Source organism: Lacticaseibacillus sp. 30, assembly GCF_053819265.1.
In genome coordinates this window covers 1-115,343 of sequence record NZ_JBSOQX010000005.1, presented here as the reverse complement: position 1 = coordinate 115,343, position 115,343 = coordinate 1, and the positions used below count along the sequence as shown (strand labels likewise).

Annotated in this window: 116 protein-coding genes and 1 pseudogene (1 of these 117 running past the window's edge); 101 read left to right on the top strand and 16 right to left on the bottom strand. The window is 46.0% G+C overall.

From position 1 onward, the window contains the following. From ACWPAB_RS05150 to ACWPAB_RS05120, 7 genes are all read left to right on the top strand, one after another. Nucleotides 1-14: the 3' portion of a YycH family regulatory protein gene (locus ACWPAB_RS05150; RefSeq protein WP_003585982.1), read on the top strand. Its footprint begins 1,414 nt before the window's first position; 14 of the gene's 1,428 nt are visible here — the last part of the coding sequence; its start codon lies beyond the left edge, outside the window; the stop codon is at nt 12-14. A 54-nt stretch (nt 15-68) separates the two neighbouring features. Next, nucleotides 69-866 carry a two-component system regulatory protein YycI gene (locus ACWPAB_RS05145; RefSeq protein WP_003568189.1) on the top strand — a complete coding sequence of 266 codons (798 nt, stop codon included), beginning with the start codon at nt 69-71 and terminating at the stop codon, nt 864-866. Nucleotides 867-947: 81 nt separating this feature from the next. Beyond that, nucleotides 948-1,766: an MBL fold metallo-hydrolase gene (locus ACWPAB_RS05140; RefSeq protein WP_003568187.1), complete on the top strand. Its 819-nt coding sequence runs from the start codon at nt 948-950 to the stop codon at nt 1,764-1,766. 508 nt (nt 1,767-2,274) lie between these two features. Then, nucleotides 2,275-3,603, top strand: coding sequence for a S1C family serine protease (locus ACWPAB_RS05135; protein ID WP_003571864.1), 1,329 nt, complete (start codon nt 2,275-2,277; stop codon nt 3,601-3,603). 611 nt (nt 3,604-4,214) lie between these two features. After that, nucleotides 4,215-4,619, top strand: a complete 405-nt coding sequence (locus ACWPAB_RS05130; protein WP_003568183.1) for an iron-sulfur cluster biosynthesis family protein — start codon at nt 4,215-4,217, stop codon at nt 4,617-4,619. A gap of 159 nt (nt 4,620-4,778) precedes the next feature. Continuing rightward, complete coding sequence (locus tag ACWPAB_RS05125; RefSeq protein ID WP_003571862.1) at nt 4,779-5,216, top strand: Hsp20/alpha crystallin family protein; 438 nt, start codon at nt 4,779-4,781, stop codon at nt 5,214-5,216. Nucleotides 5,217-5,582: 366 nt separating this feature from the next. Then, on the top strand, nt 5,583-7,430 hold the full coding sequence (locus ACWPAB_RS05120; RefSeq protein WP_003577000.1) for a heavy metal translocating P-type ATPase: 1,848 nt from the start codon (nt 5,583-5,585) through the stop codon (nt 7,428-7,430). A 160-nt stretch (nt 7,431-7,590) separates the two neighbouring features. On the opposite strand, the gene ACWPAB_RS05115 is transcribed toward ACWPAB_RS05120, so the two are convergent. Continuing rightward, nucleotides 7,591-8,763 carry a hypothetical protein gene (locus ACWPAB_RS05115; protein WP_003606211.1) on the bottom strand — a complete coding sequence of 391 codons (1,173 nt, stop codon included), beginning with the start codon at nt 8,761-8,763 and terminating at the stop codon, nt 7,591-7,593. A gap of 788 nt (nt 8,764-9,551) precedes the next feature. Between ACWPAB_RS05115 and ACWPAB_RS05110 the strand changes: the two genes are divergently transcribed. Both ACWPAB_RS05110 and ACWPAB_RS05105 read left to right on the top strand, forming a co-directional pair. Next, a complete protein-coding gene (locus ACWPAB_RS05110) occupies nt 9,552-11,162 on the top strand; it encodes a peptide ABC transporter substrate-binding protein (protein ID WP_016381769.1) in 1,611 nt (536 codons plus the stop codon). Between the two features lie 24 nt (nt 11,163-11,186). After that, entirely contained in the window at nt 11,187-12,530 is a 1,344-nt protein-coding gene (locus tag ACWPAB_RS05105) for a M20 family metallopeptidase (protein WP_003585972.1), read from the top strand. Nucleotides 12,531-12,653: 123 nt separating this feature from the next. Here ACWPAB_RS05105 and ACWPAB_RS05100 read toward each other — a convergent pair whose 3' ends face one another. Together ACWPAB_RS05100 and ACWPAB_RS05095 are read right to left on the bottom strand one after the other, a co-directional pair. Next, nucleotides 12,654-13,484 (bottom strand): hypothetical protein, encoded by an 831-nt coding sequence (locus ACWPAB_RS05100; protein ID WP_003585970.1) that lies wholly within the window; start codon nt 13,482-13,484, stop codon nt 12,654-12,656. Nucleotides 13,485-13,859: 375 nt separating this feature from the next. Beyond that, nucleotides 13,860-14,960 carry an SLC13 family permease gene (locus tag ACWPAB_RS05095; protein WP_003571839.1) on the bottom strand — a complete coding sequence of 367 codons (1,101 nt, stop codon included), beginning with the start codon at nt 14,958-14,960 and terminating at the stop codon, nt 13,860-13,862. Between the two features lie 297 nt (nt 14,961-15,257). Here ACWPAB_RS05095 and rlmH point away from each other — a divergent pair, with 297 nt between their 5' ends. The 4 genes from rlmH to ACWPAB_RS05075 all read left to right on the top strand — a co-directional run bounded on the left by rlmH (nt 15,258) and on the right by ACWPAB_RS05075 (nt 17,558). Further along, nucleotides 15,258-15,737 (top strand): 23S rRNA (pseudouridine(1915)-N(3))-methyltransferase RlmH, encoded by a 480-nt coding sequence (rlmH, locus tag ACWPAB_RS05090; RefSeq protein WP_003568165.1) that lies wholly within the window; start codon nt 15,258-15,260, stop codon nt 15,735-15,737. A gap of 191 nt (nt 15,738-15,928) precedes the next feature. Then, nucleotides 15,929-16,390, top strand: coding sequence for a GNAT family N-acetyltransferase (locus ACWPAB_RS05085; RefSeq protein WP_016381768.1), 462 nt, complete (start codon nt 15,929-15,931; stop codon nt 16,388-16,390). Nucleotides 16,391-16,431: 41 nt separating this feature from the next. Continuing rightward, entirely contained in the window at nt 16,432-16,932 is a 501-nt protein-coding gene (locus ACWPAB_RS05080; RefSeq protein WP_016381767.1) for a GNAT family N-acetyltransferase, read from the top strand. 59 nt (nt 16,933-16,991) lie between these two features. Further along, nucleotides 16,992-17,558: a hypothetical protein gene (locus tag ACWPAB_RS05075; protein WP_016381766.1), complete on the top strand. Its 567-nt coding sequence runs from the start codon at nt 16,992-16,994 to the stop codon at nt 17,556-17,558. Between the two features lie 88 nt (nt 17,559-17,646). Here ACWPAB_RS05075 and ACWPAB_RS05070 read toward each other — a convergent pair whose 3' ends face one another. Continuing rightward, a complete protein-coding gene (locus ACWPAB_RS05070; RefSeq protein WP_003585959.1) occupies nt 17,647-18,684 on the bottom strand; it encodes an NAD-dependent epimerase/dehydratase family protein in 1,038 nt (345 codons plus the stop codon). A 95-nt stretch (nt 18,685-18,779) separates the two neighbouring features. On the opposite strand from ACWPAB_RS05070, the gene ACWPAB_RS05065 reads away from it, so the two are divergent. From ACWPAB_RS05065 to ACWPAB_RS05055, 3 genes are all read left to right on the top strand, one after another. Beyond that, on the top strand, nt 18,780-19,223 hold the full coding sequence (locus tag ACWPAB_RS05065; protein WP_003585957.1) for a MerR family transcriptional regulator: 444 nt from the start codon (nt 18,780-18,782) through the stop codon (nt 19,221-19,223). A gap of 112 nt (nt 19,224-19,335) precedes the next feature. Beyond that, nucleotides 19,336-19,857 carry a GNAT family N-acetyltransferase gene (locus tag ACWPAB_RS05060; protein WP_003585955.1) on the top strand — a complete coding sequence of 174 codons (522 nt, stop codon included), beginning with the start codon at nt 19,336-19,338 and terminating at the stop codon, nt 19,855-19,857. Then, on the top strand, nt 19,854-20,609 hold the full coding sequence (locus tag ACWPAB_RS05055; RefSeq protein ID WP_003585954.1) for a tyrosine-protein phosphatase: 756 nt from the start codon (nt 19,854-19,856) through the stop codon (nt 20,607-20,609). Before ACWPAB_RS05060 ends, ACWPAB_RS05055 begins: the two co-directional genes overlap by 4 nt. Here ACWPAB_RS05055 and ACWPAB_RS05050 read toward each other — a convergent pair. Beyond that, nucleotides 20,592-21,629 (bottom strand): NADP-dependent oxidoreductase, encoded by a 1,038-nt coding sequence (locus ACWPAB_RS05050; protein ID WP_003585952.1) that lies wholly within the window; start codon nt 21,627-21,629, stop codon nt 20,592-20,594. The two genes, ACWPAB_RS05055 and ACWPAB_RS05050, sit on opposite strands and share 18 nt — an antisense overlap. A gap of 231 nt (nt 21,630-21,860) precedes the next feature. Between ACWPAB_RS05050 and ACWPAB_RS05045 the strand changes: the two genes are divergently transcribed. The 6 genes from ACWPAB_RS05045 (at nt 21,861) to ACWPAB_RS05020 (ending at nt 25,336) form a co-directional block, all read left to right on the top strand. After that, entirely contained in the window at nt 21,861-22,382 is a 522-nt protein-coding gene (locus ACWPAB_RS05045; protein WP_003581493.1) for an HAD-IIIA family hydrolase, read from the top strand. Nucleotides 22,383-22,392: 10 nt separating this feature from the next. Then, the gene (locus tag ACWPAB_RS05040) at nt 22,393-22,893 is read left to right on the top strand and encodes a GNAT family N-acetyltransferase (protein ID WP_003585950.1); all 501 of its coding nucleotides are present in this window, start codon (nt 22,393-22,395) and stop codon (nt 22,891-22,893) included. A 36-nt stretch (nt 22,894-22,929) separates the two neighbouring features. Further along, nucleotides 22,930-23,661, top strand: a complete 732-nt coding sequence (locus ACWPAB_RS05035) for a GNAT family N-acetyltransferase (RefSeq protein WP_016381764.1) — start codon at nt 22,930-22,932, stop codon at nt 23,659-23,661. Between the two features lie 100 nt (nt 23,662-23,761). Beyond that, nucleotides 23,762-24,016: a hypothetical protein gene (locus ACWPAB_RS05030; protein ID WP_003568143.1), complete on the top strand. Its 255-nt coding sequence runs from the start codon at nt 23,762-23,764 to the stop codon at nt 24,014-24,016. Nucleotides 24,017-24,186: 170 nt separating this feature from the next. Continuing rightward, nucleotides 24,187-24,507, top strand: coding sequence for a DMT family transporter (locus tag ACWPAB_RS05025; RefSeq protein WP_003568140.1), 321 nt, complete (start codon nt 24,187-24,189; stop codon nt 24,505-24,507). A gap of 79 nt (nt 24,508-24,586) precedes the next feature. Then, nucleotides 24,587-25,336, top strand: a complete 750-nt coding sequence (locus ACWPAB_RS05020) for a methyltransferase domain-containing protein (RefSeq protein WP_003585946.1) — start codon at nt 24,587-24,589, stop codon at nt 25,334-25,336. A 578-nt stretch (nt 25,337-25,914) separates the two neighbouring features. Here the strand turns inward: ACWPAB_RS05020 and ACWPAB_RS05015 are convergent. Continuing rightward, on the bottom strand, nt 25,915-26,847 hold the full coding sequence (locus ACWPAB_RS05015) for a DHH family phosphoesterase (protein ID WP_003585944.1): 933 nt from the start codon (nt 26,845-26,847) through the stop codon (nt 25,915-25,917). Between the two features lie 102 nt (nt 26,848-26,949). On the opposite strand from ACWPAB_RS05015, the gene ACWPAB_RS05010 reads away from it, so the two are divergent. From ACWPAB_RS05010 to ACWPAB_RS04915, 20 genes are all read left to right on the top strand, one after another. Further along, on the top strand, nt 26,950-28,017 hold the full coding sequence (locus ACWPAB_RS05010; RefSeq protein WP_003585941.1) for an endonuclease/exonuclease/phosphatase family protein: 1,068 nt from the start codon (nt 26,950-26,952) through the stop codon (nt 28,015-28,017). 676 nt (nt 28,018-28,693) lie between these two features. Further along, a complete protein-coding gene (locus ACWPAB_RS05005) occupies nt 28,694-29,530 on the top strand; it encodes a PTS mannose/fructose/sorbose/N-acetylgalactosamine transporter subunit IIC (RefSeq protein WP_003585940.1) in 837 nt (278 codons plus the stop codon). Continuing rightward, the gene (locus ACWPAB_RS05000; protein WP_003568131.1) at nt 29,523-30,359 is read left to right on the top strand and encodes a PTS system mannose/fructose/sorbose family transporter subunit IID; all 837 of its coding nucleotides are present in this window, start codon (nt 29,523-29,525) and stop codon (nt 30,357-30,359) included. The genes ACWPAB_RS05005 and ACWPAB_RS05000 overlap by 8 nt, the downstream gene beginning before the upstream one ends. Before the next feature lie 66 nt (nt 30,360-30,425). Beyond that, on the top strand, nt 30,426-30,911 hold the full coding sequence (locus tag ACWPAB_RS04995; protein WP_003568129.1) for a PTS system mannose/fructose/N-acetylgalactosamine-transporter subunit IIB: 486 nt from the start codon (nt 30,426-30,428) through the stop codon (nt 30,909-30,911). Beyond that, the gene (locus ACWPAB_RS04990) at nt 30,908-31,840 is read left to right on the top strand and encodes a MurR/RpiR family transcriptional regulator (protein WP_003585938.1); all 933 of its coding nucleotides are present in this window, start codon (nt 30,908-30,910) and stop codon (nt 31,838-31,840) included. The genes ACWPAB_RS04995 and ACWPAB_RS04990 overlap by 4 nt, the downstream gene beginning before the upstream one ends. Further along, nucleotides 31,767-32,684 (top strand): N-acetylmuramic acid 6-phosphate etherase, encoded by a 918-nt coding sequence (gene murQ, locus ACWPAB_RS04985; RefSeq protein WP_003585935.1) that lies wholly within the window; start codon nt 31,767-31,769, stop codon nt 32,682-32,684. Before ACWPAB_RS04990 ends, murQ begins: the two co-directional genes overlap by 74 nt. Then, nucleotides 32,671-33,693: a serine hydrolase domain-containing protein gene (locus ACWPAB_RS04980; protein ID WP_016381797.1), complete on the top strand. Its 1,023-nt coding sequence runs from the start codon at nt 32,671-32,673 to the stop codon at nt 33,691-33,693. Before murQ ends, ACWPAB_RS04980 begins: the two co-directional genes overlap by 14 nt. Continuing rightward, complete coding sequence (locus tag ACWPAB_RS04975) at nt 33,681-34,748, top strand: dipeptide epimerase (RefSeq protein WP_003585932.1); 1,068 nt, start codon at nt 33,681-33,683, stop codon at nt 34,746-34,748. Before ACWPAB_RS04980 ends, ACWPAB_RS04975 begins: the two co-directional genes overlap by 13 nt. Next, the gene (locus ACWPAB_RS04970) at nt 34,738-35,523 is read left to right on the top strand and encodes a serine hydrolase (protein ID WP_003585930.1); all 786 of its coding nucleotides are present in this window, start codon (nt 34,738-34,740) and stop codon (nt 35,521-35,523) included. Before ACWPAB_RS04975 ends, ACWPAB_RS04970 begins: the two co-directional genes overlap by 11 nt. Before the next feature lie 152 nt (nt 35,524-35,675). Beyond that, nucleotides 35,676-36,407: an NrtR DNA-binding winged helix domain-containing protein gene (locus ACWPAB_RS04965; RefSeq protein WP_003585928.1), complete on the top strand. Its 732-nt coding sequence runs from the start codon at nt 35,676-35,678 to the stop codon at nt 36,405-36,407. 93 nt (nt 36,408-36,500) lie between these two features. Beyond that, entirely contained in the window at nt 36,501-37,061 is a 561-nt protein-coding gene (locus ACWPAB_RS04960) for a cysteine hydrolase family protein (RefSeq protein ID WP_003576835.1), read from the top strand. A gap of 33 nt (nt 37,062-37,094) precedes the next feature. Continuing rightward, on the top strand, nt 37,095-38,531 hold the full coding sequence (locus ACWPAB_RS04955) for a nicotinate phosphoribosyltransferase (RefSeq protein WP_003585925.1): 1,437 nt from the start codon (nt 37,095-37,097) through the stop codon (nt 38,529-38,531). Between the two features lie 255 nt (nt 38,532-38,786). Beyond that, a complete protein-coding gene (locus tag ACWPAB_RS04950) occupies nt 38,787-39,905 on the top strand; it encodes an ABC transporter ATP-binding protein (protein WP_003581443.1) in 1,119 nt (372 codons plus the stop codon). After that, a complete protein-coding gene (locus ACWPAB_RS04945; protein ID WP_003568108.1) occupies nt 39,895-40,827 on the top strand; it encodes a carbohydrate ABC transporter permease in 933 nt (310 codons plus the stop codon). The genes ACWPAB_RS04950 and ACWPAB_RS04945 overlap by 11 nt, the downstream gene beginning before the upstream one ends. Next, entirely contained in the window at nt 40,824-41,639 is an 816-nt protein-coding gene (locus ACWPAB_RS04940) for a carbohydrate ABC transporter permease (RefSeq protein WP_003568106.1), read from the top strand. The genes ACWPAB_RS04945 and ACWPAB_RS04940 overlap by 4 nt, the downstream gene beginning before the upstream one ends. Further along, a complete protein-coding gene (locus tag ACWPAB_RS04935) occupies nt 41,636-43,012 on the top strand; it encodes an ABC transporter substrate-binding protein (protein WP_003568103.1) in 1,377 nt (458 codons plus the stop codon). The genes ACWPAB_RS04940 and ACWPAB_RS04935 overlap by 4 nt, the downstream gene beginning before the upstream one ends. A gap of 166 nt (nt 43,013-43,178) precedes the next feature. Continuing rightward, entirely contained in the window at nt 43,179-43,601 is a 423-nt protein-coding gene (arsC, locus tag ACWPAB_RS04930; RefSeq protein ID WP_016381796.1) for an arsenate reductase (thioredoxin), read from the top strand. A 41-nt stretch (nt 43,602-43,642) separates the two neighbouring features. After that, nucleotides 43,643-44,341 (top strand): glycerophosphodiester phosphodiesterase family protein, encoded by a 699-nt coding sequence (locus ACWPAB_RS04925; protein WP_003576827.1) that lies wholly within the window; start codon nt 43,643-43,645, stop codon nt 44,339-44,341. A gap of 753 nt (nt 44,342-45,094) precedes the next feature. After that, nucleotides 45,095-45,652 (top strand): helix-turn-helix transcriptional regulator, encoded by a 558-nt coding sequence (locus tag ACWPAB_RS04920; RefSeq protein ID WP_003585919.1) that lies wholly within the window; start codon nt 45,095-45,097, stop codon nt 45,650-45,652. Between the two features lie 22 nt (nt 45,653-45,674). Continuing rightward, nucleotides 45,675-45,893: a DUF3923 family protein gene (locus tag ACWPAB_RS04915; RefSeq protein ID WP_003568094.1), complete on the top strand. Its 219-nt coding sequence runs from the start codon at nt 45,675-45,677 to the stop codon at nt 45,891-45,893. Nucleotides 45,894-46,111: 218 nt separating this feature from the next. On the opposite strand, the gene ACWPAB_RS04910 is transcribed toward ACWPAB_RS04915, so the two are convergent. From ACWPAB_RS04910 to ACWPAB_RS04900, 3 genes are all read right to left on the bottom strand, one after another. Beyond that, nucleotides 46,112-46,429, bottom strand: coding sequence for a hypothetical protein (locus ACWPAB_RS04910; protein WP_016384193.1), 318 nt, complete (start codon nt 46,427-46,429; stop codon nt 46,112-46,114). Between the two features lie 69 nt (nt 46,430-46,498). Then, complete coding sequence (locus ACWPAB_RS04905) at nt 46,499-46,816, bottom strand: hypothetical protein (protein ID WP_003581431.1); 318 nt, start codon at nt 46,814-46,816, stop codon at nt 46,499-46,501. A 213-nt stretch (nt 46,817-47,029) separates the two neighbouring features. Then, nucleotides 47,030-47,533 (bottom strand): isochorismatase family protein, encoded by a 504-nt coding sequence (locus ACWPAB_RS04900; RefSeq protein ID WP_003585912.1) that lies wholly within the window; start codon nt 47,531-47,533, stop codon nt 47,030-47,032. 113 nt (nt 47,534-47,646) lie between these two features. On the opposite strand from ACWPAB_RS04900, the gene ACWPAB_RS04895 reads away from it, so the two are divergent. Then, a complete protein-coding gene (locus tag ACWPAB_RS04895) occupies nt 47,647-48,150 on the top strand; it encodes a GNAT family N-acetyltransferase (protein WP_003585909.1) in 504 nt (167 codons plus the stop codon). A 239-nt stretch (nt 48,151-48,389) separates the two neighbouring features. Here ACWPAB_RS04895 and ACWPAB_RS04890 read toward each other — a convergent pair whose 3' ends face one another. Together ACWPAB_RS04890 and ACWPAB_RS04885 are read right to left on the bottom strand one after the other, a co-directional pair. After that, a complete protein-coding gene (locus ACWPAB_RS04890) occupies nt 48,390-49,964 on the bottom strand; it encodes an MFS transporter (protein WP_003585907.1) in 1,575 nt (524 codons plus the stop codon). Next, complete coding sequence (locus ACWPAB_RS04885; protein ID WP_003585905.1) at nt 49,957-50,529, bottom strand: PadR family transcriptional regulator; 573 nt, start codon at nt 50,527-50,529, stop codon at nt 49,957-49,959. The genes ACWPAB_RS04890 and ACWPAB_RS04885 overlap by 8 nt, the downstream gene beginning before the upstream one ends. A 362-nt stretch (nt 50,530-50,891) precedes the next feature. Between ACWPAB_RS04885 and ACWPAB_RS04880 the strand changes: the two genes are divergently transcribed. The 17 genes and pseudogenes from ACWPAB_RS04880 to ACWPAB_RS04800 all read left to right on the top strand — a co-directional run bounded on the left by ACWPAB_RS04880 (nt 50,892) and on the right by ACWPAB_RS04800 (nt 65,777). Beyond that, entirely contained in the window at nt 50,892-51,389 is a 498-nt protein-coding gene (locus ACWPAB_RS04880) for a GNAT family N-acetyltransferase (RefSeq protein WP_003585903.1), read from the top strand. Between the two features lie 296 nt (nt 51,390-51,685). Beyond that, nucleotides 51,686-52,426, top strand: coding sequence for a GntR family transcriptional regulator (locus ACWPAB_RS04875; protein ID WP_003576803.1), 741 nt, complete (start codon nt 51,686-51,688; stop codon nt 52,424-52,426). A gap of 14 nt (nt 52,427-52,440) precedes the next feature. Continuing rightward, nucleotides 52,441-53,295, top strand: coding sequence for a class II aldolase (locus ACWPAB_RS04870; RefSeq protein ID WP_003585900.1), 855 nt, complete (start codon nt 52,441-52,443; stop codon nt 53,293-53,295). Nucleotides 53,296-53,306: 11 nt separating this feature from the next. Then, nucleotides 53,307-53,792 carry a PTS sugar transporter subunit IIA gene (locus ACWPAB_RS04865; protein WP_016380901.1) on the top strand — a complete coding sequence of 162 codons (486 nt, stop codon included), beginning with the start codon at nt 53,307-53,309 and terminating at the stop codon, nt 53,790-53,792. Next, a complete protein-coding gene (locus ACWPAB_RS04860; protein ID WP_003576797.1) occupies nt 53,789-54,088 on the top strand; it encodes a PTS sugar transporter subunit IIB in 300 nt (99 codons plus the stop codon). The genes ACWPAB_RS04865 and ACWPAB_RS04860 overlap by 4 nt, the downstream gene beginning before the upstream one ends. Before the next feature lie 11 nt (nt 54,089-54,099). Next, entirely contained in the window at nt 54,100-55,479 is a 1,380-nt protein-coding gene (locus ACWPAB_RS04855) for a PTS galactitol transporter subunit IIC (RefSeq protein WP_003585894.1), read from the top strand. Then, on the top strand, nt 55,460-56,935 hold the full coding sequence (locus tag ACWPAB_RS04850; RefSeq protein WP_016381794.1) for an FGGY-family carbohydrate kinase: 1,476 nt from the start codon (nt 55,460-55,462) through the stop codon (nt 56,933-56,935). The genes ACWPAB_RS04855 and ACWPAB_RS04850 overlap by 20 nt, the downstream gene beginning before the upstream one ends. Before the next feature lie 375 nt (nt 56,936-57,310). Then, nucleotides 57,311-58,168: a class II aldolase gene (locus tag ACWPAB_RS04845; RefSeq protein ID WP_003585890.1), complete on the top strand. Its 858-nt coding sequence runs from the start codon at nt 57,311-57,313 to the stop codon at nt 58,166-58,168. Nucleotides 58,169-58,187: 19 nt separating this feature from the next. After that, a complete protein-coding gene (locus ACWPAB_RS04840; protein ID WP_016381793.1) occupies nt 58,188-60,071 on the top strand; it encodes a BglG family transcription antiterminator in 1,884 nt (627 codons plus the stop codon). A 21-nt stretch (nt 60,072-60,092) separates the two neighbouring features. After that, nucleotides 60,093-60,506: a PTS sugar transporter subunit IIA gene (locus tag ACWPAB_RS04835; RefSeq protein ID WP_003576787.1), complete on the top strand. Its 414-nt coding sequence runs from the start codon at nt 60,093-60,095 to the stop codon at nt 60,504-60,506. 59 nt (nt 60,507-60,565) lie between these two features. After that, complete coding sequence (locus ACWPAB_RS04830) at nt 60,566-61,042, top strand: PTS system mannose/fructose/N-acetylgalactosamine-transporter subunit IIB (RefSeq protein ID WP_016381792.1); 477 nt, start codon at nt 60,566-60,568, stop codon at nt 61,040-61,042. 12 nt (nt 61,043-61,054) lie between these two features. Next, the gene (locus ACWPAB_RS04825; RefSeq protein WP_003576783.1) at nt 61,055-61,822 is read left to right on the top strand and encodes a PTS mannose/fructose/sorbose/N-acetylgalactosamine transporter subunit IIC; all 768 of its coding nucleotides are present in this window, start codon (nt 61,055-61,057) and stop codon (nt 61,820-61,822) included. Then, nucleotides 61,815-62,669: a PTS system mannose/fructose/sorbose family transporter subunit IID gene (locus tag ACWPAB_RS04820; protein WP_016381791.1), complete on the top strand. Its 855-nt coding sequence runs from the start codon at nt 61,815-61,817 to the stop codon at nt 62,667-62,669. Before ACWPAB_RS04825 ends, ACWPAB_RS04820 begins: the two co-directional genes overlap by 8 nt. A gap of 16 nt (nt 62,670-62,685) precedes the next feature. After that, complete coding sequence (locus ACWPAB_RS04815; RefSeq protein WP_003576777.1) at nt 62,686-63,729, top strand: zinc-dependent alcohol dehydrogenase; 1,044 nt, start codon at nt 62,686-62,688, stop codon at nt 63,727-63,729. A 24-nt stretch (nt 63,730-63,753) separates the two neighbouring features. Next, complete coding sequence (locus tag ACWPAB_RS04810; RefSeq protein ID WP_003576775.1) at nt 63,754-65,232, top strand: xylulokinase; 1,479 nt, start codon at nt 63,754-63,756, stop codon at nt 65,230-65,232. Then, nucleotides 65,229-65,282, top strand: a pseudogene (locus ACWPAB_RS04805) (hypothetical protein); the annotation flags it as partial. The gene ACWPAB_RS04810 and the pseudogene ACWPAB_RS04805, both read left to right, overlap by 4 nt. Before the next feature lie 69 nt (nt 65,283-65,351). Further along, nucleotides 65,352-65,777, top strand: coding sequence for a hypothetical protein (locus ACWPAB_RS04800; protein ID WP_012492119.1), 426 nt, complete (start codon nt 65,352-65,354; stop codon nt 65,775-65,777). 271 nt (nt 65,778-66,048) lie between these two features. Here ACWPAB_RS04800 and ACWPAB_RS04795 read toward each other — a convergent pair whose 3' ends face one another. Continuing rightward, nucleotides 66,049-67,083 (bottom strand): alpha-L-fucosidase, encoded by a 1,035-nt coding sequence (locus ACWPAB_RS04795; protein ID WP_003585883.1) that lies wholly within the window; start codon nt 67,081-67,083, stop codon nt 66,049-66,051. A 190-nt stretch (nt 67,084-67,273) separates the two neighbouring features. Further along, on the bottom strand, nt 67,274-68,476 hold the full coding sequence (locus tag ACWPAB_RS04790; protein WP_003585882.1) for an MFS transporter: 1,203 nt from the start codon (nt 68,474-68,476) through the stop codon (nt 67,274-67,276). A gap of 353 nt (nt 68,477-68,829) precedes the next feature. Here ACWPAB_RS04790 and aspD point away from each other — a divergent pair, with 353 nt between their 5' ends. The 5 genes from aspD (at nt 68,830) to ACWPAB_RS04765 (ending at nt 74,604) form a co-directional block, all read left to right on the top strand. Continuing rightward, entirely contained in the window at nt 68,830-70,413 is a 1,584-nt protein-coding gene (gene aspD, locus ACWPAB_RS04785; protein ID WP_016381789.1) for an aspartate 4-decarboxylase, read from the top strand. Next, nucleotides 70,414-71,133, top strand: a complete 720-nt coding sequence (locus ACWPAB_RS04780; protein ID WP_003568056.1) for a GntR family transcriptional regulator, LSA1692 subfamily — start codon at nt 70,414-70,416, stop codon at nt 71,131-71,133. 113 nt (nt 71,134-71,246) lie between these two features. Beyond that, the gene (locus ACWPAB_RS04775) at nt 71,247-72,587 is read left to right on the top strand and encodes a M20 family metallopeptidase (protein WP_016381788.1); all 1,341 of its coding nucleotides are present in this window, start codon (nt 71,247-71,249) and stop codon (nt 72,585-72,587) included. 97 nt (nt 72,588-72,684) lie between these two features. After that, nucleotides 72,685-73,647, top strand: coding sequence for a N(4)-(beta-N-acetylglucosaminyl)-L-asparaginase (locus ACWPAB_RS04770; protein ID WP_003576761.1), 963 nt, complete (start codon nt 72,685-72,687; stop codon nt 73,645-73,647). A 57-nt stretch (nt 73,648-73,704) separates the two neighbouring features. Continuing rightward, nucleotides 73,705-74,604 (top strand): ROK family protein, encoded by a 900-nt coding sequence (locus ACWPAB_RS04765; protein WP_003585877.1) that lies wholly within the window; start codon nt 73,705-73,707, stop codon nt 74,602-74,604. 123 nt (nt 74,605-74,727) lie between these two features. Here the strand turns inward: ACWPAB_RS04765 and ACWPAB_RS04760 are convergent, their stop codons facing one another. After that, the gene (locus tag ACWPAB_RS04760; RefSeq protein WP_016381787.1) at nt 74,728-77,115 is read right to left on the bottom strand and encodes a phosphoketolase family protein; all 2,388 of its coding nucleotides are present in this window, start codon (nt 77,113-77,115) and stop codon (nt 74,728-74,730) included. 260 nt (nt 77,116-77,375) lie between these two features. Continuing rightward, nucleotides 77,376-78,137: a DeoR/GlpR family DNA-binding transcription regulator gene (locus ACWPAB_RS04755; protein WP_003576757.1), complete on the bottom strand. Its 762-nt coding sequence runs from the start codon at nt 78,135-78,137 to the stop codon at nt 77,376-77,378. 221 nt (nt 78,138-78,358) lie between these two features. On the opposite strand from ACWPAB_RS04755, the gene ACWPAB_RS04750 reads away from it, so the two are divergent. From ACWPAB_RS04750 to ACWPAB_RS04675, 16 genes are all read left to right on the top strand, one after another. Continuing rightward, nucleotides 78,359-79,450 carry a zinc-binding dehydrogenase gene (locus ACWPAB_RS04750; RefSeq protein WP_016381786.1) on the top strand — a complete coding sequence of 364 codons (1,092 nt, stop codon included), beginning with the start codon at nt 78,359-78,361 and terminating at the stop codon, nt 79,448-79,450. A gap of 56 nt (nt 79,451-79,506) precedes the next feature. Next, nucleotides 79,507-79,932: a PTS sugar transporter subunit IIA gene (locus tag ACWPAB_RS04745; RefSeq protein ID WP_003585869.1), complete on the top strand. Its 426-nt coding sequence runs from the start codon at nt 79,507-79,509 to the stop codon at nt 79,930-79,932. 19 nt (nt 79,933-79,951) lie between these two features. Continuing rightward, a complete protein-coding gene (locus tag ACWPAB_RS04740) occupies nt 79,952-80,428 on the top strand; it encodes a PTS sugar transporter subunit IIB (protein ID WP_003576751.1) in 477 nt (158 codons plus the stop codon). A gap of 18 nt (nt 80,429-80,446) precedes the next feature. Then, nucleotides 80,447-81,208, top strand: a complete 762-nt coding sequence (locus tag ACWPAB_RS04735) for a PTS sugar transporter subunit IIC (RefSeq protein ID WP_003576749.1) — start codon at nt 80,447-80,449, stop codon at nt 81,206-81,208. Beyond that, nucleotides 81,205-82,083: a PTS system mannose/fructose/sorbose family transporter subunit IID gene (locus ACWPAB_RS04730; protein WP_003576746.1), complete on the top strand. Its 879-nt coding sequence runs from the start codon at nt 81,205-81,207 to the stop codon at nt 82,081-82,083. Before ACWPAB_RS04735 ends, ACWPAB_RS04730 begins: the two co-directional genes overlap by 4 nt. Before the next feature lie 30 nt (nt 82,084-82,113). Continuing rightward, nucleotides 82,114-82,773 carry a ribulose-phosphate 3-epimerase gene (gene rpe / locus ACWPAB_RS04725; RefSeq protein ID WP_003576744.1) on the top strand — a complete coding sequence of 220 codons (660 nt, stop codon included), beginning with the start codon at nt 82,114-82,116 and terminating at the stop codon, nt 82,771-82,773. 132 nt (nt 82,774-82,905) lie between these two features. Then, a complete protein-coding gene (locus ACWPAB_RS04720; protein WP_003585865.1) occupies nt 82,906-83,766 on the top strand; it encodes a class I fructose-bisphosphate aldolase in 861 nt (286 codons plus the stop codon). A gap of 18 nt (nt 83,767-83,784) precedes the next feature. Next, the gene (locus tag ACWPAB_RS04715; RefSeq protein WP_003585864.1) at nt 83,785-84,837 is read left to right on the top strand and encodes a zinc-dependent alcohol dehydrogenase; all 1,053 of its coding nucleotides are present in this window, start codon (nt 83,785-83,787) and stop codon (nt 84,835-84,837) included. Between the two features lie 133 nt (nt 84,838-84,970). Next, a complete protein-coding gene (gene rpiA / locus ACWPAB_RS04710) occupies nt 84,971-85,660 on the top strand; it encodes a ribose-5-phosphate isomerase RpiA (RefSeq protein WP_003576738.1) in 690 nt (229 codons plus the stop codon). Between the two features lie 427 nt (nt 85,661-86,087). Beyond that, nucleotides 86,088-87,158 (top strand): L-ascorbate 6-phosphate lactonase, encoded by a 1,071-nt coding sequence (gene ulaG, locus ACWPAB_RS04705; RefSeq protein ID WP_003571790.1) that lies wholly within the window; start codon nt 86,088-86,090, stop codon nt 87,156-87,158. Nucleotides 87,159-87,295: 137 nt separating this feature from the next. Continuing rightward, on the top strand, nt 87,296-87,754 hold the full coding sequence (locus ACWPAB_RS04700; RefSeq protein ID WP_003568036.1) for a PTS sugar transporter subunit IIA: 459 nt from the start codon (nt 87,296-87,298) through the stop codon (nt 87,752-87,754). 19 nt (nt 87,755-87,773) lie between these two features. Then, a complete protein-coding gene (locus tag ACWPAB_RS04695; RefSeq protein ID WP_003568034.1) occupies nt 87,774-89,294 on the top strand; it encodes a PTS ascorbate transporter subunit IIC in 1,521 nt (506 codons plus the stop codon). 29 nt (nt 89,295-89,323) lie between these two features. After that, complete coding sequence (locus ACWPAB_RS04690; RefSeq protein ID WP_003568032.1) at nt 89,324-89,617, top strand: PTS sugar transporter subunit IIB; 294 nt, start codon at nt 89,324-89,326, stop codon at nt 89,615-89,617. Nucleotides 89,618-89,733: 116 nt separating this feature from the next. Further along, nucleotides 89,734-90,375: a 3-keto-L-gulonate-6-phosphate decarboxylase UlaD gene (locus tag ACWPAB_RS04685; RefSeq protein ID WP_003568031.1), complete on the top strand. Its 642-nt coding sequence runs from the start codon at nt 89,734-89,736 to the stop codon at nt 90,373-90,375. 29 nt (nt 90,376-90,404) lie between these two features. After that, a complete protein-coding gene (locus tag ACWPAB_RS04680) occupies nt 90,405-91,184 on the top strand; it encodes a DeoR/GlpR family DNA-binding transcription regulator (RefSeq protein ID WP_003568030.1) in 780 nt (259 codons plus the stop codon). Nucleotides 91,185-91,374: 190 nt separating this feature from the next. Further along, nucleotides 91,375-92,244 (top strand): L-ribulose-5-phosphate 3-epimerase, encoded by an 870-nt coding sequence (locus tag ACWPAB_RS04675; protein WP_016381785.1) that lies wholly within the window; start codon nt 91,375-91,377, stop codon nt 92,242-92,244. 100 nt (nt 92,245-92,344) lie between these two features. On the opposite strand, the gene ACWPAB_RS04670 is transcribed toward ACWPAB_RS04675, so the two are convergent. Further along, nucleotides 92,345-93,166: a Cof-type HAD-IIB family hydrolase gene (locus tag ACWPAB_RS04670; protein ID WP_003568028.1), complete on the bottom strand. Its 822-nt coding sequence runs from the start codon at nt 93,164-93,166 to the stop codon at nt 92,345-92,347. Between the two features lie 199 nt (nt 93,167-93,365). On the opposite strand from ACWPAB_RS04670, the gene ACWPAB_RS04665 reads away from it, so the two are divergent. The 20 genes from ACWPAB_RS04665 (at nt 93,366) to ACWPAB_RS04570 (ending at nt 115,246) form a co-directional block, all read left to right on the top strand. After that, nucleotides 93,366-94,094 (top strand): L-ribulose-5-phosphate 4-epimerase, encoded by a 729-nt coding sequence (locus tag ACWPAB_RS04665; protein WP_003585859.1) that lies wholly within the window; start codon nt 93,366-93,368, stop codon nt 94,092-94,094. 1,200 nt (nt 94,095-95,294) lie between these two features. Next, nucleotides 95,295-96,671, top strand: coding sequence for a PTS transporter subunit EIIC (locus ACWPAB_RS04660; protein ID WP_003585856.1), 1,377 nt, complete (start codon nt 95,295-95,297; stop codon nt 96,669-96,671). A 12-nt stretch (nt 96,672-96,683) separates the two neighbouring features. After that, nucleotides 96,684-97,718, top strand: a complete 1,035-nt coding sequence (locus ACWPAB_RS04655; protein WP_003585854.1) for a LacI family DNA-binding transcriptional regulator — start codon at nt 96,684-96,686, stop codon at nt 97,716-97,718. Continuing rightward, entirely contained in the window at nt 97,715-99,133 is a 1,419-nt protein-coding gene (locus ACWPAB_RS04650; protein ID WP_016381784.1) for a glycoside hydrolase family 1 protein, read from the top strand. The genes ACWPAB_RS04655 and ACWPAB_RS04650 overlap by 4 nt, the downstream gene beginning before the upstream one ends. 12 nt (nt 99,134-99,145) lie before the next feature. Beyond that, nucleotides 99,146-101,035, top strand: coding sequence for an oxidoreductase (locus ACWPAB_RS04645; RefSeq protein ID WP_016381783.1), 1,890 nt, complete (start codon nt 99,146-99,148; stop codon nt 101,033-101,035). Nucleotides 101,036-101,048: 13 nt separating this feature from the next. Beyond that, the gene (locus tag ACWPAB_RS04640; protein ID WP_003585850.1) at nt 101,049-101,522 is read left to right on the top strand and encodes a PTS sugar transporter subunit IIA; all 474 of its coding nucleotides are present in this window, start codon (nt 101,049-101,051) and stop codon (nt 101,520-101,522) included. An 899-nt stretch (nt 101,523-102,421) separates the two neighbouring features. Continuing rightward, nucleotides 102,422-103,222 (top strand): SDR family oxidoreductase, encoded by an 801-nt coding sequence (locus tag ACWPAB_RS04635; protein ID WP_003568026.1) that lies wholly within the window; start codon nt 102,422-102,424, stop codon nt 103,220-103,222. A gap of 26 nt (nt 103,223-103,248) precedes the next feature. Then, the gene (locus ACWPAB_RS04630; RefSeq protein ID WP_003568025.1) at nt 103,249-105,117 is read left to right on the top strand and encodes a BglG family transcription antiterminator; all 1,869 of its coding nucleotides are present in this window, start codon (nt 103,249-103,251) and stop codon (nt 105,115-105,117) included. Beyond that, the gene (locus ACWPAB_RS04625; RefSeq protein WP_003568024.1) at nt 105,118-105,627 is read left to right on the top strand and encodes a transcriptional regulator GutM; all 510 of its coding nucleotides are present in this window, start codon (nt 105,118-105,120) and stop codon (nt 105,625-105,627) included. 17 nt (nt 105,628-105,644) lie between these two features. After that, the gene (gene srlA / locus ACWPAB_RS04620) at nt 105,645-106,214 is read left to right on the top strand and encodes a PTS glucitol/sorbitol transporter subunit IIC (RefSeq protein ID WP_003568023.1); all 570 of its coding nucleotides are present in this window, start codon (nt 105,645-105,647) and stop codon (nt 106,212-106,214) included. Between the two features lie 29 nt (nt 106,215-106,243). Continuing rightward, the gene (gene srlE, locus ACWPAB_RS04615) at nt 106,244-107,362 is read left to right on the top strand and encodes a PTS glucitol/sorbitol transporter subunit IIB (protein WP_003585847.1); all 1,119 of its coding nucleotides are present in this window, start codon (nt 106,244-106,246) and stop codon (nt 107,360-107,362) included. Between the two features lie 26 nt (nt 107,363-107,388). Beyond that, nucleotides 107,389-107,769, top strand: coding sequence for a PTS glucitol/sorbitol transporter subunit IIA (locus tag ACWPAB_RS04610; RefSeq protein WP_003568021.1), 381 nt, complete (start codon nt 107,389-107,391; stop codon nt 107,767-107,769). A 128-nt stretch (nt 107,770-107,897) separates the two neighbouring features. After that, entirely contained in the window at nt 107,898-108,569 is a 672-nt protein-coding gene (locus ACWPAB_RS04605) for a transaldolase family protein (protein ID WP_003568020.1), read from the top strand. Nucleotides 108,570-109,091: 522 nt separating this feature from the next. Continuing rightward, on the top strand, nt 109,092-110,963 hold the full coding sequence (locus ACWPAB_RS04600; protein ID WP_003585844.1) for a BglG family transcription antiterminator: 1,872 nt from the start codon (nt 109,092-109,094) through the stop codon (nt 110,961-110,963). After that, entirely contained in the window at nt 110,938-111,294 is a 357-nt protein-coding gene (locus tag ACWPAB_RS04595; RefSeq protein WP_016381301.1) for a hypothetical protein, read from the top strand. Before ACWPAB_RS04600 ends, ACWPAB_RS04595 begins: the two co-directional genes overlap by 26 nt. A 179-nt stretch (nt 111,295-111,473) precedes the next feature. Continuing rightward, nucleotides 111,474-111,833, top strand: coding sequence for an SFCGS family glycine-rich protein (locus ACWPAB_RS04590; RefSeq protein WP_003576723.1), 360 nt, complete (start codon nt 111,474-111,476; stop codon nt 111,831-111,833). A gap of 12 nt (nt 111,834-111,845) precedes the next feature. Further along, nucleotides 111,846-112,214, top strand: a complete 369-nt coding sequence (locus ACWPAB_RS04585; RefSeq protein ID WP_003568016.1) for a DUF4312 family protein — start codon at nt 111,846-111,848, stop codon at nt 112,212-112,214. A gap of 1 nt (nt 112,215) precedes the next feature. Next, nucleotides 112,216-112,995, top strand: a complete 780-nt coding sequence (locus tag ACWPAB_RS04580; RefSeq protein WP_003585839.1) for a DUF4311 domain-containing protein — start codon at nt 112,216-112,218, stop codon at nt 112,993-112,995. 12 nt (nt 112,996-113,007) lie between these two features. After that, nucleotides 113,008-113,706: a DUF4310 family protein gene (locus tag ACWPAB_RS04575; protein WP_003568014.1), complete on the top strand. Its 699-nt coding sequence runs from the start codon at nt 113,008-113,010 to the stop codon at nt 113,704-113,706. Between the two features lie 418 nt (nt 113,707-114,124). Then, complete coding sequence (locus tag ACWPAB_RS04570) at nt 114,125-115,246, top strand: amidohydrolase/deacetylase family metallohydrolase (protein ID WP_003576719.1); 1,122 nt, start codon at nt 114,125-114,127, stop codon at nt 115,244-115,246. The last annotated feature ends 97 nt before the right edge of the window (nt 115,247-115,343 follow it).

Genomic DNA, 115,343 nt, shown 5'->3' with positions numbered 1-115,343 from the left:
GTCAGTCGCAATAAGTCATGTTAACAGCGTAACAACGCAGCTTCGGGCACGCTGAGGGAGGCGATCTTGTGGATTTTCGACGCATTGAATGGATTTTTCTAGTCGTGTTTGTCGGTCTGAATATTTTCTTAGGCATTAGCTTTTTTCAGGCGCAGCAGGTCGATTTGGCAACAACCAAAAGTGGAGATGCCGCCACGATCACCGACATTACGCGTGACCAGATTAAGCTGCCGCATTTGAGCAAGCAAACACCAGAAGGCGATTATCTTGCAAGTCAGGCGAACACAGCGTTAAGTGCTGCGCACAGCAAGTTGGTGAAGCAACAGGTCAGCATCAGTGAAGGTGATTACCAAGAGTTGCAGGCAAGCTTAGACACGCCGATCACTTTGAAAAAGAGTCAGCAAATACGCCAACTGACGACATTTGTGAAAGACAGTATTTACCATGGCAGCGAATACGAATATGCGCCGGCGCTTTCCAGTGATGAACGTGTTGTCTTTGCTCAGCACCCCAAGGCTGGCTTGATCTATGATCGGCGGGCTGCAGTGACCTTGCATGTAGTTGACGATCGGTTGGTTAGTTATAGCCAAACTTACCTTGCAAAGTTAAGTGTTTTGCGCGACCGCTTAAATTTAATGAGTGAACAGGATGCGGTGATTACGTTGTATCGAGATAACGATATTCCGAACAATTCCGCGATTGTATCTACTAAATTGGCCTATAGTTACTTGTTAGATGCAAAGGGGAGCACGGTTTACGTGCCAGCGTGGTATATCGGTGTTAAAAACCGTGCAACCGGCAATGTGACGGTTAAACGCGTGAATGCCATTACCCGAACCGTTATGAAGAATCGTAATGACAATTAGTGTTAAAATGTAATGAAATAACAACTGGATGATCAATTTGTTCATCAGTTAATTCATCAGTTAAATGGTAGAAGATGGGAGATGTTGATCGTGGGCGAAGATTTTGGGATGCGTGTCAGTGTCCTTGCTAGCAGCAGTTCAGGCAACGCAACCTATATTGAAACGCCGGGTCATAAGGTGCTGGTTGACGCCGGCTTGTCCGGCAAAAAGATCGAGACGCTGATGCAAAGCATCGGGCGCGACCTGACAGATGTCGATAGTGTCTTCATCACCCATGAACACAGTGATCATGTCCGTGGTGTCGGTGTTTTAGCACGACGTTATCCGAAACTGAGTGTGTATGCGAATGCAAAAACCTTTGCGGCACTGCCCAAAAGTGTTGGCAAAATTCCAGAAGACCAATTGCGGCTTTTTGACATGGGCGCAACGTTGACATTAGGTGATTTGGATGTTGAGAGTTTCGGCGTTTCACACGATGCTGCGGCGCCGCAGTTCTATCAGTTCCATCATGACGGGAAAACCTTCACGATTCTAACAGATACAGGGTATGTTTCTGACCGTGTTGCAGGTACCATTCGTGATGCAGATGCCTATGTCATGGAATGTAACCATGATCTTGAGATGTTACGAACGGGGCCTTATCCATGGCCACTAAAACAGCGTATTTTAGGCGACCAAGGCCATCTTTCCAATGAGGACGGCGCTGATGCCTTGATGGATGTTATCGGGCTGCGAACCAAGCGCATTTATTTAGGACACCTTTCTCCGCACAACAATAATAAACCACTCGCACACCTAACCGTCGCTTCACTATTAGCTCAACAAGGCCTAGCCGTCGATCACGACTTTCGTATCTACGACACCGATCCTGCAGTTGCAGATCCGCTGTTTGTGGTATAAAGCAAAGCGCGAGCAGGAGCGCTTAGAAACCGGAATGTAAGTGGCCTCAGGCGTGATGGCTGGGCTTTGGCCATTGCGCCTGAGGTCCTTACATTCCGGTTTCTACGACTGCGAGCGCGTTTCCGCAGCAGCAGCGGTGGCGTCTTAAGCATTTTCCGTCATCCAACGCTACCACACGCTACCCAAGGCAGTGAATATCCCGACCCAAAAATCCGGTCGCATATTCACTGCCTTTCATTTTTTATTGATGGTGCAAAAAATAAGCAACCCCACGAACTAATATCGCGATACCGCGGGTCTGAGACTGTATTAAAAAATCCCGAGGTTGTTCATAATTTCGTCAAAATCGCCCCTTACAATTATAAATGTAATCAGGGCGAGTTAGAACTGCCCATAGAGCGCGAACTAGTCCAGGTAAAAACCAATGTATCAGCGGCCTCAGCCAAACGGCTAGGTCTTATGAGTCAGTTTCTGGGCAAACGAGCGCGTTTAAAGGAGGAATTCCGTTATGGATAATGGAAGTCATAACTTTCAAGAGACACCACAAAACGAGCAACAGCCACAGCGGGCACCAAAAAAGCCTAAGAATAGCGGCTGGAAGCAGATTGCGATTGTTGCTGTTGTGGCAGCCTTGATAGGTGGCGGTGTTGGCGGCGGGACTGCCTATTTGGCAATCAACCACAGTCAAAGTCTCGGTGTAACCGATACGTCAGGGAAAGCCGGTACGACGAAGATTTCCAACGTTTCTGTTAATGAAAGCAGTGCATCGGAACAAGCCTTTGCGAAGGTTAAAGGCGCTGTCGTTTCCGTTGTGAATATGCAAAAAGCCGAGAGCAACAGTGACGGCCTAGACACATTTGGCGGTCTCGAAGGTATTTTTGGACAAGACAGTCAAAGCAGTAGTAGTTCGCAAAGCAGTTCGTCCAGTCTTCAAGAGGCCAGCGAAGGATCGGGTGTCATTTATCAGAAGAAAGATGGCAAGGCTTATATCGTGACGAATAACCATGTTGTTAGTGGTTCAGATAAGTTGGAAGTCATTTTGAGTGATGGCACGAAACTAACGGCCAGTCTTGTTGGCACGGACTCGACGTCTGACTTGGCAGTGCTGACCATCGATGGTAGCAAGGTCAATACAGTAGCCAGCTTCGGAGATTCTAGCAAGATTGCTACCGGTCAAACTGTCTTAGCGATTGGTTCTCCACTCGGTTCCCAGTACGCGACAAGTGTGACGCAAGGGATTGTCAGTGCGAAGAGTCGAACAGTGGATGTCACGGATGATAGTGGCAACACAACCGGACAGGCAACGGTTATTCAAACGGATGCAGCGATTAATTCTGGGAATTCCGGTGGTCCGCTGATTAATCTTTCAGGGCAAGTCGTCGGTATTAACTCTATGAAATTATCCGGCAACTCTGGCAGTAATGCCACCATTGAAGGCATGGGCTTCGCAATTCCAAGTGATGAAGTCGTTTCAATCATCAATCAACTCGTTGCTAACGGGAAAGTGGTTCGACCAGCGCTTGGCATCGAAGTTCGTGACTTATCCACTGTTTCTGCAACACAGCAGAAATCGGTTCTGAAGTTGCCTGCTAGTGTGACGGATGGTGTTGTGGTTGCTGGCTTTACCAGCGGCAGCAGTGCTAAATCTGCTGGTTTGAAGCAGTATGATGTGATCACGGCCCTTGATGGGGTAAGTACCTCAAACACAGCAGCCTTGCATACACAGCTATACAAACACAAGGTTGGCGACACGATTAAATTAACTTTGTATCGTGCCGGAGAACAGCAGACAGTCTCTGTGAAGCTGTCGCAAACGACAAGCGACCTTAAGAACTAAATCACACAAATCGATAATCCTCGAGTCAGAAAATGTTCGTTTCTGGATCGAGGATTTTTTGATGCACTTGCGAAGTTAGTGGCAAGCGGTTTCTCTGCAGTTTTGAGCTTTTATCCGAAAATTCAAGGGGCCAACCTGTGGAAAAGTTCAAGAAAAAGATTTGTCAAGAGTGGGTAACTTTTACCTAAAATTGATGCTTTACCTGTGGATAACTCTGTGGATACTGTTCATAACTAAGATTCTGGGGTGTGACTAAGTTATTCACTGACTTGGGGATAACCTGTGGATAAACTTTTTTAACTTGTGACAAAACGTTTGTTCCCAGCGGCTGGAACGGGATGCGTGAGCTGAAGTTTGTGAAATCGAACGATCAAAAACTGTGGATGACTTCTTTTTAAAAATTTTTTGCTTGAATTTTTTAAATCGCCTATTTGGTGTCAATTCGAATACTTAATACTATATTTGGCGTATGAAGTTATGAACATGTGGATAAGACGTGTGGATAACCTGTTGGTCGTTGCGAAAAACTCCGAATTTGACTTCATTTGGAAATGTGAGTACGATAAAGAAGGTAAAAGGTTGTGCACAACTCAATAGAGAGGATGGTTCGGATGCAAATCTCAATCAAACCAGCAGCAGTCACTTACTTGAAGGATCATGTCAATCAGGATCAACGGTTATTCTTGGCACTGGATGACGGCTCAAGCAAATATTCCAAACTTGGCGGTTCTTGTGCCATTGGAAATAAATATCAGTTAGTGGTTGCCGATGAGGATGATCAAGATTATGCGCTGCCACTGGACAACGAAGCTGGTTTCAAACTGACAACGGGTGACCCAGAAACGGATTATTTCGGCAGTGGTCTGACACTTGATTTCAAAAACGCATCGTTGGCTCTGCGTGATGACAGCGGCATTCTTGATGGGGCTGTGACCTTGAATAAGGACGCCGCCTTACCACAAAATGATGCACAACGTCGGGATGACATGACAAAACTGGGCGGCAAAATTTGCTAAGGTAGCTCTGGGCTATTAAGTCACTTTTTGCATCAACCAGTCATTGAATAGGACCACAAAGTTAGCACTCGACGTTTGCGAGTGCTAATTTTTGTGGTATACTAAAGGTGTTGTAGGGAAGACATGAAATGCCTTCGATATGAAAGGAAGTATTCGAATATGGCTAATGATTTGATGCGTCGTAATGATTGGCTGAGCGATCCTTTCTTTAACGATTTGGGTCGTCATCTTTTTGACAGCTTGACACCAGCAAATGTTGATCGCAGTCGGGTTCTAAAGACTGATATTCAGGAAAACGATCAGGCGTATGTTGTGAAAGTTGATGTGCCTGGCATTGAGAAGCAAAATATCAGTCTGAGTTACGATCGTGATGTGCTCAGCATTGCCGTTAAACATGAGGAGCAGGCTGATCATGCTGACAACGACGGTAACATGTTAATGTCAGAACGTAGCTATGGCCGCATGAGTCGTAGTTATCGGCTGCCAAATGTCAATGAAGGTCAGATCAGCGCCAAGGTCAATGATGGTGTCCTGACGATCGATCTGCCAAAAATGACAAGCGACCAAAAGGGCAATCATCAGATCAACATTGATTGATCTACGAATTATTTGCCTAGCTTCATTTATATACGAGAGACCGTACCGATTTTAATGGTGCGGTCTTTTATTTTGTTAAAAAAGCAAGTTATGTGAGCCTTATCATATGAGAAGCGTATAATATGAAGTGAATATTAGGGAAGCTATAAAATTAACGGGGTCAATCATTGCCGGTTTAAGCGTACTGGTTGGGGATGATGGACACTTGAGTTAATTTTCGGTAGAAGAGTTTAGCCATGGCTCAATTAATAGAAACCATGAATGTCGAGCATCTAAGTGGGACAGATTATATTCGTTCTAAAAAAGGTTGTGCTTTCAGATTGTAATGGTTATAATTGGGGTACTTAGAAAAAGGGAGTGGCAGTGATGAAAAAGAACTGGCAATTAATGATGGTGCTTGCTGTAAGTGCCATTGCGCTAGTCTTTGCTTTCGGTTTAAAGCAACCATTGATCGCGCAAGGGCTGATCACGGTGATGGGGTCAATCATTGCTTTAATTATGTTCTGGGGCATGGTGAAGACAATTCGTTCTGGTAACTTCGGCGTTGACTTGCTTGCCATTACGGCGGTTGTTGCCACCTTGGCGGTTGGCCAGTATTGGGCTGCGATGATCGTGTTATTGATGCTGACTGGTGGCGATGCGCTTGAAAGCTACGCAGCAACAAAAGCAAGCAGTGAATTAAAGCAATTACTCGAAAATGCACCGACAACCGCGCATCGTATGGTTGATGGACACGTTGAAGATGTTGAAGTTGAGGCCGTCCAAGTTGGCGAAACGATTTTGGTTAAGCCGCAGGAAGTCGTGCCAGTTGATGGTACGGTTTTGGCAGGTGAGAGTTTGGTGGATGAAGCCAGTTTGACGGGTGAATCAAAACCGGTTGCCAAAAACGCAGGTAGTGACATTATGTCTGGGACCGTCAATGGTGACGCTGCCCTAACTGTCAAGGTCACGCAACGGGCTGAAGATAGTCAGTATCAAGGGATTATTAAACTGGTTAAGGAATCCGAAGCGCGGCCAGCACATTTTGTTCGGATGGCTGATCGTTATGCGGTACCGTTTACGTTGATTGCTTATGTGATTGCGGGTCTTGGCTGGTTCTTCTCTGGCGACCCAGTTCGCTTTGCACAGGTATTGGTTGTGGCCTCGCCTTGTCCGCTGATTCTGGCCGCGCCAATTGCGATGGTCTCCGGCATGAGTCGTAATAGCCGCAACGGGATCATTGTCAAGTCAGGGACTACGCTAGAAAAGTTAAGTGATGCTAAAACCTTTGCCTTTGATAAAACCGGCACCGTGACACGCGGTATTTTAAAAGTTGCAACGATTTTGCCACAAGCCGGTTTCTCACAGGATCAGCTTTTGAAGCTAGCCGCAAGTGCGGAAGGTCAATCGACTCATATTTTGGCGCGTTCACTGACAGATGCTGTGCCGACAGCTGACCGACTGCCTGCGACAGATGTGTCGGAAACAACTAGCTTTGGCGTTAATGCCACGGTGGATGGCCGCAAAGTCAAGGTCGGTAAAGCCGAGTTTGCTGGGACGAAGGCTACGGTTGATACGACTGCCGTGTATGTGAATGTTGATGGCCAGTACGCAGGTGCGATCACATTTTCCGATCAGATTCGTCCAGAAGCAAAAGAAACGATGACGAAACTGCACGAATTAAATGATGCTAAGCTGATTATGATTTCTGGCGATCAGCAGTCAATCGCTGATAAAGTGGCGGCACAGGTCGGCATTGACCAAGTCTATGCGGAACAATTGCCACAACAGAAGATTGAAGTTTTGGATAACGTCCCTAAGGATGGCCGGCCAGTTGTGATGGTTGGTGATGGTGTCAATGATGCACCTTCATTGGCGATTGCTGATGTCGGCATTGCAATGGGTGCACATGGGGCAACCGCGGCAAGCGAATCGGCTGATGCCGTGGTTCTGCGCGACGATTTGGCGAAAGTTGCTGCGGCCACTTTAATTGCTAAGGAAACCATGGTCATTGCCAAGCAAGCAGTCCTCATCGGCATTGCGATTTGTACAGGTTTGATGTTAATCGCCAGCTTCGGTGTCATTCCAACAATTATTGGCGCAATGCTGCAAGAAGTTGTCGATACCGTGACGATTCTCTATGCTCTGCGAGCGCGCAATGGCTTGCATCGGCAGGCACTTGTGGATCCTGTCCGGGCAACTGCTGAACGTGAACAGATTCAGCAGATCAACTAGTAGAAAACCCAAAGACCCGCATCAATTCGACGTAGCTGTCGAACTGATGCGGGTCTTTTGTGAGACTTAAACGTTGTTTGAATCATATGATAACGTAGCGAAACGCCGATGATGGTGGGAGAAGAGGCCATTATCAGCGATTTTCGAAAGTAGCAAAGGTCTAATGCTGCGGTTGACTGTTTTTGTTTGCATCTTGCCCTGTGGGATTGGAAGAAGATGGCGCAGAGGAACTTGGTTTTGAACTACTGCTACCACTGTCGCCGTTTGGTCCCCAAGTCCACTGAAAGGAACCGTCGCTCATTGTGACAGACCTGATCGTCATGTCATCAACGGCTTTGCCTTGGATTTTGATGGATGCAACTGCATCGTCATAGGTTTTATACAAACCGCCGCTCAAAACGGCCGTCATGGGCTCTGCTTTGTTGGCCGAAGCTGATATTGACGAGGAAGCACTTGCACCAGCGTTATTGTCGGTGCTTGAACTTGTCCCACTCGGTGAAGTAGTCGGTTGACTCGGAGCTTTCTGGCTCGGTTGACTTGTTTGATCAGAAGCTTGACCTGCAGTTGTCGCGTGATTCCCAGACACGCCGCTAGCTGGTTCACCAGTGTCTTGCTGATTTTGCCGACCAGTAGTTGCGGTTTGCTTGGTTGAAGATGTGTCTGTCGATTCCATTGCCACGGTCGTATCATTGTTAGCTTGTGATTTCTTCGCTACTTGGACCAATGGCAACACGTTTTTGGCAAAGTCCTGATTTTCGACATTTTCAATGGCGTTGATGGCTAGGTCAATGTTACTGCTGCTCAGATCGGCCTTTGGGTGCTGTAAATTCTGGTCGTTATAAAGTTTTTTGATCTGCGCAATCGCTAAAGATTTCTTGTAAAGTTGTGTGACAGCTTGCTGATAGTCAGCTGCAAATGCCGGTTTGATTGCGACAATGGCCTTATAGGCTGCACTGGCTCGGGTACCTTCCGATTCGATCTGCGCCAGATTACTACTCTGGGCGTTAGTTGCCTCTTGAATCGTTAGCATGTTACTGGCAGCGTCAGCATCCCGTTTGTCCTTGGCGACAATTTTCTTTTGATCGCGATTTTCCACGTTATGAACTAATTGGTTGACCTTGGCCTGAGCTGCGGTCACCATGGATCGTGATAAGTGTTTCGCAGGGAAAGTTCGCTTGGATGACGAGTATAGTTGGCTGATTTGTTGCGTTGCCGCTTGGACGGCGTGTTGTTCAAATGAGGTATCGATCGTATTCCGCATCCCGTAAAAAACGGTTAAGTAACCTGCAAGCAGGGTTACGATCAAGATTTGGAAAATATGTTTTCGCTTCATTGATGGCACCTCCAATATCCTAATGGTACGGGCCGGACTTAACAAGACCATTGCAAACAGGTCACGAAACAACTTCTTTTTGTTACACATTAATGTATTTGTAATATAAGGGGTTTACTAAAAAGGTGCAAGTTCATTCAAAAATGAGAATGAACTTGCACCTTTTTTCATGCTGTTTAGTTTTTTTCCTGATAATCCGAACTGAATGCTCTTGATGCCAAAATTTGCTGGATCAGCATGACTACACTTTTTGAGGAAATGGAAAGCTGTTATTTTATAAGCCTCGCGAAGCATTTCCTGTTATTTAATCGTGGGATGCTTGACAACCATGCAGGTATTCGGTTAGTGTTTGAGTCAATCAAATAACCGTTCATGCAAACCTTTGAAGTGGAGATCAAGCTGATTGTGCACGCACAGAGAGCCGGCGATGCTGCGAGTCCGGCCGAACGCAGGTCAGTAAATGGACCACTGAGGGTTCCCCCGAAAGTTTTTCGAGTACGGGGAAACGTGTTGACATACGTCAGTTGTCGCCGGGGTGTTGGCCTCGGGCTAAGCGTGATCAAACACTGCCAGATGCTACCATCACACAGGCGCAGTCTCTTTGATCAAACTAAGGTGGCACCGCGGGAAACCGTCCTTAACAAGATGTTTGTTATGGACGGCTTTTTTTGTGAGCGCTCGCCAGCCCGGTTTCTGGGCTGGCGAGCGCGTTATGGAAGCTAGTCCATCAAGCAAAACATGCTTGATGGCAGCACGCGACACAAATCAACCAAACGAGGTGCACAAAAATGAAAAAGCATGTTTTCTTGGGTTTAGGCTTATTCGGGATCACCGCACTACTTGCTGCATGCGGACAGCAAACCAAGGCTGCAACGACCCAGCGTACGCTAAACGTTGCCGTCAGCACAGAGGCCAGTTCACTTGATCCGGCGCATGCCGTTGATGCAACCAGCGGCGGTATTTTGGAACAAATTATGACGCCGCTTTACGACCATGATAAGGACGGGAAGATCATTCCGGCGATGGCGACAAAGGTTGTCAAATCAACTGATGGCGGGAAAACATATACGTTGACGCTGCGCAAAGATGTGAAGTGGAGTGATGGTACCCCGGTAACAGCCAAAGATTTTGTTTACTCCTTGAAGCGCATCGTTGATCCTAAGACGAAAACCGAATTTGCATATCAATACGATGCGATTGCTAACTATCAGGACATTGTTGCTGGCAAGAAATCCCCTGATACATTAGGTGTTTCGGCACCAAGCAAATATGTACTCAAAATTCAGCTCAGCCAGCCAACCCCCTATTTTGCTAGTCAGATGACTGGCTATTATCCGACTAATGAAGCCGCTGTGAAACGGTATGGCAAGCAATTCGGAACGAGCGCGGATAAAATCGTGACCAATGGCGCATATAAAATTAAAAACTTCAATACCACGAGTGATAGCTGGGACTATGTGAAAGATCCCGAATATTTTGCCAAAAAGGCTGTCAAAATCGCTAAAGTTCATGTGACGGTTTTGAAGGATTCCAGCACGATCGATAACCTTTTTGCAACGGGCAAGCTCGATGATGCACCGTTGTCGGGCAACTTAATCCAAAAAGAAGCCAAAAATCCTGCGTTGACCAAAACAGTGGCGGCCAACATGAATTATCTGCAATTCAATACCAAGAACCCACAGCTCAACAATGTTAATTTGCGGCGAGCTGTCTCTGCGGCGTTAGATCGTCAAGCCATGACAACTAAAGTGTTGCAGGATGGCTCCAAACCTGCTAAGGCCTTTGTTCCGCAAGGCTTAGCCACGAATCCATCAACTGGCAAAGATTTCACCGCAGATGCTGACACACCACTGACTTATTCACCAACCAAAGCCAAGGCTTATCTCAAAGTAGCCTTGAAAGAATTGCATACCGACAGCATCAATTTTGCGATTCTGACCTCAGATATTGACACCGATAAACAAGTCGGCGAGTACATCCAAAGTCAGCTCACCAAGGTTCTACCGCAGTTAAAAGTTACCGTCAGCAGCTTGCCAAAAATGACCCGAATTCAACGCTCACTTGATGGTAAGTTTGATGCCGTACTGATGAGCTGGAACTCAACGATTCAAGACCCATCCGACTATCTCAATACCGCCACAGCCACTAACATTTCAAACTTTTCTAAGTTCAGTGATAGCCAGTTCACTGCCTTGATGGCTAAAGTAAATAACACCAATGGCCAAAGCGCGAAGGCACGTTATCAGGAAGAATTGGCCGCTAATGCGCGGGTTATTGATGTTGCGGGGTACATTCCCGTTTTCCAAAGTGCTAATAGTCGGCTGATCAATACTAAGGTTGGCGGGCTTCACTACAGCATGTTACAACCGGCGGAATACCGGCACGCTTACTTCAAATAGTGACAAAAGAAAGCAGGTCGAAAAATGACAATACCCATGCAGGATTTTCTAACGAAGTATTTACAGTTTCATTCCGTCTCTTTAGCAGAGGAAAATGAAATTCCAGAAACCGCCGAATTTCTACGAACCCAGTTTACCAAGCTGGGCGCAACAACAAGCCGCATCTTGCACACAGACCGCACCAACCCAGCTGTGTACGCGGTTTTTCCGGCGCAGACAGCAGATGCCCCCACAATCTTGTTCTACAATCATTACGATGTTCAACCAGCTGAACCGCTAGCCTTATGGCAAAGTGATCCCTTTCAGTTGAAAATGACCGACACCCATCTGTACGCTCGGGGGATAAATGACGATAAAGGTGAACTGGCGGCACGCTTGGCAGCACTTCAGCGCCTGCAAGCGCAAGGCAGTCTTCCTTGTACCATTAAGTTCTTGGTTGAAGGGGCAGAAGAACAAGGCAGTCCGAATCTAGACTACCTGTTAGCGCAATATGCTGATCTGTTAGCCGCTGACTTCTGCCTATGGGAATCTGGCGGTCGAAATGAGCAAGGCAAGTTTCAAATCTCGCTGGGTGTGAAAGGTGGCGTCGCGTTTCAGCTGAGCGTTAAAACGGCAGATTTTGATCTTCATTCCAGTTTAGGGGCGATCACAGAAAATCCGGCATGGCGGTTGGTTCAGGCTTTAGCAACATTGAAAAATGCAAAGGATGAGATTACGATTCCGCATTTTCTTGATGTCGTCAAGCCGCTGACAGCTACTCAAAAGCTGTTAATTCAAGACGCCGCCTTTGACTATGCAGCGTTTGCTAAGAACTACGGCATTACCCGCCCGGCAACGGTGCCAGCCGATGACATTAAGGCGGCCCTTTATAATCGGCCAAGTATGACCATCAACGGGTTATCCAGCGGCTATGAGGGTCCCGGCATTGGCAAGACCATTTTGCCGCACACCGCGCTGGCGAAGCTTGATCTGCGCTTGGTGCCAGATCAGACACCGGCAGAGACCGTCCGGCTAGTCAAAGAAGCGTTGACGGCTGGCGGTTATGACGATGTGATGGTGTCTGACTTCCTAGGCGAGCCGCCATTTAGAACCGATCCTGACGATCCACGTGTTCAGACGGCTTTGCAACTGGCGCGTACGACTTATGGGGATGATGATGTTCAAGTTGAGCTGAACTCTCCAGGCAGCGGACCGATGAAGTACTTTTATGATATCAATCACGCACCGATTATTTCATGCGGCATTGGCAATGCCCATTCTGCCGCCCATGGTCCCAACGAAAATGTGGTCATTGCTGATTACTTGAGCTTTATCGACTATTTGACCCAGTTAGTGCCGCAATTGGCCAAGACGAAAACAGCAAATTAATTGGCACTGACTTTTAGCGGTGGCCAATAAAAAATGACGATCCGCACAAATTTGCATGTGTGCGGTATCGTCATTTTTTTGACAGGCAACGCTTGCCTGATTATCGGTTAGTGATCCAAAAAATTACGGATTCTGGCTAGATGAAGAAGTTGCTGTCGAGGTTGAACTAGATGCCTGACTTTGCTCCGATTCACTGCTGCTAGCGGTAGATGAGCTAGCCTGACTACTGCTGTCTGCAACAGCTGGCTGACTACTATCGGCGGAGCTAGGCAGTACTGACGATGCTGACGGTTCGGTGTCACGACTGTCTTCTCCGGCAGTGGCATCTTGAGCGGTACTGATTAGCGGCATAACTTGGTCGGCGAATTGTTTATTGTCCAACTTTTCAACGGCAGCCAATGCAGCCTGTACTTGTGCCGAGCTCAGATTTGGCTTAGGAGTCTTGAAATCAGTGTCACTAAAAAGACTGGCAATTTTTGCCACAGCCGCTTCTTGATCAGACAACTGTGCCACACGTTTTTGATAGGTCTGGACGAAGGTTGGCTTCTGCTTGGCAAGCTCAGTTAATGCTTGCTGCGACTCATCTGACAACGTTTTTAGCTCATCCAGTTTTGTTGCATTTTGAGCGACAGCATCTTTAACAATCAGCATATGTTTAGCGGCATCAACATCGGCTTGTGCGCTGGCAAGTGCGGCAGCGTGGTCTGCATCATTGGCCTTCTGACGAGCCTGTTGTAATTTGGTCTCGGCAGCTGCTATAGCCTGCTTATTTAGCTGGTCTGAAGGTAATTGGTGCGATTGATCCTTGAACAAATCATTGACTTGGTCGGTAGCGGCTTGAACGGCCTGCGCTGACCGGGTATCTGTCCAAGTACTATGCATACCGTAAAATAAGGTAAAAAATCCTGCGGTCAGCGTGATGACGATGATCGAAAACAACGTCCTGCGCTTCATAAATACTTCCTCCTAAGAGCGAGCGTCAACCAATATCTTTAGCAGACAAGGTGCCAACACCTCCTGATGTGATGATTAAAATTTGATCATCACATCAGGAGGCAGATAGACAGCTTGCTTCATTGGTAGACGCATTATAGGACAGCTCAACTGATGTACAAACAAAGTGCGACAGGTCCATAAATAGCCTGTCGCGGTGGTTCGTTTCGAATGTCGCTGTTCCTTTTAGCAAATCCTAATTCTAGCACGTTGCCGGAGAAAAGCAATGAAAACGCATACATTACCGGTGTTATGTAATATTTGACTACTGTCATGACCTGATTTTTAACGAAGCATGTCGAATTGGCTGACTTTTTTGAGGTGGGTCATTGCTTCTTAACGAACCGTCAACCAGTAACCGGCACAACCCAACAAAATCAAACCAATTAAGTTAAAAATCGTAAAGCCGACAAAAAAACGAGTATGTGGCCGGTTACCATAAATCATGTATTGCTTGAAGACAAGTAAGTTAGCCATTGAACCAACGAGTGTCCCAACACCGCCGATGTTCGATCCATAAAATAAAGCCTCAACATAACCTGTAAAGCGTGCCAGCAGCACTGTAGACGGGACGTTGGAAATAACCTGACTGGTGAAAACACCACTAAGATAAACAGATTCCTCTGAATTTTCCAAACCAGCAAGGAAGTGTATTACCCATGGAATCTGGCCAACGACGCTGACAATAATGAAAAAGCCAGCAAACGTTAAGACCACCGCGTAATCAACGTCTCGCATATCTTTAGGGTCCAGTGCTAAGGATAAGGCAATCGCCAAAACAGCCCCTAACCAAGCAGGAACAAGACCAATGACCCCAGCGAAGACGACGCACGCAACGGCAATGGCAAACATGGTCGGCCGCATTTGAATATGGATGTGTTCAGCTGGGACATTCGGGACAGGCACATTACGCAAGAAAAGGCTTAGCAATACTAACACTAAAAAGCTAACGGCAAGTAACGGAATTGACCAGCCGAAGAACTGGCGCAAGTCGATTTGAAATTGGTGCATCAGAAAGATATTGTGGGTATTGCCAAACGGCGTGAAGGCGCTTCCAAAGTTGGCGGCCATGCCAATCAAGGTTACCGGGAGAATCTCGGGTAACTGATACTTCTTGGCAACCCGCAGATAGAGCGGCACCAAGGTCAAGACGGTCACGTCATTTGAAAGAAACATGCTGGCAAAAATCGCAAGAAAAAGAAACCACCACGTTAACTGTCGCGTGTTTTTCGCCCGGGAAGTCAGTCGATAGGCCCAGTAATCAAGAATATGTAGGTGTTCGAAGATTTGAATCACCGTCATCATGGCGAGAATTGACCATAATGTGGCAAAACTTATGTCGCTTGCTTTTGGCCGGCCAATGAACAGACTTATGACGACCAACAAGGCGGTGATCTGCAGGACCCGATCTTTGATCAGACGCTGAATAACAATCATCAATTTACCTCATTAAAAAAACCTCAACCAGACTATTTTGCGCCATAATCCGAACGTTGACAATAGGCAAACAGGCAGAGCGTGAACAGGCCCGGTTTCTGGGCCTGCGAACGCGTTTTGAAGCAACTATACGCGAGCGGCTTAGCCGTTTTATTTTTGTTGGGCGTCCCTACATCAGCTCTCAACGATCCCAACCAGTTTGTTGTTGGATGCATTGCTGGTCGACCCAGAACGTCTGGTATACTTGAAACAGAAAAAAATCGGTCAAACAACGAGACTATGGGAGATCATACCAACATGAACATTAAGATCATTGGCGTAGGTAAATTAAAGGAAAAGTATTTTCGCGACGGCATTGCTGAATACTTAAAGCGCATGGATAAGTTCGCTAAGGTTAAGATCGTTGAAGTTGCCGATGAAAAAGCCCCAGAGAATCTCTCCGAGGCTGAGATGGCTGATGTGAAAGCTAAAGAAGGCGACCGCATCTTAGGCAAAATTAAGGATAAGGAATGGGTTATTGCTTTGGCGATTGAAGGCAAGCAGCGGCCATCCGAAGTTTTCGCGAAAGAAATCGCCGATCTTGGAACCTATGGGCATTCCGACATTACTTTCGTGATCGGTGGGTCGCTGGGCTTGTCGCCTGCAGTCATGAAACGTGCCAATGATACTTTGAGTTTTGGCAAGTTGACCATGCCGCACCAATTGATGCGCTTAGTCTTGATGGAACAGATTTATCGAGCCTTTATGATTAATATTGGCAGTCCATACCATAAATAGGGACAACAATGAGGATCATTGACTGACTTTTAGTTGACAGCCGAGTAAGCCAATTAGCTGGATTTGATATTGACAAGAAGAAACGGGGTTTTGAGCATGACACCAGAAACATTTTTCGCCCAAGCTAAGCAGGCAATCGGCTTGCCAGCCGCCACACCGCTCCAAAGTGCCTATCAAAAAGGAGTCGTTTGTTGATAATCAGATCCTACCAGCCAAGTGACGCGGCACCTACCTTGGTGCTTTTTAGAGACACCGTTCAAAAAATCAACGCGAAAGACTATACCGCTGATCAGATTGCCGTTTGGGCTGGCCATGAGCGATCGCTTGCGGCGTGGCATGCCAGCTTCATGAAACACGTGGCGCTGGTAGCATTGGATGAAGCCGAGACAATCATTGGGTTTGCTGACATGGCGTCTGATGGCTACTTGGATCGGCTTTACGTCAGTGCGGCGCATCAGCGTGAAGGGGTCGGCAAACGACTAGTGGCGGCACTTGAGCAACGAGTCGTGTCATCGCAGTATACAGCTTATGTTTCGATCACCGCTCAGCCGTTTTTTAAGGCGATGGGCTACAGTACGATTCGAGAACACCGCGCCTTCATCGGTACGACATCTTTTCGCAACTGCTTAATGGGAAAAAAGGTGCGAATGTGACAGCAATTGGTTAAAAGCGGCACTGATGGCTTGAAGTTACGATGCAGCTAAAGTTTCACATGAAAACAGTGAATTCAGAGGTTAAGATGACAACTTATACGATTCAACTAGTAACCCAGCCAACACCCCCGCAACTTGATCGAATTATGGCGATCTGGCTACAAGGTAATTTGCAGGCCCATGATTTTATCCCAGCGGACTATTGGACTGGAAATGTGCCGCTGGTGCGTGATCAGATTAGCAAGGCAACACTTTGGCTTGTTCAGGATCAGCGTGATCATGACATCATTGCTTTTTGTGGCCTGCAAGATAACTACATTGCTGGTTTCTTTGTTGATGAGCAAGCCCGCGGAAGAGGCGTGGGGGCAGCGTTGATGGCCAAACTGCAACAGACCTATCCTAAGCTGACGTTAGCGGTTTATCAGAAGAACATAGGCGCAGCTCGTTTCTACCACCGAAAAGGGTTTACCATCGTGAACCAGGATCGGGATGAAGCAACTGGAGAATTAGAAGATAGCATGATTTGGCAACAGCAGCGTTGACTTAAGCAGTTGTTGCATAGGCCGGTTACAAAAATGCCCTTGTGAAGGGGATGATCGTTATGAGTGAACAACAAGAATTGCAGGCTAAGACAGCGATTGTCCACGCCATGAGGCCGCAAGAACGACTTGCCAGTTTTATCGCTCGCGCCTTTAGCGGTTTTTTAAGTGTTCCGACATTTGAACTGTTCCCCGCAACACGGTTAGAAACCGATATTCGCGCCTATTTAGCAACTGCCGACTGGATTCCGTTCACGTATCAAGACTTCTTCGTGTTGTCACTTGTTAAGTATGGTCATCATCGAGGATCCATGATTCAAATTGATGATAGTTATTTAACCTTTAGTGAAGAAACGCAAGCCATTGCCTTTTATCAAGTGGTTCGGAGTCATAAGCAGATCGTCATGAATGGTCTTTCTGTCAAGATGAATCAGGTGCTGGGTAAACTTTATGCAACCGACTTGATTGGCAGTTTTACGAAAGATGGTTTACTTTTGGTCTATCTCACAGAAGGTGGGTGTCGTTTGCTTGACTTATCTGCAAATAAATATATGGATCAATTTATTCAGGACTACGCAACGCTAAACTGGCGGGTGCTTGATGTGCCATCTAACACCTCTGAGGACTAAAACAATGCTGATATCAACTGAAAATTTTGTAGAAGATGTTCGTCATTGACCTTGCTCTTTGTTGCGGCAATTCGATAGCGTACAAGGATTATTGACCTTTGATTAAATCGTTTTTGACGAGCGTATCCGTTGCTGCCAACACGGCATCGACGGCCGAATATTGCGGTTGCCAATCCAGGACTTGTTTGGCTTGCTCATTGCTAACACGATGACTGATTGCTTGCATGAGATGACCTTCGCGTGCATTTTGGTTGAAGTGCGCGGCAAAACTTAGCAGCCAGTCAGGAATCTGCTTGGTTGGCAGGGTTGCCGCTAAATGTGGCCGATTTGTGCGAATCAGCTCAGCCATTTGAGGTAAAGAAATCTCTTTGTCAGCAACAGCGATAAAGCGCTGATCTGCGGCAGCAGGGGTTTGCATGGCCAGCAGGTGCATCGCGGCTACATCGCGAACATCAACCACTGCAACATCAATGTTCGGGACACGATTCATGTTACCGTTAAGCAAGTTTTTAACTAAGCCAAAGCTGCCCGAGACATGCGCATTCAGTGCTGGCCCAAGCATAGCACCGGCATTAATGCTGGTTAGCGTTAGTTGGTGACCATCGCTGTGGGCAAACTGCCATGCTTGTTTTTCGGCGACGAGTTTTGACCGCTCATACAGCGACAGACCCGGTTGATCTAGCTTAGTCCAATCTTGTTCAGTCGTTATCCGCTGCTGATCGAGATTGGAAAAACCGACTGCTCCGAAGTTAGCTGTCATGATCATCCGGTGAACACCGGCTGCTTCAGCGGCACGCATGATGCGCTGGGTGCCTTCAGTGGCGATATTGACTGTTTTCTCTGGTGATGTGCTGCCATTTACAAAGACAGGGGAAGCTACCGAGAATATGGTATCGATACCACGAAATGCATTTTCCCAGTTGTCGTCATGCGTTAGATCGGCTTGTACAAAAGATAGTTGGGAAAGATTTGACACGTGCTGTTGAGAAAGGGTTTCGAGCACCTCATGTTGTTTGTCGAGCCGTCGAACGCTGGTGACCACCTCGTAGTCTTGGGCGAGTAGCTGTTGAATGAGATGTAAGGCGAGAAAGCCGTTTCCGCCAGTAACAAAGACTTTTTTTGACATGATAAACTCCTTTGGTTGTGCTTAGTGAGGCGCTGGTATATGCTGTAGCATAAACCCTCGACATAACTCTAGGGCAAGCAAAAGGAGGTTATTTTTTGACCTATACAATCAAAGAAGCTGCCGAACAAAGTGGGCTGTCTGTCTATACACTACGGTTCTATGATAAGGCTGGCCTGTTGCCATTTGTTGCCCGCAATCCGGCTGGGTATCGTGTTTTTACCGATGGCGATCTGAACCTGCTACATACCATTCAATGTTTAAAGAATACCGGGATGAAAATCAATGACATCCGCACCTATATCACGCTTGTCATGCAAGGCGTGGGTTCGGTTGATTCACGCCGAGTGTTGTTGCAGGCACATCGACAAGCGGTGGTCGAGCAACAAGCCCGCATTGCTCAAAGTTTGCAGGAAGTTGATTACAAGTTGCAAATGTATGCCGCCCCTGATGCTGAGGCGCAGGTCCAAGCTGAACTGAACTTAGCGGAGGCCGAGAAGCGGGCGTTAGGGTTGCCCGATCCTTATCAGCAAGCTGAGTGAGTCGGATCGGTTATTGTGACAGCTTGATCAAATGTTGATCAAACAACCTGCGTAGTGTGATAAATTAGTCACAACATCATCAAGCCACAATTGTTTCGTGAGGTGATTCGTTATGATTCAAATTCGCCGATTTCGGGCAGCAGATGCAGCAGAAGTGGCGCAAATGGTCGCCACTACGTTAAATATCTCCAATAGTCGCGACTATTCTGCGGCTTATCTTGAGAAAACGGTTAAACGAATGAAGCCACAGTTTTTCTTAGATAAGGCCGAACAAACTCATTTCTACATTGTGCATGATGGCAATCGTATTATTGGTACCGGTGCGATTGGTTCATATTGGGGTAGTAAGACTGAATATAGTCTTTTTGATATTTTCGTGCTGCCGACCTATCAAGGACAGGGCATTGGCGAGCTGATTATTCGCACACTGGAGCAGGATACCTATTTTAAGCAAGCAGAACGGGTTGAGATTCCAGCATCGATTACTGCGGTGGATTTTTACCGGCACATGGGTTACGCCTTTAAGAAGGGGCACGAAACTGTGGACGATGAGCAGCTTTATCGTTTGGAAAAATTTCCCCAAAAGCAGCCGGCAAAGGTCGTTTCACCGCAGCAACAGGAAGGGGCATCGTGACGTTGAAAAAGATTACAAATTTCCGGTCACTAGGCGGGTACCAGAACGCCCACGGTCAAATGGTGAAGGATGGGTTGATTTTCCGTTCAGGACAACTTTTTGAATTAGAGGATGATCAAAGTCACTACCTTGGTCAGACGCTAGGAATTAAGCACATTGTGGATATGCGCAGTGACGACGAGCGGACGGAATTTCCGGACACAGTGTGGGAAGGGGCGGACTATGCCGTGTTGGACATTCTCAAGGATGCGACCGCCAATAATGCTAGCCTTGGGCGCATGATTACCGAGAAGGGCAATGTTCACGAAAATATGCTGGCGACTTATGAGCAGTTAGCGCTGAGTGATTCGGCCAAGACTGGGTATCGCCAGTTTATTCAAGGTTTGTTGCGCCCAAACGAACCCACCATTTTCCATTGTTTTGCAGGCAAAGACCGCACTGGCGTTGGCGCCGCATTGATTTTGAAAATACTGGACGTGAGCGAGCAAGACATCATGGCCGATTATCTTCAGACCAATGCTGAGCGCACAGTCGCCAATGAAGAGATTCTTGCTGGACTCAAAGAACGGGGTTTTACTGATCAACAGTTAAAATCAATCGGAGAAGCCCTGAAAGTTGATGCGGATTATCTGAGGCGTTATTTTCAAGTAATTGATCAGCAATTTGGGTCATTTCAGCAATACTTACGCGAAGGACTTAAGCTATCAGCAGGTGAGATTGCACAATTTCGCGATTTATACCTGCAAAAGTGAGTTAGGGTTATCGACCAGCTTTAAAATGATTTTTCCTTTGGCGTGACCAGCCTGTGAATAGGCAAATGCCTCAGGAAGCTGAGCAAATGGGAGAACGCGATCAACAATAGGGCGAAGTTTGTCATTTTCGACGAGTTCGCCTATTTTTTCCAGTTCTGATCCGCTGGGATGCATAAATAGAAAACGGTAGGAGACGCCGTTTTTCCGAGCGAGCTTGCTGATACGGTGATTTGCCAAGCGAAAAGCGACTTTTTTCCAAATAGGGACGTTATAAGCATCGCTAAACTTTTCATCAGGGATGCCGGAGACGCTGACAATCATGCCGCCGGGTTTGACGATTTGGAACGCATTCGCAAGACTGGTGCCGCCGAGTGTGTCAAAAACGCCGTCATAGTCCGACAGAACATCCTGAAATGGCACACGGTGATAATCAATGACGTGATCGGCGCCTAGTGATTTAACAAAAGCGATATTCTGACTACTCGTGGTGGTGGCGACCTCTGCACCAAGGGCTTTGGCAATTTGAATCGCGACGGTACCGACACCACCGGCTCCGGCTTGAATCAGAACTTTTTGATCAGGCGTTAAGTGCATCAAGTCGTGTAGCGCTTGATAACTGGTGAGACTGACAAGGGGTAAGGCGGCAGCTTCTTCAAATGTCAGCCGACTGGGTTTCAAAGCAATGTCGTGTTGATCAATCGCAAGAAAATCTGCAAATGTTCCGATCCGGTCTTTTTGTGGTCGGCCAAAAACGGCGTCGCCGACTTTAAAACGAGTCACGTTGGTTCCGACTTTTGTGACGATACCTGAAAAATCGCTGCCAAGAATCAATGGCATCTGGTATTTTAATAATAGTCGCAGCTTGCCGTCTTTCGTTTTTAGATCAATTGGATTAATGCTTGCTGCCACAATGCGCACCAAAACATCATTTGGTCGCACAGTGGGTAAAGGGACATTTTGAATTTCAGGCACAGCCTGTTTATAATGCGTGATAAGCGCGGCCTGCATGGTTTTGGTCATGACATATTCCTCGACTAATGGTTTATTTTTTTGAACCAATAACAAGGAATATAGAGCACTTGCATTTTAAAGTCAATTATCAAGGTGTCGCTTAAAAAAACACGCCATGAACCATGTGGGGATGATATTGATCTACGGAAATGTTCGGATGGTTGGAAACGCATCACTGACATATAATGAAAGCAATTCAATGGAATTAGTTGTTTGATACGACTGAAAGGAGCCTCACACTTGGTCATCAAGACAGTTTTCATTGATCGCGATGGCACTATAGGCGGGGACGGTCATTTTACGGCGATTCAGCAATTCGAACCTTATCCCGGCAGTGTGGCGGCCATCCGATCTTTGCGAATGGCTGGGTTGCAAGTTTTTGCGCTGACGAATCAGACAAAAATTGCTGCTGGTCAGTTGGACGAAGCCGCGCTGCGCATCTCGTTACTTGAAATGGGATGTTCTGATGCCTTTATTTGTCCACATGCTGAGAACGCTGGATGTCCATGTCGAAAACCTAAGACCGGTCTGATTGCACAAGCACATCTTCGCTATCGTTTTGCGAATCGTGATGCTGTGATCGTTGGTGATAGTTATCTGGCTGATATGCAATGTGCCATTAATGCTGGCATCTTGGGGATTCATGTCGCAACAGGGCGTGGAGATGCAGGTTATCAAGAGGTGGCGGGTTCGTTTGTTGAATGTGCCAGTTTGGCGGATGCTGCGACATGGATATTGGCTCAGCAAGGTAACGGTAAATGAGGCGAAGAGAATGACTGCTAAAGTGAAGGTTATTGAAGCCACAGCTAACTCTGATTTTGATGCTATTCGGCAGGTTTACTACGTGACGTGGCAGGACGCATACCACGGACTCATATCAGATGACTTTTTGGCGCACCTCTCACCGGCCAGTTGGCACCCGGAACGGCGCTGGCAAGACACGCTGTTAGCAGTTGATGACAAAGATAAAATTGTTGGTGTTTGCAGCTTTGGGCCAGCGCGGTTGCCGGATTTTAACGGCTGGGGTGAGCTTTATTCAATTTATGTGCTGCCGCAGTTTCAACATACAGGTGTCGGTGCTGTCATGATGACGCGGGCATTACAACGCCTGCATGAGAAATTTGACCAGTTTTATATTCGTGTTTTGGATAATAATGTATCTGCGCAGAAATTCTATCAGCATTTTGGCTTTAGCGTGACAGATCAGATTATGGAAGATACGACCAAGTTTGGGACGATTCGCGAACGTGTCATGGTTAAGCAAGACCCTTGAAAAGTAACGCCGAACATTTTAAATCTGGAGGATGAGATGTCACTTATCACGAAACAATTAGCACTGGATTTGCAAGTGCCAGCATCGCGACTGCAAAATACAGGGAATCTTTTCGTGACTAGACCGCCTGTGCCGACTGCCCGCAGTTGGGCGCGTGATGTTGGTGACATTGTCATTCGCAAAGGACGACTATGGGTGCGCACAACGAAGCCAGAGGTCACAGCTGCCTTAGCAGATGCTTTTGGACAGGCAGACGGGGCGTGGTTCCTTGAAATGAAAACCGTAGAGCAACTCACCGAATTGCTTCGGAATTTTGGGTTAAAAGTGACCAATATGGCACCTTTCTTCGTGCCGAGTAGCCAGCTAAGTCGCCAATTAACCGCGGGCATGCATTTGATTGAAGCGGATGCGATTCCGAAATACCAAGCCAATCATGCGATCAAAATGGCGTTTGGTTATGATCCGGCGGCACCGGATCGCCTTGGGATTGGCTACGAACTAGACGGAGACCTCGTGGCCGTAGCAGGCGCCAGTCAAAATGGCAGGTACTGTTGGGAGATCGGCGTTGAGCTGCTTGACCCTGCCTTCCGTCACCAAGGCATTGCTAGCCGGTTAGTACAGCAACTAACCGCTGAAATCCAGCATCAACACCAAGATGTCTTGCCACTTTATGGGACCCAATTCTCCCATGTGCAATCAATGAATGTTGCGATTAGAGCGGGTTTTGTGCTGGGATGGACAGAGCTGGTGATTGGCAAAGCTGTTTAAAATGGTGCCTTGGATCAAGTGAAGACATAATATGGTTAAGAAGTACGGATAGAATGTTTTGCAAAATAACTAAGGTATGCGCTCGAAATGGGGTAGCGTTATGGTACACATCATCGGGGTTCTTTTGGGTGTTTCAATCACATCAATGATTATTTTCTGGATCATGCGCACTTCAAAGGGACCAATCGACCATCGTACAAGAGCGTTGTTGTGGCTTGTAATGGCATTGGTGGTGATTGGCAATCTTGCCGGGCATCTCATGGTTGTTGAACATAGCAAATGGGCGCTGGCTTTTACGTGGTCGTTCGCATTTGCGCAACTCATCATTTTGTGGGTCATTGCGCGGAACTTTTAGCAATTTCCTTGACGCCGTTGTCAATATGTGAAAAAATAACATCAACATTTATTTAAATAGCAGTCACTACCGGGTGACAGTATCGCAACCGCATTAGGTCAATGCAGCGGTTGCGTATACTGTCGCCTTTTTGTTTTGAGGCTGCAAAATGATACGAGGAGGACACATTCATGCAGTGGTTCTATTTAGTTTTAGCAGGTGGATTTGAAGTCGTTTGGGCAACCTTTATGAAAATGTCGCACGGCTTTAGTCGTTTGGGATTTACGTTAGCGACTTTGGCTGGGATGGTTTTAAGCTTTTGGTTCTTGGCCCTTGCCGTTAAACATCTGCCATTAAGCTTGGCATACCCGGTTTGGACCGGGATCGGCGCTGTCGGATCGATTATTGTTGGTGTGGTCTTGTTTAAAGATCAACTGCAACCAGCGACTTGGTTCTTCATTGCACTGCTTGTGATTGGGATCATTGGGATTAAAGTGACGAGCGGCGATTAAGGCGAAGATGGTTGGGTATAGTGGTAAACTGACCTCATGAAAACGCTGGTGTAACGACGTGATGAAGAGGGATGACACAATGCAGACAATCGAATCAGAGTGGCTTGCTGAAAGTCAACAGGCCATGCGTGGCTGGGACTTTAGCCATTTAAAGGGACGTTGCCAAACCGAAGAACTGCCGTGGAATTATTCGGCCTGGGTTCGTCGACATTTGAAGCCAAGTGATGAGTGGCTCGATATGGACACAGGCGGTGGTGAATTAATGCAGACTTTTCAGCATCCTGTCGAAAAAACAACCGTCACAGAAGGTTGGCAACCTAATATTGATCTGTTAAAACGCACGTTGGTACCGCAAGGCGTTACGCTATATCCGGATCCAGAAGAACGATTGGCGCAGGTTCCTGATGAGCATTTTGACATTGTCACCAACAGTCACGGTGGTTTGCCGATACGCGACATTGCCCGTGTGTTGCGGCCGCACGGTCTCTTTGTCTCGCAACAAGTCGGCGCAACTAATAATTACAGTCTGTCACGGTTTTTGAATGCCAACTATGTACCAGCTTTTCCAGATAATAATTTACCGCAAGTTATGACCGAGTTGCGGGAAGCGGGCTTCGAGATTCTGAAATCAGACGCGGCCTTTGTGAAAATGAATTTCACTGATGTTGGCGCAATTGTTTATTATGCCACGGTTATTCCATGGGAGTTTCCGGATTTTGATGTAAAAAAAGTAATGCCGCAGTTGCATCAACTTCAGAAGATCATCGATAGCCAAGGTAGCGTGACAACGTTTGAAGACCGATTTATTGTTTTAGCAAAAAAGAATTAATGGGGATAAAATTAGATAGGAATAGGAACATATTAGCAACGCTTTAAACTAAATGGATAAAAAACGTTCGTTACAGTTTCTCTTTATCTATGTCTGCCCCACAACCTTTGCTATAATCAAACATGGCAACTGCCCTGGGAGGGGGGTGTGACCGTGATTGATTTTCTAAATCAGATTATCGCCCCGCTCATTGTGGGAGTGGTACTCCTGCTGCTCGAACATAGGTTGAATGATCGGCGATAGTCTTTGCAGTTGCCTTCAACCCACACGCCCGTCGTCCACGATTTATCGCAGCGGGTGAAAAAAATAGCCGTTTCCCGTACAGGGGAAACGGCTATTGTGATGTGACCGTAAAAGTTTTTCTAAACCAAAGTCATTATATCATGGATTTGTTGACTGACAAGGTAGAAAACACACTAGTACGTGTCAACTTTTCCTCGATTCTAATATTTTACCGTATTTTTTGAAAACCAAGTCTACCAGTCGTTATCACAACAGCTATTCATTAGAAATGAGGCATCGCTCTGGCTTTTGGGTTTAGACCATTCGTCTGGGCCATTACCATTCTTCATGACACCTTATAACGATGCAAGTTCCTCTTCAATAGCATGAAGTTCAGCAGCATTATCTGCCACGGCGCCGCTTGCCAGCGGATGGCCGCCACCACCATGTTGAACGGCCAGCGTATTGATTTCTTTGGTTTTGCCGCGGAGTTCAACCCGATAGCTGCCATCAGTTCGTTCGGTGAAGACCACCCAGCGATCAATGCTGGCTAGCTTGCCGATATTGCCGACTGCGCGCTGTTCTTCGCCATACGCAAGGCCAAATTGGGCGAGCAGGGCCTTTGTGATGAGGAGTGATCCGGCGCCAGTGTCAGTGATTTTGACATTTTCTAAGGCCCAACCAATCAAGCGGCCAACATTTTCCGGGAACTGGTCTTCTTGACGGCCAATTGCGGCGGCATCGATGCCGGTCGCAAGTAGGTCAGCAGCAGCTTGGTGGGTGCGGGCGGTTGTTAAATCATACAGAAAACGGCCAGTGTCACCAATAATGCCTGCGTAGAGTGCTGTGGCGGCTGCTTTGGTGAGTTGCAGCTGTGGGCTGTGACGTACTAAGTCCCACACCATCTCTGATGCACTGGAAGCATGGGTGTCAACCCAGTTGATGGTGCCAAGCTGATCTTCATCCAGATGATGGTCAATTTTGATCAGCATCGCTCCCTGATCAAAATGATCACCGGCAATGCGTTCGCGATTAGAAGTATCAATCACAACGACGAGCGCACCAGGGTAAGCATCAGCGGGCACTTGTTGTTGCGGTCCGATCCAAGCTAGATCGGGGGCGGCCGGTCCCGCTGTGTAGATGGTTTTGGCAGGATAAGCGGCACGCAGCAGCAAGGCCAATCCGGTTTGTGAGCCAATCGCATCAGGGTCAGGATTAATATGACGATGGATAATAATGGTGTTGAATTTTTCGAAAGCAGCTAAAATGCTGTCAGTTTCAGTCGACATGGCGATCCCCTTTTTATAAAAAAGTCTATCCTCATAGTACTGGTCTCAGAGGAAAAGACAACTGCTATAATAAGCAAAACAACTATTTTGGGAGGAACGACGGTGAAACGAATTTTGAAATGGGTTGGCGGCATTCTCGGTGTCTTGTTGTTGGCCGCTGGCGGATATTTGATTTATTTATTCACCACTTATTATCGCGTGCCTGATGATCAGGCGCTAAAAGTGAAGAACCAACAAAGTACGCAGTTTAAACCGGGCCAGACTTATACGGCGATGACTTACAATATCGGGTATGGTTCCTACCCGCCAAGTTATAGTTTTTTCATGGATGGCGGCAAATATTCGCGAGCCTACAGTAAAAAGTCCGTGCGTACCAGCATTAATGGTGTGATCAAAACCACGCAGGCGCAAAATCCTGATGTTGCTTTCTATCAGGAAATTGATCCGGATGGTGATCGATCACAACATGTGAATGAAGTGAAGATGGTCACTGGGGCGCAGCAACAATACGCCAATATATACGGTCAGAATTATGATTCGGCTTACTTGTTCTACCCGTTCACCCAACCGATCGGCAAAGCGAATTCCGGTATTCTAACGTTAAGTAAAGCCAAGGTCGATAGTTCCCGGCGCTACAGTTTGCCAGTGGACACTGATTTTAACAAAATCATTGATCTGGACCGAGCTTTTACCGCAACCAAAACCACGGTGGCGAATGGTAAACAATTCGTCATGGTCAACATTCATATGTCAGCATTCACACCGAACGTCAAGATTCAGCAGGCACAGTTCACCAAGTTGTTTAAATATATCGAACAAGCGTATCAGAAAGGTAACTATGTGATGGTTGCTGGCGACTACAATCATCGCTTGTTAAAAAATACCGCTGAAATCTTCCACACAAAAGATCTCGATGAAACGTGGACCCATCTTTTCCCAAAGTCCAAACTCCCTGCAGGTTTTCATATCCCGACCATGGGCTTGGCCAAGGCTGCCGTGCCGTCAGTTCGAGCCTTGGATCAACCGTATCAACCGGGTAAAAGTTTTGTGACGTTAATCGATGGCTATATTCTTTCGCCTAATATTAAGGCTGAAAGTGTGCATGTCGTTTCTACAGGTTTTCAATATTCCGATCATAATCCGGTAGTGTTAAAGTTCCAACTGCAATAACAGACTTCACTGAGGGTGAACCATAATTCTCACATCGGACTGGTGATTCACTAAATTCCGAATAATCGCAGGAAGATGCTAGGCTAAAACTTTCTTGCCGTGCCAAACTCCGCAATCTCCGGCCAGCTGGGGCTGGAACGCTGTGACGGCGCTTCGAGCCCGCAAAGCCCGCGGTCTCGAAGTCGCCTAACAACATCAGCGCCAAGCCCGGTCGCTGTGTTGTTTGCACGGCTGAGCCCCATCTGACCTACGATTGCTCCGCCTTGGCACTACGATCTTTAAAATCGCAATAAATAATCCATGAGCAGGCAAAAGCGAACAAATTTCCTTTAAGTGGAAAATTGTTCGCTTTTATTTTGCCGACTGAGAATTATGTCTCGGACTCTTGTCGCCAAACTGCGCAAAGTGGACTAATCGGCATCATTATAAGAATTAAATTCAAAAAATAATTTTGAAGGAACAAGCTTATTGAAGCGTCTGTTGTAGCACAGAGAATAACTGGTGTTTCTCATGTGACGCCAGCTTTTGCGTCAAAAATGGTACACCCGTATTGACGCTGTTTTTTAAGAAACTGAATTTCAATGTCAATTATTCTTACGCAAATACTTGAAATACAGTTTCATATGGCGGCATAATTGACTTGATTCATGACATCCTATTAGGGAGGGGAAAGATCATGTCAATATCTGCTTTTGCACTTATTTTCTTGACGATCTATGTGGGCATTGCACAACTTGATGCATTGTCTGTTAAGATCGGATTATTCTCGCCAGTGTTTGGCGGGGCGGTAACTGGTCTAGTTATGGGTGATCTCAAAACCGGCTTGATTGTCGGCGCAACGCTGCAATTAGCCACATTGGGGGTTGCAACGTATGGCGGTGCAACCGTTCCTGACTTTCTTTCTGGATCCATCATGGGCAGTGCCTTTGCGATCATGTCAGGTCGGGGCGCGGCTTATGGAATTGGCTTGGCGATTCCAATCGGCTTACTGCTGACACAAATGGATATTTTGGCGCGGATGACGAACACGATTTTCCAACATCACGCTGACCGCTTAGCTGAAAAAGGCGACTATAGAGGGGTTGAGCGCAATAACCTTTACGGGATTATTCCGTGGACAGTTTCACGAATGCTACCGGTTTTCGTTGGTTTGTTCTTTGGTTCCGCGGTTGTTAAAGCGATCAACGCTTGGATCCCAGCATGGTTGATGGTTGGTTTGAAAACAGCCGGGATTATCTTACCAGCGATGGGGATCGCGATCCTGATGCGGTATCTGCCACTCAAACGCTATTTTCCATATTTCATTCTCGGATTTGTTTTAATGGCTTATTTCACGAAAACATTCTCCTTGCTGGGCACAGCGCTGGTTGGCTTCGTCTTCGCGGCACTACATGTTTTAGATGCCAACGACCGCAAGCGCAACGAATCGAATAACCACGGCCCAAGCAACCATAACAATGGCGGCAGCAACGGCGGCGATGATTCCGATGAGGAGGTCGAGATCGATGTCTGAACTGAAATTAAATAAGATAACTAAAAAAGATCTCAAGCAGATTTTCATTCAAAACGTGTTGGGTCTGCAATTGGGATGGAACTACGAAAAAATGCAAGGTCTTGGCTATGCCTACTCTGTCATGCCAGCTTTGAAACGGTTGTATAAAGACGATCCTAAGAAAATGAAACAAGCCCTGAACATGGAAATGGGCTTCTTCAACACCACGCCGCAAATGGCACACTTAATTGTCGGCGCGGATGTTGCTTTGCAGGATCAGTTGGGAATGAACGATGAGAATGAAAAAGCGATCACTGGTCTGAAAACTGGCTTGATGGGTCCGTTCGCTGGCGTCGGTGATACGATTTTCGTGGCAATTTACAATGCGATTATCTATTCGATCACCGCATATCTGGCTTTGTCGAATCAACCAATCGGGTTACTCATTCCGGTCATTGGTTGCTTGGTCATTTTATGGGTTCGCTGGAAATTGTTCCAAGTTGGCTTGTCACAAGGGACCCGGCTGGCAACAACCTTTGCGGATAGCATGGCGACTTTCACGGAAGGTGCTTCTATCCTTGGGTTAACGGTTGTTGGCGCGATGATTCCGGCGGTTATCAACTACAAGCTTGACCTGACCTACAAAGTCGGCAAGGTCACGATGAATGTGCAAGACATGCTTGATAAAATCATGCCAGCACTGATTCCACTAGCAATTGCCTTGTTCTCATACTGGATTCTGGGTCGCAAGCATATGAACTCAACGCGACTAATTTTTGTCCTGATTCTGATCGGGATGGTGTTGGGCAATCTGGGCGCCATCTTCGGCTGGATCGGTAGTTTAGTTTAAAATCATGATAGGCGAAAAACACGGGCGCGATGATATCGGCCCGTGTTGTTTGAAAGGAAGATTCTAATGACAATTGTGGCAGCACGTGTTGACGAACGGATGATTCACGGCCAAGTAGCGATGGTCTGGACGAACACAGTCGGCGCTAACCGCTTAATGGTGGTTAACGATGAGGTGGTACGCGATGAGATGGCGATTCAAGGTTTGAAAATCGCCCGACCAGCAGGGAAAAAACTAGCAATTAGCTCCGTTGCCAAAGCCATCGAGAATTTGCAGAATGGCAAATTTGCAGATGATCAAGTCTTTGTCATTACTCGAAATATTCCCGATATGGCGAAGTTGATTGATGGCGGCGTACCAATCAAGGCCTTTAATGTTGGCAACTTGTCGGAAAAACCAGGCACTAAGAAAATCAAGCCTTCCGTTGCCGTATCACCAGACGATATTGCGATTATTCGGCGCTTATTGAAACAGGGAGTCACCATCACTGCGCAAATGGTTCCCAACGAAAGTGCAACGTCCATCGCAACTTTTATTGATAAGGCCGAATGAAGACAATCTTAGAGACGTTGCAGTCGCGTCTGTCGCAATTAAGTCCGGTGAATCAAGCTTTGGCTCGTCATGTTATAACCGATCCTGAGACTTTTATCGCACAGACAACAGCGCAGATTGCCCACGCAAGCGGGGTATCGGCCGCATCTGTCATTCGGTTTGTTCGTCAATTTGAGTTTGCCGACCTGCAGTCGTTTAAACTAGCTCTCGCACGGGAAAAGACGTTACCTGCAGAGGTGATGCCACTTGATCCGCTGGTTCAGGATGACGACGACTTGTCGACCATGATGCATAAATTAAGCCAGACTGCGATTGCCGCAGTGCGTGATTTGCCTGATGAGTTGGATCAATCTGCCGTGCAGTCAGCCATTACAACGCTGCGACAGGCACGTCATATTTATCTGGTGGGAGTCAGTGCTTCCGCCCTAGTTGCTCAGGATCTTTATTTGAAATTGATTCGCGCTGGTTACGTGGCCATTTTTGACCACGACACCCACACGGCGGTGGAGCGCGCTTATTATACGACACCGGCCGATGCCATGGTCGTTTTTTCATACAGCGGTTTGACTAAAGAGGTCGTATTGGCGGCTCAGCAAGCGCGGCGAAACCAAACGCCGGTAATTGCAGTGACACGACACGAGCCGAGTCCGTTGCGTGAAGCGGCAAGTTGCGTGATTGCCTTGCCGCCGACAGAACCGTTGTTGCGAATCGGTGCGGTGACCTCAATGTTCACGGAGACTTATGTCGCGAACATTCTTTTTCTTGGGGTCGTTCAAGGTGAGATCAAAAAAACTGAGCAGAATTATCGCGCAACGTCACAATTGACAAGTGAGTTAAAGATTCGAGGGGAAAAATATGTCAATCGCAGACTTAATGACCGAGCAAAGAAATCCGGCCAGCACACACATCGACACAATGACAACGCCTGATTTGGTGGCGTTGATTAATGCTGAAGATGCAAAAATTGCACCAGCAATCGCCAAAGAAAATAGCCACATTGCCGCGGCAATCGATGCTGCCGGGCAACGATATAATCGTGGCGGTCGGTTGATTTATGCCGGGGCGGGCACCTCTGGTCGTTTGGGAGTTTTGGATGCAGCTGAACTCGTACCAACTTATGGTATTCCGCCAGAGCGGGCAGTCGGGCTAATTGCTGGTGGCATGTCGGCCATGTTCAAGTCGGTTGAAGGCGCGGAAGATTCTGCGGAGCTAGCCGAGCATGATCTCAAAGGACTGAATTTGAACGCCAATGACACGGTTATCGGGATTGCCGCATCTGGCCGGACGCCGTATGCGATCGGAGCTTTAGCATTTGCGCAACAAACCAAAGCGCTTGCGATTTCGGTGGCCTGCGTCCCTGACAGTGTCTTGGCACAACATGCGGATATCGCCATTGCCCCAGTTGTTGGCCCGGAAGTGATTACCGGATCAACACGCATGAAAGCTGGGACTGCGCAAAAGATGGTTCTGAATATGTTGTCGACAGGGGTCATGATTCGCGCCGGGAAGGTTTTTGAAAACTTAATGGTCGATGTTTTGCCAACCAATGCCAAGTTGGTTGATCGCGCAGAGCGCATTATTGCGGCCACAACCGGCGTTGATCAAATCCAAGCTGCAACCTTGCTGAAAGCAGCGGGACATAAGGTCCCAGTCGCAATTGTGATGGCTAAAACCGAGCTGGATGCCGCCGATGCAACGCAGGTCTTGGCGGATCATGATGGTGTTATCAGTGCAGTTTTGGCGGCTTGGGAGGTCGAGCATGGGCACAAATAAGCAGACAGCTTTGCTGCCAACGGTTAACCAGGCGATAACTGATGGCGCGGTTTTCGGCGTGTCATATAGTCTGCTTGGCCCGCAAGAAAATGCCTTGCATGTGATCGGCTACCAAGGTGCCGGGGATGACCGGCTGCCGTTGTTGCCGCAAGCGCGGTATGATCTGGCGTCGTTGACGAAAGTTGTCGGCACGACCACCCGACTGCTGCAGTTGCTTATAGCTGGCAAGTTAGAATTAACCCAACCCATCGGCTCGTTGGTCAGCGGTTTGCGCTATCCACAACTGACGATTGAACAACTCATGCTGCATCGCAGTGGCTTGCCAGCAGATGTCCCTGATGCCCATGCGCTCGATCAAGCGGGGTTGATTCATGCCGTCAAAACAATGGCTGCTGTCGCTGCACCAGACACTGAGACGATTTATTCGGATTTGAACTACATCATACTCGGTTGGGCGATTGCTGCACTCGATGGTGATTTGGCAACAAGCCTGACGCAACATATTTTTGCACCACTGGGCATGCATGCGACCGGTTATCGACCGCAACACGTGGCTGCAGCCGATTTTGTGCCAACCGAAAACGTGCCTGCTCGCGGTGGCATCATTCGTGGGACAGTTCACGACCACAAAGCCTTTTTACTAGATGGGGTTAGTGGTCATGCAGGGTTGTTCGCCACGCTTGCGGATCTGACTATTTTCACACGGTTGTTGGCTGGTCTGCCCGTGACAAATGGCGATCAAGTTCTGCCACCAGCGGCGTTTGCGCTGCTTGACCGCTTTTGTAAAGGCGGTCGGACACTCGGCTGGCGCTGTTGGGCGCAAGGACGTCATCAATACTGGCACACTGGGTTTACAGGGACATCAATAGCATTTGATCGTGATACCCAGCGCGGATTTGTCTGTTTGACCAATCGAATCTATCCTAGCCGCGCCAATCGTGCATGGTTGGCGGTTAGGCGCCAGTTATTAACCCAATTTTTCGAGGTGGCGACTTCATGGCCGGATTAGAACCAATTATTCAAAAAATACAGTTACGGCCGATCAGTTTACCGCTGGTGCGGCCTTTCACAACAGCGATGCATACCGTGACGGCAGCGGATGCTGTTCAAGTTGACGTTTTGCTGACAAACGGCACAGTTGGTCATGGCGCCGGCACCCCCAACGCGGTGGTGACAGGTGATACGATGTCGACCTTGCAGGAAAACTTGCAGACACAGGTGATACCGGCACTCATTGGCCGTGACATTCGAGACTGGAATAGTTTGCTGACGCGGCTTCATGCCAGCACATCGGAGCAACCCGCCATTGCAGCGGTTGAATTGGCACTTTATGATTTGCGTGCAAAGCAGGTTAGCATCCCGCTGACAGCGTTGCTCGGTGGTCAACAGCGAACGGTCACGACTGACATGACGATTGGGATTCAAGCGCTGCCCGATATGGTAAGCGAAGCGAAGGCATTTGTTTCCCGAGGCTTTAAGGCTTTAAAAATCAAAGTCGGTGGTGGTCGATTGGCAGATGATTTGGAGCGCGTCAAAACGATTGCCAAAGCTGCAGGCCCTGATATTCGCCTGCGTCTCGATGCCAATCAAGCATGGACAACTGATCAAGCCAAGGTTGCGGTGACCGAACTGGCGGCTTTGCAGTTACCGATAGATTTTATTGAACAGCCAGTTGCTGCGCGCAATCACGAAGGCCTGGCAACGTTGACTGCTATGCGACAGTTACCAATCATGGCGGATGAGAGTGTCTTTGGGTTTCAAGATGCGCTGGCATTACTCAGTCGCCACGCAGTCAATCACATCAATATCAAACTAATGAAAACAGGCGGTTTGGCGGAGGCTGCGAAGATCGATGCAGCTTGCGCGTCTTTTGGCGTGACGACCATGGTTGGGTGTATGATCGAAAGTAACCTGAGTCTGGTGCCGGCGATCGCGTTTGCCGCGGTTCATGATAATGTTACGTTCACAGATTTGGACGCGGTCTACATGGTCAAAAAGCAGCAAGCAGGCATTCAAACGAACGGACCACAGCTTACAATTGGAGATCCTTTGCATGACGCCTGATAAACTCGTGACACGGCTTGATCAAGTGAATCAGAACTTTGACGAAAAACACGCCTTGTTGGTTGCTGATACCCGGCATGTGCTGTTTGGCGCGCAGGTTGGTCAACCATTTCCCGCTGCTAGTTTGATCAAACTGGGCATTGCCGCCTTTGTAAAGGAAAAAGCGGCAGATGATCCCAGCCAACTCGAGCGGCAAGTGACGCTTCCGGAATCGGTCGGCGGGGCAGGTATTTTACGTTTCATGTCACCACAAGCTTGGCGCGTGCGTGATTTGCTGACGTTGATGCTCACGGTATCGGATAATCTGGCTACCAATGCGCTATTAACCACGTATGGGCTGCCGACCATTGCAGCGTGGCTAACTCGGCATTATCCTGGCGTCCAACTACGGCGACCCTTGATGCAATCAACCTTTGATGGCGATAATATGATCACCGCAAGCGCTGCCTGGCAACTTTTGCGCGCTTTGTTAATGTCGGACGGCAACGAACCGGCAGCGGATATCTGTGCCCAAGCCCTGCGGCATCAGCAAAACCGCACCAAGCTGCTGTTAGCGCCGACCATGGAAAACTTCGTCGGTTGGCTAGCCGGCAAAACTGGCGAGTTACCTCATTGCGAACATGATGCGGCCTGTTTTGCCGCTGAAGGTGAGCGCTTGTATGCGGTGGTGCTGACACAATTTGATTATGATCGGCAGACGGCTATGCAATTTAGTCAACAGGTTGGGCACCTTATTGTGCAAGCTTTTCAGGAAAAACGGGATCGGTTTTTGTGAGTTTTGGCGATCTATAGAGTTGTTGGTTGTTTTATCAGAATAATATTTTTTGAGATAAAAACGCTTAAGGATTAGAATTTAACAATTCTATCGTTAGGCGCTTTTGCTATAATCACAACTGAACACAATTGTTATAAAGAAAGTATGATTTCATGGCTGACGAATTTCTTGCGCATCCTTTGATCACGATTACGAACGTTATTTGGAGTTTTTCGCGGACAACCCACCAGTTGCAGGTACTTTTGATTCATCGTGCCGGGGCACCGTTTGCCGGTTTCTGGGCATTGCCGGAAACCACTTTGCGTGAACGGGAAAGTGCAGATACAGCAGCGATTCGATTGATTCGCGATAAGATCGGAATTCACGTTAATCGTGGATCGACAGAGCAACTTGCGACATTTACCGATCCGACGCGGACCCCCGGGGAGCGCGCACTGGCGTTGACTTACATGACTTACTTGCCAACGATGCCGAAGTTGCAACCGGGTTACGGTGCTACCGATGCACGCTGGTTTGTTTTTAGTGCTGCTGATGAAGCAGGGTATCAACTGCAAAATGGGCGAACGATTTTTCCGCTAGGCACATCGACATCTGAGCTAGCGTTTGATCATGCCCGGATTTTGACGGTGGCCATTCGCCGTATTCGTAACCGACTAGACTATCAGCCTACGATTCTTCAAGTTTTGGGGACGACGTTTACGTTGAAAGAGGCGCGCGAAGTGTATGCACCATTTTTAATGACGACTGCAAATGCGATTGATAATTCTAATTTTAAGAAAACCCACCAACAGCTGTTTATCGAAGTCGGCACTGCTCATGATCGCACGCGTAGTGGCCGGCCACCGAAGCTTTTCAAACTGGCAGAGTTGAAAAATCCGATGTGACCGCGTATCGTAGAGAGCAAATAAAAGTCGGATCTACTTTTATAGAATGCAAGTTTAAGTAAAAAATACTTTTATTAAGAAAGGATACTAATTATGGCACACACAAATGAAGCGCTGCTGATCATTGATTACACCAATGATTTTGTGGCTGACGAAGGGGCCTTGACCTGTGGCAAGGCTGGTCAAGTGCTGGCACCACAAATTGTTGCTTTGGCTGATGAATTTCTACAGCAAGATGGCTGGGTGTATTTGCCAACGGATGTTCACACGCCGCATGATCCCTATCATCCAGAAAGCAAACTGTTTCCGCCGCATAATGTTCGCGGTACGTGGGGACGTGCTTTTTATGGTTCGCTGGCGCCTTGGTACGACGCGCATCAAGCCGAAGATCATGTCAATATGTTTGATAAGACCCGATATTCTGCTTTTGCCGGGACGCCCCTAGATTTGCGCCTGCGCGAACGGAAAATTGCGACTGTTCATTTAGTTGGCGTGTGCACGGATATTTGTGTGCTGCATACTGCAGTGGATGCCTACAACCTGAATTACCAGATAGTTGTTCATCAGAAGGCAGTCGCTGCATTGACACCAGCTGGGCAAGATTGGGCACTTGATCATTTTGCCCATGTGCTGGGAGCAACCGTTATCGATTAGTGTTGAGACGTCATAAAAGAAGGTTTTATTAAAATGAATATGAATCATGCCATGTTAACTGATTTATACGAGTTTTCAATGGCCAACGGTTATTGTGCGACCTTGCCGCATACAGATCAGGCTGTTTTTGATATTTTTTATCGCACGGTTCCGGATCACGGTAGTTTTGTCATCGCCGCTGGGTTGCAACAGGTAGTGGAAGCTTTGCAGGCGTTTCATTTTGACGATGCTGATATCGACTACTTGCGTTCCTTGAATCTTTACTCAGAAACTTTTCTAAATGAGCTTGCGACGATGAAACTTGCTTGCAGGGTGACTGCTTTACCAGAAGGCACGCCGGTTTTTCCACGGGAACCGCTGCTTACTGTAGAAGGGCCACTGATGCAGGTACAATTGCTGGAGACGCTTTTGCTAAATTTGGTGAATCATCAGTCACTGATTGCCACGAAGGCGCGGCGGATTACCGCGGCGGCAGAAGGTCGTCCTGTGATGGAGTTTGGCGCGCGCCGGGCACAAGGCCCAGATGCTTCAGTATATGGCGCGCGGGCAGCTGTCATTGGCGGCTGTGCCAGCACATCGAATGTTTTGGCAGCCCAGCTATTCCATATTCCGGCTGCGGGCACAATGGCACACAGTTGGGTTGAATCGTTTAGTGACGAGCTGACGGCTTTTCGCGCATGGGCTAAGGTGTATCCAGATAATAGTGCCTTGCTGGTCGATACTTATGATGTTCTGAAGTCCGGGGTGCCAAATGCGATCACGATCTTCAAGGAGCTGCGTGCAACAGGGCATCAGCCTGTGGGTATCCGAATTGATTCGGGCGATATCACCCAGTTAGCTAAACAAGCGCGAGTGATGCTGGATGCGGCAGGTTTTCAGGATGCCAAAATCACCGCTTCAAATGCCCTAGATGAAACTGTGATCCAATCGTTGCTAAAAGAGGGAGCACCGATTGACAACTTCGGTATTGGCGAAAAGCTGATCACTAGTGCCTCGTCGCCTGTTTTGAGTGGGGTCTACAAAATGGCGGCTCTGCAAACAGCTGGTCAATGGCAGCCGAAGATCAAAGTCAGCGCTAGTCGCGAAAAGACGACATTGCCAGGCCATAAACAAATTTATCGCTTATACCACCGTGACAGTCATCGTGCTTTTGCCGATATCATTGCTTTGGCAGACGAAATTTTACCGGAAACAATCGCCGCCGTTAATGCTAATCCTTTGGCAACCCAGACACGGGTCACGCTTGCTGATTTCACGGCCAAGCCATTGTTGCAACCGGTGTTCGCACCCGGCCACACTGCTGATGTACCAACTGATGTTTTCGCGATCCAAAAATATACCCGCGAAACTTTAGCGGCCTTGCCAGAAGCCACCCAGCGGCTTGTTAATCCTGATTTTTACCCGGTTTATCTCACGCCGAAGTTGGCTGAGATGCAACAGCAATTGATTGCGGTTCATCATGGAAATTAATGTGACTTGATAGTTAATGAACGAACGTTAAAAAGCACACCTGCTCCAAAACCACCATTCTTGCTGATAACTGGTGGTTCTGAAGCAGGTGTGCTCTTTTTTATCGCAAAAATTAAACTATTTCTGAAAAAAATCTCTGTTTTCCGGCATAAATAGCTAGCTTTACAGAAAACTTACAGAAACAATACAGCCTCTTGCCGCGGTTTTTTACAAATGACCGTTAACCTTAGCATTAAGGTAAGGAGTTGAGAAGAAGTGAGTATTCGATTAGCGAACGTGTCCAAAGATTTTGGCAATACTAAGGTGCTATCCGATGTTTCTGTAGAGATCGAACCCGGTGAGTTTTTCGTCATGGTCGGGCCTTCTGGTTCCGGCAAAAGTACGCTTTTACGAATGATCGCTGGTTTGACCAGCGTAACAGACGGACGTATTTATTTTAATGATCGCGATGTCACGGACTTGCCGCCAAAAGATCGTAAGTTGGCAATGGTCTTTCAGAATTATGCTTTGTTGCCATTTATGAATGTGGCGCAAAATATCAGGTTCGGGCTTGAAAATCAGGACCTGAATGATGATGAAAAAAGCAAGCGAGTCGATTGGGCATTGGATCTGGTGCATCTCAGCGACTTACGGGATCGTAAGCCAAAAGAGTTGTCAGGCGGCCAGCAACAGCGGGTCAGCTTGGCGCGCGCGTTAGCAACCAAGGCGCCGGTCGTGCTGATGGATGAACCACTGTCCAACTTGGATGCGCAGTTGCGTACGGAAATGCGTGAAGAGATTGCGCGACTTCATCGCGAGATTGGGATGACACTGATCTACGTGACGCATGATCAGGTGGAAGCCATGACGATGGGTGATCGGATTCTCGTATTGGACGATGAAAAGATTCAACAACTTGGCACACCCCTAGATCTTTACAATCATCCGGCTAACGAGTTTGTCGCGAAGTTTATTGGCTCACCTGAGATGAATCTCATGCCAATTACCATTAATGACGATGGCGATCGCTTCAGCATCGGCGACACCTTCTGGACTGATAATGCGTTTGTCCTACCATTTGATTTGCCAGCTGGTTCTTACCACCTTGGTATTCGGCCAGAAAAATTGGTGCCAGTGTCCATCGCTAATCCAGATACAATTACGGCAAAGGTGAAAAGCCTGCAACAGCTTGGCAATGACACCTTGATTTTCTGTGACTTTGATGGACAGACATTAGTCAGTCGAGTACCCGAGCAATTTACTATCGCTGTTGGCGCCGACCTGAATCTACTGTTGCCGGCAAATGCTGATGAATGGCATCTTTTTGACAGCAACAATGGGGTGCGAATCACCGCTGCTGCGCCAGCACGGGAGGCGGTTGAATATGGAGCTTAACAAAGAACTCAACAAAACCGCAACTGAATCCAAAAGTAAACTTGCAGCGACGATCAAAGAAAACAATAAACCGGCCTTTTGGTTTTTAATGCCGTCTTTATTGATTTTAACCTTATTCACGTTCTATCCGATGATCATGACCGTTTACAATAGTTTCTTTGCGACCAATATTCGCGGGGAAGCGGCGAAATTCGTTGGTTTGGGGAATTACTTCTCGATTTTTCAAGATCCCTTATTCCTGAAGAGTCTCGCGGGCACCTTAGTCTATGTTGTTGCCTTTGCTGCCATTACGATTGTTGCTGGCGTTGTCTTGGCACGGTTGGCAACCATGAAGCTACGGCGAATCAGTTGGTTCCAAACAGCTTTTGCCGGCACGATGGGAACGAGTGCTGCGGCAGCTTCCATTCTCTGGCTGTTTCTTTTTAACCCGTCTGTTGGTCTTGCTAGCTTTGCTTTGAAAGCAATGGGCATGACGAATGCCAACTTATTGGTTGACCCAACTGGCGCCATGATTGTCATCGTGCTGGCCAGCGTTTGGATGGCGTTGGGGTTTGCCTTCCTGATTTTGCTTAGCGCCTTTCAAAGCGTGCCACCGGAATATTATGAAGTCGCCGACATTGCTGGTTGGTCGCAATACAAACAGACCTTGAAAATCACGGTGCCGATGATTTCGCCGACTTTATTCTTCCTGTTTGTTGTTGAAATTATTGACGGGTTCAAAATGTTCGCGCAGATAGATTTGATTACTGGCGGCGGGCCAAACAATGCTACCAATTTCTTGGCTTATAAGATCTATCAAGACGCGTTTACCTTCCACAACTTTGGGACCGCAAGTGCTGAATCAATTGTGCTGACGGTGATCATTGCCTTAGCAACTTGGATTCAATTTCATTACACGGAACGGAAGGTGTATTACGCATGACCCACATCAAAAATGGTTCGCGGTATCTTTTATTAACCGTGGTTGCAGTGGCATTGTTGTTCCCGATTTTATTAGGTATATGGGCTTCCTTGTTGCCAACTAAAGACATTGCGGCAGGCAACTTCCTGTCGACCAACATTTCACTTAACAATTACTGGCAAGCATTTGTGACCACGCCGATTATCCGCTACATGATCAACTCCTTTGTCACTGCTGGTCTGATTACCATTGGCCAACTGGTGTTGTGTACATTAGCAGCTTATGCGTTTGCGTTCATAAACTTCCGCTATAAAAAGCAATTGTTCTTCGCCTTTTTGGTCACAATGATGTTGCCTTTTGAAGCGCAAATTATTCCAAACTTTCAAACGGTTAAGGCATTTGGCTGGTTGGACAATTATGCTGGCCTAACCATTCCATTCTTCACTTCCGCGTTCGGGGTTTTCATGCTACGCCAGGCTTTTCTTCAGATTCCGGCTGATCTAGTCGATTTTGGCAACTATCTCGGGCTTGGTCGCTTACAGTTTTTGTGGAAAATTGCGGTGCCTTATAGTCGCAGCATGTTAATCACCTTTGCCTTGTACACATTTCTGACTCATTGGAATCAGTATCTGTGGCCGTTGATTACGACCTTCTCCGATGATTTCCGCCCCGTGCAGGTTGGCTTGAAGCAGTTGCAATCTGAAGATACATTTGCCAACTGGGGCATGGTTATGGCAACAGCCATCATTGTGTTGCTGCCAACGCTGGCATTGCTACTGATTGGTCAGAAATTCTTCAAGCGGAATTTGAATGCAGGGGGGACTAAGGGGTGAAAACCACATACAAAAAAATGATCGCAATTGTTGCTGCATTGATCGTCATTTTAGGCCTTGGCTTCTTCTTCACGCACCAACAACATACTGAGGCTGCTGACAATGGCACTGGTCGCACGACTATTACGTTCTGGCATTCAATGAATGGCCCAAATGAACAGGTATTGGAGAACTTGGTTAATCAATTTAATAAAAGCCAGACGAAATATACGATTAAACCAATTTACGTTGGTAGTTATGAACTGTCAATTATGAAATACGCGAATACGGTTGGCAGCAATGTCTCGCCTGATTTAGTTCAAAGCGATCAAGCAAACCAATCCATGATGATTGGTCTAAACGCAACCGTGCCGGTTCAAAAGTTTGTCGACCGTGATCATTACGACTTGAGTCAGCTGTATCCTGGCGTAACTGCCGCTTATAAAATTAACGGGAAGCTTGCCTCCATGCCATTCAACTCTTCAAGTTCGGTGATGTACTACAACGAAAGCTTGTTTAAGAAATACGGCGTTGCAGATTTACCGTTGTCACCAACATACAGTGACGTTACTAAGGCAGCCGTCGCTTTGACCAAAAAGAGTAAAGGTGCCGTCAAAGGCATGACGATGCAAATTTACGGCTGGCTGCCAGAAGAAATGGTGGCTAATCAGAACTCATTGGTTGTTAATCATGACAACGGCCGCAAAGCCATGGCCACTGCAGCAACCCTCAATTCGCCTGAAATGCAAAAGAGCATGACCTGGTTGCAAGACGTTATTAAGCAAAATGCGTTTGAAAACTTTGGCACTGGTTCTGCCGCTGCGAACAACCAAAGTGCAGCATTTTTAGCGCAAAAGGTCGGCATTTTCATGCAAAGCTCAGCAATGTTAGGTCAGCTGCAAAAGAATGCGAAGTTCAAGTATGGTGTAACTTTCACACCACATCCAGATGGCACCAAGGCAAACGGCGTGGCCATTGGTGGTGCTAGCTTGTGGATCACTAAAAATAAGCCTGCCGCTGTTCAAGAAGGCGCTTGGCAATTCATGAAATTTCTAATGACACCGCAGTCTCAAGCCACTTGGCAACTCGGCACTGGCTATTTCGCAGTCAATCAGAAAGCTAACCAAATCCAAACCTTGGCTGCCGCGATCAAAAAGAATCCAGCTTTGGCTGTGCCAATCAAACAACTTAACCAAGGAAATATCAATGCCGCAACGGCCGGCGCCTTCTTCAGCAACATCCAAGAGGAACGCCAAAACGTTGAACTCGCTATGCAACAAATCTACAGCGGTGCCGATGTTAAAAAAGCGCTGAACGAAGCCGAAACTGACACGAATACAGCGATTCAGAAGACAAATGAAGTTAGTGGAAACCTCCTGAATTATAAGCGGTAGCGTGTGAGTCACCACGGTTTCTGCGACTACTAACATGTTTTGGCGGCCCAGATGCAACCAACTACTTAAACCATTTCATTGCCGTTTCAACCTCACCCGCGTATGATCAAGACAGTTTAAAGAACGGTGGTTAGCTCGTCTTTTCAGACTAAGGGAGGCACAACAAATGCCGCAAGTTTACTTCTTATGCACGGGTAATGCCTGCCGAAGCCAAATGGCTGAAGGGTTCGCCAAGAAACTACTCGGTTCTGATTGGCAAATCGCCAGCGCCAGCATTGAAGCACACGGCTTGAATCCGCTCGCTGTGCAAGTCATGGCGGAAAAAGGGATTGATATCTCGCAACAACGATCAAAAGTGATTGATCCGGATTATCTAATGCACGCCGATTTAGTGGTCACTCTCTGCGGAGATGCACGCGATCGTTGTCCGGTCACGCCGCCAAACGTTCAGCACCTGCACTGGCCGTTGCCTGATCCTGCCCAAGCAACAGGTTCAGAAGCTGAGGTGTTGCAAGCGTTTCGCGAGGTCCGTGACGCGATCGAAGCAAAAGTTCGTCAGCTAGAAACGGCGTCTTTTACCAGACAATAGCCTTTTCTGAGGCAAATGAATGAACAAATTGGAGGGTTAACATGACAGTAGCAATTTTTGGGCATCGCGGGTATCCTGCCCGTTTTCCGGAGAATAGTCTACAAGGCTTTGAATACGCCTGTGAACATGGCATCGATGGGATTGAAACCGATGTTCAGATGAGTGCTGATGGCCACCTTGTCATCATGCATGATGAACGCGTCGACCGCACGACTGACGGCAGTGGCTGGATCGCAGATTTGACCCGCACACAACTCAAGGGGATGCGACTCGCCAATGGTGAACATATTCCGTCCCTGCGCGAGGCACTCACCTTGCTCAGTCACTATGACGTCATGGTCAATATTGAGTTCAAAACCGGCAAAATCCGTTATCCGGGTATCGAAGCGTTGACACAAGACTATGTTGAACAATTCAACATGCAGGATCGCGTCATTTATTCCTCCTTCAATCATGACAGCATTAATGTGATCCACACCTTGGCGCCAAAAATGAAAACAGCTTGGCTCACTAGTCGTGTCCTCAGGGGGGCATCACTGCCAGCATACTTAGAAGCCGTACACATCGAACATTACAATTCGCGCCTCAACAAGGCCCAGCGTGTTTGGACCATTGACGATCCTCTGAAAATGAAGAAACTGTTTGCTGCACCTTACGTCACCGGCTTGATTACTAACCGGTTTGAGGAAGCTATGGATATGCGAGCATTGGTAGAACAAGGCAGCGGCGCGACAGTGTGAAGTTAGACGATAGTTGGATTTTTAATTGAAGAATAGCCGCCACGCAAATGAGATTGTCATTGCGTGGCGGCTATTTGTATACCGTGAATTGGGCATATGAGTTAGATCACTAGCAAGGATTTGCCACAAAGCGTTGCACATGAATTGACAATCATGGAAAATGAAGTTATCTAAGCATTAGAAGTGACTATACCGTTGTGCAAACAAATTGAGGAAATAAAGCCATGTCAGTCAATTTTTTCTTTTGATTATCTTTGCATTTATCATGTATTACGTTATTGAAGCTGCAGTGGAAAAGGCTGTGAAACGAGCGATGATTGTAACTAAGATCCAGTCAAAAACAATAGCGGCTGAATATCATGCTGAATAGGCCTATTGAGACAACGCAATCATGATTACTGAAAAAATCAATGAACTTAACAAAATATATCCACATCATGCAGAGACTAAACAACAAATCAGGGCATTACAAGCGTTAGCATCTCAAAACAACGGTATTTCCATATGACAAAAAAATAAACTAACGAGCAGAAGTATCAAGCACGACAAGTATTGAGAACCAAGGTTGAACAGATTAAGCGGGATCCTTCCAACACCACCAATTAAAGGATCGTCTGCCAGACCATGATCGCCGGTTCAAGTCTGAGAGCAGGGCTGAGGTATTTTTGTGAAGGACCCCGCTATATCAAGGATGCTAGAGATAATAGCTAGGCTTTTTTTAACTGATGGCTTACGTTAAAGGAGGAAACAGCAATGAGCGATTTAAGCTTAGGCAGCCGACTTAAGCAACTGCGGAAAGCGCGTGGCATGACGCAATCACAGTTAGCTGACGATTTGTTTGTTTCACGTAAAACAGTATCTAGCTGGGAAACTGGGCGTAACCAGCCAGACTTGCAGACGATTTGTCAATTGGCCAGTTATTATCAGCTGACCGTAGATGACCTCCTTCATCAGCAATCAGTCCCACATGCTGATGATCAACGACCGATCACTTGGCTCGGCCCAGCATTAGCCATCATATTGATGGGGCGGCTTGGATTTGTCGCGCTACCTGAGATGCTGGTGCTTTCCGACGTTGTGGTCATCACGCTGGCGTGGTTACTCGTTAGCTGGTGGCAGCGATACATGCACCTACGAACGATAAGGTGGGCATGCAGTTTATTGGCAGTTACCTTTATCGTTGCTGCAGGGTTGAATTTGTTCAAAATGGACTTTGGTCTGCAGTTAATTTATTTGGCTGCCGCCGTTACATTGCTGATTCCCATAGCGGGCACTGCACTGATCAAAAAGATTCGCAGTCGCCCAACTTAATCTATGCAAGGGGGCTGTTCATATGAAACATAAAGGCATCTGGCTCATCAATGGTTTACTTGCCTTATTTGCAGTGCCAATAGCGGTCATGATTCTCATTCGCCGCGTTGATGGCAGTGGGTACGTTGAAACCGGTCGTTCGCGATTAGCAGCACTCGCTGTCCTTGGTGCAGCTGTTTTAATCGTCATACTGTGCGAACTAATTTATCTGCTGATGGCACATGCTGTAAAAAAAGGCTGATGAAAATTAATAAGTGGTTTGCATACTGAAAAAGTCTTGTATCTTCTCCGGGTTTGAAACTTAAAGCCTACTAGGTACAAGGCGTTTTTTATGGAGACAGCAACCTGCTTCATTTGTTACCAACAAACCAAAACACAAGAATAGAAAACGATCGCATCATACTAGCACAAGACTGGTGATGCGATCGTTTTGACGTTGAATGTGGCGCTGCTCAATTTTTAGGGTTCCTGAACTTGATAATGTTTCAGAAACTTTTTCTTAGAAACGACACGGTGGTTGGTCACATCTAAGAAGTCGCCTGGATAACCTATTGCATACATACCATAGCCAGCAAATCCGCCGCCAATTGTTCCCACAGCGCCTATTTTCAAATTTGTCGCCAATGAAGGATTCAAGCCACTCATTAAAATCCGAAGATGATCGTCTAGCCAATATAGATAATTTTCGTCAAAAGCCTCTTTGACCCAGTCAGGACGCGCACCAGTTTTGTTGATCTCCCAAACGTCAACTGGATTGCCTTTGTATAAGGCTTTCAGGGTAATGCCTTCTTTCACCTCAAACATTGAAAGTGATGATGATAGTGAGATAGCGTAATAGTTCAGTCTTTATACCCCTAGAATTTGATAATGTTTCAAAAATCTTTCTTTCGATACTACGCGCTGGTTAGTTGCATCCAAAAAATCGCCCACGTAGCCATATGCGTAGACACCAAGTGCGTCAACGCCACCACCAATCGTGCCACCTTCGCCCATCTTTAGCTTTTTAACCACTGGTGGCCTTAATGCGGTCATGAGAATACGGACGCGATTATCTAACCAATAAATATTGTTCTTTGATAAAGCTTCTTCTATCCAGTCGGGCCGCTCACCGGTTTTGCTGATCTCCCAAACGTAGGCAGGGCGCCCTTTGTATAAGGCTTTCATGGTCATACCTTCTTCCAACTCAAACATTGAGAGTGATGAACTGCAGTTAAGAAAGCGGATACATTTCAAACTCGACCGAATTGTAAACCCGGATGGTAGTCGTAGTCAAACAAATGAGCAACGATTCACAATGATTTTTTGATGAGTTATGTTGAGAAAAATACCATGAGGAGTGGGTGGCGTAAGATACAAAATGTTGGAAGACTAACTGATCTAGAGTTTGACGATTTCATCCCGAACAACTTCAGCAAACGAACCATCCCAAATACCTTCGTGATGCGCGATGATTTGCTGTGCTGAAAGATCGGGCGTATCGAAGGTCGAATTCAAGCCATGGATCGTCGCCGCCTTGAAGCCGAGATCATGGTCGACGCGGATCGCGGTATCGATACAGTACTCCGTTTGCAGACCGGCGACTTCAATGGTTTGCACGTGCAAGCCGTGTAAGGTGGCAGCCAAACCGGTTTGGAAAAAGGAATCAGAATGATACTTTAGAATGACCCGATCAGATGGTGCACGATGTAGCTGTGTATCGAGTTGCCAATCATGGCCGTTATATGGCATGCTCTCATCAGTATGTTGCATAAAAATAATTGGATGATCAGCAGCGTGATAAGCGTCTATACGCTGATTGATATTTGCTAACAGTTGCTTGTAATGGTGGGCGGCGCTTAACCCATACTGAACATCAATCACGACAAGTCCATCTTTTAACATAGCAATTTCCTCATTTCATCGGGACTTTATTGATGCGCTAATTATACGCTGTGATCTAGTTAGATCAATGACACAATTAAAAATTTCTTGATCGTTCATGATAGGAGGATTTCATGAAACTAGAACCGATTGATCGATGGCGATCGGCGACAACTAAATTATTTAAAGAGCTCTGGGGCAGCGATGATATGGTTCTGAGTGGGGTCGTGTATCATCTGAATGAACTTCCGGGATTTGTGGCGATTGATGAGCAAAACATCTTAGGTATGATCACCTATCTCGATCGAGGAAACACGCTTGAGGTCATTTCTCTAGACAGTTTGCGTGCGAATCAAGGTATTGGATCCGCTTTACTTCAAAAAGTTGAAACGACTGCGGTACTCAGCCACAAAACAGGTGTTGAGTTAATCACAACAAACGATAATCTGCATGCATTAGGATTTTATCAACGGCGCGGGTATCGGCTGACGCAGCTTTTCCTCGAAGCGGTCGATCAATCTCGAAAAGTAAAACCACAAATTCCTGCGGTTGCTGATAATGGGATTCCGATTCGTGATGAACTACGATTGTTGAAAAATTTATTGGCTAGGGGTGAGGACATGAGAGCGGATGGATAATCAACTGGCGCAAGCATGCCCAGTCCGTCAATTCACAAGGGCCAATGTTTCACGGGAAACATTGGCCCTTGTGAAGCCCCATGTCTGAAGTACAGACTGGGGCAGACGATGTGTGCCGGATAACCAAAAAGCATTGCCCAAGCCGTTAGTTGCGACAAAATGGGATGCTGGCAAGTATTCGCCGGCATCCCATTTTGTTTTTCTTATTTTTTGTCTGGTGCGGGGGTGGTCAGTGATGCCTATGCGTGCACGTCAGCATGTGATTCTTTTCGCATCAACACTGCGGCCGCCAAACTGCCAATTAATATCACGACAAGCGCTGCAATCAATACTGCAGCCATGCCGTTGTCGTAGGCGTGCACCACAACGCTTTGTAATTTCTGGGCGAATGGTGTTTCTGTTAGACGTTTTGACCATGCGATTGTGTGCCCTGAGAATGGACCTGCCTTAATGAGGGCAGCGTGAATACCGGTTGTCATTTGACTCGGCATCCCCACGGTGTGAATATGCGTATTCAGATAGTTTTCGTATTGGGTTGCCTGCATTAAACCAAAGCCAACGACGCCAATCACGATCCCGAGTTGACGGAAAATATTCAATAAGCCCGAGGCCATCCCCATTTGTTGCGGGGCGACGCCTTCCATTCCAACCGTGTTGATCAATGGGCTAACGATCCCGTTAGTGAATCCAATCATGAGCATGCCAGGCATCAGATCCATAAAACTGACCCGTGGTCCCATCGCATTCAACATGACCAAAAAACCGCATGCGCCAACTAATAATGATGCGCTGATCATACGTTTTTTTGAGAATCGCGTACCAAGATAACCACTTATCGGGCCAAGGACTAATGACCAGCCACTGATCGTTAGTTGCCGAACACCGGTCTGGAGTGCGGAGTAGCCAATGTAGTTTTGCATCAACGCTGTCAAGAAGGTATTGAAAGAGTAAAGACTTGCGCCGAGTGCAAAAGCCACAAATATGGTGCCGACAAAGTGACGCTGTTTGAAGAAGTTAAGACTCATCATGGGCTGTTGGACTCTGCTTTCGGTCCAGATGAAAAGTGCTATCAAAATGAAACCCGCAATGATCCAACCACCGATCCGGATGTCCATCCATGACCAGTGGGGATGTCCCTCCTTGATAATCAAACCGTAAATTAAAGAAAAAAGACCGAGACCGGAAAAAAGCATGCCAGCAAAATCAATGTGTTCGTGTTGACCATAACTTGGTGTTTCATTAACAAACGTCAGCGTCATGATGACAGCGACAATACCGACAGGCACATTGACATAAAAGATAGACGGCCACCCGAAATTTTCGACTAGGAAACCGCCAATTAGTGGACCCGATGCGGTGGACATACCAATAACGGAGCCAAGGATACCAAGGGCAACACCTCGTTTATTGCCTGAAAAGTTCGAGGCGACGAGCGCCATGGAGAGTGAATTCATCCCGGCGCCGCCAATAGCCTGAATGCCTCGGCCAATATCCAAGACGATTAGGCTACTGGCCATACCATTAACCGCCGAAGCCAGCACGAACAAAATCAATGAACCAAGGAATACTTTTTTGCGCCCGTACATGTCACCGAGTTTAGACATGATTAACAATGACACGGCATAAACGAGCGTGTAGGCGTTGAGCACCCACTGGAGATTCGTGAAGTTCGTGTTGAAGTCGTTAACCATCGTGGGTAACGCCACATTGACAACAGTGACGTCAAGTAATCCCATAAAGACACCCATGCTCATCGCGGTCAATGCCAGCCACTGATGTCTCTTCGGTGTCGTGGTCAAAGTTGCATTAGGCATGATGCATGCCTCCTTCAGTGGTTTGCTGTTGCAAAATGCGAGTGCGTGTTTGTGCTACCCACTGTTTTTTCGTCTGGCAAAGTGCAATGTTTAGTTCAAGGGTGTTGATCGTACTCTTGAGCAACGCGGGATCGCTTTTCCCCGGTTTGGTGTGTTGCTGCAAATGTTTTTGTAGGGTCGTGTACACATTCAAGTCTTGGTCATTGACGTTTTCATACTCAGTTAGAATCTGCAACTGTTCCGCAAAGTCGACAGCGGCCAACGACCGAAATTTGAATAGGTAAACTGATTCTCGTTTTGCATCCACTGGTACTGGAGCAGCCATTAGTGCATAGAAATGTTTCTGACCAATGTCTGTAATGTGAGCGACTTTCTCATGACGAGGACTGTTTTCAGCCAACGACATGGTGATGTATCCTTTGTGCTGTAACTGTTGCAACACTGGATACATCACCCCATTGGAAATCTCGCGGCGGGGAACGAGATTACTGCCAAGAACTTGACGCAGTTTATAGCCAGACATGTCACGCGACATGAGTGCTCCTAAAATTGATAACTCGTACATCATGACCTCCATATGTCGAAACGACACATAGTAGTATAGGTCGTGACGACATATTTTGCAATTAAAAATATTACCGTTTTTGCTAGCTTCCGAATCAGTTATGGAGCACGAAATTAAAAACTTCGACAATGGCTACTGACAACATGCTTGTTTGTAATGAATGGCGGAGGTCACAGAATGGCAGACAAGAAAAGACGCGTCAGGCAACTAACGACAATGTGACAAACCGTGTGTAGATCGCATATTGTAAAGGTGCATGTGGCATCTCTTTTCAGAGTCAATCAGAGTCCTCAAAACTAACACTTGCATTTTTTAGTCAAAATACTATGCTTTCAACTAAACCTCTGAAGGGTGGCATGACCATGACAACAACGAACAATGAAGAAATTCGACCAATCACGCCTGCCGATGATGCACAGGTGGCTGCGTTGATTCGCGAATGCTTGAAGGCGGCCGACCTAGATAAGCCTGGCACTGTCTATTTTGACACAGGACTTGATCATCTAAGCGAATTCTATGCCGCCAAGCCCAATCGCCAATACTTTGTTGCAGAACGCGAGGGTCAAATTCTTGGCGGTGTTGGTATTGCGGAATATGATCCTGCCCATAAGGTGGCTGAACTCCAGAAGTTTTATGTCCATGGCAAGCTTCAAGGCCATGGGCTAGGCAAACGCTTGTTGCGCCATGCACTGGCATATGCCCAGCAAGTCGGGTATCAATCAGTTTATCTCGAAACTTACCACACACTGGCGACAGCAGTGCATGTGTATCAGGAGTTTGGGTTCAATGAGTTGCCTGGACCACTGATCACAGCGCAGCATAGTTTGATGGATCAGTTTTTGGTTAAGAAGTTCATTTAAGAAAACTTCAGTGATTTTTATTCCCTTGCTTTTTAGTTCCTCAATAAAACTGGTGACTTACCATAGTCTTAGAAATTTCGGAGTCATTGTTTTTATTGTCATAACGACCATACTCATATCTAATATGCTGTACATGTACACGTTTTCATGAATATGAAGACGTGTTTTTTATGCAAAATGAATAAAACGCTTGCAAGAGTGATAAATGCCTTTTATATTTAACTTGTTCACAGAGGTACCCTGTGATACACACTTGTTCTATGATGTTCGTAAACTGACAGAAAGATGGTGGAAAAATGAAGATTGATATTGATAAAACTTCCATGATTCCAGTTTACGAACAAATTGCAAACAGTTTACGTGACATGATGTACGGTGGCAGTTTGCAAGATGGTGATCGCTTAGATTCGGAACAAAAGATGTGTCGAAATCTTAGTGTTAGTCGTGGAACAGTTAGGAAGGCCATTGATATTCTTTTGAAAGAAGGCATGGTCAAAAAGATTCATGGAAAAGGGACATTTGTTAGCAATCCAAATGTTGAGTACTCATTGAATGATCAGCTGATGTCTTTTGCAGAGTCGCTTGATAATCAACATCTGAGTTACACAACTCAAGTGATTCAGCAGGAATTACGACCAGCCAACGCAAAAATTGCTGATATGTTGAAAATTCCTGTTGGGAGTCAGTATTTGTATTTAGAACGACTTCGATCAGTTGCCGATGACAAACTGATGTTAATCGAAAACAGAATTAATATCACACTTTGTCCAGGAATTGAGAAAGTGAATTTCAACAATATTAGTCTTTTTAACAAAATTGAGGAGTTGGCAGATCGCAAAATAAGTTTTGCGCGTAGCACGTATGAAGCACTTACGATTGGGACTGAACGAGGTAAGATCCTAGAACTTCCTCCTTCCACGCCCGCCTTGAAAATGCAGCAGGCAGTGTATCTGTCTGAAAAAGAACCAGTTGAATACGGTTCTGTCTGGCTTAAAGGCAATAAGTACTTCCTAACAACAACTTTACAAAGACGATAGGAGGAATAGAAAGAATGCCATTAGTAAATGGATTTGACCTAATTGATATTATTAAGGACCGTCATGTTGTCGCGGGAGCTTTTAACACAACTAATTTAGAAACTACCATGGGGATTCTTCGTGCGGTAGAAAAAAGCGGTATACCTGCTTTCATTCAAATTGCCCCGACAAATATCCCTGTTTCTGGATATGGTTTTATCAAAGACATGGTTGATCGTTTCGCCAAAGAAATGGATACGCCAATTGCGCTTCATTTGGATCATGGAAAGACTTTTGATTCTGTGCGACAAGCCGCCCGTGCCGGATTTACATCCGTGATGACAGATAATGCTAAATACGATTATGAGGAAAATATTCAACACACGTACGAAGCAGTTCAATTTGCTCGAGGTTACGGTATTCCTGTTGAAGCCGAACTGGGTGCGATAGCGGGTAAAGAAGATGATGATGTCACTGAAGGGCACAATAAAACAAATCCAGAACAAGTTGTTGATTTTGTTGAACGTACTGGTGTAAATCTTTTAGCTGTCGCTGTTGGTAATGTTCATGGATTAAATCTTGACCCCAACATTGATTTCCCACTTCTGAAAAAAATTCATGCTATCTGCCCGGTTCCATTAGTCCTCCATGGAGCTTCAGGTATCCCAGATGACCAAATTGCCCAGATGGTCGACAATGGTGTTGTTAAGATCAACGTCGCAAGCGATTTGAGACGGGCATTTATTCAATCTGCTGGTAAAGACTATCAGGAGGATCCAGATCGGTTTGATCTTGTCAACGTATCGCTTGACGCGGAAAAGGCAATTGAAGATGTTGTTTATCACAAAATTCATGTGATGAATAGCAATTCACCAACTGCTGTACGATAGGAGGCATTCCAATGAGCAACCTGACTTCAAAGGAGATTGTGTTTGGGTCTTCTTTTGTTAAACGGTTTTCGAAAGCGGTTACATTTAGCGAAGCAGTAGATCAATTATCCGTGAATTTACTGAATCAAAATCTTGTTACTGCAGATTATCCACAAGCAGTGAAGGATAGGGAGAAAAAATATCCTACTGGATTGCCAACAAGTCCAATAGGTGTAGCGATTCCTCACACAGATCCTCAATTCGTCAAGAAAAATGCAGTTTCTGTTGGTGTTCTAGAAGAGCCAATTGAGATGGTGGTTATGGGGACGAGTGATGAGCCAGTTTCAGTATCAATTATTTTCTTACTATCACTTGCACAATCGAATAAACAACTCAATATTTTAAAAAGAATTATGAGTGTTGTTCAGGATCAGAACGAACTGAGAAGGTTTATCAGTGCTACGAATGAAGAAATCGCGATAGACGTGCAAAAAGCAATTTTGGAGGGATTAGAATGACTAGTTCAGGAAAGAAAAAGACAATTTTATTTGTTTGTGCGACAGGTATTGCGACATCAACGGTTGTTGCAGAGAAGACAATGGAGTTCTTACATGACCATGGTTTAGATGCCAACTATACACAAACAAACGTGGCTTCGTTACCAGAATATGATCAAAAAGATGCCGACCTTATTGTTGCAACAACTAATGTACCGTATGAAACAGAAATTCCAGTTATACGGGCGTTGCCGTTAATTACCGGTATTGGCGCAGATAAGGTGCTTGAAGATATCAAAAAACACATTGAAGAGTAGGAGGAAATAGCATGTCGAATTTCGCCGATCAACTAAACAAAGTCGTTCAATATGTTTTAGGCATGGGCGCAACGGTTATGCTTCCTCTCTTTCTTTTCATACTTGCTCTTTGTTTTAGAGTGAAATGGACTAAAGCGTTGCGATCAGCGTTAACAGTTGGGATTGGCTTCGTTGGGATTAACGCTGTCATGACGATCTTGTCGGACAACGTTGGCCCTGCTGCCAAGGTGATGGTAAAACACATTGGGCTTAGTTTGCCCCATGCAGATCTAGGATGGCCAGCGCTCTCTGCGATTACTTGGGGTCTGCCGATTGCACCGTTTGTTATTGTGATGACCATTGTCATTAACATTATTATGTTAGGCATGAAGTGGACTAAAACCGTTGATGTAGACTTGTGGAACTATTGGCACTTTGCCCTCGCAGGAACGCTGGTTTACTATGTCACGGGCAACTTCTGGCTAGGGATACTTGCGGCTGCTGTTATTACCGTTATTGTGTTCAAGCTAGCCGACTGGGCAGCGCCATTAGGTGAGAAATACTTTGGACTCGAAGGCATTTCGTTACCAACCGTTTCGTCTATTACTTTTTGGCCAATAGGTTTATTAGGCAACTGGATCATTGATCATATTCCTGGTTTGAATAAGATTCACATTAACCCACAAACGATTCAAAAACGTTTTGGTATCATGGGCGAACCTATGATGATTGGCACCATTCTTGGTATTCTTCTTGGCGTCCTAGCCGGTTACGATGTTCGTGGCATTCTCCAAATTGGTGTCAATTTAGGAGCTGTTATGTTTATTTTGCCACGGATGGTACGAATTTTAATGGAAGGTTTGATGCCTATTTCGGAAGCTGTTAAGGATTGGCTGAATAAGCATGTTAAAAATAGTGGTGAACTTTATATCGGACTGGATATTGCCGTTGCGATCGGTAATCCTGCAGTTATTTCTACTGGATTGATTCTGACGCCAATTGCTGTCGTGCTTGCTTTCTTCTTGCCAGGTAATGGCACAATGCCGTTAGCGGATTTGGCAAACTTGGCTGTTTTCGCCTCGATGATTGTCTTAGCCACCAAAGGCGACGTTTTCCGGTCTATTCTCATCGGGATTCCTTGTCTTATTGCAGATTTATATATTTCCTCTGCACTAGCAGGAACGATTACAAAGATGGCGCAAAACGTTAATTATTCAGGAGCCAAAAGTTCATCAGTTACGAGTTTCCTCGATGGTGGGAATCCGTTACGGTATTGGTTAGTTAAAATTTTTGAACTTAATCCTATTGCACTTGGTTTGATTCCTTTAATTGGGTTGATTATTTGGTGGTTATACCGAGTGACGAAGAAATCAGTATTTGGGGCAGACAGTCTTGGCAAATCTAACAATTGATGTTGGCACTACCAACACCAAAGTCTCACTTTGGTCTGAACAAACAACTATTCAACCCATAAAACAGTTAAAGTTTGTAACACCCAAAAATGAAGCCGATGACTTAATTAATTTTGATATTGAGGAATTGCTCGAGCAACTTCTAAACGCAATCCAGCATCTGGTGAAAACTGCTCTCGAGCCAATCAAAACGATCTCGATTGCGAGTGTTGGCGAGTCCGGCGTCTTGATCAATGAATTCGGAGTATTGGCCTCCCCCATGATTGCTTGGTACGATAACCGATCTGAGAAGATTATCGATCAGTTATCTAAACAAGACAAAAAGACGATTTATGAAGTGACGGGATTGCCACCTCACGCACACTACTCTGCCAGTAAAATTAAATGGTTACTTGAGCATGATGTTGATTCGACTAAAAGGTACACGTGGTTGTGTATCCCTGATTTTCTTGTCTATCGTTTGACGGGGGTCATGGGCACAGAATTTTCAATTGCAAGCCGAACAATGGTTTTTGATATTCAGAAAAAACGTTGGTCAAGCCGAATTAAAAAGATCTTTGGAATTGAGAATATCGATTTTCCGAAGCCCTATCCATCAGGAACAAAAATTGCTTCAATAAAGCCACAAATTGCAAATAAACTGGGTTTATCGGCTCAGGTCGATGTAACGATAGCGGGACATGATCATATGGTGGGTTCTGTCTCAAGTGGTCAAACGACACATGAAATTCTTGATTCTACGGGAACGACTGAGGGTATTCTTCTTCTTTCAGATAGTTTAGAAAAAAAGGCTACTCAAGAGGAGGAAGGCATCGCATACGGCATTTATATGAATCCGGAGCTGTATACAATTTTTACAGCATTGCCATCGGCCGGATCGGTCATTCAGTGGTTTCAAGAAAGTCATCAGATAACAAGTCAGCGTTTTATGCAATTAGCGGATGCTGCCTATAAGCGATACGCGGCTGATGACTTGCCGTTTGAAGATATTAATTTTGTTATTCCCCACTTCAGCGGTAGTGGCAGCCCAACAAAGTCTACGTTAACGAAGGGCCTTTGGTACGGGCTTACAAATCAACTTGACCAAGAAATGCTAACATTTGGTCTTTTCTTAGGATTAACCTTTGAGTTAAAACACGCTACTGAGTGTCTGACTAGTCAACAGATTCAAACGATCAAAGTCATTGGACCGGCAATTAAAGACCCACTCTGGATTCAGTTGAAGGCAGATTTACTGGGAGCGGAGGTGTTGGCAATGGCAACGCCTGAAGCAGTTTCCCGGGGGGCAAATATTATGGCCCAAAATGGCGCTAAAAAGAATATTCAAGTACCTAAAGCACCAAGTCAACGCTTTTCTCCAAGGACTACGCCACTAGTCAAATACCTCTTAGCTATTTATAAGCATCAATATAAACCGCTTTATGAGGCTAAGGTTAAATTTGAACTTGAGCAATAGTCATGACCTTTGTCCTAAAGAGAAATATATTGTCTTTAGGTTCAAGGATGAGTTAATAGATCTTCCTTAAAGAGTGATGTTATTTTAAACGGCTTTGGTATTCCTTTGCAGCATTTAGGACTATCAGAGCCGCTTTTTAGGACTACTCGCGTAGAAAAGAAGTTTTTCTGCCACACTGTATAAACGTTCGCTTGTGTATGGAATTAATGATGTTTTATATGACTGTGCAAAAGTCACCTGATTGTATCTGCTATTACTACGCTTGCCATTCATGTAAAGAACACGCGTTGCATGAATCTTCATGCAACTTATTAATGCACCAGAGTAAACGCTTCCCTGTAGGATTAAAGATGTAAGGAAGGAAGGAAACAGATTATGGATTTAGTGAATGGATACACGCTCATGTCGTACGCCAAGAAGAATCATCTTGTTCTACCAGCCTTTAACACAACAAACTATGAGATGACTTTAGCGATTATCAAGGCGTTTGATGAAATGGAATTAGGTGGTTATATTCAAATATCTTCACACAACTTGAAATTATCCAGTCCCGAAATCATTGCGAATATGACGCGAGAAGTCATGGCACGAGAAAACGTTTCAACGCCGATTGGCTTACATTTGGATCATGGCAAGAGCTTTGAAGATGTGAAGCGATGTATTGATGCAGGCTTTACTTCTGTCATGGTGGACGCATCTGAATTGCCGTTTGACGATAATATTAAAGAAGTCAAGCGAGCTGCTGATTATGCCCATTATTTCGGCATTCCTGTTGAGGCGGAACTTGGTGGTATTCGCGGTAAGGAAGATGATCATGTTTCAGATGTGAATGCTAAGACGCATCCAGAAGATGTGCTTAATTTCGTTGAGAAAACTGGTTGTGATACGCTTGCGGTTGCTGTTGGTAATGTTCATGGCCTTGATTTGTCGCCGAACCTTGATTTTCCACTGATGGCGAAAGTTGCAGAAGCCTCACCTGTGCCGTTGGTTTTACATGGTGGATCGGGTATACCGTTTGATCAAGTTCGTCGCGCGAAGGAAAACAACTTGATCAAGGTTAATTATGGATCGGATTTACGCAAGGCATATATTAAGACTTTTGGTCAGGCATATGATGAAAACCACAATGAATTCAATCTTTACGGGGTGGCAGCTAAGGGCATTCAAAATGTCATCGAGACTGCGATAACGATTATTAAGGAAGTTAATGTGAAGGAAGTTGGCATTATGTAGTCACGGGGAGGGGAGCAGCGTGTTGAACAATAGAGAAGTGGAGATGCTTAAAGACTTTTATCGGCACGCACCGGAAACTCTGCCCTCAAATTATTTTGTGACCAAGTATCAAGTGAGTGTTCGCACTGTTCAAACGGATATCAAAAATATTCGGAGAACATTAGCTGCACAAGAAGTCGCTACGCTTATTTCAAAACGCTCGTTGGGTTCTCGGTTAGTAGTCAAAGATCCGGTCGCTTTTGAAGCTAAATACTTGCGGCAGAAAAAAGCGTTGTCACTGGATCAGTCAGGTCGGGTTAAGAAGCTTTGCCAGTTATTGTTGCAGCAAAAGAAGCCGCTCTCCAAAACTCAGATTGAAAACCGGCTTTTCATCTCAGGATCCACCTTGACAGCCGATCTAAACAAAATGGCGCATATCATCGAACCGTTTGAACTAGAACTTAAACGAAATTCACAAAACGGTATTCAAGTCATTGGGACCGAAAGAAATATGCGTCGGTGTCTTTCCAAGATGGGATTATATGAAACGGATCACCATCACGATCCGCGCGCACCTTATCGGCAAGACATTGAACGCATCTTGGTCAACGTTTTGATGGCACATCACTACCATATCTCGGATACTTTATTTCAAAATCTGATTGTTCATATCGAAGTGTCTATTCGTCGGATTCAAGAGGGATTTTCACTGAAAACGGCTAAGCCTGATCTGTTGAACTATTTTGCATCTGAGATTGAGGTCGCAAAAGAGATCTTTGCCGGATTGGAGAAAAGATTCTCTTTTCAGGCAACTGACGGCGAACTTCTCAATTTGGCTATTTATCTTCGTGGTAAAAGTGACTATCAAAACGATGATTATGTTTCCTCAGACATCAATCAATTTATTGTGAGAGCATTGGATGAAATTAAGGAAAAGTTTGACGTAGATTTTACCCAAGAAATTGATTTGCGAATTTCTTTGGCGCTTCATCTGATGCCGCTTATCACGCGGATGAAGTTCAATATTCAAAACAGCAATGGATTGCTGGATCAAATTCGTAAGTCATTCCCACTAGCCTTTGATATTGCAGCATACATGGGGTTGCTACTACAGCAAAAGATTGGCCAGAAAGTTAAAGAAAGCGAGATCTCATACCTAGCAATTTACTTCAATCAGTATTTGATTCGGTATAACGATCTTTCGGGATCGCAGAAGGTTCTGGTTGTGACCAACTTAAAACGCAGCGAAAGTGTCCTATTGCGACAGCGGTTTGCGACTTGGTTTAACAACGAAATTTCAGTGCTAACGATGGTCAACATTAGTGATCTGCAAGATATTGCTGTGGATGACTATGACGTGATCTTCACTACTGAGCAGACCGACTTAACTGATGCGCTAGGTGCGATCCTGATCAGTTATTTTCCACCAGAAAGCGAATACTCAAAAATAAAATTAGCAATTGATGGGTTTAAAACAAAAGAAGAAATACTCGATTTATTCTCGTCAGAACGATTCGACTATACAGATCTCAGCACTAAAGATCAGGTTCTCAAACAACTAATGATACTTTCAAGTCAAGCAGCCGCCGGTAAGGTAACAGAGATGGAAAAGGCGGTTCGATTGCGAGAGGAGCTTGGAAGCAGTTTTTTTGGCGGATCAGTCGCTTTGCCACATCCGGTGAGTCCACTGCCAATTGCCACGTTTGTCTCGGTGATTCTCCTGAAACACCCGATCAATTGGGATGCTGATGGCAACAAAGTCGATTTAATTATCTTGGTCGCGATTGAAAAAAACAATGCCAAAGTATTTCAACTTTGGAACTATCTCGGCAAGATTATTCAAGATACAACATTTGTAGAACGCTTAAAGAAACAACCAACATTTGATTACTTCATTCAGGAGTTATCACAAATATTAGATTGAAAATGCAGGAGATGGACAAAAATGCAATTTATCATGGTATCTCACGGGGATTTAGCAAAAGCAATGCTTGGCAGTGCTGAAATGATTGTTGGGAAACAGGAGCGCGTGCAAGCGTTTGGATTAGAACCAACAGAGGACGTCAGCACATTACGGGCAGAAGTTCAGGCTCGTTTAAATGAAATTGGACCGGACGAAGGTGTCATTTGCTTCACGGATTTATTTAGCGGCAGCCCATTCAATACGGTCGTATCATTAATGGCAGATTATGATATTCGTCACATTACAGGTATGAATCTGCCAATGATGCTGGAGGCTTTTATGATGCGAAGCAATCCGAGCAATGATCGTGAGGCCATTTGCGAAAAATTGATCAAGGAGGCACCATCAACATTCATTGATGTTAATAAACACTTAGCGAAAGAAACCGATGATTAGAAGAGCGTGGGCTGGCGCGGGTGCTGCGGCAGAGAACGCGTGTAGGAGGATGGATCAAAATGAAAAAAATTACATTTGCACGAGTTGACGATCGGTTGATTCACGGTGAAGTTGTCACGGCTTGGGTACCAACCTATCGTATCAATCACATCATCATTGTTGACGATACCGTCGCGAAAGATCCTTTTCAACGCAGAGTTTTGAAAACGCTTGCACCGCGGGGCGTTCGGGTTGATCCGATGAGTGTGAAGGAAGCGACAGATTACTTAGGCGGAGAGGACAACGAGAAGGAACGTATTCTGCTACTGACAAAATCGCCAACTTATTATGAACAATTGGCTGAGAATGGCATTCAGTTGCCGCAAGTCAATTTGGGTGGCATGGGGTTACGCGGTGACCGGAAGCCTTTTGTCAAAAATGTGGCCGCAGATCCGATTGAAATCGAAGCTATCAAGAATCTTGTAGCAAAAGAAGTGCATGTCTTTTATCAGTTGGTCCCTGAACAACGATTGATTGAAATAACCAACCTTATCTAGGAGGAGAATAAAATGAGTGTTTTACAAGCATTCCTCTGCGGTTTTCTGTATTTTATCGCGATTGGGAACTTACCCTTCGTTGGCTTATGGACCATTCAACGTCCACTGGTCTGTGGCTTACTGACAGGTGTTATCCTCGGTGATCCTTTAAAGGGCGCGATGGTCGGAGCAACGATTAATTTGGTCTATTTAGGCTTTATTTCTGCCGGTGGATCAATGCCAGCTGATATGGCGCTATCAGGTATTTTGGGAACCGCCTACTCAATTACCGGCGGATTAGATGCCAAAACTGCTTTGTCAATCGCCGTGCCAATTGGCTTACTTGGTACTTTGGTCTGGTATGCACGCATGACTTATGGGTCGATTTTTGTACACGTGGCAGATCATTACATTGAAGAAGGACAGTATCACAAGATCTGGCGCGCCAATGTGCTATATCCGCAATTATTGACGGCTTTGATCACCATCATTCCTTGTGGGCTTGCGGCATACTATGGCGCAAGCTACATTTCCGGATTCGTGGCAGCGCTGGGTGGTACAGTCTTGACTATTTTCAAGGTCATTGGCGGTATGATGCCAGCACTCGGGGTTGCGATTACCTTGCAATATATTTACAAGGGTGACTCGCGGGTCTTCTTGTATATCGGGTTTGTTCTCGCAACATATTCTGGGTTGGGATTGCTCCCACTTGGGGTTATTGCTGCTTTGGTGGCAGTTGTCTATGTTCAGGTGACAAAGAGTCAGGATCAGTCTGACGAAGGAGGCCCTAGCTATGAGTGATGAAAAAATGCAGGTCACAGCTAAAGATGACAAGAGCCTATTGACGAAAGGCGATTTAATTAAGTCTTGGCTCATTTGGGAAAACTTTCCCCAAACCTGTTACAACTACGAACGAATGATGGGACAAGCAGTTGCGCATGTTTTTACACCAATCGTTAAAAAGGTCTACAACGGTGAACCTGAGAAGAAAAAAGAAATGATGAAGCGTGAGATTGAATTTTTCAATGTCCATATTGAATTTGGCGCTGTCATTATCGGCATGATTATTGCGATGGAAGAACAAAAGGCTAAGGGAAAGGATATCCCTGGTGACTTCATTACCAGTTTAAAGACGTCAATGATGGGGCCTTTGTCCGGCGTTGGCGATACCATTTATCAAGGTGTTCTGATCCCGATTCTGTTAGCAATTTGTATTGATATGAATCGAAAAGGTACGATTTGGGGCTCCATCATTTACTTTATCCTCATGTTGGGAATTTCATGGGGGCTTAGTTATAGCACGTTCATGTTTGGTTATCGGGCGGGCGCTGAGTCAGTCATGGATTTTCTTGAGAAGGGAATATTAGATCGAATTCTTAGAGGCGCCGAAATCATGGGATGCATGGTGATGGGTGGCCTGATTTCAAGCTATGTCAAAATGACCGTGCCGCTTAAAATCGTGACGTCTAACCAGACTTTTAGCATTCAAAAACAACTATTAGATGTTCTGATGCCGAATATTCTGCCGTTCGCTTTCACCTTATTGATACTGGTCATGCTCAAGCGAGGCTGGCCGTCTCTCAAGATCATTGGCGTCATGATTTTACTAGGAATTATCGGTGGATGGACAGGCATCTTGGGTGCTTAGAAAGGATAATGCCAACATGCAAGCAGTATTAGAGAACGGTCCAAAGAAAATTGAAATTAAAGCATTTCCTGATCCCGTGATTAAGGATGACGAAGTTTTAATGAAGATACGGGCTAACGGTTTATGCCAAAATGATGTGCGAGATTATACAGGCGATACAAAATGGACCTATCCGCGAGTGGGCGGACATGAATTCAGTGGTGAAATTGTGGCAGTTGGCAAAGATGTTAATCCAAAACATTTTCAAGTAGGCGATCATGTTGTGAAATACATCTTGCCTAACTGTGGTGAATGTTATTATTGCCAAACTGGTCGGCCGAACTTATGTACTGAAATTTATTCGTCCCCAACATTCCACAATGATCACGGTATTTCTGGCTTTTGGGGGATGTCGCAGTTGATGGCCGTTAAATCGACCGACCTGTTTAAATATCCTAAGACAACCCCTTTCCTTGATATGGCTTTCACGGAACCACTGGGATGCGTCATTAACAGTGTTGATCGAGCGCATGTGCAGCTTGGACAAGATACTTTGGTTATTGGCGGCGGCGTCATGGGATTGCTACATGTGATGGTGCTAAAGTTGAAAGGGGCGCGGGTATTGGTGAGCGAGCCCGATGAAACCCGGCGACAACTAGCGCTAAAACTTGGGGCAGATTTTGTTCTTGACCCAATGCAAAAAGATCCGATTAAGATCGTCAAAGATGCGACAGAAGGCCGAGGTGCTGATGCTGTTTTCAACACCACCGCAGTGCCGGTGATCGCGAAACAAGCCATAGCATTTACAGCGAATGGCGGACAGACCTTTATGTTTAGTTCAATGCATCCAGATGATCCGGTTCCGATTGATCTTGGTGCCGTGCATTCCCACGAAAAGTTCATCAAAGGTACGGTCAGTCCTACTAGAGAAACGTATTTTCGGGCGACACAGCTCATTGGCAAAAAGATACTCAACATGCGGCCGTTATTGGATAAGACCTTTTCTTACACAGATGCCGAGAGTGCTTTTAAATATGCTATGCTTCCGGATACTTTGAAAACAATGGTGACATTTGATTAACAGCCACTTGGGAAGGTGAAATCGTTGGACAAGCAATATATCGGCATTGATTTAGGAACATCTTCCATCAAAATGGGTTTATTTAATCCTGATCTCTCCTCTCAAGCTTTCTATCAGCAAGCTTATCAATATGAGACATTAGCAAATGGCGCCAAAGAGATTGATCCGAATGTTTGGTTTGAAATCGTTGTGAAAGGATTACAACAATTAGTCAAGCGTGCTGGTTCTGCTGACAGTATTGTCGGCATCGGTATTACCGGTCAAATGCATACGACGGTTTTCCTTGATCAGAGAGGCCAAATGGTCCGCCCTGCCATTCTATGGAATGACACACGGACTAAATTATTCATAACCGAATTGAAGTCGCGGTTAACGGTCATTGAAGAATCAGAAAATGCAAAGATTGTTTCTACTGGCAGTCCACTAGCAAATCTTGTCTGGTTGAAACGCGAGGAGCCAAGCCACTTTAAGTTATTACGGCATTTTCTCATGCCAGTGGATTACATTGTTTACCGGCTGACAGGTCACTACTCGACTGATTACTGCGATGCCTCGACATCTTCTTTATTTGATTTCACGCAAGACAAATGGGCAACCCAAATTTGCCGAGAATTCGGTATTGACGAGAAACTTTTACCAACCATTCATGCCTCAAGTGATGTCATCGGCAAAATTCGGCCATCGCTTGCTGAACGGCTAGGCTTGAAAGCGGATGTCAAAGTCGTGGCTGGAACAGGGGACAATGCCGCAACTGCCTTAGCTAATCAGACGAATCAAGAACAACAGCCCTTGATCTCGCTGGGAACCTCGGGTGTGGTGGTTGTCCCGAACCAGGAGCATCAGCTGAAACCGGTTGGAAAAAACATCATCTTCAAAGTGACATCTGAAGATGATAGTGTTTTGACGCAAGGAACCGTCCAAACCGGTGCCGTTCTCAATGCGTGGTGGTTACAGGATATTGTGAATGCCAAGGACGCTCAACTGGAACAGGCAGCTATTCCGCCGACACTTTTAGGTCAAAATCGGGTGCTGTTTTTTCCACACCTTAATGGCGAGAAAACCTTATATGCTGATCCAAATCTCCGAGGTGCTTTTGTTGGTCTTAGTCTTGAATCAACCAGAGAAAACATGTATTTAGCAGTGCTTGAAGGTCTGGCATTCGGGTGTCGGCAACTTTACGAACAGATGGGCAATCAAACGGCCGCAGAATTTATTCGAGTCGTTGGCGGTGGGGCCAAAAGCAACCTTTGGCTGACGATTTTTGCCAATGTTTTTGGCTTACCGTTGCGCAAACGCGCTGTTCAACGCGAGGCGATTGAAGGGGCAACTATGCTGGCAATCATCGGTGATGGTGAAGTTGTACCAGATCGAAGCGGGGATGATGAGGTGATTCTTCCTGAACCGACGTTGAAAAGAGCCTATGATGAACAGTATCAACGTTACCTTAAATTGGCATTCGTTTTAACAAATGCCGAGCTAAAGATTGGAGGCGGGCAAAGTTGAAAAAGTGTCTTCTTTGTGAGAAAAAACTTGGCTGGGTTAAGTTTAAGACGGCTGATGGTTATCTTTGCAAGACTTGTTATGGAATTGCTAGCCTGAACTATACCAGAACGATCACTAGGATGACTTTGACTGATCTAGAGAAAGTCTATCAGCAGGCTCAGCAAGATGAAACGATGCAAAATACCGTTGACTTTGATATCACGCGTCGAATCAATGGCTATGTTTTATTTGATGACAGTCGTCAAATTTTGTGTTTGCCAAATAATAGTCGGTTTGCTGCTGCCAAACTTAAGCCAGAATACTATCCGTATGAGGCGGTTAGAGACGCTCAGATATTAGATCAGGTGATCATGGTCAAAGAAAAACAACTGCACACATTACAAGTGCAAGTTGACTTCTCTAAACCCCAAGACGTTTCAAGGCGAATTGTCTTGATTCCTAAGCCGATTGAAGCAAAAGCAAGCGTGTATCATACGATGTACAATTTGGCGGAGCAGATGGCAGCTCAATTGCGATCACTGCGCGCTGCGACATCGTTAAATTAACAGATGCAGGCAATGCTGACGTCAGAACAGATATGGAAAATCTCAGTTGTTGTTATCGCGCAACTGGGATTTTTGCGATATTCTGACTGAACTGGCAAATAGGACGAGTTTAGTCAGAATCATGGCGACATCTACGTAAAAACTGGCATCGCCTAGTCACGAGTAGCCGACTAAGCGATGCCAGTTCTTTTAATTCCCCCAGAGCTGTGTTCAGTGTTGCCATGCCGTATGAACAGTCGTGTGCCCCTGAACGGTTACAACGGTGGTGGCTTTATCGGTTCGCTTCATCCTCCAAAGCCTTAGCCGCCAGCAGATTCTCCTCTGCCATCATTGGTACACGACCCAGTGGATCGAGACCAACGTTCAGCAGATAATTGATGCCAAAATCGTTGAGGTGTTGCTTATAGCGATAAAGGGTACGTGGTGTTTTCCAATTCTGGTCGTGGTACGAGAAGCCCCAAGAATCATTAATGGTGCCGGCAGTTTCGTAGAGACCCAGTGGCGAAGGCTTGAAGCCAGTAATTTCGTTGTAGTCAACGTCGGTCTTGTTCATGTCTTCTTTGTTTTTCGGGATCTCGTTGTCGCCAAGAGAAACGAAGTCGTATTTACCATTGCCTAGACGTGAGTTGATTAAGCAGTTTGGCTGCAGCTCGCGGACGGTGTCGTAAATGGTCTGACTTTGCGCTTCAGACAGGGTCATCGGCACGTCAAACCACGCTGTTGCAATTTCACCGTAATTTGACATAATTTCCTTGATTTGCGGCAGGATCTTATTTTCGAAACAAAGATCGAAGTTTTTCTGATCTTCGTCAGGGAAGTCCCAACTATTATCCCAAGTCGTGCCAGCGGTTTCGACATCGTTCGACTTGTAGCCGCCGCCGTTCGGATCGTGCCAGTCGAGGTCTTGTGAGTAATACAGGCCAAACTTGAGCCCGGCTTTTTGACAGGCTTCTGCCAGCTCACCGATGATATCACGGTGAAATGGCGTGGCGTCATAAACGTTATAAGCATCGACCTTGGAGTGATACATGGCAAAGCCATCGTGGTGTTTAGTTGTTACCACCAGATACTGCATGCCGCATTGCTTAGCGAGTGCGACGATTTTTTTGGCATCGAAGTACAGCGGATTGAAGGCGGTTGCCAAGTTGCCATACTCAGCATTAGGAATCTGAAATTTTGACTGAATCCATTCTGCATAAGCGCTGGAAGATTCGCCACGATATTCACCAGCTAGCAGTGAATAGAGGCCCCAATGGATCATCATGCCGTACTTCGCTTGTTTAAACCATGCTACATTGTCATTCATGAATTCTTCTCCTTTGAAAAGTGAACGCGAGCCAGCGCGGTTGCTGCGCCGGGGAGCGCGTTATGATAGGTCACGTTATCTTAAAATGCGCTCGCAGGCCCAGAAAACTGCACACAAGGATCTCCAGCATAAATGGCCAAAGTCCAGCCATTTATGCTCCGGTTCCTAACCGGGCCTGCTCACGCTCTGACTAAATGGTCAATTTGTCTTTTTTAACAACGACAAGGTCATAGACAGCTAACAGAACATAGAAGATGCCGCTCCACAGAATCATATTGGCTGGGCCTGCATTGCCAATCATTTCACCGAAGAATTGGAAGAAATAAGGCGCGATCAGAAAGCCGATGTTGATGCCAATAATGATGATGGATGTCGTGAAATTCATAGAACCTTTTGGCGAATAGTGCACCATTCGCGCGGTTAGTGCCGGGTTGATGATGCCATTGCAGAAGCCTGCCGCCAGCACCAGCACCAACAGCACCGGAATGGAAGTGGTGAAGGACATGACAATCATCGAAATCGCAGTGATGATATAGAAAATGGTGACCGTATACTTGCCGAACCATTTAGCGATTTTTTCAAAAATCAGCCCTGAGAAGATTGAGCAAAGGACGAGGAAACCGAAGATCCGCGTGGCGGCCGCCGCACTGCCAATGTGATTGTTGCCAACGTAGCTCGCCAGTTTTAGTGAGATCGCGGAATAGAATAAGCAGACAAGGAGGAAAATAAACGCGAGCTGGATAACACCGAAATTGGTCGTCGGCTTTACCTTAACGTCTTCTTCAACTTCCTTGCCATCTTCAGAAACAATGTTGTCGTAATGCTTTGGTACGAAGAACATCACCAAGAGGATTGGGACTAATAGGAACAGGAAAACCAAGTAGGTTGTGTGCCAACTGATGTTGATCAGAAAGCCAGCGATGAAAAGCATGATGGAATCGCCGATCGCCCCAACTGAATTACGCCAGCCTAACAGGCGATTACGTGTCTCTTCAGGGAAAAGATCCGTGATATAGGAAACGCTTAGTGGCGTGAAAATCCCCATGCCAACCCCGAACATTGCCCGCGAAATCAAAATCGCTGGATAATTAAAGATGAAGGCAGGAATGATCCCAAAAACGAGTGAAATGGATAGCCCAGCAATAACCGTGTACTTTTTTCCGAGTAGATTGGAGACCAGACCACTGATAACCGTACCCAACAACACACCGCCAGTCGGAATCACGATCAGCAATTCGACGTTGGCTCGCGAGACATCAGAGAAATATTTCTCCATCAACGGGATCGTACCAGAGACGGCGTTGCTGACAGACATCAGGAACGAAATCGACAAGATGCCAAGCGCTAACATTGGCGAACGCTTGTCTTCGTGGACAGGGGTAGATGGTGACATGATGACACACTTCCTTTATTTAATTTTGCTTATTGCCACATATTTTGGCAGGGAAAAGCAGCCGATCGTAAAGCTGACAACTGCCTTTTTTCTGCTAACAAAAAAGAAAAGAAACTGGTATCGACAGCAAGGAATTTAGTATATACTACTTGGTACATACACATCATAAACGGTAGTTGTTGGAAAAACAAGCAAAATTTGAAAGGGCATACATTTTTCCAAACGTCTCGCTTGAAGCCTGACACATCACGGCATTTGGCTCAAAAAGAAATTGCAGAAATCCGTTGCAATTTAAAAGCAGATCGAATAGTATATACTAAAAAGTATAGATCACAAAAGGGAGCGTATTAGCCTTGACCATCTCGACCGATGCACTCAGCCCATTTGAGCTTAGTTTGTACTTGGAAAAGCAAATTCAGTCAGCACCTGATGCCCCGATCCTCAATGCTGGTCGCGGCAATCCAAACTGGACCGCCCCAGTGCCGCGGGAGGCATTCTTTCTATTAGGACAGTTCGCCGTTCAGGAAACTCGGAAGTCGTCCTCGGCTTTAGTTGGCAAACAGATCAAGGCCGCGCCAGAACGAATGGGTCGACTACAAACTTTCTTGACGACGCACCCCGGCCCCGGAGCCGATTTCTTGAACTGGCTATGTCAGGCAGATCAACAGCTACTAGGTATGATGCCAGCTGCTTGGGTGAGTGCAGCGTGCGATGCGGTGATTGGTGACAATTATCCTGCCCCAGTCCGGTGCCTTTTTGTTTGCGAACAGCCGCTAAAAGCTTACATGATTCGAGAGTTGTTCGATGATCGGCAAGTGCCGCTGGATGTTTTTCCAGTGGAAGGCGGAACGGCAGGCATTTGCTACCTGTTCGATACCTTGATGCATACCGGCTTATTAGCAGCAGGGGATCGTATTGCCTTACTGCTGCCAACATTCGCGCCATACCTTGAGATTCCAAAGTTACCTCACTATGCATTTGATGTGGTTCGGATTAAGGCACAACGCGTGACGACTGGCGACCGCGCCAGTTATGTTTACCCACAAGCCGAGATTGAAAAACTGCGCGATCCAAAAGTGAAAGCAGCATTCCTGGTTAATCCAAGTAATCCGACTGCCAATGCAATGGGATTGGAAAATATTTCGCAGATCGAAGCGATCGTTAATACAGATCGGCCAGACCTGATGATTCTTACCGATGATGTTTATGGGACATTTGTACCGCACTTCTTATCCTTGTTTGCCGCTCTACCGCATAACACAGCCTGCCTTTATTCATTTTCAAAATATTTTGGTGCAACCGGTTGGCGGGTCGGCGCGATTGCGTTAGCGAAGGACAACGTTTTCGATGAATTGATTGATCAGCTGCCCAAAGCAGTTAAAGCAAAGGTTTCCGCCCGCTATCAGTCGATTGCTAGCGAAAGTACGACGGTTTCGTTTATTGACCGCATCGTGGCCGACTCTCGCGATATCGCCTTGAACCATGCCGCGGGATTGTCAACCGTTCAACAAGTGATGATTGCCCTATTCAGCCTTTATGGTTTGATGGACGAAGGGCAGGCTTATAAAGACGAAGTAGTTGCGACTTGCCGCGCTAGAGAACAGCAGCTTTTTTCGACGCTTGGGCTCACTCGGCCAGCACCGGCGCGTGATACAGCGTATTATTGTGATATTGACTTGCTGGCGTGGGGCACACAGCGATATGGTGCTGTTTTTGCACGCTACTTAAAGCAACACTGGACAACGACTCGCTTGCTAGTCGCCTTAGCGCAGCAGCAACACCTGATGTTATTAAAAACGAGTCCGTTTGGCAGTGACACTTGGTCAGTCCGCGTGTCGCTGGCCAATCTGCCAACGCATGATTACGCTGAAGTTGGTAAGCGGATCATTGCACTATTTGATCACTTGCAAATGGCATGTGAAACGGAGGCCAAATGAATGGCAAAATTTGAAGATGTCGCAAACGCGTTAAGCCGCCGCGTTCGTGATGGCGTTTATACAACGAGCCAGCGCTTGCCATCTGAGTACGATCTGGCAAAAGAGTTTGACGTTAGCCGGTTAACGGTTCGCAAAGCCATTGACTTATTGATACGGCAGCAATTGCTGGTGAAATCGCCGGGTAAAGGCACGTATGTCATGACATACTCTGACAAGGTGGAAAGCGGTCGACTAGGGTTGCAAGGTTTTACAGAAGCAGCTAAAGCGTATGGGAAAAAAAGTCGCACCGAAGTCATCAGCTTCGGCCCGCTTGATCCCGTTCCTGAGGAAATCAGCCGCGTTTTAGCACTAGATACCCGTGTTAACAAAGAAATCGACATGTTAGTGCGGCGCCGCTTCTGGGATGAGGAACCAATGACCGTCGAACATGTGGCGATCTGCCATGAATATGTCGCCGGATTAAAGCCCCACGATTTTGAAGGATCGCTATTTGCACTTCTGGAAAAACGCGTGGCAATTGCGTATTCGCATCAAGAAGTCGAAGCCATGTTGATGGATAAAAAAATGGCCAAACTGTTGCATGGCAAAAAAGGCGATCCGTTGTTGCGCGTTCATTCGGTCACCTATACGGCAGATGCCAAGCCAATTCTATTCGACACGTCGTATTATCGAGCCGATAAATACTCGTTTAAGTCGACGTTAACTCGCGATACGCACTAATCGCAAAGCGCTTGCGCTGGTGCGGTTAGAAAGCGGAATCTAAGTGGTCATTTAGACTTGAGATGTTTATGTGGCCGTTTCTGCATCAGGAAACGCGTTTGGGAGGCAGAGTGATGGAAAAAGCAACCTTAGCAGCCATGTACGATACGCACCGCGACGAGTTCCTCGCGGCTTTACGCCAAGTGATGGCCGTCAAAAGTGTCCGCGGTCAACAAGCGGAGCACGCGCCGTTTGGTTCAGGGCCGCGAGCAGTTTTAACGGCGGTCGCGCAGCTCGGCGCGGCCTATGGCTTCAAAACGGCGGTCGTCAATGATGCCATGGCATACGTGCAATGGGGTGAGGACGATCAGCACTATATCGGAATTGTCGGGCACTTAGATGTTGTGCCTGCAGGGGATGCAGACTGGCACTTTCCGCCCTATGCACTATCGGAAAAAGACGGACGTCTATACGGGCGCGGCGTGTTGGACAATAAAGGACCCAGTATGGCTTGTTTGATCGGTATGAAATTACTGAAGGATGCCGGTTTTCAACCGCAAAAGACCATTCGACTGATTTTCGGGTCTGACGAAGAAAGCGGGTCAAACGATGTCCCACGGTATCTTGCCAGTGAAGTGCCGCCTGAGTTTGGCTTTACACCCGATTGTAAGTTTCCCGTCGTTTATGGCGAACGCGGCATTGTGAATTATCGCATCACTACCCCAATTGCGCCTGCCTCAATCAAACAGATCGGCACCATTGCAGGCGACCAGGCGCGCGACCATGTACCTGATAAACTCACGGTGGCCGTAAATGGCCAACCAATCACCGCTATCGGTGTACGCGTGCCAACCAATGCACCGGAAAAAGGCGTCAATGCGATCACGGAACTGGCTAAAAAGCTCGTGACGGAACAACTGGTCACTGGCGAACTAGCAAGCTATTGCCAGTGGCTCATTGATTCACTGGCTGAAAAACATTTTGGCGAAGGGCTAGGCATGGCGTTTGAAGATGCTGACAGTGGCCGGTTGATCGTGACTCCTTATAGCCTGCAAAAAACAGATGATGCCATGACGCTAGGCTTAGCAATGCGCTATCCAGTGACCTATCACGAAGCCGATGTCAGCAAGGCATTAGCGGCTGCCGTGCCAGCTGGCAGCCAAATCACGATTGTGCGTAGCATGCCAAGCGTTTTGCATGACAGACATGACCCGCGAATTGCGCAACTCACGCAGGCATATGAAAAAATGACCGGGAATGATGGCACACCGGTCACCACTACTGGCGCAACCTATGCGCGAGAAATGCCAAACATCATAGCATTTGGCCCATCTTTCCCAGGACAAAAAGGGATCGCGCATAAAGAAAATGAGTGGATGGATGAAGCTGATCTCAAGTTAAATATGATGATTTTTATGGATGCAATGATCGGCTTGACAGAGCGTGATCCAACCCGGTTAGAAACCGGGGCATAAGCGGACTCGGTTGCGATGGTCGATTTTTGACTATTGTGCCCAAGGTCCTTATGTGCAGGTTTCTGCGCCTGCGAACACGTTTAGGAGGGATGAGCAAATGAGCAACGAAACATGGGGCGCCATCGCAACTTGGCGAATGGCCCACGACGGCGTGAAGAAAGCCAGTCAAATTTTGCAAAGCAAAGGCAGCGCAGGTGATGCTGTCGAAGAACTGATCAAAATGGTGGAGGCTTATCCATATTACAAATCCGTTGGTTATGGCGGGTTGCCGAATGAAAATGGCGTCGTCGAGATGGATGCAGCTTTCATGGATGGGGACACACTGGCACAAGGCGCGGTCGCTGGCATTCACAATGTGTTTCATGCGGTGTCTGTGGCTCGAGCACTCAGCCACGAGCATTACAACAGCTTTCGGGTCGGCGAAGGCGCCACGCAATACGCCCAACTCAACGGTTTTGAAATGCGGAACATGTTGACGGAACGGGCAAAAAAGCGCTGGGAAAAACGACGAGCGGAAATCGCTGATGCCAAGGTCAAACCTTATGATGGCCACGATACAGTTGGCGCCATCACGTTAACGCCAACCGGCTCCATGGCGGCGGCCACGTCAACGTCAGGTCTTTTCATGAAGCGGCCTGGCCGAGTTGGCGATTCGCCGTTATCAGGATCAGGGTTTTATGTCGACAGTGAAATCGGCGGTGCCGCAGCAACCGGATTGGGCGAGGACATTATGAAGGGGTGTCTTTCATATGAAATTGTCCGTCTGATGGGTACCGATCGCACACCGCAGCAAGCCTGCGACGAAGCCGTTTATCCATTTATCGAAAAATTGCAACGTCGTTATGGTCAAGCAGGCGAATTTTCCCTAATCGCCATGGATCATGCAGGCCACTGGGGCGTCGCAACGAATGTCGAGTTTACTTTCAGCGTGGCAACGACCCATCAGGCACCGGTCATCCTCATGGCACATCCCGGTCCTAACCAGACCACAACGATCGAACCGATCACGCAGGAATGGCTCGATGCTTATGAAAAACGCATCAAAGCACCGATTGAATGATGCGCGCCTTCGTTCTGGACTTTTTGCAAAAGATACTTCGGTGAAAAGGAGTTAGCGATGCAGTATTTAGCGATTGATGTTGGCGGCACAACGACAAAGTACGGTCTAGTGTCAGCGACAGGCGCACTATCGCAACAAGGTGAGCAGCCGACCATGCGCGCTAGTCTCGCTGATTTCATGGCCAGTTTGACCGGTTTGATTCGACTGCATAAAGCACACGTCGCGGGTATCGGGTTGGCTTTGCCGGGGGTCATTGATTCGCAGCAAGGTCTCGTTAAAGCTAGTGCCACATTGCCTTTTTTAGAAGGATTGGTGTTGGGCACACAATTGACTACAGCCGCCGATCTTACGGTGCCGATCCTAATCGAAAATGACGGTAATGCGGCGGCATTGGCAGAGCATTGGCGCGGCAATTTAGCAGGAACAATGAACAGCGCCATGGTTGTCTTAGGAACCGGCGTTGGCGCATCGCTTTTTCTCAACGGCCAGCTCTATCACGGCAGCCATCATGTTGCTGGCGAACCCAGTTTCATGGTGACCAATGGCCTAACCCCGATCATGCGCGAGCAAACCGCGGCAGGCTTGTCAGCAGTGGCGACGATCAATGCGATGGCCGATACCTTAGGTGTGCACGAAGAACCGATTGGCCAGCGCGTTTTTCAAGCACTAACTGACAACACCAGCGAAGCCGCCGTCATTCTCCGCACCTTCACGCGCGGTGTGGCTGCCATGATCTACAACATGCAAACCGTTCTTGATCTCGAAAAAGTCATCATTGGCGGCGGCATCAGCGCCCAACCACGGGTGATTAAGGAAATCCGTGACGACATCGAAGCATATCAGCAGGTAACTTCGCTTTCGGCACGCACAATTCGTCTACCAGTGGTGGAACCGGCGAAGTATCGGAATGCGGCGAACTTGATTGGGGCGGTGGCGCCGTTGGTGGTGCGCGGGTAGTCTTAAATTTAAGCAAAAACCGTGAAAAAGATACTAATTAAGCAGTAACTGAAAAAATCGCTCGCAATCCAGTGCGGGCGATTTTTGCATGACTGTTTTACTAGTGCGATGACGTGCTGATTGCTACTTTAACGGTTCCCATTTCCACTCTTCAACTTCAGGTAAATCGGTACCTTCCTCGCGGATGAAGTCGTGGTGCTTCTGAAGCTCATCATCCATATCTTGAATGAGATGGGCACCTTTTTCGGTGAATTCAGGGACATCGAGAACGGCTTCTTTGACCAAGTTAAAGCGGTCCAACTTGTTACGAACACGCATATCAAATGGTGTCGTGATGTCACCTTCTTCACGATAGCCGTGAACGCGAACGTTGTGATTATGACGATCGAAGAAAATGTCCTTGATCAGATCATCGTAGCCGTGATAAGCAAAGATGACCGGTTTGTCTTTTGTAAAGTACATATCAAACTCTTCATCTGATAGGCCGCGAGGGTCGTCTTTCTTAAGTTTTAACAAATCAACGACATTGATGAAGCGGATCCTCAAACTAGGCAATGCCTTGTGCAAGATTGAGATGGCAGCCAAGCTCTCAAGTGTTGGTTCTGAACCAGCCGCGGCAATAACCAAATCAGGTTCTGCACCTTGATCCGTGCTTGCCCAATCAATGATACCCAGACCTTTTTCAACCAAAGACTTTGCCTCTGAATCTGTGAACCATTGTGGTCGTGGATGTTTGCTGGAAACAATCAGATTAATGACTTGTTTAGCATCAACGGATTTATCGAAGACACGAACCAAGGTGTTCGCGTCTGCTGGCAGATAAGCGCGAATATACTTTGTCTTCTTTTCAGCTAGATGACTGATGACACCGGGATCCTGATGCGAGTAGCCATTGTGGTCTTGCTGGAAAGCAGTAGAAGAGGCGATAACGTTTAAGGCAGGTACATCAGCCCGCCAATCAGCTTCTTCGTGTGCATTCCGTAACCACTTGAAATGCTGGGTAAGCATGGAATCAACCACCCGTAAGAAGGACTCGTAGCTGGCAAAGAAACCATAACGACCAGTTAACGTGTATCCCTCCAGCATGCCTTCATCCATGTGTTCCGATAGCATTGAGTCAATAATCCGACCATGGCTAGCTAGTAAGGCATCATAAGGTTTATGGATCGGTTCCATCCATTGCCGATTGGTGCCTTCAAAAACCTTGTTTAAACGATTGGATAAGGTTTCGTCTGGTCCAAATCCGCGGAAGTTTCTGTTCTTATCATTCAATTTGATGAGATCCCGGATATAAGCGCCGAGCACAGTCATATCCTGCGCTTCATTAGCACCGTGATCCTTATTGTCCACAGCATAATCGCTCGGATTTGGTTTTTCGAGATGTTTGGCAAGAATGCCGCCATTGGTAACAGGATTCATTGCCATTCTAAGGCTGCCTTTAGGAATGATGGCTTCAATGTCAGCTTTGAGGGTGCCATCGTCATTGAAAAGTTCCTTTGGTTTGTATGATTCCAACCAAGCGACTAGATCGTCTGCATGTTCCATGTCTTTTTGATCCACCGGAATCGGGATTTGATGCGCACGGAAGGAGCCTTCAATTGGCTCGCCATCCCACGTCTTAGGACCTGTCCAACCCTTTGGTGCCCGTAAAACAAGCATTGGCCAAACTGGACGACTCTCGTCATTGTTATCTTTGGCATTTTTACGAATAGACTCAATTTCTTCGACGATTTTATCCATCTCAGCTGCCATTTGGGGATGCATCTTATCAGGATCCGATCCTTCAACAAAATGTGGATCCCAACCGAGACCTTTAAAGTAGTCCACTAACTCTTCGTGCGACTCCCGAGCAAGAACCGTTGGATTGGCGATTTTGAAACCATTTAAGTTCAAGATTGGCAAAACGGTACCGTCTGTAATTGGGTTCAAAAACTTATTTACTTGCCAAGAGGTGGCAAGTGGACCTGTTTCAGATTCACCATCACCAACAACAACTGCGGCAATGAGATCCGGATTATCAAGAACGGCACCAGCGCCATGAAGGATGGAATAGCCCAATTCACCGCCTTCATGAATTGATCCAGGCGTCTTGGGATCGGCGTGAGACGCAACACCACCCGGGAATGAAAATTGTTTGAATAAACGTTGTAATCCTTGCTCATCTTGAGAAATTTTTGGATAGAGCTCTGTATAACTGCCATCAAGATAAGAATTAGAGACCATGACTTGGCCGCCATGCCCCGGACCTTCAATGTAAAACATATTCAGGTTGTATTTATTGATGACCCGGTTCAGATGAGCATAAATGAAATTCTGACCTGCAATGGTGCCCCAATGCCCAATCGGATGAACTTTGACATCAGTTGCCTTCAAGGGTCGCTTCAGTAACGGATTGTCCTTCAGGTACAGTTGCCCAACGGACAGATAGTTAGCAGCCCGCCAGTATTTATCAACCTCATTCAAATATTCCTTTGAGGAATAATCGATAGTTTTCTCAATTGTTTGGTCCATAATTGGCATTCTCCTTTGCAACAGTTTGCTTTTGTTTGCAATGCCATAATAACACATTAATTTGATTTTGAAACCCTTTTCATTTTTATTTTTTGAAAGCTCGGAAAAGCTGAAATATCTGAATGATCTTTTGACAAGCTAATATTTGAATTTCATATTTTGAGAAAAATTGACCGCTATTCCCAGAAAAATAGAATAGCGGTCAATGGCAATCGAATATGTAATTAAGAACCAATTCTCGTTCGTTTGTATGTTTTACTTTAGACGATCACCTTAACGTTGAGCTTCTGCATCGACGAGATGGTCGCGTCATCAAGCCCCCGATCTGACAAAATGATGTCGTAATCCTCAATAGACGCGGTTCGAAATGGATTCATTTTCGTGAACTTCGAATGATCTGCAAGCAATACCTTAATTCGACAGTGCTGCATCATTTTTTTGTCGACTTCGATTTCCGAAAAATAGTGATTGGTCACGCCGCGGTCGACACTAACCCCACCGGATCCAAAGAAGCCAATATCACAGAAGATACCGTCAATATTCGCGAGTGTCAGCGGACCGGATAGTGAGCCTTCAATGCGACGTAAGCCGCCGCCAAGAAGGACGACTTGAATCGGATCGGCGTCTTCTAATGCTTTTAAAACGTTGATTGAAGTCGTGATGACAACAAGGTTATTAAAGCCCTGTGTCTTAATGGCTGTGGCGACAAGGGCTGCTGTGGTGCCGTTGCCAACGAAAACAGAGTCGCCCTCAGTGATAAGTTTAACTGCATTTTGGGCAATGAGTTGTTTCTCAGCCAAATTTTGTTGCAAACGTTGATTATAGATAGTTTCGTTGACGGGTTTATTCAGAACAGCGCCGCCCCGAATCACTTGTAATTTCCCTTGACGACCTAATTCAGCAATATCCTTACGCAGGGTTTCTCGAGAAACATCTAGTTCTTTTGTTAGGTCAGCAATTCTAACGCTGCCTTTGTCATTTAGTTTGTCCATGATTATTTGTTGTCGTTCGATGCTATTCATGTAGATCGCCCCCTATTCGGCAGTTTAACTTTAAACCGTAAACAAACCCGATCTTATATTAACATTTTATGCCTTCATTCGATATATGTAAGCGCATTAATTAAGCAGCCAAGTTGCATATAGTTTGCAAAAATAGTTAAAGCAAAAGTTTGCAAAGTTAAATAATGCGTGCTATTATTTGCAATGTGAAAACGGTTACAAAAAATACGGAGGCTGATATTATGTTAAAGAACCCTGACGTATCAAGGAAAATTGCATCTAAGTCGTATCGATTGATTAAACCTGGTGATATTGAAGAGGTCAATTTACAACATGAATTGAGACCTGGGCTTGTCGATATTCAGCCATTAATGGCAAGCGTTTGTCATGCAGACGACAGATACTTTGCAGGAAAACGTCGTCCAGAAGCGTTAGCAAAGAAATTGCCAATGGCTTTGCTACATGAAGGCATCGGGACAATTAAAGAATCTATGAGTGACAAGTTTAAAGTTGGTCAGCGCGTTGTGATTGTTCCCAACGTCCCTGGTTACATGCTTAGAGGCGAAAAAAAGACGGATACTGTGCCTGATAACTACAGCACAGATTCCGTGTTCTTAAGCAGTGGTTATGATGGTATTGCTCAGAGTGACCTTGTCCAGCCAGATCGCGCAGTAGTTGCCTTGCCAGAAAACATTCCCGACGAAATTGCCATTTTGACAGAAGTCAGCACTGTCGGATATCACGCAAGCAGTCACGTTGCAGACGCGTTGGCAAAACCCGGTTGCCGTGTTGCATTGTTCGGTGATGGTCCAGTTGGATACATGGCTGCGGCAGTTTTACATTATATCCGTGGCATTGACAAGGATCATTTAACCGTATTTGGTGCGATACCAGATCGTCTGAACGAATTCGATTTTGCAAATAAAGAATTAGTTACCGAGTATGACTTTGATCACGCAGGTGAACAATTTGATGTCATTTTTGAGGCAACAGGTGGCAATTTCAGTTCAAGTGCTATTAACGAAGGTATCAAGGTCATCTCACGTACTGGGAAGTTTGTCTTAATGGGTGTAAGCGAAGACCTCGTACCAATTGATACACGTGATATTTTGGAAAAAGGCCTGACATTTTATGGCACAAGTCGTTCAACGACACCTGACTTTGAGGCCGTCGTTAAGGCTATGAGTCAAAGCCAAGACTATCAAGATACGCTCCGAAAACTTTTGCCTAAAAATGAAACCGTTATCAAGAATGCATCGGATCTAAATAAGGCATTTGAAGCTATTGTCGCCAGTAAAGCTTGGTACAAGGCTGTTCTTAAATTTGAATGGTAACCGCGTAACATCAATGACGAACGGTGATGACTATATGAAAGAAAGAAGCTGAGAAAATGGTTGGATTCGTTATTGCAACCCATGGGAAATTGGCATCAGGGTTTCTAGATGCCGTGAAGTTAATCATTGGGGAACAAGAAAATATTGGTGAAATTGGTTTATTTGAAGGTAACGATGTTTCAGAGTTCGGATTGAAATTGGAGAAGCTAATTCGAAAAGAAGATGATGGCGATGGTGTCATCGTCTTCACTGATCTTTTTGCCGCTAGTCCATACAATCAGGCAGCGCTGTGCGCAAACAGAATCAAGGATGTCAAAATTCAATTAATTACTGGGGTTAACTTACCGATGATTATTGAAGCAATTAATGCACGAATGATGGGCCAAGATATTGAACAGATTACGGATGCTGCGTTTGAAACCGCCAAAGTTGGCATCAAAAACTTTTGGGACGAGTTGAAATCACGTAACCCGCAATCATGATACTGAGGGGGAAATTATAATGTCAAAAATTGTATTAGCACGAGTTGACGATCGCCTTATTCATGGTCAGGTCATGACTGCATGGTTGCAGTATACAGAGGGTAATCACATCGTCATTGTCGATGATGCGACCGCGAAAGACGATTTTTTGAAAAGCATTATGTCAATGTCAGTACCTCAAGGAATCAAACTTGATGTTCTGAGTGTTGCCGATGGGCCAAGTTTTCTGAATGGTGATCATGGCAATGACAAGCTTTTATTACTGGCTAAGACACCGAACACTTATCTGGATTTAGTTGAAGCTGGTGTTGCTATTAAGGAAGTTGTTATCGGTGGTATGGGCGCAAATCCCCAGCGCAAGAAATTTTATAAGAACATCTCTGCTTCTGATGATGAGAAAGCAATTATGCAAAAGTTAATTGATGCAGGTGTCAACGTCAAAATTCAAATTGTGCCGAGTGATGGGGCAACAGACGTTAAAAATCTGCTGAAATAAAAATGGAGGAATAGAGATATGACAATTCATCTCTGGCAAGCATTCTTGATTGGGGTTGTTTATTACCTCGGTCAGATGGGTACGCCTTGGGTTTCCTTGGCAGGTACTCACACCATCATGCGCCCTCTTGTGAATGGTGCTTTGGTTGGTCTAATTCTTGGTGATCCGGTGAAAGGGACGATTTATGGTGCCGCTATTCAGTTACCGTTCTTAGCATGGATTGGCGCTGGCGGGGCCGTACCAATGGATACTGCCTTGGCTGGTACATTAGGAACGGCTTTGGGGATGGCTTCTAACGTTTCGCCTTCAGTTGCGATTACGTTGGCTGTGCCCATTAGCCTAGTAGGGACAATGATCTGGGTGCTGCATATGACTGTTGATATTACGTTTGTTCACATGGCAGATAAGGCGGCAGAAGAAGGCAATCTTAATCGCATTGATTTTCTACATGTATGGCCCCCGCAAATTACAATGTTTCTGTTTTCAGTAATTCCGGCTATGCTGGCTGCATATTTCGGCGCAGGTCCAGTTAAACAAGTCATTGGTGGTTTAGCAGGTACCCCACTGCATGTATTAACTGTTATTGGCGGTATTTTACCGGCTTTAGGGATTGCAATGAACTTACACGCCATGAGCAGCAAAGGCACCATCGTATTCTTCCTGTTAGGGTTTATGGTTGCAGTTTACTCAAATCTTGCTATCTTGCCGATTGCCATTTTCGCAGCCATTATCGCCTATGTTTACACCCAATTATTCTTGAAGCGAGGTGAAAAAGCATGAGTGAAGAAGACAAGAAGGAACAACTCGAAGAGAAGGAATTGCCTTCAGAACAAAAGCCAAATGCCAAAAAATTAAGTAAACGAGATGTCGTCAAAGCGTTCTGGCGTTGGACATTTTTCTCACATGCAAACTACAACTACGAACGGTTGCAGGCCACTGGGGTTATCCATGCGCTTTCTCCGATCTTCAAGAAGCTATACGGTGATGATGAAGACGAAATGAAAGCAGCACTGTTACGGCACATGCAATTCTTCAACACTGAACCACACTTTGGCGGCTCAATTCTTGGGGTCACCATTGCGATGGAAGAACAAAAAGCTAATGGTGCACCAATTACCGACGAAACGATCAATGGATTGAAGACAGGCCTGATGGGTCCTTTAGCTGGTATTGGCGATACTTTATGGCAAGGTACCTTAATTCCAATTTTGCTATCATTCACCATTAGTTTTGCAGCAAAAGGGAACATTTTAATGGGCCCAGTTTTGTTCGCTGTACTTCACCTAGGGATCATCTGGTCTATCGGTTATCTTGCGTGGATGCAGGGTTACAACTTAGGTAAAGAAGGTATTGCTAAGATTCTTCAAGGATCGTTGTTGCCAACTGTCATGACATACGCACAGACACTAGGACCAATTGTGATCGGGGCTTTGTCGGCAACCTTCGTTAAGATTTCCACACCCATGAAGCTTCATCTGGGTAAAACTGTCATGAAAGTTCAAACAGGTATTCTTGATAAGTTAGTTCTCGGGTTACTCCCATTGGCAGTCACATTGCTTACGTATTACCTGTTACGGAAGAAATTTAAGCCGACTACGGTTCTATTGATTCTTGTTGGTATTGGTGTTGTTGGTGGTATTTTCTGGATTATTTAAACCAAGATTCAGTCGTTTGGAGGAAAGAAAATGTCTATTGAGATTGCACCCTCGATATTGAGCGCTAACTTTGCAAATTTGATGCAGGATATTGATAAAATCAAAGATTCTGGTATTCATATGCTACATGTTGATGTGATGGATGGTCACTTTGTCCCCAATATCACATTTGGACCGCAAATGGTATCAGACTTGCACAAGGCAACGTCGTTAAAGCTAGATTGTCATCTAATGATTGACAATCCTGATCAGTTTGCACCGCAATTTGCCAATGCTGGCGGCGATATGATTATGGTTCATCTGGAAGCTTCGGCGCATATCTATGGAGTTCTGCAGGAAATTAAGAAGGCTGGTGCTCAAGCTGGCTTGGTCTTAAACCCGGGAACACCGGTTGCAGCTGCCAAAGAACTACTACCGCTGGTTGATCAAGTGTTAGTGATGACAGTGAATCCTGGATTTGGCGGACAAAAGTTTATCCCGCAGATGGTCAACAAAGTTCAGGAACTGGCAAAGTTGCGAGATAGTTTAGGGCTAAGCTTCAATATTGAGGTAGATGGCGGCATTAATGACGAGACAATCAAAGATTGTGCTGCGGCGGGTGCGAATGTTTTTGTTGCAGGATCTTATGTGTTTGGTGCGGACAATCCTGTGTCACGGATCGAAAAGCTGATGTCTGCCGCTAAACAATAGGCGATGACCAAATTCCTAGACGGATTGACTTAAAAATCGATAGTCGTCAGACGAGTATTCTGACCAACAATATTTGAGCTCTGGCACAAGGAAAATATTTAGGGCAGTGAAAGGAGACGCTCAAAGATTCCCATGTTAGGGATGTCTTTGGGCGTCTTTTTTGATCAAGAAGGGAAGTTGAACATATTGAGTAAATTGAGACGATTGAATCAAATATTTGCATCCGATGGACGTGCAGTCGTTGCGGCCTTGGACGGATTTGTGTTTTCAAAGGCAACGACAGGCATTGACGCAACGAGTGCCCGAATTGCTCGGTTAGTTGACGCGGGGTTGGATGCAGCATTAGTCACTTATGGCCAAGCACAGACGTATGAACATGAATTGACAAAGGTGACGACCATTCTGCGAGTTGATGCGAGCACTGATGTTTACGATCCATCTGTCCCCAAAACTGCGGCATTTTTTGATGTCAACGATGCATTGAAACTAGATGCGGCAGGCATTGTTTGCATGACATTTCCTGGTGCGGATTCCCGAGAGTCTGAGTCTCATCAGATGTTAGCTAGACTGGCCCGTCAAGCGGCGGAGTGGTCCATGCCAGTTATAGCGGAAACATTACCATTCGGGTATCCGATTACTTCAACTCAGTCAGATGATCCGCATTATATTGCCGCTGCCGCAAGATTCAGTGCAGAACTAGGCGCAGACATTATCAAGACACGTTTTACTGGTACAGCCGATGATGCTTTGATCGTTAAGAATGCGAGTCGACCAGTGCTTGCCTTAGGGGGTCCGAAAACTGATACATTGACTTACTTCAAGTTTGTCTACCATTGTATCGAGGTTGGCGCTCGAGGTGTGGCTGTTGGCAGAAATATAACGCAGGACCCAAATCCTGTAGGGATGGTGGCCGCTTTGCATGCCTTGGTTCATGAGAATGTCAAACCAGAATTAGCTTTTGATATCTATAAGAGACAAACAATAAATGACTAGATAAGGAGGGTGATCTTCATGACAAAGATAAAAGCTGCTGTTTTTGAAGACGTTAAGCAGTTGGAAGTTGAAGAGATTGACAGACCTGTTATCAGACCAGATGAGGTGCTTGTTAAATTAAAGGCTTGTGCTCTTTGTACGTGGGAACAAAGAGTCTATGTAGGGGTCAACAAAGTTCAGTTTCCATTTATCGGGGGTCACGAGGAGTCCGGTATCATTGTTGAAGCAGGCGATGAAATTGATTCTGACTTATGGCAAATAGGTGACCGGGTTGTCGTGGGTTTATTAACTTCCTGTGGCCACTGTGAGAACTGTCGAACGGGTCACGAAGGAAGCTGCACAAACTTTTCTTATGAGAATCGGGTTGGTGGGTTGAATATTCGCGGAATGGGAGGTTTGGCAGAATATTTAGCTGTACCAGTCACTAAGTTGTTTCCAATTGCAGATAATCTTTCTTATGAGGAAGCATCTTTGACTGAGCCACTTTCTTGTGTGGTTCATAGTCTAGACACAGCGGAAGTTGCATTGGGCGATAATATTGTTGTCATTGGTGCAGGCATTATGGGCGCCTTCCATGCGCTGCTCGCTCGACAGCGCGGTGCCAGAGTAATCATTAGCGAACCTAATCAGAAGCGACGAGCGTTTATGGCTCAACTTGGATTTCATGAACTAATTGACCCGAAAGCTGAAAATCCTGTAGTAGCAGTTAAACAGATGACGCAAGATAAAGGAGCAGATGTTGTCTTCGATACTTTACCGATCTCGTCTGTTGCAGAACAAGCAGTACAAATGGCGGCCATTCGAGGAAGGGTAATCCTTTATAGTTCGTTTCACCCCGACACACCTGTTGCAATCAGCCCACATACCTTACATCGCAGGATGACGAAACTTATGGGGAGTGCCAATTCAGATAGTAGCGACTTTTTTAAGGCGATGAAATTACTGAATAATGGCAACATTGATGTTAAACCGTTCATCGCCGGAACAGTGCCGTTGGCGAAGATTACTGAAGGGATGCAGCAAGCCTTAAATCCGGAGGCGTATCGAATCATTGTCCAAATGAATAGATGAGGATGTTCCTAATAGTAAGAAAAGACGAATTCGAGCACTCTAGAGTTTACCAAATCTTTTCGTGTAAGAAGTTTTTCTCACGACTCTTCTGTGACTTGTAGGGTAAAAAACAAATTAAAAAGGATGCGTGGTTATGAATCAAAATGACTTGAAGCAGCAGGCTGCTCAGAAGGCGGCAGAACTAGTTAAAGACGGCATGACAATTGGTTTAGGGACCGGATCGACGGTCTATTATCTTGTTAAAGCCATTGCACAGCGAGTCGAAACCGAACATATACAGTTGACTGGTGTTGCCACTAGTATCCGCACGCGTGAGCAGGCTGAGTCCTTAGGGATTCCCATGAAAGATTTAGATGAAGTGGATCATATTGATTTGACAATTGATGGTGCGGACGAAGTTGATAAGCATTTTCAAGGCATTAAAGGCGGCGGGGCGGCCCACTTAATTGAAAAGGTCGTCGCGATTAATTCCGCGCAAAATATATGGATTGTTGATGAATCTAAACTTGTTGACACGCTGGGTAAATTTCCATTACCGCTTGAAGTGATTCCATTTGGCAGCGGCAAGCTCGTTCAGCGTTTAGCCAATGAAGGGCTGAATCCTGAATATCGACTCACTAATGATGGAGAAAAGGTATTGACAGATTCGGATAATTTTATTGTTGATCTTCATTTAGGGCGTATTGAGCATCCTCATCTGTTAGCTTCTTGGTTAAACGAACAAGTTGGGTTGGTTGAACATGGGCTTTTCCTTGATGTAGTTAAAAAGGTAGTCGTTGGAACAGAAAACGGACCAAAGATTTTGGATGCATATCGCGGTTAATTATCTGGGTCATAATATTCAAATGATTTTATGAAATTAAAACGGCCACCTTAGTCAATCGAGAGATTAACTAAGGTGGCCGTTTTTGGCTGCTCACTTGTATGTATCTTCTAAAATCCGCATTCAAAGTTTAACATTAAATAGACAATGCAGAAGTATTAGCTGAAATAAGATTCAAGAAGAACTAATTACTTGTATTCAAGTATTCTTTTAATTAACCGAAGAAATTGTAAGTTTTATGATTGTCATCTGAATTTTTAGATGATTTAGTTCATAAAAATGGAACCTTTAAACTTGCGAGAACGCATATAAAGTTCATAAAATGGCGTATAATACTCAAACAGTTCATATACCGGTATTGTAAGCGTATTCAAGTTCATCTACCATGTTAATTGAAAGCAGAAACAAAGCCTAAGGAGGAATTATCATGGCAGACAAAAATATCAATAACATCACTCGGGAAAAATGGATTCTTAGCACATTCCCAGAGTGGGGGACTTGGTTGAATGAGGAGATTGCTGACAAAAAGGTGAAGCCTGGTACATTTTCAATGTGGTGGCTGGGTTGTACCGGTATTTGGTTGAAGACGGCTGAAGATACCAACATTTTGGTTGATATGTGGTGTGGCACTGGTAAGCAATCACATGGTAATGGCATGATGCGTAAGGGTCATCAGATGATGCGGATGAGTGGTGTGCAGAAGATGCAACCGAATCTGCGCAATCAACCGTTTGTGATTGATCCATTTGCCATTAAAGATGTTGATGCTTTGTTTGTGAGTCATATTCATAGTGATCATTTGGATGTGAATACGGCTGCTGCTGTTAATAAGAATTGTCCGGATGCGAAGTTCTATGGCCCAGAAAAGGTTTGTGAGATTTGGCAAGGCTGGGGTGTTCCGGCAGAAAAGACGGTTGTTGTTAAACCTGGCGATGTGGTTACTATCGGCAAGACAAAGGTCAAAGTACTTGAAGGATTTGATCGGACAGCTTTAATCACCGAAGACGATCCTAATGTGAAGTTGGCAGGCAAGATGCCGCAAGATATGAACAAGATTGCGGTTAACTATCTGTTTGAAACCACCGGCGGCAATCTTTATCATGCTGCTGACTCTCATTACTCCAATCTATTTGCTAAGCATGGTAATGAAAATAAGATTGACGTTGCATTGGGTGCTTATGGTGAAAACCCACGCGGTATCACGGACAAGGTAACTTCCATCGATATTTTGCGCATGGCTGAATCTTTGAACACCAAAGTCATTATTCCTGTTCATTATGATATCTGGACCAACTTTATGGCTGACCCTAAGGAAATTGAAGCGCTCTGGCAAATGCGCAAGGATCGTTTGCAATACAAGTTTAAGCCTTTCATTTGGCAAGTTGGCGGTGAATTCACCTTCCCAGATGACAAAGACCGGATGGAATTCATGTATGATCGCGGTTTCCACGATGCTTTCTCAATTCCAAACGACACACCGTTCCCTGCATTCCTATAGAGAGCGTGAGCAGGAGCGCTTAGAAACCGGAGCATAAGCGGCCTCAGGCGTGATGGCCGGGCTTTGGCCATTGCGACTGAGGTCCTTATGTGGAGGTTTCTGCGACTGCGAACGCGTTTAAGAGAGGTGAATCAACTATGTTACTGAAAGACTTTTTGGAGAAAGATCTCGTTGATATTCGACCAGAACCTGCTAAGGATTGGCGTGACGCCTTGCAACAAGCCGCGGGAAAGCTGATCGAACACAAGTATATACTGCCGGGGTATATTAACGAAATTATTGCTAACGTTGAGAAGAACGGGCCATACATCGTGATCGTGCCTGGCGTGGCCATGCCGCATGCGATGGCTGAAAGTGAGAATGTTTTGGGGACGGCGATCGGGTTTGCAAAATTCCCTGAGCCTGTCATTTTCGATTCAGACGACCCTGATAAGCAGGCACAGCTGTTCTTTACCTTAGCTGCAAAAGATCCGAAGCAACACTTGCAAAACATTGGCGACCTTTCCGACATGTTAATGACGGAAGGTCTGATCGATAAACTGTTGGCCGTCAATAGTGTTGATGATTTTAAAGCACTCATCGATGCGGGGAGTTGAAGGGGAAAGGTAAGAAATCATGCAGCAAATTCTAGATTTTCTAGTTAAAATATGGGACTACTTTGCGTCGAATATTCTGACGCAACCAGCCTACATGATTGGGTTTATCGTTTTACTCGGATATATTTTGGAACGCAAGCCATTATATGAATCAATCGCTGGGTTTCTAAAGGCGGTTATTGGCTACATGATCTTGATGGTTGGGTCTGGCGGCTTGGTTAACAGCTTCCGACCGATCCTGACCGGCTTGAAAGACCGCTTTAATTTAACCGCTACCGTTATTGATCCGTATTTTGGGCAAAACGCGGTTACTGAAGGTTTGGAAAAGACGTTTGGTCGAACATTCGGCGATGTCATGCTGTTGCTGCTGTTCGCGTTCGTCTTCAACATTTTGCTAGTTCGGTTCCAGAAATGGACGAAGTTGCGGGCAGTCTTCACAACTGGTAATGTCCAAGTGCAACAAGCTGCAACGGCTTTCTGGATTCTACTTTTCTGTTTCCCGAAGATGGGTCGGATTGAAGTGCTGCTGGTCATGGGTGTTGTTTTAGGCCTGTACTGGGCAGTTGGTTCAAACATGACCGTTCGTTATACGCAGGATTTGACCGATGGCGGCGGGTTTGCCGTTGCCCATCAACAAATGTTTGGGATTGCTTTTGTTTCTTGGCTGGCTGACAAGTTTAAGGCTCGTGAAGTAAAAGCGAAGAAAAAGGCACGTCGTCTTGAGGATATTGAATTGCCTGGTTTCCTCAAGATCTTTAACGAAAACATGGTTGCGACCGGCATTCTGATGCTGTTCTTCTTCGGCATCATCATGTTAATTCTTGGCAAGCCATACTTCGTTGGGGTTTTCGCAGCAACAAAAGGCGCCTCAGGTTTAGCACCAAATGCTAGTTTCTTGTTCTATATTATGACCACTTCCCTTGGGTTCGCGGTTAACTTGACCATCCTGCAACTTGGGGTACGAACCTTCGTTGGGGAACTGACTGAAAGTTTTACCGGGATTTCCGATCGTCTGCTGCCAGGTTCCGTACCTGGTATCGATGTGGCCGCAACCTTCGCATTTGGCGAACCAAACGCGGTTACCATCGGCTTCCTGTTTGGTGCATTAGGTCAGTTCCTAGCCATTGGTGCTTTACTGATTTTCCATTCACCAACTATCATTATCGCTGGGTTTATCCCATTGTTCTTTGATAATGCCGCATTCGGGGTCTTCGCAAACCGGCGAGCTGGTGCCAAAGCAGCCATGATCTTACCGTTCTTCAGTGGTTTGATTCAAGTGTTCGGTGCAGCATTGATTTCAACTTGGATTGGTTTGTCGAAGTTTGGCGGCTATCTGGGGATGTTCGACTGGGACACTGTATGGCCATTCTTCACCGTCTTGATGAAGATTCTCGGCATCGCTGGCATCGTGGTTGTTGTTCTGATCCTTGTCTTGATCCCACAACTCGAATATCGTCACGATCCGAAGAACTACTTCTTGATGGTAACGGATTACGAGCAATATAAAGAAAATATGGCAAAGAAAAAGGCTACTAAATAAGGATTTGACTTACAAGGAGGAAATTTCCCATGAAGATCTTAGTATCGTGTGCAAATGGTTCAGGTACCAGTTTAATGATGATGCGCAGTGTTCAAAAAGCATTTAAACGGTTGAATATTCCGATTACCCAAATTGAGCATACCAACTTGGCAGAAGGCAAGAGTACGGCTAAACAATACGACATGGTGTTCACAACAACCAACTTTGTCGACATGTTCAAGGATGCTCAGAGTAAAGGCGTGCAAGTGATTGGCGTCAAGAACGTTATGAGTGATAAAGAAGTAGAACAGCATGTTCGTGAAGATACGGATCTTGTGAAATAAAGCGAGTCATTAAGCAGATCGGACGCCGGCACGGGCCGGTCTGCTTTTGACGTTAAGGAAAGGCGTGCGACTCATGACCAGATCGTGTGATTGCCGCATAATAGGAGGGAAACATTTTGGCTAAACCAAATTTGCAAGTGGCATTGGATAATAATACGTTGGAAAGTGCTTTGGCAGATGTTCGCGCAGTTGGGAACATTGTGGATATTGTTGAAGCCGGGACGATCTTGATTTTGCAGGAAGGCACGATTGCCGTTCGCGCATTGCGAGCCCTTTTTCCTGATAAAATCGTGATTGCGGATACGAAATGTGCTGATGCAGGGACAACCGTTGCTCGTAACATGGGCGATGCTGGTGCAGACTGGATGACTTGTATCTGTGCGGCAACGATTCCGACCATTCAAGCAGCTCAAAAAGAAGTTAAAGAGATCCAAATTGAGTTGTATGGTAATTGGACCAAAGAAGATGCCCAATCGTGGCTGGATATTGGTGTGACGCAGGCGATTTATCATCAGAGTCGTGATGCTTTGCTTTCCGGTGGCTCATGGGGCGAGAAGGATTTAGCTAAGGTTAAGATGCTGGTTGATATGGGCTTCCGAGTTTCCGTGACTGGCGGTTTGAGTGTGGATACCTTGAAACTGTTTGAAGGCGTGAACGTTTATACCTTCATCGCTGGTCGGGCAATCACGCAGGCACCAGATCCTGCAAAAGCAGCAACGGATTTCCAAAACGAAATCATCCGCATCTGGGGCAAGTAAGCAAGCAGGCAATTCGTTGCTGAGAGGTGATGACAGTGAAAAATTCAATGGCCAATGTGCAGGCACGCCGGGAAAAGATCTTGTCAGCGGTGGACCAGTCGGAGCCAGTTGCTGTTGAGGGCTTGGCCCAACGATTCAATGTTTCGATCACGACGCTTCGCCGTGACCTGAAAGCTTTGTCAGACATGGGACAGGTGAAGTGGCATCATGGTTTGGTTGAAAGAACCAATGTGGTGACCGCCAGTAATCACGGATCGCGTTCAGGCATCGAATTAATTAAAGATACGATTGCGGCGGCGGTTCCAGCTTATATTGTTAAAAATAGTACGCTTTTCGTCAACTCCAGCTCATTGTGTTGGCGGGCAATTAATCAGTTAGCGATCATGCCGCTGACGATTATCACAAACAATATCAAGGCAACTGAGTGCGTGCGTCATCCAGAAACCTCCATCATCCTGACCGGCGGCGAAATTCGCTATCCAAAAGAGTCGTTGGTCGGTACAGTTGCGATGCAGATTCTGGAAACGATGCAGTCAGATTATACGTTGATTGGCTGTGACGGCATTAGCGTCGCAGGTGGCGTGACAACCCAAAATATTTACGAAGCGCAGATCAACAGCACGATGATCTCCAGAACCAAGCAAAAAGTGATCTGCGTGGCCGATTATCGAAAAGTTGGCGTCACAAGCAATTACCATGTTGCAGATTTAACCGGCGTTGATATTTTGATCACAGATAACTTTGCGAATGAAAAGGTCGTCCGCGACTTGCGCCGGCAAGGCATTGATGTGATTCAGGTATCGAATTAAACGTGATATAGGACAGTAAGCAAGCTGGCGGTGACCATTAGCTTAGCCGGTGTCCAGCCTGAAAAAAGGGTTGGAGCGCGGGCTTGCTAAGGCCACCGTCTTTTTAATAGCAATCGTGTATTTATGAAAGCGAATACAAGACGTGTGCGCCGGTTTCTTGGGCAGCAAACGCGTTTAAGGAGGCACAACATTGAATTCACTAGGAATCTACGAAAAGGCACTCCCAAAAACTGATTCATGGCAGCAGAGGTTGCAACAGGCTCACGATTTAGGGTTCAACTTTTTGGAATTGTCGATTGATGAAAGCGATGAACGCTTAGCCCGACTTGATTGGACGAAAGCACAGCGAGCAGAAGTACGGGATGCAAGTTGGCAAACCGGTGTGAGACTGCACACCTTAATGCTCAGTGGCCATCGTCGTTACCCACTTGGCTCGGCTGATCCGGCAGTTCGAGAAAAAAGCCTTGAAATGCTTTATAAGGCAATCGATTTAGCCGGTGATCTCGGCATTCGTAACATTCAGCTTGCTGGCTATGATGTTTATTACGAACCAAAGACGGTGACCTCGCGAGAATACTTCATTGAGAACTTAAAACGCGGCGTCGCTTATGCTGCGGCTAAAGAAGTCATGCTTGATATTGAAACAATGGATGATCCTTTCCTAAACGCCTTGACCAAAATTAAGGACATCAAAACGCAAATTCGCAGTCCGTGGTTGCAGGCATACCCAGACGTCGGCAATCTGACTGCTTGGCCGGAAAACAATGTCGGTCAAGAGTTAGAACGAGGCATTGATAATATTGTTTCGGTTCATTTAAAAGATACCTTGCCAGTCACCGCCGAAAGTAAAGGTCAGTTCCGAGATGTACCGTTTGGCGATGGCACCGTTGATTTCGAAGGCTGTCTGCGTACGTTGAAACGCCTGAATTATGGCGGGGCCTTCACCATTGAGATGTGGACGGAAAAGGCCGATGATCCGCTGGTTGAAGTGAAAAAAGCGAAACAATTCTTTGATGATCTTTTTGAACGCGTTGGATTGGAGCAGGAACCAGTGGTGTAGCAGTCGCGTAAAACTGTTGATCACAACGCGCAAACTGGTGAAAAAACGCTGACCCTGACCACGAAAAAAGCCACCTGGAGGAAGCGTGGCTTTAAACGAGTTATGGGTGGATCGCAGTTGGACTGATCTGGAAGTAATCAATCAAGAATTTCGCAACGCCATCTTCATCATTGGATTGCGTCGTAATATCAGCGATTTTCTTGATTTCAGGAATCGCGTTACCCATGGCGATGCCAATACCAGCGTAGTCAAGCATATCTTGATCGTTTTCTTCATCGCCAAATGCGGCTAATTGCTCGCGCGGAATGCGATAAAAGTTGAGGGCTGCTTTCAAACCGTTCTTCTTATTCACATTAGGCGGCATGATTTCCAGTAAGGTACGTCGTGATCTTGTCACCGTGACGCCCTCAAGTGATTGCGCAGCTTCTGAAGCCGCATCAACCATTTCTGGATCGCCAGCGATGACCACTTTAAAAATCGATAATTTGGCTGGCACCTTAGCAAATGTCGTATCGGTAAATGGCATTTGTTTAGGAATCATGGACTCATAGCTGGATTTGCCAAATTCAGTTAACGAATACACCTGATCTTCAGCAACCACATCTAAGTGGAAACCTTTTTCCTTAACGAGATCATAAACTGGCTGGATTTGTGATTTAGTCAGCGTTGAAGATTTGATGACGGTGTGATCCCGTACTAATCGGACTAAGCCGCCGTTGAAACAAATGCAGACATCATCATTTTTAGTTAAATGAAGCTGATCCAAAAATGGCTTCAAAGTGGCAAATGGCCGACCAGAACAGAGAATGACACGTATACCTTTGCGGCTAAGATAGCGGAGCACATCTTGATTCGTGACACTAATTTCTTTTTGACTATTAAGTAACGTGTTATCCATATCAAGGGCAATAGCTTTAAGCATGGGTAAACTTCCTTTCTAACTTCACGTGGTTACAACCCATTATATCAGAGTTGGCGGCGTTAAAAGCGTTTTCAGGTCATTGTGTACATTAAGTTTTAAATTTGGGCTTATTGATATAGACCATTTATCGGGAAAAGAACGCAGTCAGTTAGTGATTGACAAATAACGATATTCAATAAATGAACAGGAGTGAACTTTCATGCTTGAACAATTAAAACAAGAAGTCTACGAAGCAAATATGCAGTTGCCAAAATTAGATCTGGTTACTTTTACTTGGGGCAATGTTTCCGGCATTGATCGGGAAAAGGGATTGTTCGTCATTAAACCATCTGGTGTTGATTACGAAGACTTAACGCCGGATGACATGGTTGTCGTCAACCTGAAAGGCGAAGTTGTAGAAGGGCAACTGAACCCTTCAAGCGACACGCCGACACACACCGTCCTCTATAATGAGTTCCCTGACATCGGTGGGATTGTCCATACCCATTCACCATGGGCAGTTGCGTTCGCTTCGGCACACATGGATATCCCCAACCTGAATACAACCGCCGCTGACACGTTTTATGGGGATGTCCCCATCTCCGAAGCGTTGACGCAACAAGAAATTGAAGATGCTTACGAGGAAAACACAGGAAAAGTCATCATCAAAACCTTTAAGGATCGCGGTATTGATCATAACGCAGTTCCTGCAGTTCTGGTCAGCCAACATGGTCCATTCAGCTGGGGAGCGACCCCAGCTAAGGCAGTTTATAACGCCAAAGTCTTGGAAGTTGTCGCAGAAATGGATTATCACGCATTAACGCTGACACATCAAGACGTGCACTTGCCACAGTATTTGTTGGACAAGCATTATTATCGAAAACATGGTAAGGATGCTTATTATGGGCAGGATAATGCTAAGTCGGTGGGGCATGCGGCTAAGGCGTGATTAAGTTTAATTCGGATTCCTACTTTCAATGGCGAGAGCTGGTTAAGTGGTCTAGTACCACTAACCAGCTCTTTTTACATAACATTAGCTCAACTTGGCATGAATCTTGATTATCTAGGTCTTTCAAATTAGCTTCAGAAACCATCTAGATGAATCTTTTGGCTCTTGAACGATAAGTGATGTAGCGCTTCTGATTTTTATGACTATCGTCTCAGCGTTTGTTCGCTTCTTTTTTGCCATTGAGTATCCGGTTCGCTTACTTACTTTGAATTCTTTTAGTTTCCCCTAGCGTTTTGACCTTTATAGCCTCAATGGCATCCTTTTTAAACACTGGTTTGCCATGGCCTATTTACAATATACACGTGTAAAATTAAGGATTTCTTCTCTTGCAAACCTATCCTTATCTCAAACCAGGTGTCTTTGTAGCGTCCTCATGGATTGGATCTTAGAATCGCTTTCTGGTTCATCTTCAGGAGTGTCCAACCGTCTGAGATCTTGCTCGGTCATCAATTGAAGTTGCTGCGATTGATCGAGTAGCATCTGCACTTTCTCCAACTGATCGTCTTTTTTATCAAGTTGTGCTTTTAATAAACGTATCCGTTCCTCAAGTGCTGCCTCATATTTTTGATTGGCTATGCTGCTACCACTAGTGGCTTTGTTGCAGGAAGGTTGCTAATCGCCTTCTGAATATACTGACGGCTAACCCCCCCTAAATCTTCTGCGAGCTCTGTGACTGTTTTGTTCAAATAGCTATCCTCATCTCGTATAATCTAATATCAATTATAGCAATGGCTACAGGCGACTACCCATAAAAAGTACCCAAAATGATCCTAGAGATCGTTTCGGATCACTTATTTGAAATTAGGGTTCAGGCCTTATTTCAAGATGTTTCTGGACGATACGTCAGGGTACACCTATACGTACAAACAAGATAATTTATTCAATGTCTCGTACCTTAACGTCGACCATCAGTTCTTACCAAATGGACGTTAATTCTGACTGTAGTTAGCTTATAGGTCATATTGTTCATTTTCACACAAAAGTTCTTGACACATTGTGAAAGCGGTTGTAAAATACTAGAAGTATTAACTGAAACGTTTCAGTTAATATTGTTCGTTTAAACTTATTTTTTTAACTTCTTCTGAAACGTTTCAGAAGAAAGGGAAACAGTATGTGACCTCTATGAAAGAAGGGAATCTCATGGATTACATAGGTGTGGCTTCTCGCGCGCTTAAGGATGTCGGCGGTAAGGATAATGTCAAATCTGTGATTCACTGCGCAACCCGCTTGCGTTTCGTCCTATTTGACAAATCTAGAGTAGACAGGGATGCCATTCAGGCAGACAAAGATTTTCTGGGCTTTGTGGATGCACAAGGCCAGTCTCAGATCATTGTTGGTTCTTCTGTACCAGCTGTTTACGATGCATTGACCCCGTTGTTGAACAAGAGTGATCAAGCTTCGACTGAGAAGGCTGATCACTCAGTTAAAAGTGAGAAGAAAACTGGTATCATCGACCGTATACTGGCCACGATCTCTGCTATTTTTACACCATATATTCCAGTTCTGGCTTCTGCTGGTATTATTCAAGGTCTGCTTGGCATTACGGTGACGCTGGGCTGGCTGACTGAGAAGAGTGATACATATAAGATCTTCTACGGCATCGGTAACGCGATGATCTACTTCTTCCCCGTGCTTTTGGCCTTCACCGCAGCCAAGCAGTTCAAGTCTAACCCATATATTGGTGCAGTGATCGGAGCCGCTTTGCTGGAGCCTAACATTGCTGGTTTTGCAACAGGTTCAAAAGCCAGCTTACTGGGGATCCATTTCACAGCGATGAATTTCTCCAGTACCGTGATCCCAATCCTGCTTTCCATGTGGGTGTATGCACAGCTAGAACGATTCTTGCGCAAGCATATGGCCCAAAATCTGCAACTGATCGTAGTACCGGTAATCTGTTTGGTATTCATCGTGCCACTGACACTGCTTGTGTTCGGACCGGTTGGATCGGCCATTGCCAATGGCATTGCGGATGTCTACAAGATGATGCTCCACGGCAACATGGTGCTGTTCCAAGTTGTATTCGGTGGGTTCTTCATCTTTGTTATTATGTTTGGGATGCACTGGGTTCTCTTGCCCATTCAGCTTTCAATCTTGGCTTCTCAGGGACGTGAGTATTCGCTGGCTGCTGGTGGCATGGGCAATTACGCTTTGCTTGGCGTGTGCCTAGCAGTGCTGATCTTCTCCAAGAGCAAGGAAGAACGTGGTGTAGCAGGGTCAGCAGCTTTTGTTAACGCCTTATCTGGGATCACGGAACCTGGTATTTACGGTATCTTAATCCGAAACAAGAAGTATTTTGCAGCGGTTGCTCTTGGTGGCATGGCTGGTGGGCTGGTTCATGGTCTGACTGGTACGTATGTTACCGCATTTGCCTTTTCTGGTATTCTTGGGTCACCAGCCTTTATTTCCTCCCCAAAGGCGGTGCCTTACTTCATTGGGGTGGCGGTTGCGATTGTTGTCGGTTTTTTGGCCACGATGATCATGATGAAAACAACGAAAAGAACGAAAAGAACAATATAACAGGAGAATGTCATGGCAACGATCAAAGATATTTCAAAGGCACTTCACGTTTCCGTTTCCACGGTTTCGATGGCCTTAAATGATAGCAAGGAAATCAGTGAAAAAACGAAGTTGCGTGTTCGAGAAACGGCCGTTGCTATGAATTATGTGCGTAATGGAAGCGCGGTAAATCTACAGCGCAAGAAAACTAACACGATTTTATTCATCACTGATAATCCCACGCGTCCCTACTTCACGGACTCCTTGCGGGTATTGCAGGACGCGGTTGCAAAAGAAGGCTTTGATCTAATCATTGCTACCTCTAGCGTCAAAAACAGTCGATCCACTGAGCGCTTGTTGACGGAACGCCGAGCGGATGCAGTTATCTGCTGGTCCCAGTTTGTCAGCATGAAGTTGATTCAGCAGTGTGCGTCAGCAGAAATGCCGATTTTCACCATGGGCCGAGCGGATGAAATTGAAGATAACCCCTATGTTTTCAACCTGAATGTGCATCAAAACCGGGCTGGTGAAGAAATCACAACTTACTTGCTCCATCAGGGTATGCGACGAATTGCTTTTGTCCACAACGAGAACAATTCCGCTGGCTCTGATTATCGCAAGCGTGGCTATTTACAGGCTTTGCAGAACTTTGGGCCAGAAGTATCGCCAATCGTGTTTAATATTGAAAGCAGCGATTACGATGCTGGTTATACGGTGACGGAAAAGCAACTTACGCCGAAAATATTGGCTCATCAGATCGATGCGATCTTCTATACGAACGATGATGTAGCTGTGGGCGGTTTGCATTGCTTCCTCAAAATGAACATCTCTGTTCCAGATCAAGTATCGATCGTTGGGTACAATAATTATCCTTCGTCTAAGCTGGTGTTGCCACAAATTACCACGGTCAGCTTACATGAACGTGAGATCATGCAGCGAACAGCGGACGGGTTAATTCATCTGCTATGTCAAAGTGCTGATCCGGAATCAATCCGGGCTATGCTGTCTGACATTGCGCTGAATTCGGAGATCATTGAACGAGACACAGTAAAAAGGGTGATTAAGTGAGTAACGAGGCAAGGTTTCCCAGCAATTTTCTTTGGGGCGGTGCTTTATCTGCCAATCAAAGCGAAGGTGCTTGGGATAAGGATGGCAAAGGATCAAGTTCCGCAGATCTGGCGGTGGCTGGTAAGAAAGGTGCCAAACGATTGCACACAGTCTCGGTCGAGCCTGATCAGTATTATCCCAGCCATGAAGGCATCCGATTTTATGAACATTATCAGGAAGACATTGCCTTGATGGCTGAAATGGGGTTCAAATGTTTTCGCACCAGCATTAACTGGTCGCGTATTTTTCCCAAAGGCGATGAAAAAAAACCTAATGAGGCTGGGTTGGCCTTTTATGATCGAGTGTTTGACGAATGTCTTAAGCATGGCATTGAACCGGTCGTGACCTTGTCGCACTATGAAACGCCGCAGTTTCTGGTTGATCATTACGGCTCTTGGACAAATCGATTGATGATCAAGTTTTTTACTCATTATGCTGAAACGGTGATTCGACGTTATCGCGATAAAGTGCATTACTGGCTAACCTTTAACGAAATCAATGTTGTGACGCTAAACCCCTTGATGGCAACCGGCGTTGAGATACCGTTGACGGACAAACAGGATCTGTATCAGGCTGCTCATTATCAGTTGGTGGCCAGCGCTAAGGCAGTCGAAAGTGGACGAGAGATTCAGCCAGATGGTCATTTTGGAATGATGATGCTTTACCCGCTTTCTTACGGCGAAACATGCAGCCCAGCCGATCAGCTAGAAAACATGCACTTTATGGATCAACATTATCTCTTTTCCGATGTGCAGGCACGTGGTTATTACTCACCTAAAGTGCAGCACTTTTTTGAGCGCGAAGATATCAAGCTGGATGTAACTGAAGCAGATTTGGCTATCCTCAAGACTGGCACGGTGGATTACATTGGCATCAGTTATTACATGTCATTGGTAGCCAGTGCCAGTCCTGAAAAACATATCAAGGTGTCTGGCAACATGCTTGACAGCATCAAGAACCCTTATCTGGCAACGTCGGATTGGAATTGGCAGATCGATCCCACGGGGCTTCGGATCGCACTAAATCAGCTGTTTGACCGTTATCAGTTGCCCATCTTTGTGGTTGAAAACGGTCTTGGCGCAAAAGACACCCTAAAAGCGGATGGTACGATCGATGATGATTATCGGATTGACTACTTAAAACAACACCTCAGCGCCGTGAAACAAGCCATCGTGGAAGATGGTGTGGATGTGCTGGGTTATACCGTATGGGGCTGCATTGATGTGATTTCTGCCTCGACTGGACAGATGTCAAAGCGTTATGGTCTGGTATACGTCGATAAGGATGACTCTGGACATGGCACTTTTTCTCGTATTCGAAAAAAATCGTTTTACTGGTATCAGCAAGTGATCGCCAGTCGTGGCCAAAATCTTTGAGAGGTGACAGTATTGCTTAAGTATCCACATCTATTTAGTCCCATTAAAATTAACAACATGATCGTTAAAAACAGGATTATCGCGGCACCAACGGGCGATAGCTTTGAGGAAAAGGCCCTTGGTGGTGCTGGAATGGTCATTGCGGGGCATGCGATCGTCGAGCCCGGCTTCTCCAGCTTTGCCAGTGCTGATGAGCCGTACATCTTCAGCAAATATCAATATGAAGCAACACGTCTTCGCATCTTGAAAATACAACGAGCTGGCGCCAAAGCGTCCATCGAGTTGTTTCATGGTGGCCAGGATGCTCGGGTCAAGAACTACGCTAAAGGCCCTTGCTCTTTTATCCGCAAGGATGGCGTAAAGGTGGTTGGAATGGATGAAGAATCTATGACCGAAACCTTGCATTGGTATGCCAAAACGGCGCGCGAGGCTCGAGATTTGGGCTTTGATTCGATCTTCCTGCACTTTGGTCATGGATGGCTTCCGGCTCAATTCTTGTCGCCAGTGTTTAATCACCGGACTGATGAGTACGGCGGAAGCTTGAAGAATCGGATGCGTTTTCCGCTACGAATTCTTCAAACTGTGCGTAATGCAGTTGGTCCCCACTATCCGGTCGATATTCGCATCAGTGCCAAAGAGTGGGTGCCTCATTCTATTAAATTTGAGGATGTTAAAGCCTTTGTTGAAAAGGCCCAATCGCTTGTCGACGTCGTTCAGATCTCAGCTGGGATGGACATGAACCGTCAATCAAACGTTCACTGCATCACCACCAATTTTGCTGATTTCAAACCTAACGTGAAGTACGCAGCTGCAATTAAGGCGGCAGTTGGTATTCCAGTCAGTGTTGTCAGTGCGGTTTTAACTCCTGAAGATGGTGAAAAGATCATTGCTGATGGTCAGGCAGATATGGTGGCGTACGGGCGAGCCTTTATTGCTGATCCATACTGGCCAAAGAAAGTGCTGGAAGATCATGAATGGGACATCAGTCCTTGTGTGCGCTGCATGCAGTGCTATCACATTTCCACCAACCATAAGAATGTGGGTTGCACGGTCAACCCCCGGTTTAATCACGAAAGCTTTGTGCCACGCGATGTACCTGAAGCCAAGATTAAAAAGAACGTGGTGGTCATCGGCGGTGGCCCCGGCGGAATGAAGGCGGCAATCACTGCCTCTATCGCAGGACATCACGTGATGCTGATCGAAAAGCGACCACATCTGGGCGGTGAAATGATCTATGTTGCTCAAGAACACTACAAGGTTGAAATTGCCCGACTACTCTCACAACTACGCAAACAAGTGAAACATAGTGATGCTAAGGTTTTGTTAAATACGGAAGCTACTCCTGACATGGTGCGGGCGATGAACCCGGATGCTTTGATCATTGCAGTTGGTGGCTTTGAAGCTCAGCCACCAATCAGTGGGTTGGATGGGACCTCACACATGAGCGGCACACAGGCCATTGAGCACGACTTTAGTGATGCTCAAAATATTGCTATTCTCGGTGGCGGCACAATCGGTGCAGAATTGGGATTGGAGTTGTCGTTACTTGATCACAAGAACGTTTCGATCATTGAAATGGGCAGTGAATTGGCAGCCCAAGGTAATTCGCTTTACAAGATCGCATTGCATCAGAAACTAGATGAGTGTGAGACGCTGGATATTCGGCTGAATACGGCTTGCCAAGGGTTTGATGGCAACAACATGATCGTTAAGGATGCGACCGGACTGTCTACGATTCCTTTTGATCATCTGATTGTATCGACCGGGATCCGCCCTAAAGCAGATCTGGCTGAATTATTTTACGGCATTGCACCTGAAACAAACATGATCGGAGACTGTGTGCGGCCTCGCAAGATCATGGATGCTATTTTTGAAGGTCACAACGTCGCGATGTCGTTGTAAGGGAGGACTCAAGATGTTCGGTTTTAAGAAAGCAACGCCTAAATTGGTGTTGTTTATGCCAGTTGATGGTAAAGCCATTGCCATCACCGATGTGAATGATCAGGTCTTTTCTCAAAAAATGCTCGGGCCTGGATTTGCAGCCGTTCCTTTAGATGGCGCGGTTTATGCACCACTTAAAGCGAAGGTCACTTCGATATTTCCAACAAAGCATGCTATTTCGTTGTTGGCCGCTGACAATACGGAGGTCTTGGTTCATATAGGATTGGACACGGTTGAGCTGAATGGTAAGGGCATAAATGTGATGGTGGCTGAAGGCGACCAAGTTGATGAAAATACGCAGCTGGCGGCCGTTGATTTGAACGTTTTGGCAGAGGCCAAGAAGAATCCGACTATCATAGTGGTCTTCACGAACTTAAAGACGCATCAACTTAATGTGGGCCTTGGCGAGAATGAACACAGCACAAAGCTTGGCACGCTGACGAAGTAGTAGATACCCAGGTTATGATTCCCCCAAAAAAGTTGTTTGATTCGGTTGGCAGGATGGATTTATATAATGGAAAGAAACCTTATTACTGCAGGACTTGTCTAATAATATTAATTTGAATGCTTGTCTCAGGATTTTCATTCAGAGTTTTTTGATAACCCTTATTTAAAAATGTGTACTAAAACACTTTTATAGAAAATGGATCCTTTTCTTTCCTATATCTTCGTTTGCGAAAAAAATACTGGTTTTCATTACCGCTAACTGCCTGCACGAACTCATAGATTCAGCTCAAAACCTATGTTAGGATATAAGTGATCGAAAGTATTCATGACAGTCATAGATCCACGTAGCCCGCTAACTACGTGGATTTTTTTGTGGTTACAAAAAAGCCACCTCCGCTAAAAGGTGCCGTTCTGATACCGAGATCTGGATTTAATCGCTACTTATACTACTTGTGGTTGTCTGGTAGGCGTTTAAGCAATAGCAGAAACACACCAACGAGTAGTGGCGCGATGATCGCTTGATCGAAAATATTCATGACAAATCACCACCTCTGGGCGCGGCATCACGCCAAAAGGCATGGTGACTGAATAAGTATACCAAAAAACAGTCAAGACCTCGTCATGAATTAAGCAGTCTGTCACCCATCACTGTGCCCTAACAGCCTTCTTTAAACCTTAGTAAAAAAGACTCGGCACTTGCGAAGCCCCTCGTTATTTCTACATTACATATGATTCTTAACTAGTCTCAACTTCAATTGATGGTCAACCTTTTTAACAATGTTCAGTTGTCTTAATCAACCATCGTGCACGTTTTTTCCCCGACGTCGGAAAATGACTGTCTTAAGTCTTTCTCTCGTAAACGCTACCATAGAGCAGAAAGATGAAAGGGAGAGATTGAATATGTCTGATTGGTTAGGTTTAGATGGCAAGACAATTGTTGTAACTGGAGGTTCATCAGGAATTGGCGCTGCGATCGTCAAGGAATTGATTAATAATGGCGCTACGGTTGTTAACGGCGATCTCAAGGAAGGCGACTTTAAGGACCCTAACTTGAAGTATGTGCATACTGATGTGACTGATCCTGACGAAGTTGAAAATCTTGCCGCCACCGCCGAGAAGATCAATGGAGAAATCTGGGGCGTCGTGAATAATGCAGGTATCAACAAGCCGCGGGTATTGGTTGATCCTAAAGATCCACATGGTAAATATGAATTGGACGTTAAGACATTTGAACAAATCTTCAGTGTTAACGTTAAAAGTGTCTTCTTGGTTTCACAAGCAGTCGTTCGTCGGATGGTCAAACAGGGACATGGGGTTGTCGTCAATATGTCTTCTGAGGCTGGCCTTGAAGGTTCTGTTGGTCAGAGTGTTTATTCAGCAAGTAAAGGCGCCATCAACGGTTTCACCCGTTCTTGGGCTAAAGAGTTAGGCAAGTACAATATCCGGGTTGTGGGGGTTGCACCTGGCATCATGGAAGCAACAGGCTTACGGACACCGAGTTATGAAGAAGCTTTGGCTTATACGCGTGATACCACCGTTGATGCAATCCGTGCCGGCTACAGTTCAACGTCTACTACACCATTAGGCCGTAGTGGCAAATTGAGTGAAGTGGGTGATTTGGTCAACTACTTCTTGTCCAATCGTGCTAGTTATATTACAGGTGTGACAACCAATGTTGCGGGGGGTAAGTCCAGAGGTTAATTCATAAGCTTGGGGAGGTAACCTGATTGAATAGTTTGGATTATCGACTTCTACGCTATCTCCTAGCAAATGGCACATCTGATTTAGACGAGTTGGCCGAAAGCGAAAACGTTTCAACGCGTACGATGCAGAAGTACATTCATGAGCTAGGAGAATCACTTGGGGATGCTGCAGAAATTCGCATTAATAAAAATGGGTACTTCTTGCACATCTTGGATTATCGCCAATTTTCTTTAATTCAATCAGGTGTCTTCAAACAAAATATTGATAATAACGACAAGCAGAAGCGGCAGGCGGAAATTCTTTTTCGTCTTATCAAAGAACGGCAATTCATTCCTATGGATGAAATCGCTGATCAATTGACGGTCAGTCGCGGCACTTTATTAAAAGATTTAGAAGCTTGTCGCGCTTGGTTGAAAAATTATGATCTCCAAATTGAAGGGGCGACAAGTCGCGGGGTTAAGTTACAAGTGGGGTCAACTGTTGACTTAACCATGTTGATTTACAATCACCTCTTTGATTATGTGCAGTCGCGAATTTTTACGGATAAAACTTTGGTTGCATCAGTCGTCAGTCGGCTGAATTCAGCAAAGATAAAGACGAGCACAACACAAATTTTTGAGAAGATCATGCAAATCATCGTCTTCCTGAAAAAGCATCATTATGTATTCAGTGGTATTAGTCCGTATTATACGAACTTGATGGACGATTCACCACTTTTCATTAACATTGTTGGTGATATTGAAGATCGCTGCCATGTGTCATTTAGCCAAGAAGAATATGATTTCCTTGCCTTTCCCTTCAACTTGTATGCGAACAAGTTATTGTCACCAGCTAAGTTGAAGGTAAAGGTTCACGAAAACAAAGCAATGTTCGACCAAATTGCCAGTGAAGTTCGAGCTTTGGTTGATGCCAAGATTGACTATGACCAATTTTATGAGACGACTAAGTATCATTTAATTTTCTTGATTAATCGCGGTATTTTCCACATTTCTCCGTCTGATTATTTGACGGACAAAATGTTACAACGATTTCAATTAGCTGCCGATATGGCGATCTTGATGATTGACAAGTTGGAAGAAAAAATGGGGATTCATATTGCGGATGTTGAGATCAATTATCTGACGGTTTACTTCGAAATGGCGTTGCAGCATGCCGATGTCAATGTACCAGATCAACCACGAGTTGGTTTTTATTCAAACATGGGGCAAAGCGTGCTGCAGTATTTGCAAAATCAGCTTAACACGATGTTCGAGTCGCAGGTGACAATCACTGCTTATCAGGATGAGGAAGATATTCTAAAACATCAAGATGAGTTGATCATGGTTTTCACAGATCGGCCGTTGGCTCATAAATTGCGAATTCCGGTCGTCATGATTGGTGATATCTTCCGGGATCGCGTGCTTGAAACCAAAGTGCGAGTTTCAGCGGTTCAACACGAAATTGATGCTGGCAGAATCATCTGGCGCCCACAGGTTTTCGAGAATCGAGCAAGTATGTCGTATGAAGCTGTCTTACGAGCAGCACTCAAGCCAGATAGTGATGCAGGTTTGGTTGACCCGGGATTTATTGACCGATTGATTAAGCACGAATCGACCACCAAGTTTGTGCTCGATAACGGTGTCGCGATCCCTCATGCTATTGCGGATATTGACGAGAATCGCTTGTTCCTGCATCTAAGTGTACTGAAACATGCCATTCCAGTTGGTGGCAAAGCAGTTAGTTATATTTTTGTTATTGGGATTCCACGTGTTTTAGGGAAAAAAGCCTTGGAGGATTTATCGATGCTCTATGATCTGCTGTTTTTACTAGCAGTGAATGAAGCGGCGATGAATAATCTGCGCAAGATTTCAGGCAGTCAAGATCCCTTAACCGTTGTCACGGAGGGACTTTAAATGAACGTTTTGATACTTGGTATCTTTATTGCAGCGGCGTTTTTACTGCAGGCACTAATGGGCTATTTTCAGATTCGTAATTTTGCTCACAATTATCACGAGGTACGGCAAGATGGTCGGGTGCTGATCGGGAAAAATCCTCGGCGTTTTCGCCAAGGCAGTTTGATGTTGATCGGTTTAGACCATGATGATCGTATTCAAGAAATTCGGGTGATGAAGGGCCTCACGGTTTTCAGCCGATTCCGAGACGTGAATCAATTTGACGGTGAACTGGTCGCTGAAGTTGGCGCTGATTACACAGCACTGCAGAAGCTGAGTCGAACAGAACGCGAATGTTTTCTGAATGCGTATCGCAATTATGTGAACTATAAAACGAATAATCTCAGTTTTGAAGACTTTGATACAAGTCGTGTCAGCATGTTTTCACTGCCGATCTTTAATGAGATCGGCATAAAAATGAAAGCGATTCCGCATATGCTAACCAATGTCTTTAAGAAGAATACAATTTAAATTTAGGAGATGAGACCATGCAATATGTTTCTGATTTTGCAGCCGGCTTCATGAAGCTGTTCCAAACAGGTGGTAAGACATTCATTAGCTGGATGACCAGCATTGTACCAGTTGTCTTGCTATTGTTGGTATTGATGAACACGATTATTGCTTTTATTGGGGAAGAACGAATCGAACGGTTTGCCCAGAAAGCGAGCCGAAATGTGTTGATGCGTTATCTGGTATTGCCATTCTTAGCAGCATTCATGTTAGGTAATCCAATGTGCTTCACGCTTGCCCGCTTCTTGCCGGAATACTACAAGCCAAGTTACTATGCTGCACAAGCACAGTTCTGCCATACCAGCAATGGCGTGTTCCCGCATATTAATCCAGGTGAATTGTTCGTCTGGTTGGGCATTGCCCAAGGTGTCCAAAAACTTGGGTTAAATCAAATGGATCTCGCAATCCGCTACATGTTAGTCGGGATTGTGATGAACTTTATCGGCGGTTGGGTCACCGACTTCACAACCGCATATGTTTCTAAACAAACTGGCATTACGCTCAGCAAGACAGTTGATCTGTCGGCGCGTAATGGTCAAGAAGCCTAATTGTCTGAATAAAGGAGGCATTTACTATCATGGCTGATCAAAAATGGCATAGTATTCAAGTTGTGAAAGGTTCAGGCGGCTATGGCGGCCCCTTGACCATTACACCTACAGAACAAAAGCATAAGTTTATCTACGTGACTGGCGGCAATCGACCTGCCATCGTTGACAAGATTGTTGAATTAACTGGGATGGAAGCAGTCGACGGTTTCAAGACATCTATCCCTGAAGACGAGACGGCAGTTGCGATCATTGACTGTGGCGGCACACTACGTTGCGGAATTTATCCGAAGAAAAACATTCTGACGATTAACGTATTGCCAACTGGGAAGTCTGGTCCGCTGGCAAAATATATTGTGCCTAAGTTGTATGTTTCAAATGTTGATGTGAATCAGATTACAGCCTTACCTGATGATGCAGTGCCAGATCAATCATTAAATGGGGTACCTTTTGACCAACGTGGCGAAGCTGGCAAACAGCACGCTGCATTGGCAGCATCGGCAGCTTCTCAAGCGACGGCGATTGAAACACAGACCACCACAGCTAAAGATCAAGAAGCAGCTGAAGCTCGCGAAGCCAAGTTTGATACGAACAAAACGATCACGGCGCAGATGAAAAAGCCCAACTTTATTGCGCGCATCGGGATTGGCGCTGGGAAAGTGATTGCTACCTTTAATCAGGCAGCTAAAGATTCTGTTCAGACAATGCTGAATACCGTTATTCCATTTATGGCCTTTGTAGCTTTACTGATTGGTATTATTCAGGGATCTGGCTTGGGCAGTTGGTTTGCTAAACTCATGACGCCACTTGCTGGTAATGTCTTTGGACTTATCGTCATCGGCTTTATCTGTTCCCTACCGTTCCTTTCACCAATCCTTGGCCCCGGGGCTGTTATTGCTCAGGTTATTGGGACGTTGATCGGGGTTGAAATCGGTCGTGGTAACATCCAGCCACAATATGCGCTGCCTGCATTGTTTGCGATTAACACGCAAAACGCGGCTGACTTCATTCCAGTTGGTTTAGGACTTGAAGAAGCTGATTCCAAGACTGTTGAAGTCGGCGTTGTCTCTGTCTTGTATTCCCGTTTTCTAAACGGGGTACCACGTGTTGTTGTTGCTTGGTTAGCAAGTTTTGGCTTGTACGCGAAATAAGTTAGTTTATTGGAGAGGTGAGTAAGGTGTCGTCATTAGCAGAAACAGTAAAATACGAGACAAAAATTCTTGAAGTTGGTTCGGAAGCACGGGGGTTCAAGGATATCAATATGGCCATTCTTTTTGGAGATGAAGCCCCTGATGCATTACGATCGTCTTGCTTCATTATTAATGTCAATAAAATTTTGGAACCAATCGAAGTCGGAGATGTGATGACGTTCGACGATCAATCTTATAAGATCACGGCGGTTGGCAATGAGGTGAACACCAATCTGGGCAACCTTGGTCATACAGCGATTGTTTTCGATGGTTCGACAACACCTGAGCTCGCAGGATCGCTTTATTTGGAAGAAAAGACGTATCCAGAATTAGATGTCGGGACTACAATTAAAATAATAAGAGCGTGAACCGGCGCGGTAAGAAACCGGAGCATAAGTGGCCTTGGCCGCGATGACCGCCCTTTGATCATTGCGACCAAGGTTCTTATGTGCAGGTTTCATCGCCATTGAACGCTTTTAATTAGGGGGAATAATCCATGTTTATTGATACAGCGAACCTCGATCAAGTCAAAGAAATGTTGAGTTTTAATCAGTTCGAAGGGGTTACCACCAATCCCAAGCTTTTGCTGAAGGAAGGCCATCCACGCTTCGAACAATTAGGTAAGATTCGCGACTTGAAGCCAGGCGTTTTGTTCGTGCAATTGGTTGGCGATACTGAGGAAGAATTGTTAGCTGACTATCACGAATTACGCAAGCGCTTTCCGGATAATGATGACACGCGCATGGCCTTTAAGATTCCATTATTTGAACCAGGCTATCGGGCAGTATCAGCGATTCGCGCTGAAAAGCCCGATGAGTGTCTGCTAGGCACGGCCGTTTATTCCGTTCGCCAGGGCTTCATGGCCTGCGTCGTTGACTGTGATTACATTGCCCCTTACGTCAATCGTATGGAGCAGTTGGACATTGACCCATACAGCGTGATCGCCGAGACACATTCATTCTACAAGAGTACTGACACACACATTAAAATCATGGGCGCCAGTTTCAAGACGGCTTCACAAGTGATGGCTGCCATCAAGGCTGGGGCAGAAAATGTCACTATCAGTTACGATATTTTCCAACAACTCATGACCAATGCAGCAGCCAATGATGCGATTCGCGTCTTCAATGAAGAAGGCCATCAGCTGGATAAAACAGCTGGAATTTGATCACTGATCGGATGAACAAAATCGTGATGGGATAGGTGCGAATTTAATTTCAAAAAAGCCATGAAGTGCCGAGCTTGACTCGGGGTTTCATGGCTTTTTGTGTTTCGCACGACTTGATCTATCGGAGGCAGCAAACGAACTTTCATTCAAAACAGTCTATTTTTGCAGCAGATTACCAGCCAAAAAAATAGGCGTTATTTTTAAAAATAAGAAACGGTTTTTTGCACGAATGACTGATGCAAAGTGTGAAATGTCTAAATTGACGTTTTTTTGAAATTTAAGGAATGATACAACTTATAAATGCTGTTATGTACATAAATAAACGCGCCATATAAGCACTTCAATCATTGGCTTCCTGAATAGCTTAACACAATATTGTTGACAATCGGAACAGACCAATTGTCTTTTTGTTTACAATATCACATATCATTGCACGATTAATCGTGCAAACATTGCCTGTTGTTTCGTCTTGGAAAGCGCTTTACAGTAGAATTAGAAATTGAGTGTGGGGGGTGATGTGAGATGTCATTAAGTAACCGACAGCGGCAGATTGTTTTGCAGCTGATTAGTGCTGAAGGGGCGGTGACAGCTAAGCAGTTGGCTGAGTCAGTTGCAGTCAGTGTTCGGACAGTGAAGTACGACTTAACAGATATTCGAGATTGGCTGGCGGCGAAAGATTCAGTTTTGAAAAGTGCACCGCGCAAAGGAATCTGGATCGAGGCTAGTGAAGCTGCCCGAACGGCTTTGCGGGAGAAAATCGATGATCAGTTAGCTGATAACTATTTAGCCCCGAATGAACGAATTCTCCGCATGATCTTGATTCTTTCACAAACCGGCGATTACACCACCCAACAGCAGTTGCAGGCGCGGGTGAATGTGAGTCAGACAACGGTGAACAATGATCTGAAGAAACTCGCGGTTTACTTGGAGCAATTCAACGTCAAGCTGATCAGCAAAAACTATTATGGCTACAAGCTAAACGGTACCGAGTTGGCTATCCGCCGCTTGCTGGAACAACTCATCACGCAGCAGTTGAATCGTAAAACGCTCATGGCCGAGCTGGTTGACAGCTTGAACACTAAAACCGAACCGAAAAGAGCTTTAGTTTTGACCGGTGAAGCAACTTTTGATCACGCGTTCAATACCATCTTGAAAGAGGCCATTCGTCTAGGTAAACAGGAAGGCGACATGCCTGATCCTAGTACACTGATTGCCACGATCATTCGGTTGACCATCGGCGTGATTCGCCAAGGGTTTAATCAACTAGTCAACAGCTATCATCGGGTTGAACAGTCCCAAACGGATCAGCAGTATTCGGACAAACTGATCATGAGGACGTTGGCTTTTTACAACTTGCCAGCGCTCACGGACGATTACGACTATTATCTCGGTCAAAGCGTTAACGAAAAAGTGGCTCCGCAAGATCATAACTTGGTCGCGATGACACATCGCATCATCTTGGCGGTTGGGGCATTGGTTGATCATGATTTTAGTCACGACAGTCAGCTGCAGGAAAATCTGTACTTGCATCTTAGTCAGTCCTTGGGTAAGAAAAGTCAGTTGCTTGAGTACAGCCCGTTTACGCAAGATATTAAGCAAGAGTATCCGGCCTTGTTTGAAGCCATTGAAAAAATCGTCAATAAAGAGTTGGCAGGTGATCAGGCAGTTTTAAGTGAGGCGTTTGTTTCCTTCATTGCCTTGCATTTCATGGTGTCGCTCAATCGCGATAGCCAGATGCGCACGGTTCGGGTCGCGTATGTTTGTGCAACTGGCATTGGAATCACCAATCTGATTCAGCAGCGCATTGCTTCAGCGATTCCGAATATTGAACTGGTCGGCTTTGCTTCCATTGATGATGCGCGGGCGTTGATTGCCCGCGAACATCCTGAATTGGTCATCAGTGTGTTTCCGCTCAAGAATTTGGAGGTTCAGGTGATTGAAGTGCGACCGTTGCCGAATGCCGCTGACATCGCTGCGATTCGAGGAGCGGTTGCTAAAAAATTACAAGTACCGCTTGCCCAGATTAAGTCACAGCAGCCAGTAGTGCCGATTAGACCGAAGCCCAATCTTGAACAACAGACGCAGCAGACGATTTTGACTATGTTCAGTATCTATTCGGAACTCAAGCAGCAATTGCCAACAACAATTGATCCATATTACGGCGATGCGTTCATGATGCACGTTTTCCTCGCGGTCCAACGCATTATGTTTGATAAGCAGTATCAGGGAAAACCAAATCAGGATGATCCTAAGCTGGTGGGGACAGTTGAGCATGTCTTTTCGGATCACGGCCTTGCCATCAATCGTGCAGAAGTGCATGCGATCCTAGAGTATTTGAGCTTAAGTCATGAAGTATCACAGGAAGGGGATGACACCACTGGACGCGAACGTTGAATTACCCACAGAAGTCAAAGCGATGATCGAACAAAGCAGTGATGTCCAAGCAACAACAGCGCTTGTCAATTATGTCATCAAACTAGCCGCTGCGGCGGAGATTCATTTTACTGATCTTCAGCTGCAAATACTCACGAATCATCTCATTGAAATGCTAGGCCGATCGAAGTCAGGCGAGCAATTGCCAGCGGTTGATCCGACAATGTTCGCTGAAGTTTCGCAAAAGTCGTTGGATTTGGCTGATCAAGTTGTGCAACATATCGGGCATTTGGAAGTCGCAGAGAAGTATGTTTTATCGATTCATTTTGAAGCGGCGCAGGATAAGATTTAAAAAATTGTTGTAGAAGGTCACTTACTTTGAATAAACAAACGCGCTCGCAGTCGCAACTCGGCTATGTCAAGGACAGTTACGTCAGATGGCCCAAAGATCGGACCATTTGACGTAACTGCCACTTCGCTACGCCGAGCCAAGCGTTCCTGCTCGTGCGCTCATAATAGGAGGATTTCACCATGGTTAAAGTTGTTATTGCAGATCGGATGGGTAAGGGTCAGAACGTTGCGAAAGGCGTTGAAGCAGCTGGTGGTACAGCAGTTGTTGTGCCAGGCATGGGTGCAGATATGCGCTTGGGTCAAGTGATGGATAAAGAAAAAGCCGATATGGGGATTAGCTTCTGCGGTTCAGGCGGTGCTGGTGCAATCACAGCGCACACCCAGTTTGGCTGGCCAGAACGTCATGGTATGCGTTCGGTTCAAGAAGGAATTACCGCGATTGAAGACGGCAATAAAGTGCTTGGTTTCGGCTTTATGGATCAAGAGGCTTTAGGTACAGCCCTTGTCGAGGCGTGGAACAAAAAGTATCCAGAAGCTTAAGGAGTGATTCAGATGACGGTCGTGAATGAAACCAAACGTCAGGTTCTCACAGTGTCTGGTAAAGGCGAGACCAAGCAACAAGCTTTCGCTGCTGCCTTCAGCGACATTCAAAAGCAGCTGATCGACAATGGCGATGAAGCTATTTTACGGATCGTCCCAGAAAAGGTTGAGCCGCTGAAGTTGATCAAATCCAGTTACACAGAAAAGTTTCTTTTCTTCTTTTTCAAACGGACTAGGACCACTTATGCAGTTACTTTGGCGGTGACGGTTGCTATTACCGCGATTGATCTTGGCGCTTTGACCTTCGAAGATGTCACAGCACCGTCACCAGACGCACTCTCATTACCGAACTTGAAAAATATGTTAAAGGATGTGAAATGAGTTGCCAATACTAACGATTTTATTCCAGTCGATCATCATTGGTGGATTGGTCGGCTTTGCGGCTGGGGTTGGGGCCGCCCGGATGTTTACCGCTCCGAAAACCCAAGCCTTGGGGGCTTTCCGAACATTAGGCGAAATGAATGCAGCAGAAGGTGATCCGGCTTCGCATTTTAGCTTCGGCCTTGGTTTCTTCTTCAATGCCTGGGCATCAACGGTGGGTGCCGGTGCCTTCACGCAGGATATCACTCACCGTGTGATTCCTAACTGGGCAGCAGCAGGCTTGTTGGTGAAGAATCGCAATGTTGAGCAGACTGTGCACAATCCTAAGAAAATGGGGATTGCCGGGACCATTATTGGGGTTGTCGTTGTTGCTTTCTTGAATGTCACCTCCAGTTCCATCCCTGAATCTTTACAGGTGACGGCAGTTAAAGTGTTAGTCCCAGCTGCCAATCAGCTGATCAATCTGGTGATGCCGATTCTGTTCTGGCTGGCTGCCATTGATGCCGGTCGTCGCTCAGGGTTGTTCGGAACCGTCTTCGGCGGGCTTTCGGCGATGATCATGGGTAACGCGGTGCCAGGTGTTGTGTTGGGCATTTTGATTGGTAAAGGGGTCGACGAACTCGGTTGGACGCGGATTACGAAATCTATTTTGGCAGCAGCGATTCTGTTGTTTGTTCTATCCGGTTTCTTCCGTGGGTTCGATCTTAACTTGTTGAAGTCCTTTAACCTGAATGCACCAGGTTGGTTGTCGAACGTTCATCAAATGTTAGGCGGAAAGTAGAGGTGTTAACGAATGGCTGATAAACAAACCACAGCAAATGATGTGTCTGCGGATGAAGAATTGAAGGCAGTTGCAAATGATCATGACTTTTGGCACGCAGACTGGGGCTTCGTTGTCATCGTCGCCTTGATGTCGGCTGGCGTCTTTGCCGGCACGTCAATGTATTACAATTATGGTGTCGGTGCTTTCAACGAAGTCGCGATTGTTGCGATGTTGAAGGCGGGGATGACTGGCGGTTCATACGGTGCAGCCGCGGCCTTTGGTGCCAGCTTCCTGTTCGCCCGTATTTTGGAAGGCTCACTGGTCGGAATTCTCGATCTTGGCGGTTCGATTTTAACTGGTGTCGGCATTGGGATTCCAGCGATTTTACTCTCGGTTGGTGCCAAATCCTTAGTTTCCAACTTTGGACTTGCCCTTTTGACCGGCGGGGTATTAGGACTCATTATCGGGGTCATCATTTACCTCGTGCGGAAATTTACGATTAATCAAAGTAATGCCACATTCGGTGCGGATGTCATGATGGGTGCCGGGAACCAAACCGGGCGTTTCCTTGGTCCGCTGATCATTCTGAGTGCGGTCACCGCCAGCATTCCAATCGGGATCGGCAGTACAGTCGGCGCAGCCCTCTTCTACGCATGGAAAAAGCCAATCCCCGGCGGTGCCATCATCGGCGCCATGGTTATGGGCTTCTTCTTCCCAGTAAAATTATAGAGTGTGAACCAGCCCGGTTAGAAACCGGAGTGTAAGTGGCCTCTAACCTAAATAGCTGGGCTTTAACCATTTAGGTTAGAGGTCCTTACACGAAGGTTTCTGGGCTGGCGAACACGTTTCAAAAAGAGTGTGAACAGGCGCGGTTAGCTCGGTGTAGCGAAGCGGCAGTCAAGACAACTGGTCTGGGCTTTGGACCAGTTGCCTTGACTGTCCTTCGCATAGCCGAGCTGCGCCAGTGAACACGTTTCGGCAAGAGTGTGAACAGGCGCGGTTAGAAACCGGAGCATAAGTGGCCTTAAAGCTAAATGGCTGGGCTTTAGCCATTTAGCTTTAAGGTCCTTATGTGGAGGTTTCTGCGCCAGTGAACACGTTTCGAAAAATCATTTTCCACACAGATTTGAAAGGCAGGTAATCAGCAGTGTTTGATGTCTTAATCAAGAATGGCAAAACCGAACGCGAACAACCGATTGAAATTGGAATCAATGGCAGCCAGATTGCGGCACTTGCCCCCAAACTTGAAGGGGCAAGCGGCAAACAAGAAATCGATCTGCATCATGAAGCTTATGTGAGTGCAGGTTGGATTGATGATCATGCCCATTGTTATGAAAAGTTGACGCTATATTATGATGACCCCGATGAAGATGGCTATAAGACGGGTGTGACAACGGTGATTGATGCCGGATCAACCGGGGCCGATAACATTCGCGATTTTTACAACATTACCCGCGATAAGAAAACCAATGTCTACGCGCTGATCAATATTGGGCGAACCGGTATTTTGGCACAGGATGAATTGGGGGACATCAGCAAGGTCAATAAAGAGGCGCTGTTTGATGCTGTGCACGACTTGCCTGATTTCGTTGTTGGGATTAAGGCGCGCGAAAGCCATTCCGTTGTGATTGATAATGGCATCAAACCATTATTGGCAGCTAAATCTTACGCTGCTTTGCTGGGCAACTTGCCGGTCATGGTTCATGTAGGCGCTAATCCGCCAGAACTTAAAGACATCATGCAGGCCATGGGTAAAGGTGACGTGTTGACGCACGCCTATAACGGTAAGCCAAATGGCATGGTTGATGAAGATGGCGAGATCAAAGAATTTGTTTACGACGCCTATGATCGCGGTGTGATTTTCGATGTCGGCCATGGCACAGATTCCTTTAATTTCAAAACCATGCGTATTGCCCGTGACCACGGACTGGATCCTAAGTCACTCAGCACGGACATCTACCACCGCAACCGCGAAAATGGTCCAGTATACGATATGGCAACCACGATGGAGAAAATGCTGCAAGTTGGCTACACATTGCCTGAAGTGATTCGCATGGTCACCTTTGCTCCAGCAGATAATTTCCACTTGCTGAACAAAGGCCGGCTGCGTCCGGGTAAAGACGCTGACATCACGATCTATAATGTGACGGATGGTGAAAAGACACTGACGGATTCCAACGGCAACACTGAAACCGGCCATCAGCTGATTACACCAATTCGCACGATTGTTGGCGGCACGGTTTATGATTTGGAGGGACAACACGTATGAGTGACTACTACAAGACTTACGATTTAAAACATGTGATTAATGCTAGCGGTAAAATGACGATTCTCGGCGTTTCCAAAGTGCCCGAGGTTGCCATTCA

What these genes read in the sequence shown, in the direction of transcription:
- ACWPAB_RS04735 (WP_003576749.1), top strand. Translation starts at nt 80,447, where the DNA reads ATGACAATTCATCTCTGGCAAGCATTCTTGATTGGGGTTGTTTATTAC.
- ACWPAB_RS04640 (WP_003585850.1), top strand. Translation starts at nt 101,049, where the DNA reads ATGTTCGGTTTTAAGAAAGCAACGCCTAAATTGGTGTTGTTTATGCCA.
- ACWPAB_RS04880 (WP_003585903.1), top strand. Translation starts at nt 50,892, where the DNA reads ATGACAACAACGAACAATGAAGAAATTCGACCAATCACGCCTGCCGAT.
- ACWPAB_RS04815 (WP_003576777.1), top strand. Translation starts at nt 62,686, where the DNA reads ATGCAAGCAGTATTAGAGAACGGTCCAAAGAAAATTGAAATTAAAGCA.
- ACWPAB_RS05020 (WP_003585946.1), top strand. Translation starts at nt 24,587, where the DNA reads ATGCAGACAATCGAATCAGAGTGGCTTGCTGAAAGTCAACAGGCCATG.
- ACWPAB_RS04915 (WP_003568094.1), top strand. Translation starts at nt 45,675, where the DNA reads ATGAAACATAAAGGCATCTGGCTCATCAATGGTTTACTTGCCTTATTT.
- ACWPAB_RS04670 (WP_003568028.1), bottom strand. Translation starts at nt 93,166, where the DNA reads ATGCTTAAAGCTATTGCCCTTGATATGGATAACACGTTACTTAATAGT.
- ACWPAB_RS04745 (WP_003585869.1), top strand. Translation starts at nt 79,507, where the DNA reads ATGGTTGGATTCGTTATTGCAACCCATGGGAAATTGGCATCAGGGTTT.
- ACWPAB_RS04715 (WP_003585864.1), top strand. Translation starts at nt 83,785, where the DNA reads ATGACAAAGATAAAAGCTGCTGTTTTTGAAGACGTTAAGCAGTTGGAA.
- ACWPAB_RS04600 (WP_003585844.1), top strand. Translation starts at nt 109,092, where the DNA reads ATGTCATTAAGTAACCGACAGCGGCAGATTGTTTTGCAGCTGATTAGT.
- rlmH (WP_003568165.1), top strand. Translation starts at nt 15,258, where the DNA reads ATGAACATTAAGATCATTGGCGTAGGTAAATTAAAGGAAAAGTATTTT.
- ACWPAB_RS05115 (WP_003606211.1), bottom strand. Translation starts at nt 8,763, where the DNA reads ATGAAGCGAAAACATATTTTCCAAATCTTGATCGTAACCCTGCTTGCA.
- murQ (WP_003585935.1), top strand. Translation starts at nt 31,767, where the DNA reads ATGTCAATCGCAGACTTAATGACCGAGCAAAGAAATCCGGCCAGCACA.
- ACWPAB_RS04835 (WP_003576787.1), top strand. Translation starts at nt 60,093, where the DNA reads ATGCAATTTATCATGGTATCTCACGGGGATTTAGCAAAAGCAATGCTT.
- ACWPAB_RS04590 (WP_003576723.1), top strand. Translation starts at nt 111,474, where the DNA reads ATGGTTAAAGTTGTTATTGCAGATCGGATGGGTAAGGGTCAGAACGTT.
- ACWPAB_RS04860 (WP_003576797.1), top strand. Translation starts at nt 53,789, where the DNA reads ATGACTAGTTCAGGAAAGAAAAAGACAATTTTATTTGTTTGTGCGACA.
- ACWPAB_RS05035 (WP_016381764.1), top strand. Translation starts at nt 22,930, where the DNA reads ATGTCACTTATCACGAAACAATTAGCACTGGATTTGCAAGTGCCAGCA.
- ACWPAB_RS04740 (WP_003576751.1), top strand. Translation starts at nt 79,952, where the DNA reads ATGTCAAAAATTGTATTAGCACGAGTTGACGATCGCCTTATTCATGGT.
- ACWPAB_RS04665 (WP_003585859.1), top strand. Translation starts at nt 93,366, where the DNA reads ATGCTTGAACAATTAAAACAAGAAGTCTACGAAGCAAATATGCAGTTG.
- ACWPAB_RS05070 (WP_003585959.1), bottom strand. Translation starts at nt 18,684, where the DNA reads ATGTCAAAAAAAGTCTTTGTTACTGGCGGAAACGGCTTTCTCGCCTTA.
- ACWPAB_RS04605 (WP_003568020.1), top strand. Translation starts at nt 107,898, where the DNA reads ATGTTTATTGATACAGCGAACCTCGATCAAGTCAAAGAAATGTTGAGT.
- ACWPAB_RS04760 (WP_016381787.1), bottom strand. Translation starts at nt 77,115, where the DNA reads ATGGACCAAACAATTGAGAAAACTATCGATTATTCCTCAAAGGAATAT.
- ACWPAB_RS04855 (WP_003585894.1), top strand. Translation starts at nt 54,100, where the DNA reads ATGTCGAATTTCGCCGATCAACTAAACAAAGTCGTTCAATATGTTTTA.
- ACWPAB_RS04960 (WP_003576835.1), top strand. Translation starts at nt 36,501, where the DNA reads ATGGCACACACAAATGAAGCGCTGCTGATCATTGATTACACCAATGAT.
- rpe (WP_003576744.1), top strand. Translation starts at nt 82,114, where the DNA reads ATGTCTATTGAGATTGCACCCTCGATATTGAGCGCTAACTTTGCAAAT.
- ACWPAB_RS04730 (WP_003576746.1), top strand. Translation starts at nt 81,205, where the DNA reads ATGAGTGAAGAAGACAAGAAGGAACAACTCGAAGAGAAGGAATTGCCT.
- ACWPAB_RS05130 (WP_003568183.1), top strand. Translation starts at nt 4,215, where the DNA reads ATGCAAATCTCAATCAAACCAGCAGCAGTCACTTACTTGAAGGATCAT.
- ulaG (WP_003571790.1), top strand. Translation starts at nt 86,088, where the DNA reads ATGGCAGACAAAAATATCAATAACATCACTCGGGAAAAATGGATTCTT.
- ACWPAB_RS04970 (WP_003585930.1), top strand. Translation starts at nt 34,738, where the DNA reads ATGACGCCTGATAAACTCGTGACACGGCTTGATCAAGTGAATCAGAAC.
- ACWPAB_RS04770 (WP_003576761.1), top strand. Translation starts at nt 72,685, where the DNA reads ATGAGCAACGAAACATGGGGCGCCATCGCAACTTGGCGAATGGCCCAC.
- ACWPAB_RS05005 (WP_003585940.1), top strand. Translation starts at nt 28,694, where the DNA reads ATGTCAATATCTGCTTTTGCACTTATTTTCTTGACGATCTATGTGGGC.
- ACWPAB_RS04795 (WP_003585883.1), bottom strand. Translation starts at nt 67,083, where the DNA reads ATGAATGACAATGTAGCATGGTTTAAACAAGCGAAGTACGGCATGATG.
- ACWPAB_RS04845 (WP_003585890.1), top strand. Translation starts at nt 57,311, where the DNA reads ATGGATTTAGTGAATGGATACACGCTCATGTCGTACGCCAAGAAGAAT.
- ACWPAB_RS04965 (WP_003585928.1), top strand. Translation starts at nt 35,676, where the DNA reads ATGGCTGACGAATTTCTTGCGCATCCTTTGATCACGATTACGAACGTT.
- ACWPAB_RS04755 (WP_003576757.1), bottom strand. Translation starts at nt 78,137, where the DNA reads ATGAATAGCATCGAACGACAACAAATAATCATGGACAAACTAAATGAC.
- ACWPAB_RS04865 (WP_016380901.1), top strand. Translation starts at nt 53,307, where the DNA reads ATGAGCAACCTGACTTCAAAGGAGATTGTGTTTGGGTCTTCTTTTGTT.
- ACWPAB_RS04895 (WP_003585909.1), top strand. Translation starts at nt 47,647, where the DNA reads ATGAAACTAGAACCGATTGATCGATGGCGATCGGCGACAACTAAATTA.
- ACWPAB_RS04920 (WP_003585919.1), top strand. Translation starts at nt 45,095, where the DNA reads ATGAGCGATTTAAGCTTAGGCAGCCGACTTAAGCAACTGCGGAAAGCG.
- ACWPAB_RS05040 (WP_003585950.1), top strand. Translation starts at nt 22,393, where the DNA reads ATGACTGCTAAAGTGAAGGTTATTGAAGCCACAGCTAACTCTGATTTT.
- ACWPAB_RS04720 (WP_003585865.1), top strand. Translation starts at nt 82,906, where the DNA reads ATGTTAGGGATGTCTTTGGGCGTCTTTTTTGATCAAGAAGGGAAGTTG.
- ACWPAB_RS04980 (WP_016381797.1), top strand. Translation starts at nt 32,671, where the DNA reads ATGGGCACAAATAAGCAGACAGCTTTGCTGCCAACGGTTAACCAGGCG.
- ACWPAB_RS05140 (WP_003568187.1), top strand. Translation starts at nt 948, where the DNA reads ATGTTGATCGTGGGCGAAGATTTTGGGATGCGTGTCAGTGTCCTTGCT.
- rpiA (WP_003576738.1), top strand. Translation starts at nt 84,971, where the DNA reads ATGAATCAAAATGACTTGAAGCAGCAGGCTGCTCAGAAGGCGGCAGAA.
- ACWPAB_RS05050 (WP_003585952.1), bottom strand. Translation starts at nt 21,629, where the DNA reads ATGACCAAAACCATGCAGGCCGCGCTTATCACGCATTATAAACAGGCT.
- ACWPAB_RS04820 (WP_016381791.1), top strand. Translation starts at nt 61,815, where the DNA reads ATGAGTGATGAAAAAATGCAGGTCACAGCTAAAGATGACAAGAGCCTA.
- ACWPAB_RS05015 (WP_003585944.1), bottom strand. Translation starts at nt 26,847, where the DNA reads ATGTCGACTGAAACTGACAGCATTTTAGCTGCTTTCGAAAAATTCAAC.
- ACWPAB_RS04900 (WP_003585912.1), bottom strand. Translation starts at nt 47,533, where the DNA reads ATGTTAAAAGATGGACTTGTCGTGATTGATGTTCAGTATGGGTTAAGC.
- ACWPAB_RS04800 (WP_012492119.1), top strand. Translation starts at nt 65,352, where the DNA reads ATGACTTTGACTGATCTAGAGAAAGTCTATCAGCAGGCTCAGCAAGAT.
- ACWPAB_RS05030 (WP_003568143.1), top strand. Translation starts at nt 23,762, where the DNA reads ATGGTACACATCATCGGGGTTCTTTTGGGTGTTTCAATCACATCAATG.
- ACWPAB_RS04680 (WP_003568030.1), top strand. Translation starts at nt 90,405, where the DNA reads ATGACAGTGAAAAATTCAATGGCCAATGTGCAGGCACGCCGGGAAAAG.
- ACWPAB_RS04780 (WP_003568056.1), top strand. Translation starts at nt 70,414, where the DNA reads ATGGCAAAATTTGAAGATGTCGCAAACGCGTTAAGCCGCCGCGTTCGT.
- ACWPAB_RS04890 (WP_003585907.1), bottom strand. Translation starts at nt 49,964, where the DNA reads ATGCCTAATGCAACTTTGACCACGACACCGAAGAGACATCAGTGGCTG.
- ACWPAB_RS04575 (WP_003568014.1), top strand. Translation starts at nt 113,008, where the DNA reads ATGGCTGATAAACAAACCACAGCAAATGATGTGTCTGCGGATGAAGAA.
- ACWPAB_RS04660 (WP_003585856.1), top strand. Translation starts at nt 95,295, where the DNA reads ATGGATTACATAGGTGTGGCTTCTCGCGCGCTTAAGGATGTCGGCGGT.
- ACWPAB_RS05125 (WP_003571862.1), top strand. Translation starts at nt 4,779, where the DNA reads ATGGCTAATGATTTGATGCGTCGTAATGATTGGCTGAGCGATCCTTTC.
- ACWPAB_RS04750 (WP_016381786.1), top strand. Translation starts at nt 78,359, where the DNA reads ATGTTAAAGAACCCTGACGTATCAAGGAAAATTGCATCTAAGTCGTAT.
- ACWPAB_RS04885 (WP_003585905.1), bottom strand. Translation starts at nt 50,529, where the DNA reads ATGTACGAGTTATCAATTTTAGGAGCACTCATGTCGCGTGACATGTCT.
- ACWPAB_RS04905 (WP_003581431.1), bottom strand. Translation starts at nt 46,816, where the DNA reads ATGAAAGCCTTATACAAAGGGCGCCCTGCCTACGTTTGGGAGATCAGC.
- ACWPAB_RS04790 (WP_003585882.1), bottom strand. Translation starts at nt 68,476, where the DNA reads ATGTCACCATCTACCCCTGTCCACGAAGACAAGCGTTCGCCAATGTTA.
- ACWPAB_RS04585 (WP_003568016.1), top strand. Translation starts at nt 111,846, where the DNA reads ATGACGGTCGTGAATGAAACCAAACGTCAGGTTCTCACAGTGTCTGGT.
- ACWPAB_RS04870 (WP_003585900.1), top strand. Translation starts at nt 52,441, where the DNA reads ATGCCATTAGTAAATGGATTTGACCTAATTGATATTATTAAGGACCGT.
- ACWPAB_RS04625 (WP_003568024.1), top strand. Translation starts at nt 105,118, where the DNA reads ATGAACGTTTTGATACTTGGTATCTTTATTGCAGCGGCGTTTTTACTG.
- ACWPAB_RS04775 (WP_016381788.1), top strand. Translation starts at nt 71,247, where the DNA reads ATGGAAAAAGCAACCTTAGCAGCCATGTACGATACGCACCGCGACGAG.
- ACWPAB_RS04945 (WP_003568108.1), top strand. Translation starts at nt 39,895, where the DNA reads ATGGAGCTTAACAAAGAACTCAACAAAACCGCAACTGAATCCAAAAGT.
- ACWPAB_RS05080 (WP_016381767.1), top strand. Translation starts at nt 16,432, where the DNA reads ATGCAGCTAAAGTTTCACATGAAAACAGTGAATTCAGAGGTTAAGATG.
- ACWPAB_RS05095 (WP_003571839.1), bottom strand. Translation starts at nt 14,960, where the DNA reads ATGATTGTTATTCAGCGTCTGATCAAAGATCGGGTCCTGCAGATCACC.
- ACWPAB_RS05135 (WP_003571864.1), top strand. Translation starts at nt 2,275, where the DNA reads ATGGATAATGGAAGTCATAACTTTCAAGAGACACCACAAAACGAGCAA.
- ACWPAB_RS05000 (WP_003568131.1), top strand. Translation starts at nt 29,523, where the DNA reads ATGTCTGAACTGAAATTAAATAAGATAACTAAAAAAGATCTCAAGCAG.
- srlA (WP_003568023.1), top strand. Translation starts at nt 105,645, where the DNA reads ATGCAATATGTTTCTGATTTTGCAGCCGGCTTCATGAAGCTGTTCCAA.
- ACWPAB_RS04825 (WP_003576783.1), top strand. Translation starts at nt 61,055, where the DNA reads ATGAGTGTTTTACAAGCATTCCTCTGCGGTTTTCTGTATTTTATCGCG.
- ACWPAB_RS05100 (WP_003585970.1), bottom strand. Translation starts at nt 13,484, where the DNA reads ATGAAGCGCAGGACGTTGTTTTCGATCATCGTCATCACGCTGACCGCA.
- ACWPAB_RS05025 (WP_003568140.1), top strand. Translation starts at nt 24,187, where the DNA reads ATGCAGTGGTTCTATTTAGTTTTAGCAGGTGGATTTGAAGTCGTTTGG.
- ACWPAB_RS04875 (WP_003576803.1), top strand. Translation starts at nt 51,686, where the DNA reads ATGAAGATTGATATTGATAAAACTTCCATGATTCCAGTTTACGAACAA.
- ACWPAB_RS04765 (WP_003585877.1), top strand. Translation starts at nt 73,705, where the DNA reads ATGCAGTATTTAGCGATTGATGTTGGCGGCACAACGACAAAGTACGGT.
- ACWPAB_RS04595 (WP_016381301.1), top strand. Translation starts at nt 110,938, where the DNA reads ATGACACCACTGGACGCGAACGTTGAATTACCCACAGAAGTCAAAGCG.
- srlE (WP_003585847.1), top strand. Translation starts at nt 106,244, where the DNA reads ATGGCTGATCAAAAATGGCATAGTATTCAAGTTGTGAAAGGTTCAGGC.
- ACWPAB_RS04955 (WP_003585925.1), top strand. Translation starts at nt 37,095, where the DNA reads ATGAATATGAATCATGCCATGTTAACTGATTTATACGAGTTTTCAATG.
- ACWPAB_RS05105 (WP_003585972.1), top strand. Translation starts at nt 11,187, where the DNA reads ATGACAATACCCATGCAGGATTTTCTAACGAAGTATTTACAGTTTCAT.
- ACWPAB_RS04995 (WP_003568129.1), top strand. Translation starts at nt 30,426, where the DNA reads ATGACAATTGTGGCAGCACGTGTTGACGAACGGATGATTCACGGCCAA.
- ACWPAB_RS04830 (WP_016381792.1), top strand. Translation starts at nt 60,566, where the DNA reads ATGAAAAAAATTACATTTGCACGAGTTGACGATCGGTTGATTCACGGT.
- ACWPAB_RS04940 (WP_003568106.1), top strand. Translation starts at nt 40,824, where the DNA reads ATGACCCACATCAAAAATGGTTCGCGGTATCTTTTATTAACCGTGGTT.
- ACWPAB_RS05060 (WP_003585955.1), top strand. Translation starts at nt 19,336, where the DNA reads ATGATTCAAATTCGCCGATTTCGGGCAGCAGATGCAGCAGAAGTGGCG.
- ACWPAB_RS04990 (WP_003585938.1), top strand. Translation starts at nt 30,908, where the DNA reads ATGAAGACAATCTTAGAGACGTTGCAGTCGCGTCTGTCGCAATTAAGT.
- ACWPAB_RS05120 (WP_003577000.1), top strand. Translation starts at nt 5,583, where the DNA reads ATGAAAAAGAACTGGCAATTAATGATGGTGCTTGCTGTAAGTGCCATT.
- ACWPAB_RS04695 (WP_003568034.1), top strand. Translation starts at nt 87,774, where the DNA reads ATGCAGCAAATTCTAGATTTTCTAGTTAAAATATGGGACTACTTTGCG.
- ACWPAB_RS04690 (WP_003568032.1), top strand. Translation starts at nt 89,324, where the DNA reads ATGAAGATCTTAGTATCGTGTGCAAATGGTTCAGGTACCAGTTTAATG.
- ACWPAB_RS04655 (WP_003585854.1), top strand. Translation starts at nt 96,684, where the DNA reads ATGGCAACGATCAAAGATATTTCAAAGGCACTTCACGTTTCCGTTTCC.
- ACWPAB_RS04975 (WP_003585932.1), top strand. Translation starts at nt 33,681, where the DNA reads ATGGCCGGATTAGAACCAATTATTCAAAAAATACAGTTACGGCCGATC.
- ACWPAB_RS05075 (WP_016381766.1), top strand. Translation starts at nt 16,992, where the DNA reads ATGAGTGAACAACAAGAATTGCAGGCTAAGACAGCGATTGTCCACGCC.
- ACWPAB_RS04925 (WP_003576827.1), top strand. Translation starts at nt 43,643, where the DNA reads ATGACAGTAGCAATTTTTGGGCATCGCGGGTATCCTGCCCGTTTTCCG.
- ACWPAB_RS04700 (WP_003568036.1), top strand. Translation starts at nt 87,296, where the DNA reads ATGTTACTGAAAGACTTTTTGGAGAAAGATCTCGTTGATATTCGACCA.
- ACWPAB_RS05110 (WP_016381769.1), top strand. Translation starts at nt 9,552, where the DNA reads ATGAAAAAGCATGTTTTCTTGGGTTTAGGCTTATTCGGGATCACCGCA.
- arsC (WP_016381796.1), top strand. Translation starts at nt 43,179, where the DNA reads ATGCCGCAAGTTTACTTCTTATGCACGGGTAATGCCTGCCGAAGCCAA.
- ACWPAB_RS04635 (WP_003568026.1), top strand. Translation starts at nt 102,422, where the DNA reads ATGTCTGATTGGTTAGGTTTAGATGGCAAGACAATTGTTGTAACTGGA.